This is a genomic window from Streptomyces sp. NPDC043685, from assembly GCF_056436585.1.
In genome coordinates this window covers 851,100-965,471 of sequence record NZ_JBWKCH010000001.1, presented here as the reverse complement: position 1 = coordinate 965,471, position 114,372 = coordinate 851,100, and the positions used below count along the sequence as shown (strand labels likewise).

Annotated in this window: 103 protein-coding genes, 1 tRNA gene and 1 pseudogene (1 of these 105 cut by a window edge); 48 read left to right on the top strand and 57 right to left on the bottom strand. The window is 70.5% G+C overall.

Annotation, left to right across the window (positions count from 1 at the left end; translation table 11 throughout):
- Together meaB and AC0665_RS04535 are read right to left on the bottom strand one after the other, a co-directional pair.
- Window positions 1-781, bottom strand: partial view of a methylmalonyl Co-A mutase-associated GTPase MeaB gene (gene meaB, locus AC0665_RS04540; RefSeq protein WP_366052457.1) — the 5' portion only. 176 nt of this gene lie to the left of the window's left edge; only the first 781 of its 957 coding nucleotides appear in the window; it begins with the start codon at window positions 779-781; its stop codon lies off the left edge, out of view.
- A gap of 34 nt (window positions 782-815) precedes the next feature.
- Window positions 816-2,015 (bottom strand): acetyl-CoA C-acetyltransferase, encoded by a 1,200-nt coding sequence (locus AC0665_RS04535; protein ID WP_468414787.1) that lies wholly within the window; start codon window positions 2,013-2,015, stop codon window positions 816-818.
- Window positions 2,016-2,163: 148 nt separating this feature from the next.
- Between AC0665_RS04535 and mce the strand changes: the two genes are divergently transcribed.
- The 7 genes from mce to AC0665_RS04500 all read left to right on the top strand — a co-directional run bounded on the left by mce (window position 2,164) and on the right by AC0665_RS04500 (window position 12,008).
- The gene (mce, locus tag AC0665_RS04530; protein ID WP_363117320.1) at window positions 2,164-2,604 is read left to right on the top strand and encodes a methylmalonyl-CoA epimerase; all 441 of its coding nucleotides are present in this window, start codon (window positions 2,164-2,166) and stop codon (window positions 2,602-2,604) included.
- A gap of 233 nt (window positions 2,605-2,837) precedes the next feature.
- The gene (gene scy, locus AC0665_RS04525; protein ID WP_478704403.1) at window positions 2,838-6,785 is read left to right on the top strand and encodes a polarized growth protein Scy; all 3,948 of its coding nucleotides are present in this window, start codon (window positions 2,838-2,840) and stop codon (window positions 6,783-6,785) included.
- Between the two features lie 183 nt (window positions 6,786-6,968).
- Window positions 6,969-7,904 (top strand): coiled-coil domain-containing protein, encoded by a 936-nt coding sequence (locus AC0665_RS04520; RefSeq protein WP_184850054.1) that lies wholly within the window; start codon window positions 6,969-6,971, stop codon window positions 7,902-7,904.
- A gap of 85 nt (window positions 7,905-7,989) precedes the next feature.
- On the top strand, window positions 7,990-8,958 hold the full coding sequence (locus tag AC0665_RS04515; protein WP_478610028.1) for an ABC transporter ATP-binding protein: 969 nt from the start codon (window positions 7,990-7,992) through the stop codon (window positions 8,956-8,958).
- Window positions 8,959-8,960: 2 nt separating this feature from the next.
- Entirely contained in the window at window positions 8,961-9,731 is a 771-nt protein-coding gene (locus tag AC0665_RS04510) for an ABC transporter permease (protein WP_468414790.1), read from the top strand.
- Between the two features lie 109 nt (window positions 9,732-9,840).
- The gene (locus AC0665_RS04505) at window positions 9,841-11,130 is read left to right on the top strand and encodes an ABC transporter ATP-binding protein (RefSeq protein ID WP_478704402.1); all 1,290 of its coding nucleotides are present in this window, start codon (window positions 9,841-9,843) and stop codon (window positions 11,128-11,130) included.
- On the top strand, window positions 11,127-12,008 hold the full coding sequence (locus tag AC0665_RS04500) for an ABC transporter permease (RefSeq protein ID WP_478704401.1): 882 nt from the start codon (window positions 11,127-11,129) through the stop codon (window positions 12,006-12,008). Before AC0665_RS04505 ends, AC0665_RS04500 begins: the two co-directional genes overlap by 4 nt.
- 6 nt (window positions 12,009-12,014) lie before the next feature.
- On the opposite strand, the gene AC0665_RS04495 is transcribed toward AC0665_RS04500, so the two are convergent.
- Window positions 12,015-12,347: an ATP/GTP-binding protein gene (locus AC0665_RS04495; RefSeq protein WP_468638513.1), complete on the bottom strand. Its 333-nt coding sequence runs from the start codon at window positions 12,345-12,347 to the stop codon at window positions 12,015-12,017.
- 264 nt (window positions 12,348-12,611) lie between these two features.
- On the opposite strand from AC0665_RS04495, the gene AC0665_RS04490 reads away from it, so the two are divergent.
- Window positions 12,612-13,640, top strand: a complete 1,029-nt coding sequence (locus tag AC0665_RS04490) for an LLM class flavin-dependent oxidoreductase (RefSeq protein WP_468407618.1) — start codon at window positions 12,612-12,614, stop codon at window positions 13,638-13,640.
- Between the two features lie 84 nt (window positions 13,641-13,724).
- Here AC0665_RS04490 and AC0665_RS04485 read toward each other — a convergent pair whose 3' ends face one another.
- Window positions 13,725-14,117, bottom strand: a complete 393-nt coding sequence (locus tag AC0665_RS04485; RefSeq protein ID WP_030246492.1) for an SCO5389 family protein — start codon at window positions 14,115-14,117, stop codon at window positions 13,725-13,727.
- A 252-nt stretch (window positions 14,118-14,369) separates the two neighbouring features.
- Between AC0665_RS04485 and nucS the strand changes: the two genes are divergently transcribed.
- A complete protein-coding gene (gene nucS, locus AC0665_RS04480) occupies window positions 14,370-15,041 on the top strand; it encodes an endonuclease NucS (RefSeq protein WP_468407615.1) in 672 nt (223 codons plus the stop codon).
- Between the two features lie 67 nt (window positions 15,042-15,108).
- Here the strand turns inward: nucS and AC0665_RS04475 are convergent, their stop codons facing one another.
- From AC0665_RS04475 to AC0665_RS04460, 4 genes are all read right to left on the bottom strand, one after another.
- On the bottom strand, window positions 15,109-17,610 hold the full coding sequence (locus AC0665_RS04475) for an ATP-binding protein (RefSeq protein WP_478704400.1): 2,502 nt from the start codon (window positions 17,608-17,610) through the stop codon (window positions 15,109-15,111).
- A gap of 267 nt (window positions 17,611-17,877) precedes the next feature.
- On the bottom strand, window positions 17,878-18,201 hold the full coding sequence (locus AC0665_RS04470) for an STAS domain-containing protein (protein ID WP_363117309.1): 324 nt from the start codon (window positions 18,199-18,201) through the stop codon (window positions 17,878-17,880).
- 150 nt (window positions 18,202-18,351) lie between these two features.
- The gene (locus AC0665_RS04465) at window positions 18,352-19,200 is read right to left on the bottom strand and encodes a 3-hydroxyacyl-CoA dehydrogenase family protein (RefSeq protein WP_363117308.1); all 849 of its coding nucleotides are present in this window, start codon (window positions 19,198-19,200) and stop codon (window positions 18,352-18,354) included.
- Window positions 19,201-19,325: 125 nt separating this feature from the next.
- Window positions 19,326-19,967 (bottom strand): TetR/AcrR family transcriptional regulator, encoded by a 642-nt coding sequence (locus AC0665_RS04460; protein ID WP_478610024.1) that lies wholly within the window; start codon window positions 19,965-19,967, stop codon window positions 19,326-19,328.
- A 79-nt stretch (window positions 19,968-20,046) separates the two neighbouring features.
- Here AC0665_RS04460 and AC0665_RS04455 point away from each other — a divergent pair, with 79 nt between their 5' ends.
- Genes AC0665_RS04455 through AC0665_RS04445 form a run of 3 tightly spaced genes read left to right on the top strand, consistent with a single transcriptional unit; the run spans window position 20,047 to window position 22,175 of the window.
- A complete protein-coding gene (locus AC0665_RS04455) occupies window positions 20,047-20,829 on the top strand; it encodes an ABC transporter ATP-binding protein (RefSeq protein WP_478704399.1) in 783 nt (260 codons plus the stop codon).
- Between the two features lie 10 nt (window positions 20,830-20,839).
- Window positions 20,840-21,589, top strand: a complete 750-nt coding sequence (locus AC0665_RS04450; protein WP_478704398.1) for an ABC transporter permease — start codon at window positions 20,840-20,842, stop codon at window positions 21,587-21,589.
- A 13-nt stretch (window positions 21,590-21,602) separates the two neighbouring features.
- Window positions 21,603-22,175, top strand: coding sequence for a cob(I)yrinic acid a,c-diamide adenosyltransferase (locus AC0665_RS04445; RefSeq protein WP_468407604.1), 573 nt, complete (start codon window positions 21,603-21,605; stop codon window positions 22,173-22,175).
- A gap of 85 nt (window positions 22,176-22,260) precedes the next feature.
- On the opposite strand, the gene AC0665_RS04440 is transcribed toward AC0665_RS04445, so the two are convergent.
- Window positions 22,261-22,836 (bottom strand): hypothetical protein, encoded by a 576-nt coding sequence (locus AC0665_RS04440; protein ID WP_478704397.1) that lies wholly within the window; start codon window positions 22,834-22,836, stop codon window positions 22,261-22,263.
- Window positions 22,837-22,988: 152 nt separating this feature from the next.
- On the opposite strand from AC0665_RS04440, the gene AC0665_RS04435 reads away from it, so the two are divergent.
- The 3 genes from AC0665_RS04435 to AC0665_RS04425 all read left to right on the top strand — a co-directional run bounded on the left by AC0665_RS04435 (window position 22,989) and on the right by AC0665_RS04425 (window position 26,768).
- Window positions 22,989-24,182, top strand: coding sequence for a sensor histidine kinase (locus AC0665_RS04435; protein ID WP_478704396.1), 1,194 nt, complete (start codon window positions 22,989-22,991; stop codon window positions 24,180-24,182).
- On the top strand, window positions 24,179-24,820 hold the full coding sequence (locus AC0665_RS04430; protein ID WP_468638529.1) for a response regulator: 642 nt from the start codon (window positions 24,179-24,181) through the stop codon (window positions 24,818-24,820). Before AC0665_RS04435 ends, AC0665_RS04430 begins: the two co-directional genes overlap by 4 nt.
- Window positions 24,821-24,944: 124 nt before the next feature.
- Complete coding sequence (locus tag AC0665_RS04425) at window positions 24,945-26,768, top strand: glycosyl hydrolase family 18 protein (RefSeq protein ID WP_478704395.1); 1,824 nt, start codon at window positions 24,945-24,947, stop codon at window positions 26,766-26,768.
- Between the two features lie 99 nt (window positions 26,769-26,867).
- Here AC0665_RS04425 and AC0665_RS04420 read toward each other — a convergent pair whose 3' ends face one another.
- From AC0665_RS04420 to AC0665_RS04295, 26 genes are all read right to left on the bottom strand, one after another.
- The gene (locus AC0665_RS04420) at window positions 26,868-27,314 is read right to left on the bottom strand and encodes a DUF2550 domain-containing protein (protein ID WP_361302195.1); all 447 of its coding nucleotides are present in this window, start codon (window positions 27,312-27,314) and stop codon (window positions 26,868-26,870) included.
- A gap of 130 nt (window positions 27,315-27,444) precedes the next feature.
- Window positions 27,445-27,822, bottom strand: coding sequence for a F0F1 ATP synthase subunit epsilon (locus tag AC0665_RS04415; protein WP_033312984.1), 378 nt, complete (start codon window positions 27,820-27,822; stop codon window positions 27,445-27,447).
- Window positions 27,823-27,939: 117 nt separating this feature from the next.
- Window positions 27,940-29,388, bottom strand: coding sequence for a F0F1 ATP synthase subunit beta (gene atpD, locus AC0665_RS04410; protein WP_363117299.1), 1,449 nt, complete (start codon window positions 29,386-29,388; stop codon window positions 27,940-27,942).
- Window positions 29,389-30,306: a F0F1 ATP synthase subunit gamma gene (locus AC0665_RS04405; protein ID WP_391901083.1), complete on the bottom strand. Its 918-nt coding sequence runs from the start codon at window positions 30,304-30,306 to the stop codon at window positions 29,389-29,391.
- 20 nt (window positions 30,307-30,326) lie between these two features.
- Window positions 30,327-31,916, bottom strand: coding sequence for a F0F1 ATP synthase subunit alpha (gene atpA / locus AC0665_RS04400; RefSeq protein WP_363117298.1), 1,590 nt, complete (start codon window positions 31,914-31,916; stop codon window positions 30,327-30,329).
- 126 nt (window positions 31,917-32,042) lie between these two features.
- A complete protein-coding gene (locus tag AC0665_RS04395) occupies window positions 32,043-32,858 on the bottom strand; it encodes a F0F1 ATP synthase subunit delta (RefSeq protein WP_363117297.1) in 816 nt (271 codons plus the stop codon).
- A complete protein-coding gene (locus AC0665_RS04390) occupies window positions 32,855-33,403 on the bottom strand; it encodes a F0F1 ATP synthase subunit B (RefSeq protein WP_031104200.1) in 549 nt (182 codons plus the stop codon). The genes AC0665_RS04395 and AC0665_RS04390 overlap by 4 nt, the downstream gene beginning before the upstream one ends.
- 38 nt (window positions 33,404-33,441) lie before the next feature.
- Window positions 33,442-33,678, bottom strand: a complete 237-nt coding sequence (locus tag AC0665_RS04385; protein ID WP_031104199.1) for an ATP synthase subunit c family protein — start codon at window positions 33,676-33,678, stop codon at window positions 33,442-33,444.
- A gap of 78 nt (window positions 33,679-33,756) precedes the next feature.
- Window positions 33,757-34,524 carry a F0F1 ATP synthase subunit A gene (gene atpB, locus AC0665_RS04380; RefSeq protein ID WP_478610054.1) on the bottom strand — a complete coding sequence of 256 codons (768 nt, stop codon included), beginning with the start codon at window positions 34,522-34,524 and terminating at the stop codon, window positions 33,757-33,759.
- A 273-nt stretch (window positions 34,525-34,797) separates the two neighbouring features.
- Window positions 34,798-35,235 (bottom strand): Cg1360 family ATP-synthase-associated protein, encoded by a 438-nt coding sequence (locus AC0665_RS04375; protein ID WP_468638536.1) that lies wholly within the window; start codon window positions 35,233-35,235, stop codon window positions 34,798-34,800.
- 297 nt (window positions 35,236-35,532) lie between these two features.
- On the bottom strand, window positions 35,533-36,873 hold the full coding sequence (locus AC0665_RS04370; protein WP_478610017.1) for an MraY family glycosyltransferase: 1,341 nt from the start codon (window positions 36,871-36,873) through the stop codon (window positions 35,533-35,535).
- 137 nt (window positions 36,874-37,010) lie between these two features.
- Window positions 37,011-38,249: a serine hydroxymethyltransferase gene (locus AC0665_RS04365; RefSeq protein WP_478610016.1), complete on the bottom strand. Its 1,239-nt coding sequence runs from the start codon at window positions 38,247-38,249 to the stop codon at window positions 37,011-37,013.
- A gap of 68 nt (window positions 38,250-38,317) precedes the next feature.
- Window positions 38,318-38,998, bottom strand: coding sequence for an arsenate reductase/protein-tyrosine-phosphatase family protein (locus AC0665_RS04360; protein ID WP_363117292.1), 681 nt, complete (start codon window positions 38,996-38,998; stop codon window positions 38,318-38,320).
- Window positions 38,995-39,642, bottom strand: coding sequence for an L-threonylcarbamoyladenylate synthase (locus AC0665_RS04355; protein WP_356436139.1), 648 nt, complete (start codon window positions 39,640-39,642; stop codon window positions 38,995-38,997). Before AC0665_RS04355 ends, AC0665_RS04360 begins: the two co-directional genes overlap by 4 nt.
- Window positions 39,643-39,694: 52 nt before the next feature.
- Window positions 39,695-40,540, bottom strand: a complete 846-nt coding sequence (prmC, locus tag AC0665_RS04350; protein ID WP_234848501.1) for a peptide chain release factor N(5)-glutamine methyltransferase — start codon at window positions 40,538-40,540, stop codon at window positions 39,695-39,697.
- 49 nt (window positions 40,541-40,589) lie between these two features.
- Window positions 40,590-41,666 (bottom strand): peptide chain release factor 1, encoded by a 1,077-nt coding sequence (gene prfA, locus AC0665_RS04345; protein ID WP_468407586.1) that lies wholly within the window; start codon window positions 41,664-41,666, stop codon window positions 40,590-40,592.
- A 107-nt stretch (window positions 41,667-41,773) separates the two neighbouring features.
- Window positions 41,774-41,995: a 50S ribosomal protein L31 gene (gene rpmE / locus AC0665_RS04340; protein WP_003992975.1), complete on the bottom strand. Its 222-nt coding sequence runs from the start codon at window positions 41,993-41,995 to the stop codon at window positions 41,774-41,776.
- A 185-nt stretch (window positions 41,996-42,180) separates the two neighbouring features.
- On the bottom strand, window positions 42,181-43,314 hold the full coding sequence (locus AC0665_RS04335) for an LCP family protein (protein ID WP_478610015.1): 1,134 nt from the start codon (window positions 43,312-43,314) through the stop codon (window positions 42,181-42,183).
- 207 nt (window positions 43,315-43,521) lie between these two features.
- Window positions 43,522-45,297 (bottom strand): trypsin-like serine protease, encoded by a 1,776-nt coding sequence (locus tag AC0665_RS04330; protein ID WP_478610053.1) that lies wholly within the window; start codon window positions 45,295-45,297, stop codon window positions 43,522-43,524.
- Window positions 45,298-45,422: 125 nt separating this feature from the next.
- On the bottom strand, window positions 45,423-47,489 hold the full coding sequence (gene rho / locus AC0665_RS04325) for a transcription termination factor Rho (protein ID WP_478610014.1): 2,067 nt from the start codon (window positions 47,487-47,489) through the stop codon (window positions 45,423-45,425).
- A gap of 401 nt (window positions 47,490-47,890) precedes the next feature.
- Window positions 47,891-48,820 carry a homoserine kinase gene (thrB, locus tag AC0665_RS04320; protein WP_468407580.1) on the bottom strand — a complete coding sequence of 310 codons (930 nt, stop codon included), beginning with the start codon at window positions 48,818-48,820 and terminating at the stop codon, window positions 47,891-47,893.
- 364 nt (window positions 48,821-49,184) lie between these two features.
- Complete coding sequence (gene thrC / locus AC0665_RS04315; protein WP_363117287.1) at window positions 49,185-50,243, bottom strand: threonine synthase; 1,059 nt, start codon at window positions 50,241-50,243, stop codon at window positions 49,185-49,187.
- 6 nt (window positions 50,244-50,249) lie between these two features.
- The gene (locus tag AC0665_RS04310) at window positions 50,250-51,542 is read right to left on the bottom strand and encodes a homoserine dehydrogenase (RefSeq protein WP_468407575.1); all 1,293 of its coding nucleotides are present in this window, start codon (window positions 51,540-51,542) and stop codon (window positions 50,250-50,252) included.
- A gap of 156 nt (window positions 51,543-51,698) precedes the next feature.
- The gene (gene lysA, locus AC0665_RS04305) at window positions 51,699-53,090 is read right to left on the bottom strand and encodes a diaminopimelate decarboxylase (RefSeq protein WP_478704394.1); all 1,392 of its coding nucleotides are present in this window, start codon (window positions 53,088-53,090) and stop codon (window positions 51,699-51,701) included.
- Window positions 53,091-53,106: 16 nt separating this feature from the next.
- Window positions 53,107-54,153 carry an ArgS-related anticodon-binding protein NrtL gene (gene nrtL / locus AC0665_RS04300; RefSeq protein WP_478704393.1) on the bottom strand — a complete coding sequence of 349 codons (1,047 nt, stop codon included), beginning with the start codon at window positions 54,151-54,153 and terminating at the stop codon, window positions 53,107-53,109.
- Between the two features lie 103 nt (window positions 54,154-54,256).
- A complete protein-coding gene (locus AC0665_RS04295; RefSeq protein ID WP_468407666.1) occupies window positions 54,257-54,769 on the bottom strand; it encodes a response regulator in 513 nt (170 codons plus the stop codon).
- Window positions 54,770-54,918: 149 nt separating this feature from the next.
- Between AC0665_RS04295 and AC0665_RS04290 the strand changes: the two genes are divergently transcribed.
- Window positions 54,919-54,990: transfer RNA gene (locus AC0665_RS04290), tRNA-Arg, on the top strand.
- A gap of 1,003 nt (window positions 54,991-55,993) precedes the next feature.
- On the opposite strand, the gene AC0665_RS04285 is transcribed toward AC0665_RS04290, so the two are convergent.
- Window positions 55,994-56,218: a hypothetical protein gene (locus tag AC0665_RS04285; RefSeq protein WP_478704392.1), complete on the bottom strand. Its 225-nt coding sequence runs from the start codon at window positions 56,216-56,218 to the stop codon at window positions 55,994-55,996.
- 1,052 nt (window positions 56,219-57,270) lie between these two features.
- Between AC0665_RS04285 and AC0665_RS04280 the strand changes: the two genes are divergently transcribed.
- Genes AC0665_RS04280 through AC0665_RS04265 form a run of 4 tightly spaced genes read left to right on the top strand, consistent with a single transcriptional unit; the run spans window position 57,271 to window position 63,219 of the window.
- A complete protein-coding gene (locus AC0665_RS04280) occupies window positions 57,271-59,613 on the top strand; it encodes an ATP-binding protein (protein WP_478704391.1) in 2,343 nt (780 codons plus the stop codon).
- The gene (locus AC0665_RS04275; protein ID WP_478704390.1) at window positions 59,610-61,277 is read left to right on the top strand and encodes a DEAD/DEAH box helicase family protein; all 1,668 of its coding nucleotides are present in this window, start codon (window positions 59,610-59,612) and stop codon (window positions 61,275-61,277) included. The genes AC0665_RS04280 and AC0665_RS04275 overlap by 4 nt, the downstream gene beginning before the upstream one ends.
- Complete coding sequence (locus AC0665_RS04270) at window positions 61,274-61,873, top strand: hypothetical protein (RefSeq protein ID WP_478704389.1); 600 nt, start codon at window positions 61,274-61,276, stop codon at window positions 61,871-61,873. The genes AC0665_RS04275 and AC0665_RS04270 overlap by 4 nt, the downstream gene beginning before the upstream one ends.
- A gap of 8 nt (window positions 61,874-61,881) precedes the next feature.
- Window positions 61,882-63,219: a sigma factor-like helix-turn-helix DNA-binding protein gene (locus tag AC0665_RS04265; RefSeq protein ID WP_478704388.1), complete on the top strand. Its 1,338-nt coding sequence runs from the start codon at window positions 61,882-61,884 to the stop codon at window positions 63,217-63,219.
- A gap of 241 nt (window positions 63,220-63,460) precedes the next feature.
- Here AC0665_RS04265 and AC0665_RS04260 read toward each other — a convergent pair whose 3' ends face one another.
- On the bottom strand, window positions 63,461-64,027 hold the full coding sequence (locus AC0665_RS04260) for a very short patch repair endonuclease (RefSeq protein ID WP_478704387.1): 567 nt from the start codon (window positions 64,025-64,027) through the stop codon (window positions 63,461-63,463).
- Between the two features lie 259 nt (window positions 64,028-64,286).
- Window positions 64,287-65,675: a DNA cytosine methyltransferase gene (locus tag AC0665_RS04255; RefSeq protein WP_478704386.1), complete on the bottom strand. Its 1,389-nt coding sequence runs from the start codon at window positions 65,673-65,675 to the stop codon at window positions 64,287-64,289.
- Between the two features lie 167 nt (window positions 65,676-65,842).
- Here AC0665_RS04255 and AC0665_RS04250 point away from each other — a divergent pair, with 167 nt between their 5' ends.
- Complete coding sequence (locus AC0665_RS04250) at window positions 65,843-66,682, top strand: GIY-YIG nuclease family protein (RefSeq protein WP_478704385.1); 840 nt, start codon at window positions 65,843-65,845, stop codon at window positions 66,680-66,682.
- A 146-nt stretch (window positions 66,683-66,828) separates the two neighbouring features.
- Window positions 66,829-67,269, top strand: coding sequence for an Asp23/Gls24 family envelope stress response protein (locus AC0665_RS04245; RefSeq protein WP_468407565.1), 441 nt, complete (start codon window positions 66,829-66,831; stop codon window positions 67,267-67,269).
- 9 nt (window positions 67,270-67,278) lie between these two features.
- Here the strand turns inward: AC0665_RS04245 and AC0665_RS04240 are convergent, their stop codons facing one another.
- Window positions 67,279-68,154, bottom strand: a complete 876-nt coding sequence (locus AC0665_RS04240) for an MBL fold metallo-hydrolase (protein WP_478704384.1) — start codon at window positions 68,152-68,154, stop codon at window positions 67,279-67,281.
- A 41-nt stretch (window positions 68,155-68,195) separates the two neighbouring features.
- On the bottom strand, window positions 68,196-69,215 hold the full coding sequence (gene ku, locus AC0665_RS04235) for a non-homologous end joining protein Ku (protein WP_478704383.1): 1,020 nt from the start codon (window positions 69,213-69,215) through the stop codon (window positions 68,196-68,198).
- Between the two features lie 63 nt (window positions 69,216-69,278).
- Here ku and ligD point away from each other — a divergent pair, with 63 nt between their 5' ends.
- Window positions 69,279-70,160: a non-homologous end-joining DNA ligase gene (gene ligD / locus AC0665_RS04230; RefSeq protein WP_468407559.1), complete on the top strand. Its 882-nt coding sequence runs from the start codon at window positions 69,279-69,281 to the stop codon at window positions 70,158-70,160.
- Between the two features lie 304 nt (window positions 70,161-70,464).
- Here the strand turns inward: ligD and AC0665_RS04225 are convergent, their stop codons facing one another.
- Window positions 70,465-71,268: a nuclease-related domain-containing protein gene (locus tag AC0665_RS04225; protein WP_468407557.1), complete on the bottom strand. Its 804-nt coding sequence runs from the start codon at window positions 71,266-71,268 to the stop codon at window positions 70,465-70,467.
- Window positions 71,269-71,388: 120 nt separating this feature from the next.
- Here AC0665_RS04225 and AC0665_RS04220 point away from each other — a divergent pair, with 120 nt between their 5' ends.
- The 7 genes from AC0665_RS04220 (at window position 71,389) to AC0665_RS04190 (ending at window position 78,254) form a co-directional block, all read left to right on the top strand.
- Window positions 71,389-71,892: a protein-tyrosine phosphatase family protein gene (locus AC0665_RS04220; RefSeq protein WP_478609997.1), complete on the top strand. Its 504-nt coding sequence runs from the start codon at window positions 71,389-71,391 to the stop codon at window positions 71,890-71,892.
- 160 nt (window positions 71,893-72,052) lie between these two features.
- Window positions 72,053-72,892, top strand: a complete 840-nt coding sequence (locus tag AC0665_RS04215) for a hypothetical protein (RefSeq protein ID WP_478704382.1) — start codon at window positions 72,053-72,055, stop codon at window positions 72,890-72,892.
- Entirely contained in the window at window positions 72,889-74,136 is a 1,248-nt protein-coding gene (locus AC0665_RS04210; RefSeq protein ID WP_478704381.1) for an ATP-binding protein, read from the top strand. Before AC0665_RS04215 ends, AC0665_RS04210 begins: the two co-directional genes overlap by 4 nt.
- 191 nt (window positions 74,137-74,327) lie before the next feature.
- On the top strand, window positions 74,328-74,789 hold the full coding sequence (locus tag AC0665_RS04205) for an SH3 domain-containing protein (RefSeq protein ID WP_478704380.1): 462 nt from the start codon (window positions 74,328-74,330) through the stop codon (window positions 74,787-74,789).
- 52 nt (window positions 74,790-74,841) lie between these two features.
- A complete protein-coding gene (locus AC0665_RS04200) occupies window positions 74,842-76,206 on the top strand; it encodes an FtsW/RodA/SpoVE family cell cycle protein (protein ID WP_468638604.1) in 1,365 nt (454 codons plus the stop codon).
- A complete protein-coding gene (locus AC0665_RS04195) occupies window positions 76,203-77,696 on the top strand; it encodes a penicillin-binding transpeptidase domain-containing protein (protein ID WP_478609984.1) in 1,494 nt (497 codons plus the stop codon). Before AC0665_RS04200 ends, AC0665_RS04195 begins: the two co-directional genes overlap by 4 nt.
- 45 nt (window positions 77,697-77,741) lie before the next feature.
- Complete coding sequence (locus AC0665_RS04190; protein WP_468638608.1) at window positions 77,742-78,254, top strand: DUF3291 domain-containing protein; 513 nt, start codon at window positions 77,742-77,744, stop codon at window positions 78,252-78,254.
- Window positions 78,255-78,261: 7 nt separating this feature from the next.
- Here the strand turns inward: AC0665_RS04190 and AC0665_RS04185 are convergent, their stop codons facing one another.
- The gene (locus AC0665_RS04185) at window positions 78,262-79,374 is read right to left on the bottom strand and encodes a ferritin-like domain-containing protein (protein WP_468407541.1); all 1,113 of its coding nucleotides are present in this window, start codon (window positions 79,372-79,374) and stop codon (window positions 78,262-78,264) included.
- Between the two features lie 120 nt (window positions 79,375-79,494).
- On the opposite strand from AC0665_RS04185, the gene AC0665_RS04180 reads away from it, so the two are divergent.
- The 4 genes from AC0665_RS04180 to AC0665_RS04165 all read left to right on the top strand — a co-directional run bounded on the left by AC0665_RS04180 (window position 79,495) and on the right by AC0665_RS04165 (window position 82,962).
- Entirely contained in the window at window positions 79,495-80,433 is a 939-nt protein-coding gene (locus AC0665_RS04180; protein ID WP_468638612.1) for an AurF N-oxygenase family protein, read from the top strand.
- Between the two features lie 94 nt (window positions 80,434-80,527).
- The gene (locus tag AC0665_RS04175) at window positions 80,528-81,181 is read left to right on the top strand and encodes a TetR/AcrR family transcriptional regulator (protein ID WP_468638614.1); all 654 of its coding nucleotides are present in this window, start codon (window positions 80,528-80,530) and stop codon (window positions 81,179-81,181) included.
- Between the two features lie 10 nt (window positions 81,182-81,191).
- Window positions 81,192-81,524 (top strand): hypothetical protein, encoded by a 333-nt coding sequence (locus AC0665_RS04170; protein ID WP_468407535.1) that lies wholly within the window; start codon window positions 81,192-81,194, stop codon window positions 81,522-81,524.
- A gap of 109 nt (window positions 81,525-81,633) precedes the next feature.
- Window positions 81,634-82,962 carry a C40 family peptidase gene (locus tag AC0665_RS04165; protein WP_478704379.1) on the top strand — a complete coding sequence of 443 codons (1,329 nt, stop codon included), beginning with the start codon at window positions 81,634-81,636 and terminating at the stop codon, window positions 82,960-82,962.
- On the opposite strand, the gene AC0665_RS04160 is transcribed toward AC0665_RS04165, so the two are convergent.
- The 5 genes from AC0665_RS04160 to AC0665_RS04140 are packed head-to-tail and all read right to left on the bottom strand — an operon-like array spanning window position 82,926 to window position 88,762.
- Window positions 82,926-84,188 (bottom strand): styrene monooxygenase/indole monooxygenase family protein, encoded by a 1,263-nt coding sequence (locus tag AC0665_RS04160; RefSeq protein WP_366052512.1) that lies wholly within the window; start codon window positions 84,186-84,188, stop codon window positions 82,926-82,928. The two genes, AC0665_RS04165 and AC0665_RS04160, sit on opposite strands and share 37 nt — an antisense overlap.
- Window positions 84,189-84,200: 12 nt before the next feature.
- Window positions 84,201-84,848: a GTP-binding protein gene (locus AC0665_RS04155; protein ID WP_363117257.1), complete on the bottom strand. Its 648-nt coding sequence runs from the start codon at window positions 84,846-84,848 to the stop codon at window positions 84,201-84,203.
- Window positions 84,829-85,251: a DUF742 domain-containing protein gene (locus tag AC0665_RS04150; protein WP_363117256.1), complete on the bottom strand. Its 423-nt coding sequence runs from the start codon at window positions 85,249-85,251 to the stop codon at window positions 84,829-84,831. The genes AC0665_RS04155 and AC0665_RS04150 overlap by 20 nt, the downstream gene beginning before the upstream one ends.
- Window positions 85,248-85,772, bottom strand: coding sequence for a roadblock/LC7 domain-containing protein (locus tag AC0665_RS04145; RefSeq protein WP_468407529.1), 525 nt, complete (start codon window positions 85,770-85,772; stop codon window positions 85,248-85,250). The genes AC0665_RS04150 and AC0665_RS04145 overlap by 4 nt, the downstream gene beginning before the upstream one ends.
- Window positions 85,769-88,762 (bottom strand): sensor histidine kinase, encoded by a 2,994-nt coding sequence (locus AC0665_RS04140; protein ID WP_478704378.1) that lies wholly within the window; start codon window positions 88,760-88,762, stop codon window positions 85,769-85,771. Before AC0665_RS04140 ends, AC0665_RS04145 begins: the two co-directional genes overlap by 4 nt.
- Before the next feature lie 368 nt (window positions 88,763-89,130).
- On the opposite strand from AC0665_RS04140, the gene AC0665_RS04135 reads away from it, so the two are divergent.
- On the top strand, window positions 89,131-89,916 hold the full coding sequence (locus AC0665_RS04135) for a protein phosphatase 2C domain-containing protein (RefSeq protein ID WP_478704377.1): 786 nt from the start codon (window positions 89,131-89,133) through the stop codon (window positions 89,914-89,916).
- Between the two features lie 32 nt (window positions 89,917-89,948).
- Here AC0665_RS04135 and AC0665_RS04130 read toward each other — a convergent pair whose 3' ends face one another.
- Window positions 89,949-90,440, bottom strand: a complete 492-nt coding sequence (locus AC0665_RS04130) for a MarR family winged helix-turn-helix transcriptional regulator (RefSeq protein ID WP_468407523.1) — start codon at window positions 90,438-90,440, stop codon at window positions 89,949-89,951.
- Window positions 90,441-90,632: 192 nt separating this feature from the next.
- The gene (gene lon, locus AC0665_RS04125; RefSeq protein ID WP_468407521.1) at window positions 90,633-93,065 is read right to left on the bottom strand and encodes an endopeptidase La; all 2,433 of its coding nucleotides are present in this window, start codon (window positions 93,063-93,065) and stop codon (window positions 90,633-90,635) included.
- A gap of 175 nt (window positions 93,066-93,240) precedes the next feature.
- Here lon and AC0665_RS04120 point away from each other — a divergent pair, with 175 nt between their 5' ends.
- A complete protein-coding gene (locus tag AC0665_RS04120) occupies window positions 93,241-93,900 on the top strand; it encodes a GNAT family N-acetyltransferase (protein WP_478704376.1) in 660 nt (219 codons plus the stop codon).
- A 12-nt stretch (window positions 93,901-93,912) separates the two neighbouring features.
- Here AC0665_RS04120 and AC0665_RS04115 read toward each other — a convergent pair whose 3' ends face one another.
- Window positions 93,913-94,713 carry a rhomboid-like protein gene (locus AC0665_RS04115; protein ID WP_478704375.1) on the bottom strand — a complete coding sequence of 267 codons (801 nt, stop codon included), beginning with the start codon at window positions 94,711-94,713 and terminating at the stop codon, window positions 93,913-93,915.
- A gap of 172 nt (window positions 94,714-94,885) precedes the next feature.
- On the opposite strand from AC0665_RS04115, the gene AC0665_RS04110 reads away from it, so the two are divergent.
- The 5 genes from AC0665_RS04110 (at window position 94,886) to AC0665_RS04090 (ending at window position 101,941) form a co-directional block, all read left to right on the top strand.
- Window positions 94,886-95,563: a spermidine synthase family protein gene (locus AC0665_RS04110; protein WP_468638632.1), complete on the top strand. Its 678-nt coding sequence runs from the start codon at window positions 94,886-94,888 to the stop codon at window positions 95,561-95,563.
- Between the two features lie 135 nt (window positions 95,564-95,698).
- On the top strand, window positions 95,699-96,439 hold the full coding sequence (locus tag AC0665_RS04105) for a response regulator transcription factor (RefSeq protein ID WP_030851757.1): 741 nt from the start codon (window positions 95,699-95,701) through the stop codon (window positions 96,437-96,439).
- Window positions 96,436-97,548 carry a sensor histidine kinase gene (locus AC0665_RS04100; RefSeq protein WP_363117247.1) on the top strand — a complete coding sequence of 371 codons (1,113 nt, stop codon included), beginning with the start codon at window positions 96,436-96,438 and terminating at the stop codon, window positions 97,546-97,548. The genes AC0665_RS04105 and AC0665_RS04100 overlap by 4 nt, the downstream gene beginning before the upstream one ends.
- Before the next feature lie 281 nt (window positions 97,549-97,829).
- Window positions 97,830-101,675 (top strand): multifunctional oxoglutarate decarboxylase/oxoglutarate dehydrogenase thiamine pyrophosphate-binding subunit/dihydrolipoyllysine-residue succinyltransferase subunit, encoded by a 3,846-nt coding sequence (locus tag AC0665_RS04095; RefSeq protein WP_478704374.1) that lies wholly within the window; start codon window positions 97,830-97,832, stop codon window positions 101,673-101,675.
- Between the two features lie 86 nt (window positions 101,676-101,761).
- Window positions 101,762-101,941, top strand: a complete 180-nt coding sequence (locus tag AC0665_RS04090; RefSeq protein ID WP_030049542.1) for a DUF6104 family protein — start codon at window positions 101,762-101,764, stop codon at window positions 101,939-101,941.
- 166 nt (window positions 101,942-102,107) lie between these two features.
- Here AC0665_RS04090 and AC0665_RS04085 read toward each other — a convergent pair whose 3' ends face one another.
- Window positions 102,108-102,938 (bottom strand): hypothetical protein, encoded by an 831-nt coding sequence (locus AC0665_RS04085; RefSeq protein ID WP_478704373.1) that lies wholly within the window; start codon window positions 102,936-102,938, stop codon window positions 102,108-102,110.
- A 148-nt stretch (window positions 102,939-103,086) separates the two neighbouring features.
- Here AC0665_RS04085 and AC0665_RS04080 point away from each other — a divergent pair, with 148 nt between their 5' ends.
- Complete coding sequence (locus AC0665_RS04080; RefSeq protein ID WP_478704372.1) at window positions 103,087-104,058, top strand: DUF4097 family beta strand repeat-containing protein; 972 nt, start codon at window positions 103,087-103,089, stop codon at window positions 104,056-104,058.
- Between the two features lies 1 nt (window position 104,059).
- Complete coding sequence (locus AC0665_RS04075) at window positions 104,060-105,115, top strand: PadR family transcriptional regulator (RefSeq protein ID WP_468638642.1); 1,056 nt, start codon at window positions 104,060-104,062, stop codon at window positions 105,113-105,115.
- 17 nt (window positions 105,116-105,132) lie between these two features.
- Here the strand turns inward: AC0665_RS04075 and AC0665_RS04070 are convergent, their stop codons facing one another.
- The 4 genes from AC0665_RS04070 to AC0665_RS04055 form a co-directional block, all read right to left on the bottom strand.
- Window positions 105,133-105,705, bottom strand: coding sequence for a Clp protease N-terminal domain-containing protein (locus AC0665_RS04070; protein WP_478609959.1), 573 nt, complete (start codon window positions 105,703-105,705; stop codon window positions 105,133-105,135).
- Window positions 105,705-105,914, bottom strand: coding sequence for an HTH domain-containing protein (locus tag AC0665_RS04065; RefSeq protein WP_030860301.1), 210 nt, complete (start codon window positions 105,912-105,914; stop codon window positions 105,705-105,707). Before AC0665_RS04065 ends, AC0665_RS04070 begins: the two co-directional genes overlap by 1 nt.
- A gap of 101 nt (window positions 105,915-106,015) precedes the next feature.
- Window positions 106,016-106,981 carry a zinc-binding dehydrogenase gene (locus AC0665_RS04060; RefSeq protein WP_468407500.1) on the bottom strand — a complete coding sequence of 322 codons (966 nt, stop codon included), beginning with the start codon at window positions 106,979-106,981 and terminating at the stop codon, window positions 106,016-106,018.
- 367 nt (window positions 106,982-107,348) lie between these two features.
- Entirely contained in the window at window positions 107,349-108,581 is a 1,233-nt protein-coding gene (locus tag AC0665_RS04055) for an NAD(P)-dependent malic enzyme (protein WP_363117238.1), read from the bottom strand.
- Between the two features lie 625 nt (window positions 108,582-109,206).
- Here AC0665_RS04055 and AC0665_RS04050 point away from each other — a divergent pair.
- From AC0665_RS04050 to AC0665_RS04040, 3 genes are read left to right on the top strand one after another with little or no spacing between them, the layout of a single operon-like run.
- Window positions 109,207-110,160, top strand: coding sequence for an ABC transporter substrate-binding protein (locus AC0665_RS04050; RefSeq protein WP_468407498.1), 954 nt, complete (start codon window positions 109,207-109,209; stop codon window positions 110,158-110,160).
- Window positions 110,161-110,192: 32 nt separating this feature from the next.
- Window positions 110,193-111,134, top strand: coding sequence for an amino acid ABC transporter permease (locus tag AC0665_RS04045; RefSeq protein WP_468638648.1), 942 nt, complete (start codon window positions 110,193-110,195; stop codon window positions 111,132-111,134).
- Entirely contained in the window at window positions 111,131-111,892 is a 762-nt protein-coding gene (locus AC0665_RS04040; protein WP_468407494.1) for an amino acid ABC transporter ATP-binding protein, read from the top strand. Before AC0665_RS04045 ends, AC0665_RS04040 begins: the two co-directional genes overlap by 4 nt.
- 56 nt (window positions 111,893-111,948) lie before the next feature.
- On the opposite strand, the gene AC0665_RS04035 is transcribed toward AC0665_RS04040, so the two are convergent.
- A complete protein-coding gene (locus AC0665_RS04035) occupies window positions 111,949-112,719 on the bottom strand; it encodes a class I SAM-dependent methyltransferase (protein WP_478609956.1) in 771 nt (256 codons plus the stop codon).
- 89 nt (window positions 112,720-112,808) lie between these two features.
- Between AC0665_RS04035 and AC0665_RS04030 the strand changes: the two genes are divergently transcribed.
- A complete protein-coding gene (locus tag AC0665_RS04030) occupies window positions 112,809-113,468 on the top strand; it encodes a CGNR zinc finger domain-containing protein (RefSeq protein WP_363117232.1) in 660 nt (219 codons plus the stop codon).
- Between the two features lie 65 nt (window positions 113,469-113,533).
- Here the strand turns inward: AC0665_RS04030 and sodX are convergent.
- Window positions 113,534-113,707: pseudogene (gene sodX, locus AC0665_RS04025) on the bottom strand (nickel-type superoxide dismutase maturation protease); the annotation flags it as partial.
- A gap of 223 nt (window positions 113,708-113,930) precedes the next feature.
- Between sodX and sodN the strand changes: the two are divergent.
- Window positions 113,931-114,326, top strand: a complete 396-nt coding sequence (gene sodN / locus AC0665_RS04020) for a superoxide dismutase, Ni (RefSeq protein ID WP_020136639.1) — start codon at window positions 113,931-113,933, stop codon at window positions 114,324-114,326.
- The last annotated feature ends 46 nt before the right edge of the window (window positions 114,327-114,372 follow it).

Here is a 114,372-nt window from a genome sequence, read left to right as displayed (position 1 = left end):
GCCGCTCCGCGAGCACGCCCCGCTCCTCCATCCAGGCCCGGTGCTTCTCCAGCGCCTCGACGACCTCCTCGACGCCCTCGCCCCGCGCGGCGACCGTCTTCACGATCGGCGGGCGCCAGTCGCCCGGCCCGCGCGACTCGCCCAGCCCCAGCATGTGGTTCAGCTCGCGAGCCGTCGCGTCGGCCCCGTCCCGGTCCGCCTTGTTCACGACGTACACGTCACCGATCTCCAGGATCCCGGCCTTGGCCGCCTGGATCCCGTCGCCCATCCCCGGCGCGAGCAGCACCACGGACGTGTCCGCCTGCGAGGCGATCTCCACCTCGGACTGCCCGACGCCCACCGTCTCGACGAGGATCACGTCGCATCCGGCGGCGTCCAGGACGCGGATCGCCTGGGGCGCGGACCAGGCCAGCCCGCCCAGGTGCCCGCGCGTGGCCATGGACCTGATGTACACGCCCGGGTCGGACGCGTGCTCCGACATCCGCACCCGGTCCCCGAGCAGCGCACCGCCGGAGAACGGGGACGACGGGTCGACGGCGAGCACGCCGACCCGCTTGCCCTGCTTGCGGTAGGCGCTGACCAGCGCCGAGGTCGACGTCGACTTGCCGACGCCCGGCGACCCGGTCAGCCCCACCACGTACGCCCCGCCCGTCAGGGGCGCGAGCGCCTCCATGACCTCCCGCAGCTGCGGGGACGCCCCCTCCACCAGGGAGATCAGCCGGGCCACGGCCCGGGGCCGGCCTTCCCGGGCCTGGGCCACCAGCGTGGAGACGTCCTGCATCACAGCTCCGTTCAGATCAGGGACGTACCGAAACTCAGGCCTTGGGCACGCGCACGATCAGCGCGTCACCCTGCCCGCCGCCACCGCACAGCGCGGCCGCGCCGACGCCACCGCCGCGCCGCTTCAGCTCCAGCGCGAGATGCAGCACGAGCCGCGCACCGGACATCCCGATCGGGTGACCCAGGGCAATGGCACCACCGTTGACATTCACCTTTTCGGTGGACACGCCGAGGTCCTTCATGGACTGCACGGCCACGGCCGCGAAGGCCTCGTTGATCTCGATGAGGTCGAGGTCCGAGACCTCCAGGCCCTCCTTCTTCAGCGCGTGCAGGATCGCGTTGGACGGCTGCGACTGGAGCGAGTTGTCCGGCCCGGCCACGTTGCCGTGCGCCCCGATCTCGGCGATCCACTCCAGGCCGAGCTCCTGCGCCTTGGCCTTGCTCATCACGACGACGGCGGCGGCACCGTCGGAGATCTGCGAGGCGGAACCGGCCGTGATCGTGCCGTCCTTGGCGAAGGCCGGGCGCAGCTTGCCCAGGGACTCGGCGGTGGTGTCGCCGCGGATGCCCTCGTCCTTGCTGAACAGCACCGGGTCGCCCTTGCGCTGCGGGATCTCGACGGGCGTGATCTCGGCCTCGAACAGGCCGTTCTTCTGCGCGGCGGCGGCCCGCTGGTGCGACAGCGCGGCGATCTCGTCCTGCTCGGCCCGGCCGATGCCCAGGCGCGTGTTGTGCTTCTCGGTCGACTCGCCCATGGCGACACCGTCGAAGGAGTCGGTCAGGCCGTCGTGGGCCATCGAGTCGAGCATCTGGATCGCACCGTACTTGTAGCCCTCGCGGGACTTCGGCAGCAGGTGCGGGGCGTTGGTCATGGACTCCTGGCCACCGGCGACGACCACGTCGAACTCACCCGCACGGATGAGCTGGTCGGCGAGCGCGATGGCGTCGAGGCCCGACAGACACACCTTGTTGATGGTCAGCGCCGGCACGTTCATCGGGATGCCGGCCTTGACCGCGGCCTGGCGGGCGGGGATCTGCCCCGCCCCGGCCTGGAGCACCTGGCCCATGATCACATACTGCACCTGGTCGCCGCCGATCCCCGCACGGTCGAGGGCGGCCTTGATCGCGAAGCCGCCGAGATCGGCTCCGGAGAAGGACTTCAGCGATCCGAGCAACCGCCCCATGGGCGTACGAGCGCCCGAGACGATCACCGAACTGGTCGTGGCAGAAGACATGAGCTGCGATCCCCTTACCGGCTGCACAGCCGAGGAGTGAACGAGGGTTTACTTCGAATGTACTGACCGGTACTCCACCCCGTCATCGGGCCGTCGGTGTGATCGCGCGCACGTTGCGTAACCACCTCCGGGGCGCTGCACTGAGTCCATGCTGACGCGAATCGACCACATCGGAATCGCCTGTTTCGACCTCGACAAGACCGTCGAGTTCTACCGTGCCACCTACGGCTTCGAGGTGTTCCACTCCGAGGTCAACGAGGAGCAGGGCGTGCGCGAGGCCATGCTCAAGATCAACGAGACGTCCGACGGCGGCGCCACCTACTTGCAGCTGCTGGAGCCGACCCGGGAGGACTCCACCGTCGCGAAGTGGCTGGCGAAGAACGGGGAGGGCGTCCACCACATCGCCTTCGGCACGGCGGACGTCGACGCGGACGCGGCGGACATCAAGGGCAAGGGCGTCCGCGTGCTCTACGAAGAGCCGCGAGTCGGTTCCATGGGGTCACGGATCACCTTCCTGCACCCCAAGGACTGCCATGGCGTACTGACAGAACTGGTCACTTCGGCGGCTGTTGAGTCACCTGAGCACTGACCCTCGTACATAGGGGCCGGTAGGGTTGGGGGCGGTCGCCGCTCAGTGCAGGGTGACCGCGGTCCCGCCGTGCGACGGCAGGACCACCGGGGTCCGGGTTTCGGGGGACGAGCGTCGGGGCAGCAGCCTCTGCTCCGCCGATGATCTGACACCATTCCCCGGGGGCCCCGTTCGGCGGATGGACGGAGCTCGATCGGAAAGAGTTGCGACCAGGGGACGGATGGGACCGCGCAGTGCGGGGCTACGAGAGCCAGGAGCGAGAGCCGGCGGCTGACGTCGACCACCTCTCTCGGTTCGAAGCCGAGATGAAGCGGCTGAAGACCGAACGGGAAAAGGCGATCCAGCACGCCGAGGACCTCGGCTACCAGGTCGAGGTGCTGCGCGCCAAGCTGCACGAGGCGCGGCGCACCATCATGTCCCGACCCTCCTTCGACGGGGGCGACATCGGCTGGCAGGCCGAGCAGTTGCTGCGCAACGCGCAGATGCAGGCCGACCAGATCCGCGCGGACGCCGACCGGGAGCTGAGCGAGGCCAGGGCGCAGACCCAGCGGATCCTCCAGGAGCACGCCGAGCAGGCCGCCCGGCTCCAGGCCGAGCTGCACCAGGAGGCGGTGACCCGCCGCCAGCAGCTGGACCAGGAGCTGGCCGAGCGCCGCCAGACGGTCGAGTCGCACGTCAACGAGAACGTGGCGTGGGCCGAGCAGCTGCGGGCGCGCACCGAGCAGCAGGCCCGCCGGCTGCTGGAGGAGTCCCGCGCCGAGGCCGAGCAGGCCCTGGCCACCGCCCGCGCGGAGGCCGAGCGGCTGACGACCGAGGCCCGCCAGCGCCTGACGGGCGCGGCCGAGGAGGCCCGTGCCGAGGCCGAGCAGATCCTGCGCCGCGCCCGCACGGACGCCGAGCGCCTGCTCAACGCCGCCTCCACGCAGGCCCAGGAGGCCACCGACCACGCCGAGCAGCTGCGCACGTCCACCGTCTCCGAGTCGGAGGCCGCGCGCCGCGAGGCCCAGGAGCTGAGCCGGGCCGCCGAGCAGCGGATGGCGGAGGCCGAGGAGGCGCTGCGCAAGGCGCAGACCGAGTCGGAGAAGCTGGTCGCGGAGGCCAAGGAGGCCGCCGCCAAGGCCCTGGCGAGTGCCGAGTCCGCGAACGAGACGCGCACGCGCACCGCCAAGGAGCAGGTCGCCCGGCTGGTCGAGGAGGCCACGAAGGAGGCCGAGAACACCAAGTCCGAGGCGGAGCAGCTCGTCGCGGACGCCCGTGCCGAGGCCGAGAAGATCGTCGCGGAGGCCTCCGAGAAGGCCCGCACGCTCACCGCCGAGGAGACCGCGACCCAGCTGTCCAAGGCGGCCAGGACCGCCGAGGAAGTCCTCAACAAGGCGTCGGAGGACGCCAAGAAGACCACGAAGGCCGCGGCCGAGGAGGCCGAGCGGATCCGCTCGGAGGCCGAGGCGGAGGCGGACCGGCTGCGGGCCGAGGCGCACGACATCGCCGAGCAGCTCAAGGGCGCGGCGAAGGACGACACCAAGGAGTACCGCGCCAAGACGGTCGAGCTGCAGGAGGAGGCCCGCCGGCTGCGCGGCGAGGCCGAGCAGCTGCGTGCCGACGCGGTCGACGAGGGCGAGAAGATCCGCGCCGAGGCCCGCAAGGAGGCCGTGGCGCAGATCGAGGAGGCGGCGAAGTCCGCCGAGGAGCTGCTCGCCAAGGCCAAGGCCGACGCGGACGAGCTGCGCACCACGGCCCAGGCGGACAGCGAGAAGGTCCGCACCGAGGCCATCGAGCGGGCGACGACCCTGCGCCGGCAGGCCGAGGAGACCCTCCAGCGCACCCGGCAGGAGGCCGAGCGGCACCGCGAGGAGGTCGTCGAGCAGGCCGAGGCGCTCAAGGAGGACGCCGAGCGCGCGGCGCGGGAGCTGCACGAGGAGACCGAGCGGGCCGTTCAGGCCCGTCGTGCCGAGGCCGCCGAGGAGCTGGCACGGCTCCAGGCGGAGGCGGAGGAGCGGCTGACGGCCGCCGAGCAGGCGCTGTCGAAGGCCCGTGAGGAGGCCGCCCGGATCCGCCGCGAGGCCGCCGAGGAGAACGAGCGGCTGCGCGCCGAGGCCGCCGAGCGCATCCGTACGCTCCAGCAGCAGGCCGAGACGGAGGCCGAGCGGCTGCGCGACGAGGCCGCCGCGGACGCGTCCGCGGCCCGTGCCGAGGGCGAGGCCGTCGCCGTACGGCTGCGCTCGGAGGCGGCGAGCGAGGCCGAGCGGCTGAAGTCGGAGGCGCAGGAGAGCGCCGACCGGATGCGCTCGGAGGCGCAGGCCGCCGCCGAGCGGCTCGCCGCGGAGGCGTCCGAGACGCTGGCCGCCGCGCAGGAGGAGGCCAACCGGCGCCGCCGTGAGGCCGAGGAACTCCTCGGCAGCGCCCGGCAGGAGGCCGACCAGGAGCGTGAGCGCGCCCGCGAGCAGAGCGAGGAGCTGCTGGCCTCGGCGCGCAAGCGCGTGGAGGACGCGCAGGCCGAGGCCGTACGCCTGGTCGAGGAGGCCGACCGCCGTGCCACGGAGATGGTGTCGGCGGCCGAGCAGCACGCCCAGCAGGTGCGGGACTCCGTGGCGGGGCTGCACGAGCAGGCGCAGGAGGAGATCACCGGGCTGCGTTCGGCCGCCGAGCACGCGGCGGACCGTACGCGCCGGGAGGCCCAGGAGGAGGCGGACCGGGTCCGCTCCGACGCCTACGCCGAGCGGGAGCGGGCGAGCGAGGACGCGGGCCGGCTGCGGCGCGAGGCGCACGAGGAGTCCGAGGCCGCCAAGGCGCTCGCCGAGCGGACGATGTCCGATGCGATCAGCGAGGCGGAGCGGATCCGCGCGGACGTCGCCGAGCACGCGCAGCGGGTGCGCACCGAGGCGTCCGACGCGATCGCCGAGGCGGAGCAGAGCGCCGCGCGCACCCGGGCGGACGCCCGGGAGGACGCCAACCGCATCCGCTCGGACGCCGCGTCGCAGGCGGACGCCCTCATCACCGAGGCGCGCAGCGAGGCGGAGCGGCTCACCACGGAGACGCTCCAGGAGACCGACCGGCTGCGGATGGACACGGTCGCCGAGGCCGAGCGGGTCCGTACCGAAGCGGTCTCCGAGGCCGAGCGCGTCCGCTCCGAGGCGGCCACGGAGGCCGAGCGGGTGCGGACGGAGTCGGTCGCCAAGGCCGACCAGCTGGTCGCGGAGGCCGCCGGGGAGGCGGAGCGGCTGCGGGCCGAGGCCGCCGAGACGGTCGGCTCGGCGCAGCAGCACGCCGAGCGCATCCGCCGCGAGGCCGAGCGTGTCAAGACCGACGCGGAGGCGGAGGCGGAGCGGCTGGTCGGCTCCGCGCGCGAGGAGGCGGACCGCACGCTGGACGAGGCCCGCAAGGACGCCAACAAGCGGCGCTCCGAGGCGGCCGAGCAGGTCGACAAGCTCATCACGGAGACCACGGCCGAGGCGGACAAGCTGCTGGCCGAGGCGCAGCAGCAGGCGCACAAGACCACCGCGGAGGCCGAGGCACAGGCCGACACGATGGTGGGCGCGGCCCGCACCGAGGCCGATCGCCTGGTGTCCGAGGCGACGATCGAGGGCAACTCGCTGGTGGAGAAGGCCCGTACGGACGCCGACGAGCTGCTGGTCGGCGCGCGCCGGGACGCCACGCAGATAAGGGAGCGCGCCGAGGAGCTGCGCGACCGCATCACCTCCGAGATCGAGGAGCTGCACGAGCGGGCCCGCCGGGAGTCGGCCGAGACGATGAAGTCGGCGGGCGACCGCTGCGACGCGCTCGTCAAGGCGGCCGAGGAGCAGCTGGCGAAGGCGCAGGCGAAGGCCAAGGAGATCGTCTCGGAGGCCAACTCCGAGGCGGGCAAGGTCCGGATCGCCGCGGTGAAGAAGGCGGAGGGGCTGCTCAAGGAGGCCGAGCAGAAGAAGTCCACGCTGGTCCGGGAGGCCGAGGAGCTGAAGGCCGAGGCGATCCGCGAGGCCAAGCGCACGGTCGAGGAGGGCAAGCGCGAGCTGGAGGTGCTGGTCCGCCGCCGCGAGGACATCAACGCCGAGATCTCCCGTGTCCAGGACGTCCTGGAGGCGTTGGAGTCCTTCGAGGCCCCCTCCGCCGGCAAGGACAGCGGAGTCAAGGCAGGCGCGACGGTCGGCGCACCCCGTTCGGGTGGCAAGTCCTCGGATAGCTAGCCAAACGGGGCGAATCCGGTGTGTGCTGGGGCCTTTGACCAACTCTTTGGCAAGCTGTCCGGGGGTTAGCCACCCAAAAGGGGTGTCATTTTCCAGATCAAACGCGCATCCGCTCGATGACACACCGTTTCGGCCCCTAGGATTCCACCTATCACCTCACCGGTCTCATTCGACAGGAACCCCATGAGCGACACTTCCCCCTACGGCTTCGAGCTTGTGCGGCGTGGATACGACCGCGCTCAGGTGGACGAACGTATCTCCAAGCTCGTCTCCGACCGTGACAGCGCTCTCGCCCGCATCACCGCTCTGGAAAAGCGCATCGAAGAGCTCCACCTCGAGACGCAGAACGCCCAGGCCCAGATCACCGACGCCGAGCCGTCGTACGCGGGTCTCGGTGCGCGCGTGGAGAAGATCCTCCGCCTCGCCGAGGAAGAGGCGAAGGACCTGCGCGAGGAGGCCCGGCGCGCCGCCGAGCAGCACCGCGAGCTCGCCGAGTCGGCCGCCCAGCAGGTGCGCAACGACGCCGAGTCGTACTCCGCGGAGCGCAAGGCGAAGGCCGAGGACGAGGGTCTGCGGATCGTCGAGAAGGCCAAGAGTGACGCCGCCCAGCTGCGTTCCGAGGCGCAGAAGGACGCGCAGTCCAAGCGTGAGGAGGCGGACGCCCTCTTCGAAGAGACCCGCGCCAAGGCCGCGCAGGCCGCCGCCGACTTCGAGACGAACCTCGCAAAGCGCCGCGAGCAGTCCGAGCGGGACCTGGCCTCCCGTCAGGCCAAGGCCGAGAAGCGCCTCGCCGAGATCGAGCACCGCGCCGAGCAGCTGCGCCTGGAGGCCGAGAAGCTGCGCACGGACGCCGAGCGCCGCGCCCGCCAGACGGTGGAGACGGCCCAGCGTCAGGCCGAGGACATCGTGGCCGACGCCAACGCCAAGGCCGACCGCATCCGTTCGGAATCCGAGCGCGAGCTGGCCGCCCTCACCAACCGCCGCGACAGCATCAACGCCCAGCTGACGAACGTCCGCGAGATGCTCGCGACGCTCACGGGCGCCGCGGTGGCCGCCGCCGGCACGCCGGCCGAGGACGAGCCGATCTCCCGTGGGGTCCCGGCCCAGCAGTCCCGGTAACACCGGGGTATACGGAGTCTGAACCTCCGCAAAGCCCTCTGCCGCTCGGGTGGCAGAGGGCTTTGCCACGCTCTAGCGTGGCGGCATGATTGAGCTCGAGGGGCTGACGAAGCGGTACGGCGAGAAGGTGGCGGTCAACAACCTGTCCTTCACCGTCAGACCGGGCATCGTCACCGGCTTCCTCGGGCCCAACGGCGCCGGCAAGTCCACGACCATGCGGATGATCCTGGGTCTCGACCACCCGACCGCGGGCGACGTCCGTATCGACGGCAAGCACTACCAGCAGCTCAAGGACCCGCTGACGTACATCGGCGCCCTGCTGGAGGCCAAGGCGTGGCACGGCGGGCGCACCGCCTACAACCACCTGCTGTGCCTCGCGCAGAGCAACGGCATTCCGCGCAGCCGGGTGCGGGAGGTGCTGGAGACGGTCGGGCTGACGGCGGTCGCGAAGAAGAAGACCAAGGGCTTCTCGATGGGCATGGGGCAGCGGCTCGGCATCGCGGCCGCGCTGCTCGGCGACCCGCGGATCCTGATGTTCGACGAGCCGGTCAACGGCCTCGACCCCGAGGGCATCCACTGGATCCGCACCCTGATGAAGTCGCTCGCCGCGCAGGGGCGGACCGTGTTCGTCTCCTCCCACCTGATGAGCGAGATGGCCCTGACGGCCGAACACCTCGTCGTCATCGGGCAGGGGCGGCTGCTCGCGGACACCTCCATGGCGGACTTCATCGACCGCAACTCCCGCTCGTACGTCCGGGTCCGCAGCCCGCAGCGGGAGCGGCTGCTGGACGTGCTGCACCAGGCCGGGATCGTGGCCGTGGAGAGCGGTGAGGGGGTGCTGGAGGTGGACGGCGGCAAGGCCGAGCACATCGGTGAGCTGGCGGCGCAACACCGGATCACGCTGCACGAGCTGAGCCCGCAACAGGCCTCGCTGGAGGAGGCCTTCATGCAGCTGACCGCGGAGTCGGTGGAGTACCACGCGCACAGCGAGACGGGCCCGACGACCCCCGAGCCGGCGCGGCAGCAGTGGGGCGACGGCTGGAAGAGGGGCTGAGCATGGCGGTGACACAGGTCGTACGGTCGGAGTGGACCAAGATCCGGTCGGTGGCGTCCACGGTGTGGACGCTCTCGCTGGTGGTGGTCGTGACGGTCGCCCTCGGCATGCTCATCTCGGCCCTGTCCAAGAGCGAGTTCGACTCCATGAACGCGCAGGACCGGGCGGAGTTCGACCCGACGTTCATCAGCTTCGCCGGGATGAGCCTCGGCCAGCTCGCGATGATCGTGTTCGGGGTGCTGGTCGTGTCGAACGAGTACAGCACCGGCATGATCCGCACCTCGCTGGCCGCGGTGCCGCAGCGCGGCTCGTTCCTGTTCAGCAAGATCGCGGTCGCCTCGGCACTCGCCCTGCTGGTCGGCCTCGTCACCAGCTTCGCCGCGTTCTTCCTGGGGCAGGCGATGCTGGGCTCGCACCGGGCGGAGATCGGCGACCCGGGGGTGCTGCGGGCGGTGCTCGGCGGCGGCCTCTACATGGCGCTGATCGCGATGTTCTCCATGGGCGTCGCCGCGATGCTGCGCTCACCCATGCTGTCGCTGGGCATCCTGATGCCGTTCTTCTTCCTGATCTCCAACATCCTGGGCAATGTCGACGCGACGAAGAAGGTCGGCCGGTTCCTTCCCGACCAGGCCGGCAGCAAGATCATGCAGGTGGTCACGCCGATCGACGACGACACCCCGTACGGGCCCTGGGGCGGTCTCGGGATCATGGGGCTGTGGGTGCTGGCGGTGCTGGCCGGGGGCTATCTGCTGCTGAAGAAGCGCGACGCCTAGGCGTGACCTTTTACCTGCTCTTGGGCGGAACCGTCAGCGCCTCGATATCCTCCTAACCCTTACGGGGGCGTGTGCCCCGCTGTCCTGAACCTTGCGATGGGTGCGGAGCATGATCGAAGCAGTCGGCCTGACGAAGCGCTACGGCGACAAGACCGCTGTGTACAACCTTTCCTTCCAGGTGCGGCCGGGGGCCGTCACCGGCTTCCTCGGGCCGAACGGCTCGGGCAAGTCGACGACGATGCGGATGATCCTCGGGCTGGACAATCCGACGGCCGGGCATGTGACGATCGGCGGCTACCCGTACCGCAGGCTGCCCAACGCCGCCCGTCAGGTCGGCGCGCTGCTGGACGCCAAGGCGGTGCACGGCGGCCGGTCCGCCCGCAACCACCTGCTGTCCCTGGCCCAGCTGTCCGGCATCCCGGCCCGGCGGGTGGACGAGGTGCTCGGGGTCGTCGGTCTTCAGGACGTGGCCAAGAAGCGGTCCAAGGGCTTCTCCCTCGGCATGGGGCAGCGGCTCGGCATCGCCGCGGCACTGCTCGGCGACCCGCAGGTGCTGCTGTTCGACGAGCCGGTCAACGGCCTCGACCCCGAGGGCATCCTCTGGGTGCGCAACCTGATGAAGGCACTGGCGGCGGAGGGCCGTACGGTCTTCGTCTCCTCCCACCTGATGAGCGAGATGGCGCTGACCGCCGAGCACCTCATCGTCATCGGACGCGGCCAGCTGCTCGCCGACATGAGCGTGACCGCCTTCATCTCGGCGAACTCCGCGGACTTCGCGCGCGTGCGCACCCCCGACAGCGAACCGCAGCAGCGCGAGAAGCTGTCGGCGGCGCTGACCGAGTCGGGCGGGCACGTGCTGCCCGAGCAGGACGGCGCCCTGCGCGTGACCGGGCTGCCGCTGCCCCGCATCAGCGACATCGCGCACGAGCACGACGTACGCCTGTGGGAGCTGTCGCCGCACCAGGCCTCCCTGGAGGAGGCGTACATGCGGATGACGCAGGGCGCCGTCGACTACCGCTCGACGATCGACCAGAAGGAAGGGCTCCAGCAGCCGCTGCCGCCCGGCGCGCAGCCCCCGATGCCGGTGCCCGGGCAGGGTCAGCCGGGCTGGTACGCCCCGCCGCCGCCCCAGCAGGGCGGCGGGCCGTTCCCGGCCCCGCCGCAGGGCGCCCCGGGTCAGGCCGCGCCGGGCCCGTACGGCCCCGTCCCGGGCGCCTCCGGCCCGGGCCCCAACCCGTACGCCCAGCCCGCGCCCCAAACGCCTCCGGCGCCCCAGGGCGCCCCGCAGCCGGCCCCGCAGGACCAGGCGGCGGCCGCGCCCGCGCCGCAGCCCGCCGCCGCGCCGTCCGCGCCCGCCGCCCCGACCTCCGACCTGACCAAGCCCGAGGACGCCCGATGAGCAGCCCCCAGTCCCAGATGCCGCAGGCCACGCCCGCCTGGCAGGCGGCTCCCGGTGCCGCCCCCCACCCCGGCGGCCCCGGCTACACCTCGCCGATCCCGGTCGTGCGCACGCACCTCGGGCACGCCCTCGCGTCCGAGTGGACGAAGATCAGGTCGGTGCGCTCCACCCTCTGGACGCTCGGTGTGTTCGTCCTGCTCGTCATCGGCATCGGCACGCTGACCGGCGTGGTGGTGGCCCGGTCCGACCCGGCCCTGGACGGCGAGAGCCCGCTCGGCCTGGGCTTCTTCGGGCTGCTGCTGGGCAGCATGTGCATCATCACGCTGGGCGTGCTGACCACGGCCTCGGAGTACGGCACCGGCATGATCCGCACCACGATGGTCGCGTGCCCGAGCCGGGGCAGGGTGCTCGCGGCGAAGGCCGTGGTGTTCTTCCTGACCGCGTTCGTCGTGACGCTGGTGTCCGCGTCCCTCGTCGCCTTCCTGCACGTGGCGATGCTGGAGGGCGAAGGCGCCAAGTCCCCCTCCGGCGGTGAGTGGCTCAAGGGCACGGTGGGCATCTCGCTCTACATCGCGCTGCTCGGCCTGCTCTCGCTCATCGTCGGCTCGATCATCCGGCATTCGGCGGGCGCCATCACCATCATGATCGGCGCCGTGCTGGCCCCGCTGGTGATCGCGCTGTTCATGTTCTCCGAGTCCCTCCAGGACGTGCGCGACGCCCTGTTCGAGTACTCGATCCCGAACCAGCTCAGCGTCTTCTACTCCAACTCCCTGAGCGATTCCGGTCCGTCCGGATGGGACCCGCTGTGGATCATCCTGGGCGTCACGGCCGTGGCGTTCGCGGGTGCCTTCGTGCTGCTGGAGAAGCGGGACGTCTGAGTCCGCTCAGAACCTCGGCGCGTTACGGGACCGCCGCACCCCCGGGGTGCGGCGGTCCCGCGCGTTCCAGCAGGCCTTGTGCCAGTGCCGCCGGTCGTCGACGCCCGTGTGCTCCGACCAGGCCACCACGTGCGGCACCCCGTCCGGGATCAGCTGGTCGCAGCCGGGGCAGCGGTACGACTTGCCCTGGGCGCTCGCGCCGGCCACGTGCCGCACGCTCCAGCTCTCGCCCTGCCAGCTCTCGGAGGACTGCCAGCCGCCGTAGCGGCCGGAACGGTCGTCCTCGGCACTCCGGCCGGACGAAGCGGCGCCCTTGGGTCGGTTGCGACGCGGGGACACGGGACACCTCTCGGAGCTATACAGGAAGCACGGGCCTCGCCCAGCCTACGCGGCGCGTGCGGGGGTAGGCGTACGCCACCAAACGCCACAAGTCCCCCGCCGCCGTGGCGGGCCCGCCGCGGTTGCCCTCCCCCGGCTCCCGGTGGAACGCCCCATTCTGCAGACAATCCGCAAAGTACTCCGCCCGGCCGTGTCCTCGGCACGTGTCAGGCGGTTATGCCCTGTGGGGGAGCTCCGTGTCGGAGCCAAGGAAGCGGGAAAGCAATGCGCGTTGGAAGTTTCGTGTTGGCGGCCCAGTTCCCCGGTCAGGGCGAGGGCGAGGCGCTGCACCGCGCGGTCCGCTCGGCCGAGGTGGCCGAGGAGGCCGGGCTCGACACGGTCTGGCTGGCCGAGCATCACTTCGTGCCGTACGGCACCTGTCCGTCGGCCGTCACCCTGGCCGCCTTCCTGCTGGGCCGCACCCGCCGCATCCGGGTGGGCACGGCGGTCAGTGTGCTGCCCACCGTCCACCCGGTGGCCCTCGGCGAACAGGCCGCGCTGCTGCACCACACGAGCGGCGGCCGTTTCACGCTCGGTGTGGGGCGCGGCGGCCCGTGGGTCGACCTGGAGGTGTTCGGCGCGGGTCTGGAGGCGTACGAGAAGGGGTTCCCGGAGTCCCTGGAGCTCCTGGTGCGGTGGCTGCGCGAGTCGTCCGTGGCGGCCGCCGGGGAGCGTTTCCGGTTCCGCGAAGTCCCGGTGGTGCCACGGCCGTCGGAGGCCCTGACGGAGGGTCCGGGGCCCGAGCTCGTCGTCGCCTGCACCTCGCCGGCGAGCGTGCGGCTGGCCGCCGAGCGGGGTCTGTCGATGCTGCTCGGAATGCACGTGGGGGACGAGGAGAAGGCCGAGATGGTCACGCTGTGGCGACAGCACGCCCGGGCGTCCGGGCGTTCCGCGGAGGAGATCCACGGCGCGTCCCATGTGTCGGCCGGTGTCTGCCAGATCGCGGACCGGCGGGTCGACGCGGCGGAGACGCTGATGAAGGCGATGCCGGGCTGGCTGCAACAGGGGCTGGAGGCGCATGTCACGGTCGACGGGCGCACACGCCGGATGCGCGACCCGCTGGCGTACACCGAACTGCTCTGCGGGCTGCACCCCGTGGGCACTCCGCGGCTGTGCGCGGACCGGCTGGCGGCGACCAGCGAGCGCACGGGCATCTCCCGCTTCGCGCTGCTCGTCGAGGGCTCGGGGGACCTGGCGGCGACCGAGGAGAACGTGCGGCGGCTGGGCGCCGAGGTGCTCCCCCAACTGGCCTGAGGGCGCGGGAGACTCCTGGGGGCTTGCCGCTCCGGTACAGAACTGCACCTCCCGCGTACGGAGCGGCAAGCAAGCGGCGCCGCGTCAGCAGTCCCGGAACTCAGGGGACTGGTTCAGCACCTGGCTGCGGACCGATGTGAAACGGCCCAGCTTCTCGTCGACCGAGGAGTCAAGCGGGAACACGGCCACCCGGTGGCAGTTCTGGAAGGCCAGGCGGACACCGAAGTGCCGTTGCAGCGCACCGCGTATCGCGTCACTCGCAAGCGCACGCAGCAGCTGGCCGCGTGCCTGCTCGTCCGGCGGAGGCGTCTGGTTGTCGGCGAACGCACCGCCGTCCACCTTCAGCTGGGCCACCAGGGAGCTGATCATCTCCCACGCATAGGGCAGGGAGGTCCGGACGCAGTCGACGAATTCCGCTTCGTCGACCTCGCCTCGCTCGGCCTGTTCGAGTAGGGCCGGTGAGACGTCGAGCGACATGAGTTCTCCTCTCGCACCCCCAACGAGCAGGGGTTGCCTGACAGATGAGGGAGCTCGCGACGCCGGACACGCTGCGTACACACGTCGCGACCTCCCGTTCATACGGTAAGCACCGGACGGTGGCCGCACCAGGAAAATGCGCAGATGAGACACTCTGGCTGAGCACACCATGCACACAATCGGCCATTACCGAACACGTGTTTTCCAGGGCGAATCGCGTCGACAGGTGCCCGTCGAGTAGCGTTGCCGACCATGCGTCTCGTCATTGCCCGCTGCTCCGTGGACTACGCCGGGCGGCTCACCGCCCACCTTCCCTCGGCCCCGCGCCTGATCCTGGTGAAGGCGGACGGCAGCGTCTCGATCCATGCCGACGACCGGGCCTACAAGCCCCTGAACTGGATGTCGCCGCCCTGCACCTTGAAGGAGGGCTCCGGCGAGGAGGAGGGCGTCTGGACCGTCGTCAACAAGGCGGGCGAGAAGCTCATCATCACGATGGAGGAAGTCCTCCACGACTCCTCGCACGAACTGGGCGTCGATCCCGGCCTGATCAAGGACGGCGTGGAAGCGCACCTCCAGGAGCTGCTCGCCGACCGCATCGAGACACTCGGCGAGGGCTACACGCTGATCCGCCGCGAGTACCCGACGGCCATCGGGCCGGTCGACATCCTGTGCCGGGACGCCGACGGCAAGACCGTCGCCGTGGAGATCAAGCGGCGCGGGGAGATCGACGGCGTGGAGCAGCTCACGCGCTATCTGGAGCTGCTGAACCGCGATCCCCATCTCGCCCCGGTGCGCGGTGTCTTCGCGGCCCAGGAGATCAAGCCCCAGGCCCGTGTCCTCGCGACCGACCGCGGCATCGGCTGCCAGGTCCTCGACTACGACGCGCTGCGGGGCATCGAGGACGACAAGCTGCGACTGTTCTGACAGCCCGTACGACGACAACAGGGCCGGGTCCGTATCGCGGACCCGGCCCTGTTGTCGTCGGCGGGTGTCAGATCACCGTCTGTGAGTCGCTCGGCGTGCCCGGGGCGCTCTGCGGCGCGCTCGCCGTGCTGTTGGTGGGAGCGCCGGGCGCCGGGCCGCTGGCCGAGTCGGAGGTCGACGGGCTGGTGGTGGGCGGCTCCGAGGTGGGCGGCTGGGACGTGGGCGGCTGCGAGGTCGGCGGCTCGGACGTCGGAGGCTTGGACGTCGGCGGCTTCGACGTCGCGGGGGGCCTGGACGTCGCGGGCGGCTTCGACGTGGACGGCGGCTTGGAGGACGACGGCGACTTCGACGGCGACGCGGAACCGCTCGGGTCCTGCGAACCGCTCGGGGCGTCCGTCGGCGTCGGGTCGTCCGAGGTGCCGAGGGTGCCGTCCGGGCCCGGGTCCGTCGGACGTGCGGCCGCCGCGCCCGTGTCCTCGGCGTCGTCGCCGGCCGGACGGTCGGCTCCCAGACTGCCGTCGCCGACGTCCTGGCTCGCGGACGGGTTGACGCCGACCTGGTCGGCCGGCGGGTTCTGCTCCTTGTCGGAGGTGGCGCCGAGTGTCACCACCGTGCCCAGGACGGCGACCAGCAGGGCACCGGCTCCGGCGGCCACGAGGTTGCGCCGGGCCAGGCCCTTGAGTCCGCCGCGAGCCTTGCGCGAGGGACCGGGCGCGCTGCGGTGGGTGACCAGGGCCGGGGAGGGCGGCGGCTGGAGCGTCGGGAAGGCCGCGGGCACACCGCCGGGCGGGGACGCCGACTCCTCACCCCGGGCGTCGGGCACCTCCTCCGCCGCGGTCGGCCCGAGCCCGATCGGGGTGCCCGAGCGGTCGGCGACCAGGGCGAGGGCACGACGGCCCGCGACGGTGCCCCGCTTGTCGGAGAGGGCGCCGCGCAGGCCGATGGAGGCCTCCAGTTCGGCGCGGGCCCGGTCGAGCTGTCCCCCGCACAGGGCCAGGACACCGAGCTCGTGGTGGAAGTAGGCCTCCTCGGCGACGTCCCCGGCGAGCCGGGCGGCCTCGGCGCCGGCCCGCAGGACCCGCTCCCAGGCGCTCCAGCGCAGTCCGGCGGCGAGCGCGGGGGCGGCGGTGCGGGCCAGGTGCACGGCCGCGCTCTCCTCGCCCTCGGCGGGCGGGCGGGTGGCCGGGCCGAGGACCGCGAGCGCGGCGAGGATCGCGTCGGCCTCGGCGCAGACGCGCTCCGGGGTGACCGAGGGGTGCCCGGCCCACCAGGAGTAGTGCTGGGCGGCGCTGCGGGCGCCGGCCTCGGCCTCGTCGGCGTATCCGGCGGCCTCCAGCTGGGCGGGCACGCCGGCCGCGAGGCGGTAGCGGGAGCCGACCGGGGAGACCAGGCCGCAGGAGACCAGTTCGCCGAGCGCGGCGTCCGCGTGGGTGTCGCCGACCAGGGCGGGCAGATGCGCCTGGTGCGGGACCTCGCCGCCGAGGGCGACGGCGAACCGCAGGGTGGCGCGGGCGGAGGCGCTCAGCCGGGAGGCGAGCAGCGGCGCGGGCGCGGCGGCCTCGCCGAGCGCGGGCAGCGGCACGTCGTCGCCGAGGTCGTAGGTCTCGGCACCGGCCGGGGGCGCGTCCTCGAAGACGCCGAACTCGTCGACGGCACCGGTGCCGGCGCGCAGCCGGTCGCGCTGCCGCAGCAGGGCACCGGCCTGGACGAAGCGCAGCGGCAGGCCCTCGGACTCGAACCAGAGGTCACCCGCCCAGTTGGACTCGTCCTCGGTGAGGGGCCGGCCCACGGCGTGTTCCAGCAGGTCGAGCCCGGCGGCGCGCTCCAGCCCGCCGAGGAGGACCTCCTCGACACCGGCTCCGGCGGAGGGGGCCGGCACGTCCGGGGTGGCGCCGAGCAGGAAGGCGCACTCGGGGGTCGCCTCCAGCAGCTCGTCGAGCGCCGCTCCGCCGAACTCCAGATCGTCCACGACGACGACCGCGCCGATGTCCCGGACATGGGTGAGCACGTCGTCCCGGTCCGGGCGGTGCAGCGGGGCGTCGTACACCGCGCGGAACAGGTCGTACAGCAGGTCGTCGGCGGTGCGGCCGTAGCCGTTGAGGCGGACGACGCCGTCGGGGGCGAGGTCGGAGCAGTCCTCGGCGACCAGGTCGAGCAGGCGGGTGCGGCCGGAGCCGGGCGCGCCGGTCAGGCGGGTGGAGCGGCCGCGGGCGAGCAGGCGCACCAGGCGCTCGCGTTCGTCCTGGCGGGCCAGCAGCGGCAGGGCGGGCCGCGCGGGGCCGGGCGGGACGGGCGGGCGGGCCGCACGGTCGGCCTCGGCGCGCTCGGCCGCGGTGAGCTTCACGGGCCGGGCGGGCCGTTCGGCGGGCGGGCAGACCTCTATCTCGCTGCCGTCGACGGGGTTGACGGTCAGCAGGAAGTCGCCGGAGACGAGCCGCACGGTGCGGGCCAGGGCCGGCGCGTGCTGCGCGAAGTCGGGCGTGAGGGATTCCCTGGGCGGGCGCTGGCGCGGCACCGGGCCGTCGCCGTCGTGGCCGTACTCCTCGGGTCCCCGGTTGTCAGGATCCATAGGTCAAGCCCCCCAAAAGCGTGTGTGTGCTCGGAAAAGCCCCTCCCGGCCTTGCTGCACACCGCGCTGTCGCTTCTGGTCCGGTCCCGCTCGAAGGGTTTCATGGCAGCGGGCAGCCGAACCCTAAACCTTCGCACAGTATCTACGACAGTCCGGGGTACCGCGCCGTCCGTAACGTCACGGTCTCGTGAGGATTGTGCGCGTCGCACGATGCGACGACATGCGTCCGGGTCTCCGCGGTCGCCCGCCTCACACCCGTACGCGATGTCACACCCGGGGAAGCGACTCCACCCCGATGCCCCCTTCGATCGCCAGGATCCGGTGCAGGCGGGTGGCCACCAGCAGGCGCTGCATCTGCGGCGGTACACCGCGCAGCACCAGGCGCCGGCCGCAGCGGCCGGCCCGGCGGTGGGCTCCCATGATCACGCCCAGTCCGGTGGCGTCCCAGGAGTCCAGTTCGGACAGGTCCAGCACCAGGTCGCCCACTCCGTCGTCGACGGCCGCGTGCAGGACCGTACGGGCGTCCGCCGCGCTGCGGACGTCGAGGCGGCCCCCGACGACCAGCTCGGCGTGGTCGCCCCTGATGTGCATATGCGCTCCCCGTGCGTGCGAATCGTGCTCCGCGTTCTGGATGTGGGTGATGCAACCTCTGACTGTGTGGAGCAGTCAGAGGTTGCTTCTTGTAAGCGAACCGATACCGAATTCACCCGGGCGTGTGATGGGCCCGGGGCATGTGCGGTTTCAGTGCTTGTAGAAGCCCTGCCCGCTCTTGCGTCCGATGTCACCGGCGTCAACCATCCGGCGCATCGACTCGGGAGCCGCGAACTTCTCGTCCTGGGACTCGGTGTAGATGTTGTTCGTGGCGTGCAGCAGGATGTCGACGCCCGTCAGGTCCGCCGTCGCCAGCGGGCCCATGGCGTGGCCGAAGCCCAGCTTGCAGGCCAGGTCGATGTCCTCGGCGCTGGCCACGCCCGACTCCTGGAGCTTGGCCGCCTCGACGACCAGGGCGCAGATGAGACGGGTCGTCACGAAGCCGGCGACGTCGCGGTTGACGACGATGCAGGTCTTGCCGACCGACTCGGCGAACTCCCGGGCGGTGGCGAGCGTCTCGTCGCTGGTCTTGTAGCCGCGGACCAGTTCGCACAGCTGCATCATCGGCACCGGCGAGAAGAAGTGCGTGCCGACGACCCGCTCCGGGCGCTCCGTGGCCGCCGCGATCTTGGTGATCGGAATGGCGGAGGTGTTCGAGGCGAGGATCGCCTCGTCCTTCACGATCTTGTCGAGCGCGCGGAAGATCTCGTGCTTGACCTCGAGCTTCTCGAAGACCGCCTCGACGACGACGTCCGCGTCGGCCGCCGCGTCCAGGTCGGTGGTCGCGGTGATGCGGGCCAGGGCGGCGTCGGCGTCGTGCGCCTCCAGCTTGCCCTTGGCGACGAACTTGTCGTACGACGCCTTGATGCCGTCGGTGCCCCGCGTCAGTGCCTCGTCGGTGACGTCGCGCAGGACCACCTCCCAGCCCGCCTGTGCGGAGACCTGGGCGATGCCGGATCCCATGAGGCCGGCTCCGATGACGGCGAGCTTCCGTGCCACTGTGCGACTCCCCTGACGCTCTTTGTGTCTGCCTCTCGGGCCGGACACTAGCGCTCGTGAGGGGCTGTGTGACCAGTAAGTAATGCGCGTCACGTCTCACATGACGGACATCACACCGGCCCGGGTCATGCGGCGCCCCGTACGGCGTAGTTGAGCACCTTCTCGCTCAACAGCTCCTCGATGTCGTCGAGAAGGACGAGCATCTCCCGTGACACTTCGTCCGGGTTGCGCCCCTTGACCATCTCGCGGCCGATCCGCACGAAAAGAGTGCCGTGGATCCAGCAGATCTGACCCGCGATCAGCGCGGGCAGCGGGTCGCCGGGCGGGGCGCCCATCTCCTCGTGAAGGGTCGCCTCCAGGTTGCTCTGCAGCTCCTGCTGCATGCTCCACAGGCGGGAGCGCAGCGGGGGCGCCTCCTCGATGCAGCGCATGAAACGGTCGTAGCCCTCGATGAGGCCCATGCGGGGCGAGACTGCCTCCACCTCTGCGCGCAGCTCGCGCAGCACCGCCCGGGCGGCCGACTCCCCGGCGTCCCGGCCGCGCACCCAGCGCGAGAGCCGGTCGACGACGCCCTGGGAGCGGTCGAAGAAGAGGTCCTCCTTGGCCGGGAAGTAGTTGTAGACGGTGTTCACCGAGACGTCGGCCGCCTCCGCCACGTCCGCGATCGTCACCGTCATGAACCCGCGCTCCAGGAAGAGCCCGGTGGCGATGTCCGAGATGCGCTGCCTGGTCTCGCGCTTCTTCCGTTCCCTGAGCCCCTCAGCCATGTCCGAATCCTAGCTTCCTTGGACCCTCTGAAAACTTGGGGTCATTGCAAACTTTAAGAGACTCTGTTTTTCTTGGGTCATGACCATCATCAGTACGGCCGGACTGGCCCGTACCTTCGTGACCGGGAGCGGCCCCGTGGAGGCCGTGCGCTGTGTCGACCTGACCGTGCACGAGGGCGAGATCCTCGGCTTCCTCGGTCCGAACGGGGCCGGCAAGACGACGACCCTGCGGATGCTGACGACCCTGCTGGAGCCGACCGGCGGCGCCGCCACCGTCGCGGGCTGCGACCTGTCGACCGATGCGGCCGGGGTTCGCCGGGCCTGCGGCTACGTGGCGCAGTCCGGCGGGGTCGACCCGCAGATCAGCGTGCGGGAGGAACTGGTCACCCAGGGCCGTCTGTACCGGCTGACCAGGGCCCAGGCCGTCGAGCGCGCCGGGGAACTGGCCCGCGAGCTGGACCTCACGGGGCTCCTCGACCGCACGTGCGGCGCGCTCTCCGGCGGTCAGCGACGGCGGCTGGACATCGCGATGGCGCTCACCCACCGCCCGAAGGTGCTGTTCCTGGACGAGCCGACGACCGGTCTCGACCCGGGCAGCCGCGCCGACCTGTGGGACCTGGTGCGGCGGCTGCGCGACGAGCACGGCACGACGGTGTTCCTGACCACGCACTACCTCGACGAGGCCGACGCGCTCTCCGACCGACTGGTCGTCGTGGACCACGGCACGGTCGTCGCCGAGGGCACGCCGAGCGCCCTGAAACTGCGGTACGGCGGCTCCGCCGGCGCCTCGCTCCAGGAGGCGTTCCTGGCCATCACGGGCCGCAGCGCCACACCCGACGACTCCGCCCCCGTGGCCGTATAGGAGGCCCCGCATGCTGCTCCAGGACACCGCCCTCATCTACGGGCGCTACCTTCGCCAGTCCCTGCGCTCCCGCTTCGCCCTGCTCTTCGGCGTGCTGATGCCGCTGCTGTACCTGCTGTTCTTCGGCCCCCTGCTCACGGATCTGCCGCTCGGCGGGGAAGGCAGCTCCTGGCAGGTGCTCGTCCCCGGCCTGCTGCTCCAACTCGGCCTGTTCGGGGCGTCCTTCGCCGGCTTCTCGATCATCATCGAAAAGGGGCACGGGGTGGTCGAGCGCATGCGGGTCACCCCGGTCAGCCGGCTGGCCCTGCTGCTCGGCCGGGTGCTGCGGGACGCCACGGTGTTCGTCTTCCAGGCCGTGCTGCTGGTGCTGGCCGCGGTGGCGATGGGCCTGCGCGCACCGCTCGCCGGGGTGCTGATCGGCTTCGGCTTCGTCGCGCTGCTCACCCTCTCGCTGGCCGCCCTGTCGTACGCGCTGGCGATGCGGATGGACACCCCGCAGACCTTCGGACCCGCGATCAACGCGCTGACCATGCCGTCCATGCTGCTGTCCGGCCTGATGCTGCCGATGACCCTGGGCCCGGTCTGGCTGGACGTCCTGTCGCACCTCATGCCGTTCCGCTATCTGGTGGACGCGGTGCGGGACGCGTACGTCGGCGACTACACCTCGTCCCACATGCTCTACGGCGTGCTGGTGACCGCCGGTTTCACGGCGTTGTCCGTGACAGTGGGCACACGCGTGTTCCGAACCGCCGGGGCGTAATTAGGCTGGCCGCATGGTCAATCTGACGCGCATCTACACCAGGACCGGCGACCAGGGCAGCACCGCCCTCGGCGACATGAGCCGGGTCGCCAAGACCGACCTGCGGATCTCCGCGTACGCCGACGCCAACGAGGCGAACGCGGTGATCGGCACGGCGATCGCGCTGGGCGGCCTGGACGAGGAGGTCGTCAAGGTCCTCACCCGTGTGCAGAACGACCTGTTCGACGTGGGCGCCGACCTGTCGACGCCGGTGGTGGAGAACCCGGAGTTCCCGCCCCTGCGGGTGGAGCAGTTCTACATCGACAAGCTGGAGGCGGACTGCGACCGCTTCAACGAGCGGCTGGAGAAGCTCCGCTCCTTCATCCTCCCCGGCGGCACCCCCGGCGCGGCCCTGCTCCACCAGGCCTGCACGGTGGTGCGCCGGGCCGAGCGCTCGACCTGGGCGGCCCTGGAGGTGCACGCCGAGGTGATGAACCCCCTGACGGCGACCTACCTCAACCGCCTGTCCGACCTTCTGTTCATCCTCGCCAGGACGGCGAACAAGGAGGTCGGGGACGTGCTGTGGGTACCGGGCGGGGAGCGCTGAAGCGCCCCTGAAAGGGGCGCGGGGCTGAATCAGACATGCTCCGCCGCGCGACGAGCCACGACGAGCCGGACCGGGTAGCGGCCAATCACCGCACCCTCTCCTGCTCGATCTGCTGCTCGGGCACCCCGGCGGGAGCCTTCCGCGGCCAGATCAGATAGCTCAGCGCGACCAGCCCGTGGATCCCGGCCGCCCGCCAGGCCACGTAACGCCAGCTCTCCAGAGAGGTGACCCGGCTCGGGTCGTCGACGTACCAGATGGCGAGCTGGAGCAGCCCGGTCGCCACGGCGGCAGCCACCAGCGTGCCCAGCCACACCGTGCCCTCGTGGCGCGCCCGGGCCATGCCGTAGCGGGGCGGTCCGATCGGCTTGGGGGCGCCGCCCAGCCGGTGGGCGGCGTGGCCGTCGAGCCACTTCACGGTGCGGTGGCCGTGTCCGACGGTGTAGCCGATGTACAGCGCGGCCAGCCCGTGCGTCCAGTTCGGCTCGGCACCGTTCTTCAGGTCCAGCGCGGTGGCCACCAGCAGGACGACTTCCAGCAGCGGCTCGCAGAGCAGCAGCGCCAGTCCCGTACGCGGCATGCGCAGCAGGTAGCGGAAGGCCAGCCCGGCCGCCAGCAGCACCCAGAAGCCGATCTCGCAGGCGGCGATCAAGGCGACGATCACGGTTCGCTCCTCTCGGTCACCCTTCCAGGCTCCCGGCCGGAACGGCCCGCATCGTCGTCGCGACTGACGAAAGCGCGGTACATCGAAAGATGCAGCCGGGGACCCTACGCGGGGATCACGCGCCGGGCGCGACGGCCGTGTTGGATGGTGCCATGGCCGTACCGCTCCCCCGCCCGCACCGCTTCGACGTCCACATCGCGACGGGGAGCCTGCTCGGCGGACTGCTGCTGTGGGGCCTCGGCCTGGCCACCCGCCCGCCCACCGAGCCGTACGTGCTGCTGCCGGGACGCTGGCCGGTGCTGCTGCCGCTCCTCGTCATGGCGGGCTGCGAGCTGCTGCGGCGGACCGCCCCGCGCACCGCCCTGCTGATCGGCACGGCCGCGATCGTCCTGGACGTCCTCACCCAGGGGAACCTGGTGACGGTCCTGATGTACACCGACCTCATGTACGCGGCCGTGCTGTACGGCCCGCCCGCCTCGGCCCACCGCATCCCGCGGATCACCGGGCTGCTCTCGGTGGCCGGGAGCGTGGTGCCGTTCGCGGTCTGGCGGGAGCCCGAAGCGCTGCTGATCGGAGTGGTCACCGGCGTCGTGGCCTTCGCGCCCGCCGCCACCGGGCTGATCGTCCGCAACCACCGCGACGCCGCCGAGGCGGCCCGGCTGCGCGCCGAGCAGACCGCGCTGCTCGCCGAGATGGACCGCGCGCAGGCCGTCACCGCCGAACGCGCCCGGATGGCCCGCGAACTGCACGACATGGTCGCCAACCACCTCTCCGCGATCGCCATCCACTCCACCGCCGCCCTCTCCCTCGACGACCCGAAGACCTCTCAGGAGGCGCTGGTGGTCATCCGGGAGAACAGTGTGGAGGGGCTCGCGGAGATGCGGCGGCTGATCGGCATCCTGCGTGACTCCAGCGGCGACGTGGAACCGGCCGCCGCCCCGACGCTCGACGGTCTCGGCTCGCTGGTGGAGGGCGCCCGCGCCAACGGCCTCGACGTCACCCTGGACGCCGGCCAGGGCGAGGTGCCCGTGCCCGTCGAACTCGCCGCCTACCGGATCGTGCAGGAGTCGCTGACCAACGCCCTCAAGCACGCCGCCCCGGGCCGGGTCGGCGTCGCCCTCTCCCGGCGGGACGGCTCGCTCACCGTCAGCGTGATCAGCCCCTACGGTGACCGGGACGCCCCGCGTGCCCCCGGTTCCGGAGCAGGTCTGGTGGGCATGCGGGAGCGCGTCGCCCTGCTGGGCGGCACCTTCGAGGCCGGCCCCGAGGACTGTCCCGACGGGAAGATCTGGGCCGTGCGCGCCACCCTGCCCGTCCACGACCCCGTCGAAGGAGACATCGCATGATCCGCGTCCTGGTCGCCGAGGACCAGTCCGCCGTCCGCGCAGGCCTGGTGCTCATCCTGCGCAGCGCGCCCGACATCGAGGTGGTCGCAGAGGCGGCGGATGGCGAACAGGCGGTGGCGCTGGCCCGCGAGCTGCGGCCGGACCTGGTGCTGATGGACGTTCAGATGCCGCGCCTGGACGGGGTGTCGGCGACCCGGCAGGTGGTCGCGGAGCGGCTGGCCGACGTGCTCGTGCTGACCACCTTCGACCTCGACGCGTACGTGTTCGGCGCGCTGCGCGCGGGCGCCTCCGGCTTCCTGCTGAAGAACACCGAGGCGGCCGATCTGCTGGAGGCGGTGCGGACGGTCGCGCGCGGGGAAGGGCTCATCGCCCCGGCGGTGACCCGGCGGCTCATCGCGGAGTTCGCCGCGAAGCCCGTGCGCGAGCCCGCGGCCGATCCGGCGGTGCTCGACCAGCTGACCCGGCGGGAGCGCGAGGTGCTGTCCTGCCTGGGTCAGGGGCTGTCCAACGCGGGCATCGCCGAGCAACTCGACATGGCCGAGGCGACCGTGAAGACCCACGTCAGCAGGCTGCTGGGGAAGCTGGGGCTGCGCAGCCGGGTGCAAGCGGCGGTGCTGGCCCAGGAGTTGGGTGTCTGAGCCAAGTCTGTGCGGGGTGGTCCAGACCTATTGACCGGTGGTCCAGACCTTTCTATTCTCACCGCACCATATGAGTGGCGTGAGGCTCAGTCACGCCCCCACAACTCCATCAAGGAGGCGCAGCATGCGCTTCAGACACAGAGCCGCGGCAGGGTTCGCGACCCTGTTGCTCCCCTTCGCCGGTCTCGTCGGCCTGGCGAGCCCGGCCCAGGCGGCCACGTCCGCCACCGCCACCTACGCCAAGACCCAGGACTGGGGCTCCGGCTTCGAGGGCAAGTGGACGGTGAAGAACACCGGCACCACGACCCTCAGCTCCTGGACCGTCGAGTGGGACTTCCCCTCCGGCACCTCCGTCACCTCTTCCTGGGACGCCGACGTCACCTCCTCCGGCACCCACTGGACCGCGAAGAACAAGTCCTGGAACGGCACCCTCTCCCCCGGGGCCTCCGTCACCTTCGGCTTCAACGGCACCGGCTCCGGCTCCCCCGCCAACTGCAAGCTCAACGGCGGCAGCTGCGACGGCGGCACCACCGAGCCCGGCGACAGCGCGCCCAGCGCCCCCGGCACCCCGACCGCCTCGGACATCACCGACACCTCGGTGAAGCTGTCCTGGTCCGCCGCCACCGACGACAAGGGCGTCAAGAACTACGACGTCCTGCGCGACGGCGCCAAGGTCGCCACCGTCACGGGCACCTCGTACACCAGCACCGGTCTGACCGCGGGCACCGACTACTCCTACTCCGTCCAGGCCCGCGACACCGCCGACCAGACCGGCCCGGTCAGCGGCGCCGTCCGGGTGCGCACCACGGGCGGCACCACCGAGCCGCCCACCGGCGACAAGGTCAAGCTGGGCTACTTCACCGAGTGGGGCGTCTACGGCCGCAACTACCACGTCAAGAACCTGGTGACCTCGGGCACGGCGTCGAAGATCACCCACATCAACTACGCCTTCGGCAACGTCAAGAACGGTCAGTGCACCGTCGACGACACCTATGCCGCCTACGACAAGGCCTACACCGCCGACCAGTCCGTCAGCGGCACCGCCGACACCTGGGACCAGCCGCTGCGCGGCAACTTCAACCAGCTGCGCCAGCTCAAGGCGAAGTACCCGCACATCAAGGTGCTGTACTCCTTCGGCGGCTGGACCTACTCCGGCGGCTTCGGCCAGGCCGCGCAGAACGCCGCCGCCTTCGCCAAGTCCTGCAAGGCCGTCGTGGAGGACCCGCGCTGGGCCGACGTCTTCGACGGCATCGACATCGACTGGGAGTACCCGAACGCCTGCGGCCTGACCTGCGACACCTCGGGTCCCGCGGCCTTCAGGAACCTGATGTCGGCGCTGCGCACCGAGTTCGGCCCGAACTACCTGGTCACCGCGGCCATCACCGCCGACGGCTCCTCCGGCGGCAAGATCGACGCGGCCGACTACGGCGGCGCCGCCCAGCACCTCGACTGGTACAACGTGATGACCTACGACTACTTCGGCGCCTTCGACAAGGACGGCCCGACCGCCCCGCACTCCCCGCTCACGTCCTACCCGGGGATCCCGCAGGCGGGCTTCAACTCGGCCGACGCCATCGCCAAGCTCAAGGCGAAGGGCGTCCCCGCCAAGAAGCTGCTGCTCGGCATCGGCTTCTACGGCCGCGGCTGGACCGGCGTCACCCAGTCCGCCCCCGGCGGCTCGGCGACCGGCGCGGCTCCGGGCACGTACGAGGCGGGCATCGAGGACTACAAGATCCTGAAGAACTCCTGCCCGGTGACCGGGACCGTCGCCGGTACGGCGTACGCCCACTGCGGCAGCAACTGGTGGTCCTACGACACCCCGTCGACCATCGCCGGCAAGATGAGCTGGGCCAAGAACCAGGGCCTGGGCGGCGCGTTCTTCTGGGAGTTCAGCGGCGACACCGCCAACGGAGAGCTGGCGACCGCCATCGACAGCGGCCTGAAGTAGGCCGGACCAAAGGAAAGTTCGAAGGGTCGCAGACCCTGGGCGACATTGACGCTCCCCCGGACTTCGTCCGGGGGACCCCCACCCAGCGGGTGAATGTGGCTACGCCACATTCACCCGCTGTCCGGGTGGGGCTGCCTCGAGCCACGCGAGGAAACCGGTCAGCGCGTCTTCGCTCATCGCGAGCTCCAGGCGCGTGCCCCGGTGCAGACAGGCCAGGATCACATGGTCCGAGAGCAGCGCCAGCTCCTCCTCGCCCTCCGGGACCCGGCGGCCGGCCACCTCGATCGCGGACCGCTCCAGGACCCGGCGCGGACGGGGCGAGTACGAGAAGACGCGGTACCACTCGACCCGGTCACCGTTGTACCGGGCCACCCCGTACGCCCAGCCCTTGCCGTTGCTGTCGCCCTCGGCCGGGGCGTCCCAGCGCAGGCTGGCGTCGAAGGTGCCGCCCGAGCGCTGGATCAGTCGGCGGCGCAGGCCGAAGACGAACAGGCCCACCACCACGAGGGCCACCACGATTCCGCACACAGTCAGAGCGAGGACCACCGGCACCGACCTCCTCGTCTCCTAGGTAACGGAACGTAAAAATCACCCACATCCGCCTCAGCCGCGGCTGGGTCCGGATCTCTCCGGTACCCAGCCGCGGCTGAGTGACATCATCACGCGGCGGACAGGGTCAGCGTGCCGCCGTCGCAGCCCGCAGACGGACATCGGCGCGGCGCTGGGCCTCCGCGTCGTCCTCCGCCTTCGCGCGCTCGAGCTCCTGCTCCGCGCGCTGGACGTCGATCTCGTCCGACAGCTCGGCGACCTCCGCCAGCAGCGAGAGCTTGTCGTCCGCGAACGAGATGAACCCGCCGTGGACCGCGGCGACGACCGTCCCGCCCTCGCTCGTGCGGATCGTCACCGGGCCCGACTCCAGCACACCGAGCAGCGGCTGGTGACCGGGCATGACGCCGATGTCGCCGGACGTGGTGCGCGCGACGACCAGGGTGGCCTGGCCGGACCAGACCTCACGGTCGGCCGCGACCAGCGCGACGTGCAGCTCAGCAGCCAAGGGTGGCTCCTCGGGTCACCACCCGGCGGGAGTGCCGGGTGTTGGTTACAAGTCTAGTAGGCGTGAATGAGGGGGCGGGACGAACCCCGCCCCCTCATGACTCGAGCGCTGCCCGGGTCAGGAGACGCCGAGCTCCTTCGCGTTCTTCTTCAGGTCCTCGAGACCACCGCACATGAAGAACGCCTGCTCCGGGAAGTGGTCGTACTCGCCGTCGCAGATCGCGTTGAACGCGGCGATCGACTCGTCCAGCGGCACGTCCGAACCGTCCACGCCGGTGAACTGCTTGGCGGCGTGGGTGTTCTGGGACAGGAAGCGCTCCACGCGACGGGCACGGTGGACGACGAGCTTGTCCTCCTCGCCGAGCTCGTCGATACCGAGGATCGCGATGATGTCCTGCAGGTCCTTGTACTTCTGCAGGATGTTCTTCACGCGCATCGCGGCGTTGTAGTGGTCCGCCGAGATGTACCGCGGGTCGAGGATGCGGGACGTCGAGTCCAGCGGGTCCACGGCCGGGTAGATGCCCTTCTCGGAGATCGGACGGGACAGAACCGTCGTCGCGTCGAGGTGGGCGAAGGTGGTGGCCGGGGCCGGGTCGGTCAGGTCGTCCGCGGGGACGTAGATCGCCTGCATCGAGGTGATCGAGTGACCACGGGTCGAGGTGATGCGCTCCTGGAGGGTGCCCATCTCGTCGGCCAGGTTCGGCTGGTAGCCCACCGCGGAGGGCATACGGCCGAGCAGGGTCGACACCTCGGAACCGGCCTGGGTGAAGCGGAAGATGTTGTCGATGAAGAACAGCACGTCCTGCTTCTGGACGTCGCGGAAGTACTCCGCCATCGTCAGGCCGGCCAGGGCCACGCGCAGACGGGTGCCCGGGGGCTCGTCCATCTGGCCGAAGACCAGGGCGGTCTTGTCCAGAACGCCGGACTCTTCCATCTCCGCGATGAGGTCGTTGCCCTCACGGGTGCGCTCGCCGACGCCCGCGAAGACGGAGACGCCCTCGTGGAGGTTGGCGACACGCATGATCATTTCCTGGATCAGCACGGTCTTGCCGACACCGGCACCACCGAACAGACCGATCTTGCCGCCCTTGACGTACGGGGTGAGCAGGTCGACGACCTTCAGGCCCGTCTCGAACATCTCGGTCTTCGACTCGAGCTGGTCGAACGCGGGGGCCTTGCGGTGGATGGACCAGCGCTCGCCGTCGTGCACCTCGTCGCTGTTCAGCACCTCACCGAGGGTGTTGAACACCTTGCCCTTGGTGAAGTCACCGACCGGGACGGTGATGCCCGCGCCCGTGTCGGTCACCGGGGCCTGGCGGACCAGGCCGTCGGTGGGCTGCATGGAGATGGCGCGGACCAGGCCGTCACCCAGGTGCTGGGCGACCTCCAGGGTCAGCGTCTTCTTCTCGCCCGCGAGCGCCGGGTCGGCGACCTCGACGTGCAGGGCGTTGTAGATCTCCGGCATCGCGTCGACGGGGAACTCCACGTCGACGACCGGGCCGATGACCCGCGCGACGCGGCCAGTGGCCACGCCAGCAGGAGCGGTCGGCTCAACAGTGGTGGTCATTTATCGGTCACTCCCCGCGGTCGCGTCGGCCAGGGCACTGGCGCCACCGACGATCTCGCTGATTTCCTGGGTGATTTCGGCCTGGCGGGCCTGGTTGGCAAGCCGGGTGAGCGTCTCGATGAGCTCTCCGGCGTTGTCGGTGGCCGACTTCATCGCGCGCCGCGTGGCGGCGTGCTTGGAGGCGGCCGACTGGAGCAGCGCGTTGTAGATGCGGCTCTCCACGTAACGCGGCAGCAGGGCGTCCAGGACGTCCTCCGCCGAGGGCTCGAAGTCGAACAGCGGGAGGATCTCGCCCTTGGGCTTGGCCTCCGCCGCGACCTCGTCGAGGCTGAGCGGCAGCAGCCGCGCCTCGATCGCCGTCTGCGTCATCATCGACACGAACTCGGTGTAGACGATGTGGAGCTCGTCCACGCCGCCCTCGGCCGTCTCCGTCTCGATCGCCTCGATCAGCGGGGCCGCGACCTTCTTGGCGTCCGCGTACGAGGGCTCGTCGGTGAAGCCCGTGAACGACTCCGCGATCTTGCGCTCGCGGAAGTTGTAGTGGGCGACACCACGGCGGCCGACGATGTAGTTGACGACCTCCTTGCCCTCGGCCTCAAGCTTCGCCGTGAGCTTCTCCGCGGCCTTGATGGCGTTGGAGTTGAAGGCGCCGGCCAGACCGCGGTCGCTCGTGAGGAGCAGGACCGCGGCACGGGTCGGGTTCTCCGGCTCCGTCGTCAGCGGGTGCTTGGTGTTGGATCCGCCGGCGACCGCCGTGACCGCCCGGGTGAGCTCGGTCGCGTACGGGGTGGAGGCCGCCACCTTGCGCTGCGCCTTGACGACGCGCGAGGCGGCGATCATCTCCATCGCCTTGGTGATCTTCTTGGTCGCGGTGACGGATCGGATGCGACGCTTGTAGACCCGGAGCTGGGCTCCCATGAGTCAGGTCCCTTCCGTCGTCACTTACCGGCAGCCGGAGTGTCCTCGCCGAGCAGCTTGCCGTCGGAGGTCTCGAACTGCTTCTTGAACTCCACGATGGCGTCCGCCACGGCCTGCAGGGTGTCGTCGGACATCTTGCCGCCCTCGCGGATGGAGGTCATCAGGCCCTGCTCCTTGCGGTGCAGGTACTCCAGCAGCTCCTTCTCGAAGCGGCGGATGTCGGCGACGGGGACGTCGTCCATCTTGCCGGTGGTGCCGGCCCAGACGGAGACGACCTGGTCCTCGGTGGCCATCGGCTGGTACTGCGCCTGCTTCAGCAGCTCGACCATGCGCTGACCGCGCTCCAGCTGCGCCTTCGACGCGGCGTCCAGGTCGGAACCGAAGGCGGCGAACGCCTCCAGCTCACGGAACTGGGCGAGGTCCACGCGCAGACGGCCGGAGACCTGCTTCATCGCCTTGTGCTGCGCGGAACCACCGACTCGGGAGACGGAGATACCGACGTTCAGCGCGGGGCGCTGACCGGCGTTGAACAGGTCCGACTCCAGGAAGCACTGGCCGTCGGTGATGGAGATGACGTTGGTCGGGATGAACGCCGAGACGTCGTTGGCCTTGGTCTCGACGATCGGCAGACCGGTCATCGAGCCGGCGCCCATCTCGTCGGAGAGCTTGGCGCAGCGCTCCAGCAGACGCGAGTGCAGGTAGAAGACGTCACCCGGGTAGGCCTCACGGCCCGGCGGGCGGCGCAGCAGCAGCGACACGGCGCGGTAGGCGTCGGCCTGCTTCGACAGGTCGTCGAAGATGATCAGGACGTGCTTGCCCTGGTACATCCAGTGCTGGCCGATGGCCGAACCGGTGTACGGCGCCAGGTACTTGAAGCCGGCCGGGTCGGACGCCGGGGCGGCGACGATGGTCGTGTACTCCAGCGCGCCGGCCTCCTCCAGAGCGCCGCGCACACCGGCGATGGTGGAGCCCTTCTGGCCGATGGCGACGTAGATGCAGCGGACCTGCTTGTTCGGGTCGCCCGTGCGCCAGTTGTCGCGCTGGTTGATGATCGTGTCGACGGCCAGAGCGGTCTTGCCGGTCTGACGGTCACCGATGATCAGCTGACGCTGGCCACGGCCGATCGGGGTCATCGCGTCGACGGCCTTGTAGCCCGTCTCCATCGGCTCGTGCACCGACTTGCGGACCATGACGCCCGGGGCCTGAAGCTCCAGGGCGCGACGGTCTTCGGTCTCGATCTCGCCGAGGCCGTCGATCGGGTTGCCGAGGGGGTCCACCACGCGGCCGAGGTAACCCTCGCCCACCGCGACGGAGAGAACCTCACCGGTACGGGAGACCGGCTGACCCTCCTCGATACCGCTGAACTCGCCGAGGACGACGCAGCCGATCTCGCGCTCCTCGAGGTTGAGGGCGAGACCGAGGCTGCCGTCCTCGAACTTCAGCAGCTCGTTGGCCATGACCGAGGGCAGACCCTCGACCTTCGCGATACCGTCGCCGGCGAAGGTGACCGTACCGACCTCCTCGCGCGAGGCCGCGTCCGGCTTGTACGCCTGGACGAAGTTCTCCAGCGCGTCCCGGATCTCCTCCGGCCGGATCGTGAGCTCCGCCATCTGGGTTCCCTGCTCTCCTTGTTGGGCCCGAAGTTTCACTTTGGGGGTCTGGGGGCGACCCCCAGGATTCTTCTGCACGGCCCAACCAGGGCCGTCGTCAGTACGTACTGCCTATTGAGTTGCTGCTCAGCCGGCGAGCCGGCGGCTGGCGTCCTCGATGCGGTCCGCGAGGGAGCCGTTGATCACCTCGTCGCCGACCTGCACCCTGATGCCGCCGAGGACCTCGGGGTCCACGTCCAGGTTGAGGTGCATCGGGCGGCCGTAGAGCTTCGCGAGGGCGGCGCCCAGGCGCTGCTTCTGCGGGTCGCTCAGCGGGACCGCGGAGGTCACGATGGCGACCATGCGGTTCCGGCGGTCGGCGGCGAGCTTGGACAGGGACTCGAGTCCCGCCTCCAGGCTACGTCCCCGCGGCGCGGTCACAAGGCGCGTCACCAGACGCTCGGTGGTCGACTGCGCCCGGCCGCCGAGGAGGCTGCGCAGCAGCTCGCTCTTGGCCGAGGTGGTGGCCTTGCGGTCGGTCAGCGCGGCACGCAGCTCGGTGCTGCCGGAGACGATCCGGCCGAACCGGAACAGCTCGTCCTCGACGTCGTCGAGCTTGCCGGCCTGCTGGGCGGCGTTGAGGTCGGCCGTGGCGGCCAGCTCCTCCAGCGCGTCCACCAGGTCGCGCGACTGCGACCAGCGGGAGCGCACCATGCCGGCCACCAGGTCGGCGGCCGGGCCGCTGACCTGGGTGCCGAGCAGGCGCTGGGCCAGCTCGGCCTTGGCCTCAGCGGCCTGCGCCGGGTCGGTGAGGACCCGACGCAGCGACACCTCGCGGTCGAGCAGCGCGGTGACGGCGGCCAGCTCGTCGGCGAGCGAGCCCGCGTTCACGGACGTCGAGTCCGTCAGCGCGTCGAGACGCTCGCGTGCGGCTGCCAGGGCCTCGCGGCTCGCTCCGTTCATCGTCCGGCCTCGGCCTTCTCCTCGAGCTCGTCGAGGAACCGGTCGATCACACGGCTCTGCCGGGCGTGGTCCTCGAGGGACTCGCCGACGAGCTTGCCGGCCAGGTCGGTGGCGAGCTTGCCGACGTCCTGGCGCAGCGCGGACGCGGCGGCCTTGCGGTCGGCCTCGATCTGGGCGTGACCTGCGGCGACGATCTCCTCGCGCTGACGCTGGCCCTCGGCCCGCATCTCGGCGATGAGCGTGGCACCCTGCTCCTGCGCCTCCTGGCGCAGACGCGCGGCCTCGTGCCGGGCCTCGGCGAGCTGTGCCTTGTACTGCTCAAGGACGCTCTGAGCCTCGACCTTCATGGTCTCGGCCTCTTCGATACCGCCTTCGATCGCCGCGCGGCGCTCCTCCAGAACCTTGTTGATGTTCGGAAGCAGCTTCTTCCAGAAGAAGAAGAACACGATGGCGAAGGCGATGGTGCCGATGAGCAGCTCGGGGCCCGGAGGAACGAGCGGGTTCTGCTCTTCCTCGGCCGCCAGCTGCACCAGGTTGGCGATCACATCAGTGCCTTTCGTCGATGCGTGTCAGTAAGCGGTGATTACTTACCGAACACGAACGGCATAACGATGCCGATGAGGGCGAGCGCCTCACAGAAGGCGAAGCCCAGGATCTGGTTGGCACGGATCAGGCCGGCGGCCTCGGGCTGACGGGCCAGAGCCTGGGTGCCGTTACCGAAGATGATGCCGACGCCGATGCCGGGGCCGATGGCGGAGAGGCCGTAGCCGATGGAGCCGAGCGAACCGGAGACAGCGGCGAGGGTCTCAGTGGCAGCCATGCTGTTTCTTCCTTCTCTTTCACGGACCGGCGGGGGTTGGCCACCGGACGTTCTTGGGACTTGCGGGGGCGGAGGGGCTCAGTGGTGCTCGGCCAGAGCGCCCTGGATGTACGTGCAGGCGAGGAGCACGAAGACGTACGCCTGGACGGCCTGCACGAAAAGCTCGAAGAGGATCATGACCATGGTCATGATGAAGGAGACACCGGCCGCCGGGACCATCCAGCTGTTCAGGAGGTACCAGGAGGCGACCGTGAACATGACCAGCATCAGGTGGCCGGCGAACATGTTGGCGAAGAGTCGCACCGCGTGCGTGAACGGGCGCACGAGCAGGTTCGAGAAGAACTCGATGACCATGACGAGCGGCAGCACCGGGCCGAGCGACTTGTCGTAACCGGTGACGTTCTTGAAGAACCCGACGAAGCCGTGCCGCTTGAAGGTCAGCGAAACCCAGGTCACATAGACGATCGCGGCGAGGACCGCCGGGAAGGCGATGACCGACGAGACCGGGAACTGCGCGAGCGGGATCACGGACCAGATGTTCATGATCCAGATGAAGAAGAACAGCGAGACCATCAAGGGGACGTACTTCTCGCCCTCCTTCTTCCCGAGGGTCTCGTAGACGATGCCGCGGCGGACGAAGTCGTAGCCGGCTTCACCGACCATCTGCAGCTTGCCCGGCACGACCTTGGCCTTGCCGAAGGCCGCGTAGAAGAAGCCGATGACGAGGATGGTGGTGATGATGGCGAGCAGCATCACCTTGTTGAACTCGAACCCTCCAACCGTGGCAATCGGCTTGAAGAGGAACGAGTGCAGGCCCGGTGCCGGAAAACCACACCCGTCGGACATGATCCGACAGCTCCAGTCAAAGGCGAGCTGGGTCTGGTCAGCACTCACCGCGGGCTCCTTCGGCGTGACGCATGTGTACGGCAACCTCGTTGTGTCGGCGCGGCGCGCAGCCGCGGATCGGCACCGGACTGGTGTTACGGATGTGGGGGCGGCTGGGGGGCATCGAGCCTCGCGTTCGAGCAGGCGTCAGCTCAGATGCCCGCGCCCGCGATGCCGCAGTTGGCACCGGACGATAGCAGGAGATCTCACCGGCCTTTATCGCGCCCCTACTCGTCACGACGACGGTCCGGTCTTCGCGGGCTTCTCACTCTTCTCGGAGTCCGGGTCGATGTAGAAGATCTTGGCCTTCATGTGCGCACGAGCCTGCGCGGCCATCCACACGACCGTGGCGATGACGAGCCCGAGGGCGAACGCCTTCGCGTTGAAGAGAGAGGTGTCCTTGAAGAGGGCGACGAAGATCAGGAGAAGCAGCAGCTGTGCGACATAGAGCATCAACCCCATGGCCTGGAACAACTGCGGGAGCGTTTTTGCCGTCCACTGGAGAACGTACAGGCCGACTCCCATGAAGAGGATGGCCAGCACGGTGCCGACAGCCGCTCCGACGGCTCCCTTGCCTCCGGCCACCACGCCACTGACGGCGACCACGACAGCACCGGCAGCCGCTGTGGGCACAGCGCACTGCAAGAGGTTCCGGGCGTCATTGGACGGCATGGCGGCAACTCCGCTTTCGCAGGGGGCAGGGTGTCGTCATGGACGAGCGTAGTCCCGGGCTGAGTGGAGACCTCACGCCAATGGACCGTCGCACTGCGGTCCTTCGGCTCTATCCGGGGGGTTCTCGTGAACCGTATCACAAACTATTTGATGCAGTCTTTACCTGAAGGTGTGCGCACTGTCACACATGAGAGTGAACCTGCGCGTCTGAGCGAGAACACGGCCGACATGTCTGGTATTGGGGCGCTTCGTACCCCCATCGCCACCCCACGACTTGGCAATGCTCTCGTCAGATTCTTACCTTGTCCCTGCCTGGCGCCGGTCCGCCAGACGCGAACGGGGGCCGATGGCGGTCGCCCCGTTGACACCGGCCACACCGGACACCACGGGGGTGCGGTTCTCGGACTCGGCGGCGGCGGGCTGGTCCGCAGCGGGCGTCGACGCCTCCGGCGACAGGGCCTCGACCGGGCGGCGCCGCCGGTAGCGCGGCGGGACGAAGTGCTCCATCCAGCGCGGGGCACGCGGCGTGAACCGCGGCAGGAGCAGCAGGAGCAGCCCGATCGCGCTGAGGAACACGACCCCGAGCACGATCCACATGGAGGTCGAGTTGACCGAGTAGGCGAGCGCGCCGAAGGCGATGAGCGCCGACCAGAAGTACATGATCAGCACCGCGCGGCTGTGCGAGTGGCCGATCTCCAGCAGCCGGTGGTGCAGGTGGCCGCGGTCGGCGGCGAACGGTGACTGGCCGCGCCAGGTGCGGCGCACGATCGCGAGGATGAGGTCGGCGGCCGGGATCGCGATGATCGTCAGCGGCATGAGCAGCGGGATGAAGACGGGAACCATCGCGTGGGTGGTCTCCCGGGTGCCGCCGAGGTTGACGTTGAGTGCCTCGACGTCCAGCTGGCCGGTGACCGACACCGCGCTCGCCGCGAGGACCAGGCCGATCAGCATCGACCCCGAGTCGCCCATGAAGATGCGCGCCGGGTGCATGTTGTGCGGCAGGAAGCCGAGGCACATGCCCATGAGCACGGCGGAGAACAGGGTCGCGGGCGCCGCGGCCTCGGCACCGTAGCCGTACCAGATCCGGTAGGTGTACAGGAAGAACGCGGCCGCGGCGATGCAGACCATGCCCGCCGCCAGGCCGTCCAGACCGTCCACGAAGTTGACCGCGTTGATGGTGATGACCACGAGGGCGACCGTGAGCAGATTGCCCTGCCACGAGGTGACGGAGACCGTTCCGACGCCGGGGATGGGCAGCCACAGGATGGTCAGGCCCTGGAGGATCATGACGCCGGCCGCGATCATCTGACCGCCCAGCTTGATCAGGGCGCCCAGCTCGAACTTGTCGTCCAGGACCCCGACCAGCCAGATCAGGGCCGCCCCGGACAGCAGGGCCCGGGGTTCGTTCGACGTCTCGAAGACCTGGTTGAGGTTGGTGAGATGGTCGGCGACCAGCAGGCCCGCGCACAGGCCGAAGAACATCGCGATACCGCCGAGGCGCGGAGTGGGTTCCCGGTGCACGTCACGCGCCCGGATCTCCGGCATCGCCCCGGCCACGATCGCGAACTTCCGTACCGGCCCTGTCAGCAGATACGTCACCGCTGCCGTGATGCAGAGCGTCAGCAGGTATTCACGCACGGGCTTCCCCACAGAGGTCACTGGTGTGTCGACACCACACCATAGCCGCCACGGCTGTTGACGAGCCCAGGCGAGGGACGGCCGCGGACGCGGACCGCGGTCGGCACAGCTTCCGCACGTGGCGCGGGGGCGGTTCCTCAGGTGGGATACGGCGGGAACGCACCGGCCAGCTCCCGCACGGCGTCCCGGGCCCTCGAGGGATGCGTCACGCCGCGCAGCACCCCGGTGAGCAGCTCGGCGATCCGGACCATCTCCGTCTCGCCCATGCCCTGCGTGGTGATCGCGGCCGTGCCGAGCCTGAGTCCCCGGGCGTCGCCGTGCGGCAGGGCACAGCAGTCCATGACGAGGCCGGCAGCGGCCAGGCGGCCCCGGGCGGTCCGCCCGTCGACGCCGAGCGGCGCCGGGTCGGCGGTGATCAGGTGGGTGTCCGTGCCGCCGGTGGTGACGACCAGTCCCTCGGCGGCCAGCCGGGCCGCCAGTACCCGCGCGTTCGCCACCACCTGATGGGCGTACGCGGCGAACGCCGGTGTTGCCGCCTCCCCGAAGGCGACCGCCTTGGCGGCGATGGTGTGCATCTGCGCCCCGCCCTGGGTGAAGGGGAACACGGCCCGGTCGACCCGCTCGGCCAGCTCCGCGCGGCACAGGATCAGACCGCCGCGCGGCCCCCTGAGCACCTTGTGGCTCGTCCCGCAGACGATGTCCGCGTACGGCACCGGGTTGGGCGCCGCTCCCCCGGCGACGAGCCCGAGGGGGTGCGCGGCGTCCGCGATGAGGTACGCGCCCACCTCGTCGGCGACCTCACGGAAGAACGCGTGGTCGATGTGGCGCGGGTAGGCGATGGAACCGCACACGATCGCCTTGGGCCGGCGCGTGCGGGCCAGGGTGCGTACCTGCTCGTGGTCGATGAGCCCGGACTCGGCCTCAACCCCGTACCCGGCGAAGTCGAACCAGCGGCCGGAGAAGTTGACGGGCGAGCCGTGGGTGAGATGCCCGCCGTACGGGAGGCCGAGGGCGAGGACGGTGTCACCGGGGCGGAGCAGGGCGGCGTAGGCGGCGAGCACCGCCGAAGAGCCCGAGTGCGCCTGGACGTTGGCGTGGTCGGCGCCGAACAGGGCCTTGGCCCGCTCGACGGCGAGGCGTTCGGCGACGTCGACGACCTCGCAGCCGCCGTGGTGCCGTGCTCCCGGGTAGCCCTCGGCGTACTTGTTGGCGAGCGGTGAACCGAGGGCGGCCAGCACGGCCGGCGAGGTGAAGTTCTCGGCGGCGATCAGCTGGAGCGTCGACGACTGCCGCTCCCGCTCCGCGAGGAGGAGGTCGGCGAGCTCGGGGTCCTGGCGGCGCAGGACGTCGGCCTCGATGGCAGGGGTGACCGTCATGGTGGGCTCCGGGCGTCGACGGTGACGTACGACCAATGTAGGCCCGGGGCGGGTGGAGCGCTCGGCCGTTACGTCCGTGCGGGGACGCCCGTGAGCGCCGTGACGACCGGATCGAGTGCCTGGTGTATCTCGTCCCCGATGGACCGGAAGAACGTCAGGGGCGCGCCGTACGGGTCGTAGACCTCGTCGGCCTCGGCGTTCGGGGCGAGCAGCCACCCGCGTAGAGCCGCCGCGGCGCGGACCAGGGCGCGCGCGCGGACGACCACGCCGTCCTCCAGGGGCGGCAGGGTCGCCGGGTCGATCGCCTTGACCAGACGGGTGAACTCCTTGAGCGTGAAGGTCCGCAGGCCGGCCGAGTGGCCCATGGAGATGACCTGCGCCCGGTGGTCGCGGGTGGCGGTCAGCACCAGGTCGGCGCGGATGACGTGCTCGTCGAGGAGCTCGCGCCCGGTGAAGCCGGACGCGTCCGCGCCGAAGTCGGCCAGCACGGTCTCCGCGTGGGCCTCCATGGGCGCCCCCTCGTGGCCCCAGGTGCCCGCGCTCTCCACGACGAGCCCGCCGCCCAGGATGCCGAGCCGCTCCTTGACGAAATGCCGGGTCAGCCGCTCGGTGATGGGCGAGCGGCATACGTTGCCGGTGCTGACGTGGAGGATGCGGAAGCTGTCGCGCGGAAGTCCCACGAAGGTCGTCGTGATCTCCGCCGCGCTTTCCCCGTTGCCTATGCCACGCCCCGATCCAGGGGCCGTCAATTCGCCACCTCGAGGTCGGGTACGACCTTGCGCAGCTCGTCCGCCGACAGGGCGCCCGCGCGCAGCAGCAGGGGCACCTCGCGGGTGACGTCGACGATCGACGACGGGACGTTGCCGGGGGTGGGGCCGCCGTCGAGGTAGACGGACACGGAGTCGCCGAGCATCTCCTGCGCGGCGTCGCAGTTCTCCGGCGCCGGGTGCCCGGTGAGGTTCGCCGACGACACGGCCATGGGGCCGACCTCGGTGAGCAGCTCGATGGCGACGGGGTGCAGCGGCATGCGCACGGCGACGGTGCCCCGGGTGTCGCCGAGGTCCCACTGCAGGGACGGCTGGTGCCGGGCGACGAGGGTCAGCGCGCCCGGCCAGAAGGCGTCGACCAGCTCCCAGGCCAGCTCGGAGAAGTCCGTGACGAGGCCGTGCAGCGTGTTCGGGGAGCCGATGAGGACGGGGGTGGGCATGTTGCGGCCCCGGCCCTTCGCGTCCAGCAGGTCGGCGACCGCCTCCGAGGAGAACGCGTCGGCGCCGATGCCGTAGACCGTGTCCGTCGGCAGCACCACGAGCTCGCCTCGGCGGACGGCGGACGCTGCCTCGCGCAGACCGGTCACACGGTCGGTCGCGTCGTTGGTGTCGTATCGCCGTGCCATCTTTAGCTGGCCTCCTCGTACACGTGCTGCTGGGATGAAGACTGCGGGGTGCTCACGGCAGTGCCTTGCGGGCCGTGGCGAAGCGCGGGCGGTTGTTCAGGTCCGGGTGGTCGGCGGCGTCGGTCCAGCCGCGGTCCTCGGCGAAGATCCACGGCACCTGGCCGCCCTGGGTGTCGGCGTGCTCGACGACGACCACGCCGCCGGGGCGCAGCAGCCGGTGCGCGGTGCGTTCCAGGCCGCGGATGAGGTCGAGGCCGTCCTCCCCGGAGAAGAGGGCCATGTCGGGGTCGTAGTCCCGGGCCTCGGGGGCGACGTACTCCCACTCGGTGAGCGGGATGTACGGCGGGTTGGTGATGACCAGGTCGACCTGGCCGTCGAGGTCCGGGAAGGCGGTGAGGGCGTTGCCCTGCCGCAGGTCGACCCTGGAACCCTCGACGTTCTTGCGGGTCCACTTGAGGGCGTCCTCGGACAGCTCGACCGCGTGCACGCGCGAGCGCGGCACCTCCTGGGCGAGGGCGAGCGCGATGGCGCCGGAGCCGGTGCACAGATCGACGATGCACGGCTCAACGACGTCCATGGCGCGCACGGCGTCTATGGCCCAGCCGACCACCGACTCCGTCTCGGGCCGCGGCACGAACACACCGGGCCCGACCTGGAGTTCCAGGTAGCGGAAGTAGGCGCGCCCGGTGATGTGCTGGAGCGGTTCGCGGGCCTCGCGGCGGGCGATGACCTCCCAGTAGCGGGCGTCGAAGTCGGAGTCCTTGACGGAGTGCAGCTCGCCGCGCTTGACGCCGTGCACGAACGCGGCGAGTTCCTCCGCGTCGGTACGCGGCGAGGGCACGCCGGCGTCGGCGAGCCGCTGGGTGGCCTGGGCCACCTCCGCGAGCAGCAGGTTCACGCAAGTCCTCCGTAGTACTCGTACGTGCTCGTACGTGCCCGCACGTGCCTTACGCGGCCGCCAGCTTCGCGGCCGAGTCCGCGTCGACGCAGGCCTGGATGACCGCGTCGAGGTCCCCGTCCAGGACCTGGTCCAGGTTGTACGCCTTGAAGCCGACCCGGTGGTCCGAGATGCGGTTCTCCGGGTAGTTGTACGTGCGGATCTTCTCGGAGCGGTCGACGGTGCGGACCTGGCTGCGGCGCGCGTCCGCCGCCTCCCTCTCCGCCTCCTCCTGCGCCGCCGCGAGCAGCCTGGAGCGCAGGATACGCAAGGCCTGCTCCTTGTTCTGCAGCTGGCTCTTCTCGTTCTGGCAGGAGGCGACGACTCCGGTGGGCAGGTGCGTGATGCGCACGGCGGAGTCGGTGGTGTTGACGGACTGCCCGCCGGGCCCGGAGGACCGGTAGACATCGATGCGCAGGTCGTTGGGGTTGATCTCGACGTCGACCTCCTCCGCCTCGGGCGTGACCAGCACACCGGCGGCGGAGGTGTGGATACGGCCCTGGGACTCCGTCGCGGGCACGCGCTGCACGCGGTGCACACCGCCCTCGTACTTCAGCCGGGCCCACACGCCCTGCCCGGGCTCGGTCGCGCCCTGGCCGCCCTTGGTCTTCACGGCGACCTGGACGTCCTTGTAGCCGCCCAGCTCGGACTCGGTGGCGTCGATGATCTCGGTCTTCCAGCCGACACGCTCGGCGTAGCGCAGGTACATGCGCAGCAGGTCGCCGGCGAACAGGGCCGACTCGTCGCCGCCCGCGCCCGCCTTGATCTCCAGGATGACGTCCTTGTCGTCGCTGGGGTCGCGCGGCACCAGGAGCAGACGCAGCTTCTCCGTGAGCTCGTCGCGGGCCTTCTCCAGCTCCTTGACCTCGGCGGCGAACTCCGGGTCGTCGGCGCCCAGTTCGCGCGCGGTCTCGATGTCGTCACCGGTCTGCTTCCAGGAGCGGTACGTGGCGACGATCGGGGTGAGCTCGGCGTAACGCTTGTTCAGCTTGCGCGCGTTGGCCTGGTCGGAGTGGACCGACGGGTCGGCGAGCTTCTTCTCCAGATCGGCGTGCTCGGCGACGAGTTCCTCGACGGCCTCGAACATCTTGGGCTCCTGTGAACGGACGGGGGGTGAAGGGCGGGCGACCAAAAACGCCGGTCCAGGAGCGCCCGGTGGAGGGGCGCGTCCGTGGACCGGCGCATTGAGGCTCGCTACTTCTTGGAGCCGGCGGCCTTGCCGAAGCGGGCCTCGAAGCGGGCCACACGGCCACCGGTGTCGAGGATCTTCTGCTTGCCCGTGTAGAACGGGTGGCACTCGGAGCAGACATCGGCGCGGATGGTGCCGGACTCGATGGTGCTGCGGGTGGTGAACGACGCGCCACAGGTGCAGCTGACCTGCGTCTCGACGTACTCGGGGTGGATGTCGCGCTTCAAGGTGTCTCCTAGGTTCGGGAGGGCGCCGGGTCGCTGACGCGGGATGCGGGAGCGTGAACCGGAGCCGACGTACCAGTCTGCCAGGACTGGGCCCATCCCCCAAAACCGGGGGTTGCCGTCGTTTGTTCCCCGAGGGCCGGACGGGGCCGCTCGCGCGGCTCCCCGCGCCTCTGGGGGCGGGCCTGTCAGCCGCTCACGACGCCCTTGGCCTCGCCCGAGGCATTGCCCTTGGTCGCGCTCTTCGGGATCGGCTTGTCCTGCTCCAGGGCCTTCCAGATCTGGTCGGCCTTCTTCTTCTGGAGCAGGACGCGGTTGGGGTCGGCGGGGTCGTAGACCACCGGCATCGTGATCATGTGCATGCTGGAGGGGCTGATGCCCTTCAGGCCGCCGGCGAAGGACGCGAGCCTGTTGACCGAGCCGAGGTCGGAGTCGGTCGTCACCGCCTGGGTCGCGGTCTCCGCGAGGTCGAGCAGCTTCTTGGGGTTGGAGAAGACGCCGACGTCCTTGATCTGGTGGACCAGGGCCTTGATGAAGGCCTGCTGGAGCTGGATGCGGCCCAGGTCGGAGCCGTCGCCGACGCCGTGTCTGGTGCGGACCAGGCCGAGGGCCTGCTTGCCGTTCAGCGTGTGGGTGCCGGCCTTCAGCTTCAGATGGCTGTCGGGGTCGTCGATGCTCTTGGTCGTGGTGATCTCGACGCCGCCGAGGTCGTCGATGAGCTTCTGGAAGCCGGAGAAGTCGACCTCCAGGTAGTGGTCCATGCGCAGATCGGTGATCGACTCGACGGTCTTCACGGCGCAGGCCGCCCCGCCGGTGGAGTACGCGGAGTTGAACATCACGCCGTGGGCGGCGGGGTGCTCGTCGCCGTGGGTGTCCGTGCAGGAGGGCCGGTCGATGAGGGTGTCGCGCGGGATGGAGACCACACTGGCCTTCTTGTGGCCCTTGTAGACGTGCACGATCATCGCGGTGTCGGAGCGGGCGCTGCCGTCGTCGGTGCCGCCGCCGAGCTTCTTGTTGCCGCCGGCGCGGGTGTCGGAGCCGAGGACCAGGATGTTCTCGGAGCCGTTGTCGACCTTCTCGGGCCGGTCGGTGCCGAGGGCCTGGTCGATGTCGACGCTCTTGAGGTTGCCGTTGAGCGTGAAGTACACGTACCCGGCTCCGGCGCCGCCCAGCACGACGATGCCCGCGGCGGTCCAGGCCGTGATCAGCAAGCCCTTGTGGCGCTTCTGGGGCTTGCGGCGTCGGCCCTTGCCACGCCCACGCGCTGCGTTCGTGCCGTTCTCACCCGGTATCACCGGGTCCGGCGTGCTCTCGGCAGACATGTACTCCTCAGCTCTTCTACGGTCGGTTACCCCCTGCGGTCAGTGCCAGGCGTGGCCGGAGAAGACCCTTCCTCGCACTATCGTCGCTCCACCAGGACAGACGGAGAAACTCGGGAAAGGGTTGCACAACGGACCGTGCCCGCCGCGTGGAGCGGCGGGCACGGTCCGTAGTCGTCACAGCGGGGTGAACCCCGCTCACCTGCGGTTTCAGCCGAAGATGTCGTATTGCTTGAAATCGGTGCCGACGGACTGCCTTGTGGCAAAGATCTCGCTGGTCCCCTTGCCGGTTCCGGCGTACAGGTACAGCGTGCCGCCGGGGGTGCGGGCCAGGAAGTCGGCCTTGCCGTCGCCGGTGACGTCACCGGTCGCGTCGAAAGCGTTGTAGCCGTCCCACGTGCGCACCTTGACCCGGGCCGAGAAGGCGCCCGAGCCGGCCTTGCCCGTGCCCTTGTAGAGGTAGAGGTAGCCGCCCGACGTGCTGCGGGCGATCAGGTCGGCCTTGCCGTCCCCGTTGAAGTCGCCCTTGCCGCGCACGGAGTTGTACTGGTTCCAGCCGGAGCCGACCTGCACGCGGGCCGCGAAGGTGCCGTTGCCCTTGCCGGGGTAGATCCACAGGACGCCCGCGGAGTCGACCGAGAGCAGGTCGGGCAGGTAGTCGCCGGTGACGTCGCCGGGGGCGATGATCCGGGTGCGGGTCTTCCAGTTGTCGGCGATCTGCGTGGTGGTGCCCGTACGGCCGGAGGCCCAGAAGACGTCGCCGTCGCTGCTGCGCCGGTAGACGAGGTCCTGGTAGCCGTCGCGGTCGAGGTCCGTCTGGAGGACGACGTTCACGCCGTTCCAGTTGCCCCAGGACTCACGGGCGGCGAACGACGTGCCCTTGGACGCCTTGGAGTAGCCGGTCTTGGTGGAGGCGTTGCGCACCCACAGGTCGGCCTTGGCGTCGCCGCTGAGGTTGGCGTCGTCGAGACGCGGGTAGGCGGCGCCGACGTAGGTGCTGACCTTGCTGAAGACGCTGTAGGCGCCCTTCTCGACGCAGTCCGTCACGCCCCAGGACACGACCCCGACGATCCGGTTGTCGACGACCAGCGGGCCGCCGGAGTCGCCGTTGCACGCGGAGACGGTGCCGGCGTCGCTGCCGGTGGCGGGCTTGCCGGCGCAGACCATGTGGCCCTTGATGAAGTCCCTGCCGTACGCGCCGGAGCACGTCGTGTCGGACTGCATGGGCAGCGTGGCGGTCTTCAGCGTCTCGGAGATGTCCTGGCTGGTGGAGCTGGTGCGGCCCCAGCCGTAGACCTTGGCGCTGGTGCCGGCCTTGTACGACGCGGTGTCGCCGGACGTCGTCATCCGGATCGGCGTGGCCTTGACCGGGGTGTCGAGCGTCAGCACCGCGATGTCGTTGTCGACGGTCGTCGCGCTGTACAACGGGTGGTTCCACTGCCGCAGGACCGCCGTGGCGGTACCGCCGTGCAGGTCGGTGCCGTCGTCCGAGGGCAGCCGGGAGGTGCCGGTGACGACGGCGCCGTGGGCGTTCCAGTCGTAGCCCTTGACGCAGTGCGCGGCGGTGAGGATCTTCGTCGGCGCGACGACCGCGCCGCCGCAGAAGAAGCCGATGTCGTCACGGGTGCTGGAAGTGCCGCGGGTGTCGGAGTAGAGCAGCTGCGCCATCCACGGGGCCGTGCTGATGGTGGTCTCGTTGCCGCCGATGACCTTCGGGTCGATGCGGCCGGCGACGGTGCCCGCGCTGAGCGAGGCCTGGCTCGTCTTGCCGGCGACGTCGTCACCGGCCATGCCACCCGCGATGCGCTGCTGCAGCTCGGCCGCCGACGGCGAGTCGGCGGCGGGCCTGACCACCGGCTCCGGCAGCGGGGTGGCCGCACCGGCGGACGTCGACAGCAGCGCGCCGGCGACGGCGGCGGCGACACCGGCCGCGGCGACGGGAAGCGCGATGCGTATCCGGCGTCTGTGCCGACCGCCCCCGGGCATGGGTGTACCCACGAATGTCCCCCCTTGGGATCACAAGTTCGAAGAGAGCGTGATCCTACCCGCACTCCCCCAGCACAAAGGGCCGCCCCCCGTCCGGGGAGCGGCCCTCTCGCGCGATCCTTGCCTCAGTCGCCGTTGCCCGGCGTCGGGGTGGTCTTCTGGATCTGCATCAGGAACTCGGCGTTCGACTTCGTCTGCTTCATCTTGTCGAGCAGCAGCTCGACCGCCTGCTGCTGGTCGAGGGCGTGCAGCACCCGGCGCAGCTTCCAGACGATGGCGAGCTCGTCGGGGGCGAGCAGGATCTCTTCCTTGCGGGTGCCGGACGCGTCGACGTCCACCGCCGGGAAGATGCGCTTGTCGGCGAGCTTGCGGTCGAGCTTGAGCTCCGCGTTGCCGGTGCCCTTGAACTCCTCGAAGATGACCTCGTCCATGCGGGACCCGGTGTCCACCAGCGCGGTGGCGAGGATCGTCAGCGAACCGCCGTCCTCGATGTTGCGGGCCGCACCGAAGAAGCGCTTCGGCGGGTACAGCGCCGTCGAGTCGACACCACCGGACAGGATGCGGCCGGAGGCCGGGGCGGCGAGGTTGTACGCACGGCCCAGGCGGGTGATCGAGTCGAGCAGCACGACCACGTCGTGACCCAGCTCCACCAGGCGCTTGGCGCGCTCGATGGCGAGCTCGGCGACGGTGGTGTGGTCCTCGGCCGGGCGGTCGAAGGTCGAGGAGATGACCTCGCCCTTCACCGACCGCTGCATGTCGGTGACCTCTTCCGGACGCTCGTCGACGAGGACGACCATCAGGTGGCACTCGGGGTTGTTGTGCGTGATCGCGTTGGCGATCGCCTGCATGATCATGGTCTTGCCGGTCTTCGGCGGGGCCACGATCAGACCGCGCTGGCCCTTACCGATCGGCGCGACGAGGTCGATGATGCGGGTGGTGAGGACGCCCGGGTCCGTCTCCAGGCGGAGGCGGTCCTGCGGGTACAGCGGCGTCAGCTTGTTGAACTCCGGTCGCCCGCGCCCGGATTCGGGCGCCATGCCGTTGACGGAGTCCAGGCGCACCAGCGCGTTGAACTTCTCGCGCCGCTCGCCGTCCTTGGGCTGACGCACGGCACCGGTGATGTGGTCACCCTTGCGCAGGCCGTTCTTGCGGACCTGGGCGAGGGAGACGTACACGTCGTTGGGGCCGGGCAGGTAGCCGGACGTGCGGATGAAGGCGTAGTTGTCGAGGATGTCCAGGATGCCCGCGACGGGGATCAGGACGTCGTCCTCGTTGATCTGCGGCTCCTGGACCTCGTCACGGCCCCGACGGCCGCGGCGGTCGCGGTAGCGCCCGCGACGCCCACGACGGCCGCCCTCGAAGTCGTCGTCCTCGTCGGGACGCTGCTGGCCACGGTCCTGACGACCGCCGCCGCCCTGGTTCTGCTGCTGGCCGCGCTGGCCGCCCTGCTGGTCGTCGCCCTTGCCCCCGCGGCGGTCACGGTCACCGCCGCGGTCACCACGGTCACCGCGGTCACCGCGGTCACGGTCCCGGCCGCGCTCACGGCGGTCACGGCGACGGCCCTCGCCGTCACCGGCGTCGGACTTGGCCTCGTTGTTCTGCGACTGCTGCTGTGCCGGCGTCTCGGCCTTGGAGTCGCTCTTCGCCTCGGCGACGATGGTCTCCGTGGTGGAAGCCGGGGCTCCGGCCTCGGCGGTGGCCCGGCGACGGCGGCGCTCGGGAGCGTCGTCTCCACGCTCGTTGTCGCTCGACCGGGCGGCGCCGCCCGCGGGCTGGCCGGGGATCTCGATCTGCTGCTGGGCCACGGCCTTGTCCGCGGGGGCCTGGGAGGCCTCCTTCGCGTCCGCCTTCTTGTCCGCCTTGTCGGCGTTGTCGCCCGTACGGGTCCGCGAGGTGGCGCGGCGCTTGGGCTTGGTCTCGGCGGGGGCGTCGGCCTTCGCGGCCGGAGCGGCGCCGCCGGACGCCTGCGCCTCCTTGATGACCTCGATCAGCTGGCTCTTGCGCATGCGCGCGGTGCCCCTGATGCCGAGGCCGGATGCGACCTGCTGCAGCTCGGCCAGCACCATGCCTTCGAGGCCGGTACCACGGCGCCGCCGGGAGCCGGCACCGGTGGCAGGCGCGGAGGCGTCCGTGGCGGGCGCGGCAGCGGTCTCCTCGACACGTGCGCCCATCAGATCGGTGGTGTCGCTCACGAAGGGTCCTTCCCTGGAGCGGACGTCGGCCTGTCTGGCTCGGCGACCGGTTGTGCTGTCCGGCTTCGGTCCGTGTGGTGTGAACCGTGCCGGGGCGGTGGTCCGCCTAAGCGGCGGAGGAATCTGGTGATGGCGCTTCCTGAGCCGTGGCACCCAGTGTCAGTGTCACGCGGCGTGGTCGCACCGGTTCCGGAGCATGCCCTGCGCCCCGCTCAGTGTCCGTGTACGTCGTACGGTCCGACGTACGGAACACAGTGCGGCTTGGGGGGCTCCCGGAAGAATGTCTGTCCCGGACGGGGACACGAGGCACCTCGCCATGGTGGGGTCGGGTGCAGACTTGAGGTTAACACTACCGGATCCAACAAACATTCCCCCTCTCGAAATCCGGCAATCGAGCGCTTTCAGATGTCACCGGGGGTCGCGAGCGGCAGCACGCTCGCGCCCTGCTGATCGAGGCGCAGCCGGTTCGCGGCCCAGTCCGCGCCGGCCAGGGCCTCGACCTTGTCGGCGCTCTCGGCGTCGGCCAGCGCCATGACCGTCGGTCCCGCCCCGGAGATCACCGCGGGGATGCCGTCGCCCCGCAGCCGCTCCACCAGTGCCGCGCTCTCGGGCATGGCGGGGGCGCGGTACTCCTGGTGCAGGCGGTCCTCGGTGGCGGGCAGCAGCAGTTCGGGGCGTCGCGTCAGCGCCTCGACGAGCAGGGCGGCCCGGCCGGCGTTGGCCGCCGCGTCGACATGCGGCACGGTGCGCGGGAGCAGCCCGCGCGCGGTTTCCGTCAGGACCGGCTTCCCGGGGACGAAAACCACCGGAACGATGGAATCCGAGGGCTCCATCCTGATCGCGCGGGCCGCGCCGCCCTCCATCCAGGACAGCGTGAAACCGCCGAGCAGGCACGCGGCGACGTTGTCGGGGTGGCCCTCGATCTCGGTGGCCAGTTCCAGCAGGGCCGTGTCGTCGAGCTTGGCGTCCGCTCCTATGGTCACGGCGCGGGCGGCGACGATCCCGGCGCAGATGGCGGCCGACGAGGAGCCGAGGCCCCTGCCGTGCGGGATGCGGTTGGCGCAGACGATCTCCAGGCCGCGCGGCTGTCCGCCCAGCAGGTCGAACGCGGTGCGCAGGGAACGGACGAGAAGGTGCCGCTCGTCGCGCGGGAGCGTTTCGCTGCCCTCCCCCGCGATGTCGATGTGCAGCCCGGAGTCGGCCACCCGGACGACCACGTCGTCGTACAAGCCCAGCGCGAGGCCGAGGGCGTCGAAGCCCGGGCCGAGGTTGGCGCTGGTGGCGGGGACGCGCACCCGGACGGCGGCGGCGCGGAACGCTGGACCGGCCATCGCTCGATGACTCTCCTTGAGCTGCGGTGATTGTCGAATGACGTTCAGTGGACATTCGATGGCGTACGAGAACCCAGGGGGGCGGCTGCCGGCCGCGAGGGCCGGCCGCTGTCCCGGCCGCGGAGACGGCGCTGCACCGTGCTCCCTGCGGAGGCATATGCGGCGGGCGGGTTCAGTACAGCCTATCGAAGGAAGGTTCTGTGGCGACATAGGGCGCACAGGAGGCGCACGATGCGTGTCGTAAGCCCCCTGTGCACCCCCTGTAGGGAACCTCCCCGGGCGACCGCCGTCTTACGCCCGACCATGTCGGGCGCTGCACCGGCGCTCGAAGCGTCGGTGCACGTCAGGCCCGGCCCGGGCGCCCTCAGGCGAGACCCAGGCGCTCCGCCGCGGTGGCCGCGTCGACGGGGACGGTGACCGGCTGCGGGGCACCGGCGACGGCCCAGTCGGGGTCCTTCAGCCCGTTGCCGGTGACGGTGCAGACGATCCGCTGGCCCGGGTCGACCTTGCCCTGCTCGGCCGCCTTCAGCAGACCGGCGACGGACGCGGCGGACGCCGGCTCGACGAAGACGCCCTCCTGCGACGCCAACAGCCGGTAGGCGCGCAGGATCTCACGGTCCGTCACCTCGTCGATGAACCCGCCCGACTCGTCCCGCGCGGCGAGCGCGTACTGCCAGGAGGCCGGGTTTCCGATGCGGATGGCGGTGGCGATGGTCGAGGGGTCCTTGACGACCTCGCCGCGCACGATCGGGGCACTGCCGGAGGCCTGGAAGCCCCACATCCGCGGGGTCCGGGTCGCCACACCGTCGGTGGCGTACTCCGTGTAGCCCTTCCAATAGGCCGTGATGTTGCCCGCGTTGCCCACCGGCAGGACGTGGATGTCGGGCGCGTCGCCGAGCATGTCCACGATCTCGAAGGCCGCCGTCTTCTGACCCTCGATCCGCACCGGGTTGACCGAATTGACCAGCGCCACGGGGTAGTTGTCGCTCAGGCCGCGCGCGAGCGTGAGGCAGTCGTCGAAGTTGCCGTCGACCTGGAGGATCTTCGCGCCGTGCACGAGGGCCTGGCCCATCTTGCCGAGCGCGATCTTGCCCTGCGGCACGAGCACGGCGCAGACCATCCCGGCCCGCACGGCGTACGCCGCCGCGGAGGCCGACGTGTTGCCGGTGGAGGCGCAGATGACGGCCTGCGCGCCCTCCTCCTTGGCCCGGGTGATGGCCATGGTCATTCCGCGGTCCTTGAAGGAACCGGTCGGGTTCGCGCCCTCCACCTTGAGGTGGACCTCGCAGCCCGTGCGCTCGGAGAGCACCTGCGCGGGCACGAGCGGCGTGCCGCCCTCGCGCAGCGTCACGACCGGCGTGGTGTCGGAGACCGGCAGCCGGTCCCGGTACTCCTCGATGATTCCGCGCCACTGGTGGGTCATTGCTGGTTACTCTCCTTCAACCCGCATGATGCTGGCGACACCACGCACGGTGTCGAGCTTGCGCAACGCCTCGACGGTCCCGGTGAGGGCGGCGTCGGACGCGCGGTGCGTGACGACGACGAGGGAGGCCTCGCCGTCCTTCCCCGATTGGCGAACCGTATCGATCGAGACTCCGTGCTCGGCGAAGACGGTCGCGACCTGGGCGAGAACACCCGGTTTGTCGGCCACGTCGAGGCTGATGTGGTACCGCGTGACCACGTCACCCATCGGGGACACCCGCAGCGCGGCGTAGGCGGACTCGCCCGGTCCGGTCGCGCCGCTGAGGCGGTTGCGGCAGACGGCGACGAGGTCGCCGAGCACGGCGGAGGCGGTGGGGGAACCGCCCGCTCCGGGGCCGTAGAACATGAGCTGCCCGGCGGCGTCGGACTCGACGAACACGGCGTTGTAGGCACCGCGCACGGAGGCCAGCGGGTGGCTCAGCGGAATCATCGCGGGGTGCACGCGCGCGGTGACGGACTGCCCGTCCTCGGCCCGCTCGCAGATGGCGAGCAGCTTGATGGTGCAGCCCATCTCCTTCGCGGAGGCGAAGTCGGCGGCGGTCACCTCGGTCATGCCCTCGCGGTAGACGTCGTCGAGGCGCACGCGCGTGTGGAAGGCGATGCCGGCGAGGATGGCGGCCTTGGCGGCGGCGTCGAAGCCCTCGACGTCGGCGGTCGGGTCGGCTTCGGCGTAGCCCAGGGCGGTGGCCTCGTCGAGGGCCTCCTGGTAGCCGGCGCCGGTCGAGTCCATCGCGTCGAGGATGAAGTTCGTCGTGCCGTTGACGATGCCCATCACCCGGTTGATCTTGTCGCCCGCCATGGACTCGCGCAGCGGCCGGATCAGCGGGATGGCACCGGCGACGGCGGCCTCGTAGTAGAGGTCCTTGCCGTGCTGCTCGGCGACGGCGTGCAGGGCGGCCCCGTCCTGGGCGAGCAGCGCCTTGTTGGCGGAGACGACGGAGGCGCCGTGCTCGAAGGCGGTGGTGATGAGGGTCCGGGCGGGCTCGATGCCGCCGATCACCTCGACCACGACGTCGATGTCGCCGCGTTTGACGAGGGCGGTGGCGTCGGTGGTGACCAGTTCGGGGGCGATGCCCTCGCGCACCCGGTCGGGCCGCCGTACGGCCACGCCCGCGAGTTCCACCGGGGCCCCGATGCGGGCCGTGAGGTCGTCGGCGTGCGTCGTCATGATGCGCGCCACCTCTGAGCCGACCACTCCACAGCCCAGCAGCGCCACCTTCAGCGGACGCGTACGCATCATCCGACCTCGTTTCCTCTTTACCGTCTACGGTGGAACCAGTCTCACTCACCGGACGGGAGTTTCTGCCCCCGGTCCGGATCGTGAGATGTCTATTTCATTTTCACGGGGGCGGAAGACAGGAGATCTTCCGCCGCCCGCGACGCCGGCCCCCGGCGGTCAGCCGACGTCGAGACGCAGCAGGTCCTCCTCGGTCTCCCGGCGGACGATCACCCGGGCCTGCCCGCCGTCCACGGCGATGACCGGCGGGCGGAGCACGTGGTTGTAGTTGCTGGCCATGGACCGGCAGTACGCGCCGGTGGCCGGCACGGCGACCAGGTCACCCGGTGCCAGGTCGGACGGCAGGAACGCGTCCTTGACCACGATGTCCCCGCTCTCGCAGTGCTTGCCGACGACCCGGGCCAGCATCGGCTCGGCGTCGCTGGTCCGGGACACCAGGGCGACGCTGTACTCGGCGTCGTACAGCGCGGTGCGGATGTTGTCCGACATGCCGCCGTCGACGGAGACGTAGGTGCGCAGCCCGTCGAGGGGCTTGATCGTGCCGACCTCGTAGAGCGTGAAAGCGGTCGGCCCGACGATGGCCCGCCCCGGCTCGACCGAGATACGCGGGGTGCGCAGCTGGGCGGCCTCGCACTCCCGCGTGACGATCTCGGTGAGCGCCTTGGCGATCTCGTGCGGCTCGCGCGGGTCGTCGTCGCTGGTGTACGCGATGCCGAGCCCGCCGCCGAGGTCGATCTCGGGCAGCTCGACACCGTGCTCGTCGCGCACGGCCTTCAGCAGCCCGACGACCCGGTGGGCGGCGACCTCGAACCCGGACATGTCGAAGATCTGCGACCCGATGTGGCTGTGGATGCCGACGAGCTCCAGTCCGTCGAGCTGGAGGGCCCTCCGTACGGCCTCGGCGGCCTGCCCACCGGCCAGCGGGATGCCGAACTTCTGGTCCTCGTGGGCCGTGGCGATGAACTCGTGCGTGTGGGCCTCGACGCCGACGGTGATGCGGATGAGGACCTTCTGCCGCTTCCCCATGCCCTGCGCGATGTGGGCGACGCGGACGATCTCCTGGAAGGAGTCGAGCACGATGTGCCCCACACCGGCCTCGACGGCCCGGGTGATCTCGGCGACGGACTTGTTGTTGCCGTGGAAGGCGATGCGGTCGGCGGGCATGCCGGCGGACAGGGCGGTGGCCAGCTCGCCGCCGGAGCAGACGTCGACGTTCAGCCCCTCCTCGTCGAGCCAGCGCACCACGGCACGCGAGAGGAACGCCTTGCCGGCGTAGAAGACGTCGGCGTCGGCCCCGAAGGCGGTGCGCCAGGCACGCGCGCGGGCCCGGAAGTCGGCCTCGTCCAGGACGTAGGCGGGGGTGCCGAACTCCTCGGCGAGCCGGGTGACGGGGATGCCGCCGACGGTCATCACGCCGTCCTCGTCACGTGTCACGGTCTGGGCCCACACCTTGGGGTCCAGCGCGTTGAGGTCGGCGGGCGGGGCGGAGTAGTGGCCCTCGGGGAGGACATCGGCGTGACGGGGCCCGGCGGGGTGTGCGGAACGGCTCATGATCTGTTCGTGTCTCTCAGAGATGGTCGGGAGCGTCGATGCCGAGCAGGGACAGGCCGCCGGCCAGCACCGTCCCGGCGGCTTCGGCGAGCGCGAGCCGGGCACGGTGGGCGGCCGAGGGTTTCTCCTCACCGCGGGGCAGCACGGCGGGGAACAGGGGCATCGCGGCATCGGCGACGGTGACGAGGTGCCGGGCCAGGCGGTCGGGGGTGTGATGCGTGGCGGTGGCGGCGAGGACGCGGGGGTGATCGCCGAGTACGGCGAGCAGCGCGCCCGCTTCGCTCACGGGACCGGGCTCGGGGTGGAAGCCGAGGTCGGCGGCGTTGCGCAGGAGGGCCCGGGTGCGGGCGTGGGCGTACCGGACGCGGAAGAGGGGGTTGCTCTCCCGCTGGACGAGGTGATCGCCGGGGATCCGCGGCCGGTCGTGGGCGGCGGGATGCAGCAGGGCCCAGCGGGCGGCGTCCCGGCCGAGGGGCAGGGGATCGAGGGGGGCGGGGACGGGGCTGACGGTGACGGACCGGTCGGGGATGAGGCGTGGCCCCCGGGTGGTGAGGTCCGCCCCGAGGACGGACTCCCACTCCGGGGCGGGCCGGCCGGTGCCCTTGACACGGACGATGTCGCCCTGACTGCGCGCGAGACGGGCCACGACGTCCGTGACCACGACGGCCCGCACCTCTGCCCGGCAGTAGACCTGCAGGACGCTCCCGCTGAACCCGCTCGTCGCGTGCCCGTAGCGCCGCCCGCGCCGCAGGATCTCGTCGACCAGGTCGCCGGAAGCGGTGTCGTGCAGGCTGAAGTTCAGGAAGCCGGGCCCGGTGACCACGACGTCGGCGAACCGCTGCTCGTCGAGCAGCCGCGCCCGCAGGACCTCGGCCACGTCACGCGGCGGCCGCCCGGCCGCGCGGGCCAGCTGGAGGGCGATGGTGGAGGCGTAGTCGCCGCGGCCCCCGGGCCCCGGCGGAGCGACCACGGCCCGCTCCGGCACGCTCACGCTGAGCTCACCCTCGTCGACAGCGCGACGCACGGCGTGCAGCACGGTGCGGGAGAGCTCGGCGGGGGTCACGGGACAAGCGTATGGGAGGAAGGGGGTGGGTATGCGAGCCGGTTTCGGTACGGTCCGGGATGTGGACGCGGAGCCTGTTCGAGGCTGTGCACCGGTGACGCGCCTACGGCACGGCGGGCAGATCCACTTCCTTCACCTGGGCCCCGTCGCCGCCGGCGTCGGGACCGTCACCGAGGCCCCGTCCCCCGCCCTGGGCCCGCTCGAGCAACTGCCGGACCATCCGCACGAGTTCGGCGGGCTCGAAGGGCTTGGCGAGAAAGGCGTCGACGCCGGCTTCGAGCCCAGCCTCGATCTCGTGATGACCACAGGCGCTGACCATGGCGAGCGGTACGTCCCTGGTGCGGGGGTCGGCCCGGAGCCGAGCGGCGGTGCGGATCCCGTCCAGCCGCGGCATGACGACATCGAGGGTCACGACGTCGGGCCGCACCTGATGAACGACTTCCAGACACTCGGCACCATCGGCCGCGGTCACGACCTCCAGCCCCTCAAGCTCGAGGTTGACCCTGATCAACTGCCGGATGACCTTGTTGTCGTCCACGACAAGGACCCGACCCGACGCGCCTGGCACAACTCGAGAGTAGGTCGGCCCCGGCCGTCGCGTCCGGGTTTTCCCCACTTCCACCCCGCACGGACGACCTCCACTCCCGCCCCCGGCAGCGGACGACCTCCACCCCCGCCCCCGGCAGCGGAAACCCGTTCATGACCACCCCGAGGGAGCTGGTAGTGTTCTACCCGTCGCCGCGAGCAACAGCTCCCGCCCGACACGCCCCCGTAGCTCAGGGGATAGAGCAACGGCCTCCGGAGCCGTGTGCGCAGGTTCGAATCCTGCCGGGGGCACCTTGGATTTGGTGCCTAAAGACCCCGTCATCAGCGATTTCGCTGGGACGGGGTCTTCGCGTGTGTGGGGGCGTGTGCCACCGGAAGCGGGACTACGTCGGGGTCCGTGGACGAGGCGTGGACGGGATAGCGGTGCATCGTCGCAGGTGAGACGCTACAAACACTGAGGCCCCTTGACGGGGGGCCAGGGGAATCGGTCACGGGGTAGGTGATGTCACTCGCACTCGCGCAGCAGCTCCTCGATGCGACGATTAGCGACCTCTTGGCGGCCGTCGAGGCGATTCGCGTAGCGGGTCAGAAGGACCTCGACGCTGTTACCTGCAGGACGAGGTCCGTCTCAGCCAGACCGACCGCTTCCGCGGGTCGCCGAAGGGCATCGCGGCGCAGAGCCCGACCAAGCGCCGGCCACGCGCCCGCCGGTAGCCGCCGACACAGGAAACGGCCGTGAGCAGGTTGCGAGCCTGCTCAGGGTTGGCGACCACGCGCGGGTCTACCTGGTTGGACACCTTGGGCTTTTGCCAGCGGACGGCCGTGATGGGGTTCTCTCGCAGCTCCCCCAGGTCAACGGCGTAGTTGGCGGCGTTGACGAGCGTCCGCCGCTTGCGACGGCCCGTGCCGTGCTCGACGCGCTGAAGCTCAAGCTCGACGGCACAGCGGCGACTGCAGAGACGTTAGCCGCAAGCTCCGCAAGATCAGCTAGCGGCCGGGATGCCTTGCATACCCAGTGCAGACCGTTCCGCACGTCGTCCGGAAGGTGGCCGGTTGGGGCGGCTGCTCCAGGCGGGTGCCCGGGGGAGTCTCGAGGTATCTGGAACGGCTTGTAGGTTCGGCGGCTCGGGGGGGATGTCGAAGCGGACCACTTCCGCGGCTCAGGTGGATGAGTGCCCGAGCCGCGGAAGTGGTCCGCTTCGGCAGCCGCAGAGAGATTCCCGCTCCAGGCCACCTACGGCGTGGCGTCCAGAGGGAAACACACACGCCGAATGGCACAGACCCCGCTGAGAACCTACTCGTCCCCTCTGACGTACTTCATAACGATGATGGCCGACATCAGGCTCGTCACGAACGCCGTGGCCCCAAGGGTGGCGGCGCCGAAGAAGGAGAGGCTTCCCGCAGTGCCAGCGAGGATGCCGCAGGCGAACCCCACGTCCGCAGCCCCGAGGGCGAGGATGGTGACGAGGATCGCCCTCGGAACAGGGGGCCGTGAGGGTGGGTTCTGTGTAGTGTCCAAAGCAGGCTCCGTTCTAGTAGGGGCTGATGTTGGGCCCGTCGGCGCGCTGTAGTGGGTGAGCCGACGGGCCCTCTATTTGTGGTGCATCTTGGAGCAGTTCGCTACCTGAACGCCAACGGGATCAAGGTGTTTGTGGGGTACGTCTCATTTTCCTGAAAATGCCGCCCCCGAGGCCACTTGATGTCATGTCACCGATCTCTCCGTCTTCCTGGGCGGCGTCCTCCTTGACGAATCTCGTTTGGGGCCCGCCGGTTCGTCCGCGCAATCCCCCCTCAGCGCTAGCAACTGCCGGCACCTTCCGGCATACCGGCAGGTCAGGCCTAGTTTGCGGCAGCAGGTACCGGCGTCACACTTCGCCTGAAGCGCGCCGTCGCGGGATTTACTGTGGAATTGACCTGACCGCATCGCTCCCTCTTGAAAGGTAGCCAATGACGCGTTGATTCAATCGCTGAAATGACTTCTTTGACTTGAGGACATCTGCGTTGAATCAACTCCTAACGACGTCACTGAATAAATTTCGGACAACTTCGCCAATACGAAGAGAGGGTGAACGTGCCGAGCTTTCGCGCCGCCCGCGCAGGCCAGTGACGTCGGTGGAGAGGCGGTTGGCGGGCCGGCGTGTGGGGTGGGGGCGTTCACAGCTACGACGTCCTGTATGACACCGGGACTCAAGGGGGGGCGGCGAGCAGCCTTCCCGCCAGACTTGGTTCGTTCCGAAGGGTCCTCCCTCCGAGGGCCGGGATGGGTCGTACTGTGCCCCCGCCCTCGCGCAGGTGGGTGATCGCGCGCTTGGAGGTCGGCAGGTCTCAGGGCAGGCATGAGGTAGAGACGCGCTCGCGTACCGGAAACGCCCTCTTGGCCATGCCCATGGGGCAGACTCTTCGCCGGGACGCTCTCATGGACACCGGCGTCTCCGCAACAACGGACGGGGCGTCAGAGGTACGCGGTACTCTCGCGGTTGCGCATGACTCATTGCGCTAGGCCGCTTCGTCGTGCCCTCGCACGCCTGTGACGGTTGTCGGCGTGCAAGACATCAGGAGGGTTCCACCAGAGTGAAGATCACCCCTTCCGCTCGCGTGCTGCGCATGCTGGGCGAGATCGAGTTCGACGAGTGGCAGTGTGTGGCCGAGCTTGTCGACAACTCCTTCGACGACTTCAGTGAGATCGTCCGCTCTGGAACGGAGTGGCCCGACGGCTTCATGGTGAGCGTCTCGCTGCCTTCCTCGGCCAGCGGTGAACTCGTCATCACGGACACCGGTCGGGGCATGACGTACGAGCGCTTGGAGCGCGCGGTCCGAGCCGGCTGGTCCGGCAACGACATGCATGACAAGCTCGGCCTGTTCGGCATGGGGTTTAACGTCGCCACCGCCCGGCTCGGCAAGCGCACCCGAGTGCTGACGACCCGTCCTGGGGACACCGAGTGGATCGGCGTCGAGATCGACCTGGACCAGATCGGCGATGACTTCGAGGCAACGGACATCACCGAGCCGAAGAGCCATCCCGCTCAGCACGGCACGAAGATCATCATCGATCGCTTGAACCGGACCCGGGCCGACTGGCTGCGTCGGAACGGCGCGGCTCTCAGAAATGTTCTGGGGTCGGTGTACTCCTGGATCCTGGTCGAGCGCGGGTTCGAGCTGTACATCGGCGGGACCAAGGTCAAGCCGGTTCGTCACTGTCGCTGGGGTGATGACCGCTATGTGCTCTACAACGGCAAGGAACGCGTTCCCGCCTACGTCGAGATCGACCAGAAGCTGCAGGATGGAGTGGCCTGCTCCGACTGTGGCCACTGGCAGCTCACGCAGGGGGACGTCTGTTCCGACTGCGGGAGCGCGAAGCTGACTGTCCGGCAGCGCCGGATCTGGGGCTGGCTGGGCATCCAGCGGTACCTACACAAGACCGATTATGGGATCGATCTCCTGCGCAACGGCCGCAAGATCCTGCGCTGGGACAAGCAGCTGTTCACCTGGAACAACCCGGATGGCGCCGAAGGTAACGAGGACCCCGAGTACCCCGTCGAACTCGCCCACCAGGGTGGTCGGATCATCGGAGAGATTCATCTCGACCATGTTCCCGTCACTTATCAAAAGGACGCCTTCGAGTACTCAGACCGCAGCTGGCGTAGCGCGGTGGAGATACTGCGAGGCGTTGCCCCTCTACAGCCGAAAAGGGCCCAGGCGTTGGGCTATGAGGAGAACGAGAGTCCTCTCGCCCTGCTGTACAAGGGGTTCCGGCGTAACGATGCCGGTCTCCGCTGCCTCGTCCCGGGGGATGGTCGTAAGCCTCTCCATGAGACCACCCGTCGTTGGGGCCAGGAGTTCCAGAAGGGCAACCCCGAGTTCCAGACGGACGAGCGTTGGTGGCAGGCGGTCCTCGAGCACGAGGAGATCAAGAGCAGAGGTGTGGAGGCCAAGACGGCGGCCAGCGTCCCGAGCCAGCCAGACGCGCGGGCGGTGATGGAGGCTCTGCAGGTTCCCGTCAACGCGCCGTCCTCCGGTGCCGCCTCGCTAGCCAGTATCGCAATGACTGGCGACGGCACGGTTACCACAGTGAAGGAGCCGAAGGCCGAGACACGTAGCGAGCGCCTTGCTCGCTACGAGGCCGCGTCTACGCGCCACTCGCACCTCACTCGCCCCTACGGTCACCCCGACCTTGGTCACCTGAACGTCGAAACGCGAGTTCTCAAGAGCGGCGAGTCCCTTCTCGACGATTCAGGGAAGGCCGTTCCGGTTCTCTTGGACCAGCGCGCCGGCAACGAGTTGATGGCTTTCATCGACCGCTCCCACGAGGTGTTCCGGCGGTTCGGAGCGGACTACGCCGACATCCTTCTTGTCGAGCTGGCCCCTCTCCTCAAGGTTCGAGGCCGTTCCGAATGGAGTCCGTCCCAGATGCTCGCCGCCATCCGCGCCTCCTCCCTCAAGGAGAGCGCGTTGGACGGCACGACCGTGGGAGCGGAAGCACGCGATCTGCTGAACGAGATCCGCCGTCGCATGGTCGACGAGCTTCAGCGATCTGGTGTATTTGGACGAGCCTATGGCGGCCTCAGCGAGGAGGAACGGACCTCCGTCGAGGAGTCCATGATCGCTGCCGGTCAGGTCGGTCAGATCGAGCGCCTGGGGCAAGACGCTGGTTTCGTCTCGTACCTTCCCGCCCTGAGTCTTGTTCGGTTGGTGGAGGTGATGCCTGAGACCTTCCTGGACGGACACGTCTTCCGGGGGCCATACAGTGGGGTGAAGTCACCTTCCGCTCGGTCCCTCAGTCTGGCCAGGGTCACGGGCTACCTCGCGGACGTGGCAACCATCGGCACCTTCGCGAGTGAAGCCACCGCCCTCCAGCTCCAGCGGGCCCGCCTCAGCGTCACCCTGCTCACCGACGAACTGGCCGGCGAGAAATGACAGCCGCGTTCCTCTCGCCGGCCGAACTGCGGGACGGTGGTCCGTCCGGGCTGACCAAGGCCCTGGAGCGCACCCTCTGGCACTTGGGCTTCCATGACGTACGTGTCATCGACGGCGCCCATGACCACGGCGCCGACCTGTTGGCCGTGCGTGACCGTGAGCAGTGGGTGTTCCAGAACAAGTGGAAGGCGCATGGCGCTGCGGACCAAGCCGGCGTTGACGATCTTGAACGGGCGCGCACCCACTACCGGGCGGACAAGGCCATCCTGGCCACCAACACGGACATCACCGCGTCGGCCGAAGAGCGTATCCGCGCCCTGGCGGGAGTTGGTATCGACATCACGCTATGGCACGGTGCCACGCTCGCGGCCATCGGTGAGCTCATGCCGGACCATGTGCCGAACCCCTACGATCTTCGCGACTACCAGGCGCAGGCCGTGGAAGCCATCGAACGCGACCTGACCGCCGAAGGTTCGGCGCTGCTCGTACTCGCGACCGGACTCGGCAAGACGGTTGTCGGGGGTGAGGTCATCGGAAACCTGCTCAAATCCCGCCCCGACGCCAGGGTCCTCGTGGTCGCCCATATGCGCGATCTAGTCGAGCAACTCGAGAAGGCGCTCTGGAGGCACATCCCGAAGAGCGTCCCGACTCGCTTGCTCACTGGGGAGAACAAGCCCCGAAACCTAGATGGCGTGGTGGTCGCGACCGTCGAATCCGCGCTGGCGGCCGTCACCCGCGCCGGTTACCGCCCCGATCTCATCATGATCGACGAGACGCACCACGTCGCCGAGACCGGCAGGTTTGCGGAACTCCTCGATCTGTGTGCGACTGCGGATAAATTCGGAGTCACGGCTACCCCTTGGCGCGGTGACAAGTTTGACATCACGGCTCGCTTCGGCTACCCGAGTTTCACGATGGGCATCGCCGAGGGTATGGCCGCCGGCTTCCTGTCCGCCGTGGACTACAAGTTGTACGCGGACGGCGTGGACTGGGACGCGGTCAAGGAGATCAGTCGACACGGGTACTCCATCAAGGATCTCAACCGCCGGCTCTTCCTGCCTCAGCGGGACGAGGAGATCGTCGAGCATCTCCGTACGGCCTGGCGGGAGACAGTCGAGCCCCGGGCGATCGTCTTCTGCCAGACCATCGAACACGCCGAGCACATGGCAAAGCTTCTCTCGGTCTCCGACCCCGCGTGGGCCAAGGCCTCCTATCTCCACAGTGGCCTGGCCAAACGACACCGGAACGTTCTGCTGAACGAGTTCCGCCTGGGGCGCATCCCCGTCGTCACCTGTGTTGACGTGTTCAACGAAGGTGTCGACGTCCCCGACGTGAACCTCATCGCCTTCCTCCGGGTCACCCACAGCCGAAGAATCTTCGTACAGCAGCTGGGACGTGGACTGCGGCTCAGCCCCACCAAGAAGGCCCTGAAGGTACTGGACTTCGTTACCGACATCCGCCGCGCCGCCGCGGCGCTGAACCTCAGACGCACTCTCGAGGCGCAAGAGGCCGAGCACTTGGAGCTCCCGCACGTCTCGCGGATCGAGTTCCAAGACGAGACCGTCGGGTCTCTCATGGACATGTGGATCCAGGACGCCGCCGACCTCGAGACCGCAGCGGACGAGGTCCGTCTCCAGTTCCCCATCCCGAAAGGAATCCTGTGACCGACTACAAGATCCCCACCGCGGTCGAGGCGGCCGTGGTCACGCGCCTCTACGAGCACGCCGGCAGGAAGCGCTGGACCCATCTGCAGGACGCCGACCGGACCCGTCTCTACCAGGAGTGGACGGACGATCCCGACATCGGAGGCCGGCTCATCGACTTCCTGGGACAATCCGCCAACGTCAGACCCTGGATCAAGGACGGTCCGATGAAGGAGTACGAGCGATCGCGTCGAGGCCTGGGTAAGTACGCCCAGTACATCCAGCAGCAGGCCGCGACTCTTGAGGAGATCATCGAGAGTTCGCTCGGCGGCGAGTGGGAGATCGTCCCAGGTTCCAAGAAGCTGAAGCCCATCCGGGCCACCGTTCGGCGAGTTGGCCGGGAAGACGAGGAGCTGCACTTCGTGACCGGTCAGGCGTCCCAGTTCAAGCACCTGGTGTGGCCCGCCATACTCGACCGCGCCAACGGAGAGACCGCCCCTTGGACCATTTGTGTCGTAGACCCCTTCCTCAACCCGCTCACCCATGAGCAGAAAGCCGAGCACGCGCGTCTGGCCCAGTTCCTCGGCGTGCGGGTCGTCTACTTCGACGAGATGTAGGAGAGGTCATGGTCGATGACGAATGGTTGATTCGGGCATGGCAGGCCGTGGTCGACGAGCGGGCCAGAACCATAGCCGAGGGGCGGGCGGAGGGCCGTACCCTCGAAGTCATCGGAGCTGAACTCAAGGTGAGCCGGGAGAGGGTTCGCCAGATCATGACCGAGACACAGCGCCAACTCGCGAGTTTCGCGGACGTCCTCTGTGAGGGCTGGCGTGACACGGTGCGCGCCCTGGGCGAGAGCCCCGCTGTTCGAAGGTCGTCCTTCTCGGCGACTCTTGACTTGAAGGATCACCTCGCCGTGGAGCTGCTGTTGGCCGAAGCGGGCCTTGGCGCGCCGCGTACCTGGGCAGGGCCGCTCCGCGGCTGGTGGACCGCGCGCCTGGACGCTCTCGACAAGGTGCTCAAGGATATGACGACCAAGGCCCCTTTGCTCGACTCCGACCTGGACGGCGCGGCCGCGGATGCAGGCGTACCCAGCGGGATTCCGTTGGCCGAGATCCTGGCCCACCCTCAGTCCCGGGTCACTCGGAGCGCGGAAGGACATTGGGTCCGACGCCAGGCCCGGGGGCGAGATGCCGCGTATCTGTGGCTGTTGAACACCGGTCACCCGTGCCCGGTGGAAGAACTCGTCGGCCCTATGTCAGTGGCGACCGCCGCCGCGGCACGAGAGGCACTGCGGCGTGACGACCGGTTCACGCAGCTGCGCCCCGAAGGCACCTGGGCACTGTCCGAATGGTCGCACCTGCGTATCACGCCTTACAAGAACGCTGTCGAGGCCCTCGTCGGTGTAGTCACCGAGTTCGGCCCCATCTCCAGAGCGGCGCTCTTCGCCAGGGTACGAGAGATCTACCCGGTCAGTGCCTGGCGGCTCACCCAGTGTCTGCTCAGTGATCAGATCGGCGAGACCGACCAGGGTCTTATCGACCTCGTCTCCCGGGGGGCGCGACCTATAGAGGAGGAGGAACCTACTCAACCCGATACCATGGCCGTCGAGGGTGACTTCCTTGGCGCTCGAATCACCGTCGACCGGGACGTCCTTCGGGGCAGCGGAATCCGGATCAACTCCTGGCTGACCTGGCGCCTTGACCTCCGTCAAGCACCCATGAGTCGGACATTCACCACCGCAGCTGGCCATGCGCCCCTGGTCGTTCGGCGTGGCACCAGTACCGCCCAGATCTCCAGCCTCCGCCGCCACGCCTTGGAGTTGAAGACCGTGGAAGGGTGCGTGCTCCTGCTGCTGTTCCACCTTGTCGACGGGACCGCCCAGGTTAGCCATGGCTGCGCGTGGAGCGCGTGCCCGGCTCGGACGGCGACCGACTTCCCGCCTCCGACCGGAACCGGTTGACCTCTGTCTCTACATATGGGTGCGGCCAGCACTCGCCCTGGAAACCTGGCACGCCCAGCAGGGTTCGGGCAGCCACAGCACCTCAGCAGGTGAGGGCACGCCATCCTCAATCGAGGGTGGCACGCTCGCCCGTGATCGAAGGCCGCAGTGGCAGAGCCGTCCGCGAACAACGCTTTGGCGCTCCTTTTGGGAACGTCCCGGCGGGCCGGTCGGTCCGCGCAGGCCACAGTCACCCCGCCGTCTAGCCAGGGCCCGGGGCGGCCAGTGCTTCGCGCGCTCCCCGCCTTCCGGGCGCCCGTTCCCTGCGGGCCCGCACCACCTCGGAGATCACGTCCGCCGCGGTTCGCGGGAGCTCGTGCTCCCAGACCCGAATGACCGTCCAGCCCGCAGCGCGCAGGATCTCGTTTGTCTCTCGGTCCCTGTCGCGGTTGTCGTTGATCTTCCCTTGCCAGAACTCGGCATTCTTGGTCGCGGGCCGATAGTGCTCCGAGCAGCCGTGCCAGTAGCAGCCGTCCACGAACACCGCCACCCGGGCGCCGAGGAACACCAGGTCAGCCCTACGCCTAACGTCCGGGATGGGACGAGTGTCGACCCGGTAACGGAGGCCGCGGTGGTAGAGCTCTTTACGTAGGGCGAGTTCCGGTCCTGTGTCCTTGCCACGGTTGGCGCGCATCACCGCGCGGACGCTGTTGGAGGACGCCTTGGAGCCGTCCGGTAGGGGCTCCTCGCAGGCCATGCCCCTCTCGTGGGCGCGTCTCCATGCCTCGGCCAGGTTCTCCTTGCGCGTGGGGTGGTCGACCTCGCACACGTAGCGTTCCTGTGTCGAGCCATCCTGGGACCAGCGCAAGTAGGCACGGATGCGACGGGTCCGCCGATACAGCTTGAGAGCGACCGAGGCGCGGGCATAGCGGCCGTCGCCGAGGGCCACACAGCGCCGTTCCCGTCCTCCAGCGGCCCGGTCCTGCTCGACGGTCGGGGCGGCGGAGCCGGCTCGGCGTCTGTAGGCACGCTCGGGCGGAAGACTGTTCTTCCATTGCCCGACGTGCTCAGTGGGCCGTCTCATCTCGCTACTTCCCAACCGCGTCCAGGGCGTCCTTAATGGCCTTGGCGAAGAACTGGCCGAGGGCGACGGGGACGGCGTTGCCGAGCTGCCGCATCTGTTCCCCGCGCGGGCCGGACCCGACCCACTCATCGGGGAAAGTCATGACACGGGCCGTCTCCCTGACGGTCATGTACCGGTGCAGGTGTCGCCATCCGTCGGGGGACGTGGGGTCGGGGATCCGCTTGTCGAGCAACATGACAGACTCACCGCCGGGGACCCCGTGCACGCCCGCCTTGACGGTTTTGGCTGGGCGGTCGAACTCGTTCGGAGTGTGACCCTTGTAGATCCTGGCGCCCGGCCAGCCGATGTGGCCGGGGAACAGCATTCCGCCGAAGTCGTGCTTCTCCTCCAGGCGGCTCAGTTCCACGTCCGGGAGGGCGGGCAGCTTCGGATCCCTGCCGAACCCCTTGATGGCATCGCGAAGCGTCAGCCATGGATCGCGGCCGTCGTCCTCCAGGTTCCTCTTGGTCACTCGCGCCTTGACACGCGCCTTGACGTAGTCGGGGACCTCCGGGTGGCGAGCCCAGTACCCCCTCCCGTCGACGAGCATCGAGCGGTGGAGGGCGGTCTCGGAGTGGGTCGGCCTGACCCGGCGCAGGAAGTCCCTCACCACATCGACGCCGAGGTCGGCGCGGAACGCCACGATAATCACGCGGTTCCGCACCTGGGGAACCCCGTAGTCGGCGGCGTTGACCTCGAAATGCAGGACTCGGTAGTGCTCGTCGTCGTCGTCGTACTCGGTGAGGCCGCCGAGATCCGTGTCCTCCGGGAGCGGTCCCTTGCGCGCCCTGACGGCCTTCGGGTCCTCCACGGTCACACCCAGGTCCCCGAACCGATCGAGCAGCTGCTGGTTGTGCCGCTGCCAAGTATCGGAGTCCTTACGCTCGACAAAGGGCAGCCGCAACTCGTTGAGGATGTACGCGAAGTAGTCGCTGAAGGAGTCGCGCAGCAGCCCGCGGACGTTCTCGCAGAGGACGACCTTCGGTCTCATGTCACGGACGGCCTTGAACACGGCGGGAAACATGTTCCGCTTGTCCTCGTCGCCCTTGGCGACCCCTCCAGCGCTGAACGGCTGGCAGGGCGGACCACCGGCGAGGACGTCGACCTCCCCCGCGAACTTCGTGAGGTCCAGGTCCCGCACGTCGCCGGGGTAGAGGGGGGCGGGTTCCCCCGGAGCGGGAGGAACGGGCTGAGTGTCCTGGACCACCACAAGCCCGTCGTCACCGAGAGTCTTGCCGGCGTTGGCGACCAGGGTCTCGCAAGCCCTCTTGTTGAACTCGTTGAACAATACTGGACGGAACCCCGCCCGGTGGACCGCCATGGCGAGGCCGCCGCCTCCCGCGAACAGCTCCACGCTCTTGCGGTCGCTCGGGATCTTGGTGTCTTCTGCCTGGCCGTCCATGCCGGAAGCGTACCGCGGAGTATGACAAGCCAGGACCATTCACTCGAACGAGCGATCGAATGCGCGGGGACATCATAAACTGCCCCCTGACCAGCGCGCACCAGGGGAAAGAGCACCACATGGCGGGGATCAGCGGAGTTGACGGCCGCGGCCAGTTCCACGACGACTTCCGGCTCAGCATCACCAGGGCGCTCGGCGACCAGCTGGCCAAGGCCCTCAACAATCTGGGCACAGTCCAGCTCAGCGAGGAGAATCTCACGAAGCTGGAGGAGCGCCCAGGCGTCTACCAGTTGTACATCAACGGCCAGATTGTGTACGTGGGCAAGGCAGACCAAAAGGCAAAGGGCCTGCCAGGTCGGCTGCGCAACCACCTTCGCAAGATCGGCGGCCGCCTCAACGTCGACCTCACCGAGGTCACATTCAGCTGCCTCTACGTGGACGACGACTTCTACGCCCTCGGCCCCGAACAACTGCTCATAAACCACTACAAGAACGAGCGAGGCGGTCTGCCCTGGAACAACAGCGGGTTCGGCAGCAGGGACCCCGGCAGCAAGCGTGACACGACCGTTCTGAAGAAGGACCACTTCGACGTCCAGTACCCGATCAACCTCTCCGCGCCCGTGGAGGGAGTGCGGGCCGGGGCGACGAGCCTGCGGAAGTTGCTGAAGAACATCAAGGACGGTCTGCCGTACCTCTTCCGCTACGTGGAGCCCCCACGAGCCGCAGAGATCATGGTCGAGGTCCCGGCCGGCCCGATCACCGCAGACCAGGCGCTTCGTCTGGCCGGTGCCGCCATACCCTCCCCGTGGCAAATCACCGCCCTCCTCGGCTATGTGATCATGTACGGCAAGACCGAGGAGTACGCGAGCGCCACCCGCTACTACCGCCCCGAGGGCGTCACCGACCAGGAGCCCCAGAAGGACTCCGCCCCGCTAACTGCCGACGACCTCACCGAGTGAGCCGCAGCGCGCGGCGTGCCGCCTCACCCGCAGGGGGTGAGGCGGCGGAGGGAAACAGACCGCACTTTCGCCCCATACGCACCATTGTTCTACCGTGGAGGAGAACGATGCTGCTCATCCCTCACCGATTCTTCGAGGTGGCGGTCATGACGGAGACCACTCAGCACAGGAACACATCGCAGGACGGCCTGGGCGCTCCCGGGACGCGTGGGAGTACCACCATCGCGGACCCGGTCGTCGCGAAGATCGCGGGTATGGCGGCCCGGGAGATTCCGGAGGTGCATCATCTCGGTGGCGGGATGACCAGGGCCTTGCGTCAGCGGGTGCCGGGCGGGGGCGGTGGGGTCGCCCAGGGGGTCAAGGTGGAGGTCGGTGAGCGCCAGGCCGCCGTTGATCTCGCGCTGGTCGTCGAGTACGGCGCCGCCATCGCCGACACCGCGGCGGACGTCCGGAGCAACGTCATCAACGCGGTGGAGCGCATGACCGGGCTCGAGGTCGTGGAGGTCAACATCGCGGTCGGCGACGTCCATCTGCCGGACGAGGAGGAGGACGAGGACGAGCAGCAGGAGGGCAGGCGGGTGGCCTGAGGCCGGGAGTCAGCCGGCCTTCGGGGCCGTCCCGGGAGGGCACGGGACGCGGACGTGTTCGCCGTGGCCGCAGTGCAGGACTCGTTCGCCGAGGCCGATCCGGTCGGCCTCGGCCAGAAACTCCGACAGGGGCGAGCTCATCACCGTGTAGTCCCCGTAGTGGACGGGCAGCACGAGCCGGGGGGCCAGACGGCGGGCCAGTTCGGCGCCCTGGGAGCCGTCCATGGTGACTACGAAGCCGCCGGGGAGGCGGGTGCCGCCCAGGTGGAGGACGGCGAGGTCGGCCGCCGGGAAGCGTTCGGTGATCTCGGTGAGGCCGTCGTACAGGAGTGTGTCGCCCGAGACGTAGAGGCGCATGCGGGGCGGGCCTCCGGCCGGGCCGAACTCGAGCATGCTTCCCATCACCGGCGGCAGCATCCGGCGCAGCATCGCGTGACCGGCGTGCCTGCCGGGCAGTGCGGTGACGGTCACCTGCGTGCCGTCGCGCTGGAGGGTGAGCGCCTTCCAGGTGCGCAGTCCCGCCGTGCGGTGGAACCCGTGCACCGCCCTGAGGCGGCGGGCCGCGTGCGGGGTGGTCAGGATCGGCACGGTGTGGTCCAGGTGCCGGCGGGCGCGGCGGTCCCAGTGGTCGCCGTGCAGGTGTGACAGTACGACGGCGTCGAGGCGGGGCAGTTCGTGGACGTCGAGGGCCGGTTCGGTCAGACGGCGGCTCAGCAGGCCGTAACCGAGGTAGGCGTACTGGCCCCGGTGCAGGAAGTTCGGGTCGGTGAGCAGGGTGAGCGGGCCGTACGACAGCAGGACGGTCGCGTTGCCGATGAAGTGGATGTCGAGCGCGTCGTCGGTGCCGTGGTGTGTGGGGTGCGTGGGGTGCGTGGGGTACGGCATGGTGCCCCTCCAGCCTGTCTTCAGGACTGATGGCCCGGGGGTCAGGCCGAGCGCTTGCGTGATGCCGACTTCTTCGCCGCCGTCTTCTTCGCGGTGCTCTTCGACGCCGTCTTCTTGGCCGTGCCCTGGCTCGACTTCGCCGTCGACTTCTTCGCCGCCGTGGTCTTCTTGGCCGCCGTCTTCTTGGCGGTGGACGTCGACTTCTTGCCGCCGGTCTGCTTGGGGGCCGCCCGGGCCGTCTCGCGCTGCGGGAGCGGCTTCACCTCGGCGTGCTCGGCCTCCTCGCCCCGGGACTCGCGGGCCGCGCGGACGCTGTTCTCCAGGGCCGCCATCAGGTCCAGGACCTTGCCGCCCGTGGGCGCCTCCGGGGCCTGGGGCGGGGCCTCGCCGGCGGCCTTCGCGGCGATGACCTCCTCCACGGCCTCGCGGTACTCGTCGTGCAGGTCCTCCAGATCGACCTCGCCGAGGGTGTCCATCAGGGCGTCGGCCAGGTCCAGTTCCTGGTCACGGACGGTGACGTTGGTCTCGGGGGCCAGGCCTTCCGGGGCGCGAACCTCGTCAGGCCACAGCAGGCCGTGCATGGCGATGGCCTCGCCGACGACCCTGAGCATGCCCAGGCGCTCCCTGCCGCGCAGGGCGAACTTGGCGATCGCCACCTTGTTGCTGCGCTTCAGCGCCTCCCGCAGCAGGGTGTACGGCTTCGCCGCCGGGGCGCCGCTGGCCTGGAGGTAGTACGCGGCGTCCATCTGGAGGGGGTCGATCCGGTCTGCCGGGACGAAGGCGACGATCTCGATCGTCTTGGCCGTCGGGAGCGGCAGGCTGGACAGGTCCTCCTCGGTGATCGGGATGATCGTGCCGTCCGCGTCCTCGTAGCCCTTGCCGATCTCTCCCTGGGTGACCTCCCGGTCCTCCAGTTCGCAGAATTTGCGGTACCGGATGCGGCCGCCGTCCTCGGTGTGGATCTGGCGGAAGGAGATCGAGTGGCTCTCGGTGGCGTTCACCAGCTTGATCGGAATGCTGACCAGGCCGAACGAGATGGCGCCGTTCCAGATGGATCTCACGTGCAGCACCCTTCCGGTCACGCTCGGGAGTGTTCGTCACGGTTTGCGTGGGATTCTTATCGTATGGCGCCTATCACCGAGGTGGAGGGGCGACGGCTCGCTCTCAGCAATCTGGAGAAGGTGCTGTATCCCGCCACCGGCTTCACCAAGGGCGAGGTGCTGCACTACTACGCGACCGTCGCCGAGGTTCTGTTGCCCCATCTGCGTGATCGGGCGGTGTCCTTCCTGCGCTATCCCGACGGGCCGGACGGGCAGGTGTTCTTCACCAAGAACGTGCCTCCGGGTACGCCCGAGTGGGTCACCACCGCCGAGGTGCCCCGGGTCGAGGGGCCCTCGCGGATGGTCCTGGTGCAGGATCTGCCGAGCCTGATGTGGGCGGCCAACCTCGTCACCGAGTTCCACACCCACCAGTGGCTCGTGGACACGCCGGACGAGGCCGACCGGATCGTCTTCGACCTCGACCCCGGGGCGCCGGCGGGCATCGTGCAGTGCTGCGAGGTCGCGCTGTGGCTGCGGGAGCGGCTCGCGCGCGACGGCATCGAGACCTGTGCGAAGACCTCCGGCTCGAAGGGGCTGCATCTGCTCGCCGCCGTGCGCGGGGCCTCCTCCGAGCGGGTGTCCGAGTACGCCAAGGCACTCGCCGTCGAGGCCGAGAAGGCCATGCCGCGGCTCGCGCTGCACCGGATGACCAGGAGCCTTCGGCCCGGGAAGGTCTTCGTCGACTGGAGCCAGAACGCCGCCCGCAAGACGACCGCGACCCCCTACACCCTCCGGGCCCGCGCGGAACCGACCGTCTCGGCGCCGGTGACCTGGGCGGAGATCGAAGACTGCCGCGCGCCCGGGCGGCTGGACTTCCGCGCCGGGGACATCGCACCGCGGCTGCAGGACTTCGGGGATCTGCTCGCGCCGCTGCTGGACGCCGACTCGGCCGGGGTGCTGCCTTAGCCGGGGCTGTCGAGCAGGGACTGTCGAGCAGGGGCTGTCGAGCGGGGGCTGTCGAGCGGGGGCTGTCGCGGTGGCCGGGGGTGAGGGGCCGTTCCGGGCCTGCCTGTCGTAGCCGGGGCCCTGTGCTGCCGTTTCGGGGTGCCGTCAGCGTTGCCGGATTCCTGCGTGCCGTTCGGGGTGCCGTCGCGGGCGCGTGTGCCCCGGGCCCGGGAGCCTGACAGCCGACCGGCAGCCCGACTCGGCGGTGGTCAGGGCCTCGGTGGGGAGACGCACTGGGCCCGCCCGGTGTCGGGTCGGTGGCTCCTCACACCCGCGTCCATGTGTTCCGGTCCCGGGCCATCGCGTGCAGGGCCTCCACGTCCGCCGGTTTCAGGACTCCGCCGCGGCGGGCCACTTCCTCCACCTCCCGGGCCGTCACGACCTGGACCTCCCGCGGGGCGGCCGGGATCGACACCGCCGCCGGGTCCACCAGGGCGAGGACGGGGCGGACCTCTGCCGTCAGGGCGTAGGAGGCGCGGTCGGCGTCGGTGCGGAGCCGGCGCAGCAGGGGCTGGGGGTCGCGGCGGCCCAGCGTGATCATGGGGTCGGCGATCCGGACGCGCTGCCTGCGGGCGTGCAGGGTGTGGACGGCGTAGAGGCCGCCGGGGCCGATCAGCAGGTGGTGAATGCGGTCACCGCCGGGGAGCGGCACGGAATGCAGGGCATGCCAGCCCGCGCCGTCGAGAGCGTCCAGGGCGTCGCCGACCGTCTGCTCGGCCGCCAGGGCCCTGCGGCGCGGGTCGGGGCGCAGCCGGTGCGCGGGGCCGGGGTCACGGTCGAGGGCGACGATGAGGGCCTCGCCGGGGCGGTTCGGGGCCAGGTCGTCGTCGGGGTGGAGGCTGAGGCGGGCCAGTTCGGCGGGGGTCGGCACCGGGGGCGGCCCCACCGTCACCGGCCCGGTGATGAAAGGGCCCAGAGCCCGCAGGACGTCGTCCTCGCGGTCCTCGCCGAGCAGGCTCACCCGGGCCGCCTCACGGTCGTACCAGGCGATGTTCCTGCCGTCCGGGAGGCAGACGTACAGCCACTCCCGGCCGTGCCGCCAGGTCGGTATGACGCGCAGTCCGTTCATGCACCATCACCCCAGTCCATGGGAACAGGCGGGGTGCTGCGGGGGCAAGAACCCGGTTACCTTGGAGAGGAGTTGGGGCCTGCCCGCGGACCCTCGGGCGGTGATGGTGGGGAGGCGCCGTTGCGTACCCGCAGTAAACCCGACGTGCCCGCTCCTCAGAGCCCGTGGAGCGAGGTCGTCCCGGGCCTCTGGATGGGCGGCCACGAGTACACGGGGTCCTTGGGGCACCTGGAGATCGCCGTCGTACGGAACGAGTTCGACCTCGTGCAGACGTTGCTGCGGCTGCCGGGGCACGGGCCGGATCCGGGCGTCCGGCACCATGTGTGGCCCATTCCCGACGGGCCGCTGGACGGGACGCAGCTCGCCGGGGTGATCCGGCTGGCAGAGGCCGCCTGCGAGGCGATGGACGAGGGGCGCCGGGTCCTCGTCCGCTGTTACCACGGGTACAACCGCTCCGGCCTCGTCGTCGCGCACGCGCTGATGCGTCAGGGCAGCTCCGCCGAGGCGGCGATCCGGCTGATCCGGGCCCGTCGCTCGCCCTGGGCGCTGCACAACGACCTGTTCGTCGCGTACCTGCGGGCCGGGCTCGCCACGGCCCGGCTGCTGGAGGAACTCACCGAGTAGCACCGCTCACTCCCGCACGGTTCGCGCATGCGGCCGGACGCATCCGGCCGCCCTCCCGCGCAAATAGGACTTCCCCGCGAATAAGGTGTACGCGTCCGATGATCGCGTCGGCCGCGAGTCCGTCCGTCCCGTGTGATCACCACGAACCGCCAGGAGTGCAGTGCCCCTCAGCCGCCCCGGGAAGGCCGCCCGTCGCCTCTGCGTCGTCGCCCTGCTGCTGGCCACCGCCGTGGGCTGCGGCGACGCGGGCGGTCTGGAGGGCGCGGGCTCCACACCGACGGCGCGGGGGCCGGCCCGGCTCTGGCCGGAGCTGACCCCGGCGTCCAGCCCGGCCTTCGAGATCGGCGAGGTGAACACCGAGGTGGTCAAGGGGGTGAAGGTTCCCGGCGACGACATCCGGCGGGTCGACCCGGTGGAGATCGTCCGGGCCGAGATCGCCCGGAACCCGGGCGACTACGAGGGCCCCAAGGCGCCCTACCGTGACACCGAGCGCGAGATGGGCCACTGCGCGAAGGGCCCGGGCCGCGGAAAGTGCCCGGTGCTCCGGCCGTACTACCGGGACCTGACCGGGGACGGGCGCGACGACCTGACGCTGGGTTTCCCGTTGCTGCCCGGCAAGACGACCGCGGTCCGCGTCTACACCGTGGAGAAGCACCGGCTGGTGCAGGTGATGGCGTGGGAGGACGCGCTCAGCGGTGTCGAGCTGGCCGGGCGCTCCCTGGTCATCCGCTCGCCCTCCGAGGTCGCGGGGTACGAGTACCGCCTCCAGTGGACCTGGGACCGGGACCAGCGGGCCATGCTGCTCACCCATGACGAGATGCTGCGCACCGGTCCGCGCAAGCACCCCCGGCACCCGTCGGCCTCCCCCACCGGTTCCGGCGCCGCTTCCCCCACTGAGACCCGGTCCGCGTCCCCCAACGGTTCCCGGTCCGCCTCCCCCGCCGTCTCAGCCTCCGCGGTCTCACCCTCCGCCCCCTCCCCCTCGGCGAGCGGCGGATGAGGCCCGTGCTCCCCCAGTGGTCCGGGACGCTCGCCGCCAAGGCCGCCGCCTTCATCACGGTGATGTGCTGCGCGCTGGCGGCGCTGCTCGGCGTCCTGGTGCACGTGCAGGTGACGAACCAGACGGTCGACCAGGCCCGGGACCAGGCGTTGCAGCGGCTGACGCAGGCGACGGAGCGGTACGAGGCCGGGGACACGCCGCACCGGGGCGCCGGGGTGGATCCGCCGGAGCTGCCCGGTGAGCTGCGGGACCTCGCGGCGGCCGGGGACCGCGGCACGATGGTCGCCGAGCGTGAGGGGCGCCCCACGATGTGGGCGGCGGGTCCCGTGGAAGGGGGCCGGGCGCTGGCCGTGGCGGTCGACTACGCCCAGCAGGCCCGCACGATCGAGGGCCTCGACCGGGCGATCCTGTGGTCGTCGGGCCTGGCCATCGGGGCGACCCTGCTGGTCGGGGCGTTCGCCGTGACGCGGGTGACCCGGAGACTGCACACCACGGCGCTGGTGGCCCGGCGGATCAGCGCGGGCGACCTGGACGCGCGGGTGAACGACCCCCGCACGGGCCCGCGCTCGACGGCCGGCCCGCCGGACGAGGTGGCCGCGGTCGCCGCCGCCCTGGACTCGATGGCGGCCTCGCTCCAGGGCAAGCTGCTCGCCGAGCAGCGGTTCACGGCGGATGTGGCGCATGAGCTGCGCACGCCGCTGACCGGGCTGCACGCGGCCGCCGAACTGCTGCCGCCGGGCCGTCCCACGGAGCTGGTCCGGGACCGGGTGGCGGCGCTGCGCACCCTCACCGAGGACCTGCTGGAGATCTCCCGGCTGGACACCGGGCGGGAGCGGGTGGAGCTGGACACCGAGCGGCTGGGCCCGCTGGCCGAGCGGGCGGTGCGGGCGGCGGGCGACGGCACGGAGGTCCGGGTCGTACGGGACGTGTCGGTGGAGACGGACCGGCGGCGACTGGAGCGGGTGCTGGGCAATCTCGTGGCGAACGCGCACAAGCACGGGCGGGGGCCGGTCGTCCTGACCGTGGACGGGCCGGTGGTGACGGTGCGCGACCACGGGGACGGGTTCCCCGAGTACCTGGTCGCGCACGGGCCGCAGCGCTTCCGCACCGAGGGCGGGACGCGCGGGCACGGGCTGGGGCTGACCATCGCGGCGGGGCAGGCGGAGGTGCTGGGCGCGCGGCTGGAGTTCGCGAACGCGCCGGAGGGCGGAGCGGTGGCCACCCTCCGGCTGGCGGCGGACTGAGGGGCCCGGCGCCCCTCCTGGTCTCCTCCGTCCCCCTCCCGGTCCCCTCCTGGGTCTCGTCCGGCCGCTCCTACTGGGTCCCGTCCCGGCCCCCTCCTATGGCCCAGCGTGGGGGGCGGCACCCGCAGGGCGCTCCTAATGTGGCGATTAGTCAGGTTCCGTCCTTTCGCCCCCACATGGAGGTATCCCCCATGTCCCTGCGCTTCCGCCTCTGCATAGCCACCGCCGCCGGACTTCTCGCCGCTGCGGCCGCCATCACACCGGCCGCCGCCGACGCACACGACGACTGGGACCCCAGCGGCGGGAACGGCAACAGCAACGGCAGCCACCAGAACCCCGGCGGCGGCAACGGCGGCAACGGATGGCAGGACCCCAGCGGCGGCAACGGGGGCAACGGTGGCAACGGCCACCACGACCCGAGCCTGTACAGGGGCGTCGTCACGGCGAACACCCTGGCGCTGCGCAGCGCCCCGAACCGCGGTTCGCAGATCATCCGGTACGCCCATCGGGGCGACACCGTCACGATCTTCTGCAAGACCGGCGGCGAGACGGTCCAGGGCAATCCGCTCTGGTACCTCCTGACGGACGGCACCTGGGCCTGGGGCGCGGCCCGCTACATCGACAACATCGGCCCCGCGCCACGCTGGTGCTGACACACGGTCACCCAAAGGCTCAGAAAATGCGCGATTTGGGTAAGTTCCGGACATGAGCAAGGCCGGAATCATCGTGGCGACGGCGGACCCGCCCGCGCCCGCCGTCCGCCCCCTCCCCCGGCGCCGGGGCATCGAAGCCGCCCTGATCGTGCTGGCCGTCCTGCTGTCGGTGTACGGCTACTGCGCCGTGGGCCTCGCCCGGCACGGAACGCTCCCGCCCGGCGCGGCCGGCTACGGCGCCGGCCTCGGCGTGCTGGCGCTGCTGGCCCACCTGGCGGTACGCCTGCGGGCCCCGTACGCCGATCCGCTGCTCCTCCCCATCGGGGTACTGCTCAACGGGCTCGGTCTGGTGCTCATCTACCGGCTCGACCTGGAGACCCCCGGCGACCGGGCGGCTCCGGCCCAGCTGGTGTGGTCGACGCTGGGCGTGGCGCTGTTCATCCTGGTCGTGCTGATGCTGCGCGACCACCGGGTGCTCCAGCGCTACACCTACGTCTGTGTGGTCGCGGCCCTGGTGCTGCTCACGCTGCCGATCCTGTTCCCGGCGGTGAACGGGGCCCGTATCTGGATCCGGGTCGCGGGGTTCTCGATCCAGCCGGGCGAGTTCGCGAAGGTGCTGCTGGCGGTGTTCTTCGCGGCGTACCTGGCGGCGAACCGCAACGCCCTCGCCTACACCGGCCGCCGCGTCTGGAAGCTCCAGTTCCCCACCGGCCGCGTCCTCGGCCCGATCGTCGCCGTCTGGCTGGTGAGCGTGGGCGTGCTGGTCCTGGAGCGTGACCTCGGCACATCGCTGCTCTTCTTCGGCCTGTTCGTGGTCCTGCTCTACGTGGCCACCGGCCGCACCGGCTGGATCGCGGTCGGTCTGCTGCTGGCCGCGCTGGGCGCGGTGGCCGTCGGCCGGCTGGAACCGCACGTGCACAGCAGGATCGAGACCTGGCTGCATCCCTTCGCCTCCATCGAGGCGGGCGAGGGCGCGAACCAGCTGGCCCAGTCGCTGTTCGCCTTCGGGGAGGGCGGGATGCTCGGCACGGGCCTCGGACTCGGCCATTCCTTCCTCATCGGCTTCGCCGTGAAGTCGGACTTCATCCTGGCCACCGCGGGCGAGGAACTCGGCCTGGCCGGCCTGTGTGCCGTCTTCCTCCTCTACGGGCTGCTGGTGGAGCGCGGCTTCCGGGCGGGCCTCGCGCAGCGCGAGCCCTTCGGCCGGCTGCTCGCGGTCGGCCTGGCCTCGCTGGTGGCGCTCCAGGTGTTCGTGATCGCGGGCGGCGTGACCGGGCTGATCCCGCTGACCGGCATGGCGATGCCGTTCCTCGCCCAGGGAGGGTCCTCGGTGGTCACCAACTGGGCGATCGTGGCACTGCTGGTCCGGGTGAGCGACTCGGCCCGGCGCGGTTACGACGGGCAGGACGTCCGGTGACCCGGCACATCCGGCACGCCGGGTACTTCTGCGTCCTGCTGCTGGTGGCGCTGCTGGTCAACGCGGCCCGGGTGCAGGTCGTCCAGGCCCCGGCGTTCGACCGCAATCCCGCCAACCGGCGTCCGGACATCACCCGCTACGAGCTGCCCCGCGGAGACATCCTGGTCGGCGGCCGGCCCGTCACCGGCTCCCGGGACACCCGCGAGCACCTGCGGTACGAACGGACCTACACCGACGGGCCCCTGTACGCCCCGGTCACCGGCTTCGCCTCCCAGCTGTACGGGACGACGCTGCTGGAGAGCACCGAGGACGGCGTGCTGTCCGGCGCGGACCCGATGCTGGCGCCGTTCCGGCTGTGGAACGACTTCACGCGCGCCCGCAACGCGGGCGGGGACGTCGTCACGACGCTCGATCCGGCCGCGCAGCGGGCGGCGTACGAGGGGCTGGCGGGCCGCAAGGGCGCGGTGGCGGCGCTGGAGCCGTCGACCGGCCGGATCCTCGCCCTGATGTCCGCCCCGTCCTACGACCCGCAGCCGCTGTCGGGCAACGGCGCGGCGGCGGCCGAGGCCTGGACGCGGCTCACCGCGGACAAGGACCGGCCGATGCTCAACCGGGCCGTGCGGCAGACGTATCCACCGGGTTCGACGTTCAAGGTCGTCACGGCGGCCGCCGCGCTGGACGCCGGTGTGGTCACCGACCTCGAGGCGCCGACCGACTCCCCCGACCCCTACCGGCTGCCCGGGACGCGCACGCGTCTGACCAACGCCTCGAAGGGCTGTGCGGACGCCTCCGTGCGGGAGGCCTTCACCTTCTCCTGCAACACGGTGTTCGCCAAGCTCGGCGTGGAGGTGGGCGTGACGGACATGACGGCCACGGCGCACGCCTTCGGCTTCAACAACGCGGAGCTGAGGATCCCCTTCCCGGTGGCCCGGTCCACCTTCGACACCACGCTCGACCGGGCGCAGCTGGCCCTGTCGGCGATCGGCCAGTACAACACCCGCGCCACACCGCTGCAGATGGCGATGGTCGCCGCGGCCGTGGCGAACGGCGGCCAGGTACGGGACCCCTATCTGGTGGAGCGCACGACCCGGCCGGGCGGCAGCACCCTCGCGACGGCCGGCTCGCGGGCGATCCGCCAGGCCATGTACCCGTCCACCGCGGTGCGGTTGCGGGCGATGATGCGGGACGTGGTCGAGAACGGCACCGGGCGCAATGCCGCGATCCGCGGGGCCACGGTCGGCGGCAAGACCGGTACCGCCCAGCACGGTCTCGGCAACTCCGGTGTTCCGTACGCCTGGTTCGTCTCCTGGGCGCAGGGCGACCGGGACCTGGCGCCGCGGGTGGCGGTCGCGGTCGTCGTGGAGGACGCGGAGGCGGACCGCGTGGACATCAGCGGGGGCGGTGACGCGGCGCCGATCGCGCGGGCGGTGATGGAGGCGGTCCTGAAGTCCCCCGACCCGTCGACCGGTTGGCGGCCGACCGGTGGATGAGACGGGGGTGGCGGGACGAGGATCTCCCGACCTACCGTTCGGTCCATGACTGAGCCCGCCGCCGTGTACGAACTCGCCCAGGTCAACCTCGGCCGCCTCAAGGCCCCGCTGGACTCCCCGCGGTTGAAGGACTTCGTCGCCAACCTCGACCCGGTGAACGCCGACGCGGACGGGGCCGACGGTTTCGTCTGGCGGCTTCAGGGCGAGGCCGGCGACGACGCCACGGACGTGCCCGTCTTCGGCGACTCCTGGCTGATCATCAACATGTCCGTGTGGCGCGACACCGACGCGCTGACCGCGTACATGTACCAGGGCCGCCACCGGGAGATGCTCGCCCGCCGCCGCGAGTGGTTCGAACGGGTCCAGGAGGCCATGGTGGCCCTCTGGTGGGTCCCGGCGGGCCATCGCCCCACGGTCGCCGAGGCCGAGTCCCGCGTCCTGCACCTGCGCACGCACGGCCCGACACCGTACGCCTTCACCCTGCGGACGTCGTTCCCGCCCCAGGGAGCGACACCGCTGATCGGCGAGGTGCCCAAGGGGCTCGGCTGCGCGCTCTGACGGCCGCTCAGCCGCCGGTCGCCCGCCCGGCCTCGATCGCCCCCCGCACCTCCGCCACCCGCTCCTTCTCCTCCGCCGCGAAGCGCTCGGCGTCGAGCTTCTCGGCGATCTCCTCGTCCTCGGACATCAACAGGTCCAGGCTGGAGTCGCCCATCTCCAGCACGCCCATGTCGACGTAGGCCCGCTGGAGGCGTTCGCCCCACAGGCCGATGTCCTTGACGCAGGGCACGATGCGGCTGAAGAGGAGCTTGCGGAACAGGGTGAGGAACTCGGACTGCTCGCTGTACTCCTCCGCCTCGGCCTTGGGGATGCCGAAGTTCTCCAGCACCTCCACGCCCCGCAGCCGGTCGCGCATGAGGTAGCAGCCCTCGATGACGAACTCCTCGCGCTCCCTCAACTCGGCGTCCGTGAGCTGCCGGTAGTAGTCGCGCAGGGCCATCCGCCCGAAGGCCACGTGCCGGGCCTCGTCCTGCATGACGTAGGCGAGGATCTGCTTCGGCAGCGGCTTGTCGGTCGTGTCCCTGATCATGCCGAAGGCGGCCAGCGCGAGACCTTCGATCAGCACCTGCATGCCCAGGTACGGCATGTCCCAGCGGGAGTCGCGCAGGGTGTCGTCGAGCAGGGCCTGGAGGTTGTCGTTGATCGGGTAGAGCATCCCGATCTTCTCGTGCAGGAACCGGCCGTAGATCTCGGCGTGCCGGGCCTCGTCCATGGTCTGGGTCGCGGAGTAGAACTTCGCGTCCAGGTCGGGGACCGACTCCACGATGCGCGCGGCGCAGATCATCGCGCCCTGCTCGCCGTGCAGGAACTGGCTGAACTGCCAGGAGGCGTAGTGCCTGCGCAGGTCGCCCTTGTCCTTCTCCGTCATCTTCGCCCAGTGCCGGGTCCCGTAGAGGGACATCGCCTCGTCGGGGGTGCCGAGCGGATCGTACGGATCGACCTCCAGCTCCCAGTCGATCCGCTTCTGACCGTCCCACTGCTTGTCCTTGCCCTTCTGGTAGAGGGCGAGGAGGCGGTCGCGGCCGTCGTCGTACTCCCAGTTGAAGCGGGCCGCGCCGCTGGCCGGCACCTGCCGGACGGGCTCTTCCGGTTCCATGGCGTACAGGTCGAAGGTCGGCATGCCCGCAGGCTCACATGAGGTAGACACCGGGTCAACAAGTAGCGCGCAAGGGATTGACGAGCTTGCTGACAAGCAGTCTCATAAGAGCAACAGTGACGTGTGCACAACGAGGTGGCAGCGATGACGACCCTGACGGAAGCCGACGCGCTCGACGGACTGCGCGATGCCCTCGGCCTGCTGAAGGACCGGGAGCAGGTGGCCCAGCGGCTGCTCGACTCCTCCGCCAAGCACTCCTTCGACCCGGACAAGGAGCTGGACTGGGACGCGCCCTTCGAGGAGGGCAAGTGGTTCTGGCCGCCGGAGCTGGTGTCGCTCTACGACACGCCGCTGTGGAAGCGGATGAGCGAGGAGCAGCGCATCCTGCTCTCCCAGCACGAGGCGGCGGCGCTGGCCTCCCTCGGCATCTGGTTCGAGATCATCCTGATGCAGCTCCTGGTCCGCCACATCTACGACAAGGCGGCGACGAGCGCGCACGTCCGCTACGCCCTCACCGAGATCGAGGACGAGTGCCGCCACTCCAAGATGTTCGCCCGCCTGATCTCCCGCGGCGACACGCCCTGGTACCCGGTCGGCCGCGTCCACCAGCAACTCGGCCGCCTGTTCAAGACGATCTCCACCACCCCGGGTTCCTTCACGGCCACGCTGCTCGGCGAGGAGGTCCTCGACTGGATGCAGCGCCTGACGTTCCCCGACGAGCGGGTCCAGACCCTCGTCCGGGGCGTCACCCGCATCCACGTGGTGGAGGAGGCCCGTCACGTCCGCTACGCCCGTGAGGAACTGCGCCGCCAGATGGTGACGGCCCCCAAGTGGTCCCAGGAGTTCACCCGCATCACCTCCGGCGAGTTCGCCCGCGTCTTCTCGGTGGCCTTCGTGAACCCGGACGTCTACACGAACGTGGGCCTGGACAAGCGCGAGGCCCTCGCCCAGGTCCGCGCGAGCGGCCACCGCCGGGAGGTCATGCAGAACGGCTCCAAACGCCTGACCGACTTCCTCGACGACATCGGGGTGCTGCGGGGCGTGGGCCGGCGCCTGTGGAAGTCGTCGGGACTGCTGGCCTGACGGGGCGGGCCCTACCCGGCGGGACCCGCCCCCCCCTCACGCCCGCCCCGGCCACCGCTACGCGGCCCCCGGCACCCCGATTACGCTGCGAGGCATGACACCAGCCGCCCCCACCCCCGCCTACCGGCGACTCAGCGTCGAGGAACGCCGCAGCCAGCTGCTCACCTCCGCGCTGGACCTCTTCGCCCACCGCGCCCCCGAGGAGGTGTCACTCGACGACGTGGCGGAGGCGGCCGGGGTCTCGCGGCCCCTGGTGTACCGGTACTTCCCGGGCGGCAAGCAGCAGCTCTACGAGGCCGCGCTGCGCTCCGCCGCCGACGAGCTCCAGCACTGCTTCGACGAGCCCCGCGAGGGCCCCCTCCTCGCCCGCCTGTCCCGTGCCCTCGACCGCTACCTCGCCTTCGTCGACGAGCACGACACCGGCTTCAGTGCCCTGCTCCAGGGCGGCAGCGTCGTGGAGACCTCACGGACCACCGCCATCGTCGACGGGGTCCGCCGCGTCGCCGCCGAGCACATCCTCAGTCACCTGGGCGCCACCGACCCCGGTCCGGGCCTGCGCATGACCGTCCGTATGTGGATCACCGCCGTGGAGGCGTCGTCGCTCATCTGGCTCGACGAGGACAAGCAGCCCCCCGCGGGGGAACTGCGCGACTGGCTCGTCGAGCAGTTCGTGGCGATGCTGACGGTGACCGCCCGCCGCGACCCGCAGACCGACGCCCTGGTCCGGGCGCTCGCCGAGGATGTCTGACACTGATCCCGTGAGAAGCGAAGAGACCCCCTTCGAGGGCGGCCCCATGGACGGCAGGGTCCTGCCCGTCCTCCTCGGCATCACCGGCCACCCGCCCAAGACGTACCGCATCCCCGTCCCGGACCCCGACGGCGGGCCGGACACCGTGCTGTTCTACCGGCGCGTTCCCCGGGGACCGGGCAAGGTCGGCCTGACCAACCGCTGGAAGTACGAGTACGCCCCGGAGGGCGTGCCGCCCCGCCGGCTGAACTGGCCGTGGTCGAAGCCGCACAGGCCGGAGGCCACGCCACCCGGCGGGCCAGACGCCACGCCGCCCGGCAAGCCGGACGACGCCGACGGGTGACCCCGTTGCGCCGAACCGCGCACACCCGCCGCGCGCTCGACGCGCACACGCCTGATCCTCACGAGTGTCCGGTGGCCGAAACGGCCGCCCCCGCACCGGAGGTGATGGCATGTCAGCACGGCTCGTGCGTCTGGTCTGTGTCGCGGCGACGGCGGCGACGACGGCCCTCGCGCCCGTCCCCGCCACCGCGGCCCCGAAGCCGGAACCGGCCGGGGACGTCTCCGTCGCCGAGCTGCTGACGGATCTTCAGGAGCTGTACCGGAAGACGGAGAAGGCCACCGAGGCGTACAACGCCACCGAGGAGAAGCTGAAGAAGCAGCGCGCCGAGACCGACCGCCTGGACCGCGCCCTGGTCCGTGCCCGGCTCTCCCTGTACGACAGCCGGAGCGCGGCCGGCCGGCTGGCCCGCCAGCAGTACCAGAGCAGTACCGACATCTCCCCCTACATGCGCCTGCTCCTGGCCCGCGACCCGCAGCACGCGATCGAGCAGGGGCAGGTGATCGGCCGGCTCGCACGGGAGCGTGCCGGTGCCGTGGGCCGCTTGACCGGTGCCGAGCGTACGGCCCGCGAGCTGGCCCGTACCTCCCGCACGGCGCTGGACCGGCAGCTCGCCCTCACCGAGCGGCGCAGGAAGGCCCGGGACGAGGTGCGTGAACGTCTCGAGGAGGTGGAGGAGATGCTCACCTCGCTCAGCCGGGAGCAGCTCACCGCCCTGGCCGAGCTGGAGGCCGACGGCGTCACGAAGGCGCAGAAGAAGTTGCTGGCCTCCGGTGCCCTCGGCGAGACCACCGAGGCCGAGCACACCGGTGACGGGACCGCCGCCGAAGAGACCGAGGACCGGGAAGACGCCGAGGACACCGACGACGGCGAGGACGGCGAGGACGGCGAGGACGGCGAGGACGGCGAGGACGGCGACGGCAAGAACCGTGACGGCCGGGAGGCCGGCGGCCGGGAGGGCGTGCGCCGGCCGACCGCGGCGGGTGCCCGGGCCGTCCGCTACGCCGTACGGCAGCTGGGCAAGCCGTACGAGTGGGGCGCGGAGGGCCCGCGGTCGTACGACTGCTCGGGGCTGACCTCGCGGGCCTGGGCCGCCGCCGGGAGGGCCGTGCCCCGGACCAGCCAGGAGCAGTGGAAGCGGCTGAAGCGGATCCCGCTGAACCGGCTGCGCCCCGGGGACCTGGTCGTGTACTTCCCCGAGGCCACACACGTGGCGGTGTACCTGGGCCACGGCATGGTCGTCCAGGCTCCACGCCCCGGCGCGCGGGTGAAGGTGTCACCGATCGCGGCCAACCCGGTCCTGGGTGCCGTACGGCCGGACCCGGGCGGGAAGCCCCTGCGGCGTTACGAGCCGCCGGAGCTCCCCGAGGGCGCCGGGGACGGGTCCGACGAGGGCTATGAGGGCTACGCGGCGCCCGCGCCGGACACGTCGGCCAGGTAGGCCTGCGTCCGGGCCGGGTCGTAGAAGTAGTTCTCGAAGTCGGCCGGGTCGTTGAAGCCGTTGGCGAAGCGGTCGGCGACCGGCTGGATCTCCCCGGCGGCGCCGATGAGGTTCAGGATGTGCTCCGGCGGCGGCGCGAGCATCGCGTTGGTCCACTTGGTGACGTGCTGCGCGGTGTTCCAGTAGCGGTCGAAGGTGGCCCGCATCCACTCCTCGTCGAACGGCTTGTCGCCGTGCTCGACGATCGAGGCGAGGTACGCGGCGGCGCACTTGGACGCCGAGTTGGAGCCCTGCCCGGTGATCGGGTCGTTGGCGACGACCACGTCCGCCACGCCCAGCACGAGTCCGCCGCCGGGCAGACGCCCGATGGGGTTGCGGACGGTCGGGGCGTAGCGCCCGGCCAGCGTGCCGCCGGCGTCGGTCAGTTCGACCTTGGTGGCCCGCGCGTACTCCCACGGGACGTACCGCTCCATGAGTTCCAGGGTCAGGGAGAGGTGCTCCGCGGGGTCCTTGACGCCGTTGAAGACGTCGAGCGGGCCGCCGGGTATGCCTTCCCAGAACAGGATGTCGGCGCGGCCGGAGGTGGTCAGGGTCGGCATGACGAACAGTTCGCCGACGCCGGGCACGAGATTGCAGCGGACCGCTTCCGTGCCGGGGTGCTCGGGGCGCGGGCCGAGCCCGTGGACGTACGCCACGGCCAGCGCGCGCTGCGGCTCGCTGTACGGGGAGCGCTCGGCGTCGCGGCCGAACATCTGGACCAGCTCGCCCTTGCCGGCCGCGACGAGCACCAGGTCGTAGGTGCGGGAGAAGTAGTCGAGGTCGCCGACGGCCGCGCCGTGGATGACGAGCTGCCCGCCGCGCTGGGCGAACGTCTCCATCCAGCCGGCCATCTTCACGCGCTGGTCCACGGACTGGGCGTAACCGTCGAGCCTGCCCAGCCAGTCGATGGCGCGGGCGGAGGGGCCCTCGGCCCAGGAACCGGGGGCGGCGACCGAGACGCCGAGTCCTTCGATCTTCGGGGCCTGGGACTCCCAGAAGTTCAGCTGGAGGTCACGCTCGTGCTGGAGGGCGGTGTGGAACATGCACTGCGTGGACATGACCCGGCCGGTGCGGATCTCGTCCGCGGTCCGGTTGGACATCAGGGTGACCTCGTACCCCTGTGACTGGAGGCCGAGAGCGATCTGGAGCCCGGACTGACCGGCTCCGACGACGAGTATCTTCCGCATGCGGGCTGTCCTCTACTCGGGGGTTTCGTCGAGCGCGTGGCCCACGAGGGCCAGGAGGGTCTCGATCACGGAGATCCGGCGACGCGCGTCCATGATCATGACAGGTATGTGGCGCGGGATGGTCAGGGCCTCCCGCACGTCCTCCGGCTCGAACAGCTCGCTGCCGTCGAAGTGGTTGACCGCGACGACGTACGGCAGCCCGGAGCTCTCGAAGTAGTCGAGGACCGGGAAGCAGTCCTTCAGGCGGCGGGTGTCGGCCAGGACGACCGCGCCGATCGCGCCGCGCACGATGTCGTCCCACATGAACCAGAACCGCTGCTGGCCCGGTGTGCCGAACAGGTAGAGCACCAGGTCGTCGTCGAGGGTGATACGCCCGAAGTCCATGGCGACGGTGGTGGTGGTCTTGCCCGGCGTGGCGGTGAGGTCGTCGGTGGCCTCGCTCGCCTCGGTCATCAGCGCCTCGGTCTGCAGGGGCGTGATCTCCGAGACGGAGGTGACCAGCGTGGTCTTGCCCACGCCGAAGCCGCCCGCCACCACGATCTTCGTGGCGATCGGGGCACGGGTGCGGTCCGTCTCCCAGGCGTGCATGCTCTCGCCGGGCTGGACGAACGGGGATGAACCAGTGACGCCGTGAGCGGCGTCAGAGACGACGGAGTCCACTCAGCACCCTTTCCAGCAGAGCCCGGTCCGGGCGGCCCGTGCCATGGCCGGTGCCCGTTCCGTACACACGGATCTTTCCCTGGTCCGCGAGGTCGCTCAGGAGCACGCGGACCACGCCGAGCGGCATCTTCAGCAGCGCGGCGATCTCGGCCACCGTACGCATCCGGCGGCACAGCTCGACGATGGCCCTCAGCTCCGGCATCACGCGGGTGGAGAGGTGGCCGTTCGTCAGCTCCTTGCGCTCCTGCGGGGCGTCCAGTGCGGCCGTGCTCGCCACGAACGTCTCCACGAGCAGGACGTGACCGAAGCGGGTGCGGCCGCCGGTGAGCGAGTAGGGGCGCACCCGGGCGGGTTTGCGGTCGCCGCCGCGGACCGGGAGCTGATGCTTGGGCGTACTGCTCATCGGGCACTCCCCGTCGTCTGGGAATCCTCCAGGGATTTACGGAGCTCGCTGCGCAGTTCGGGCGTCAGCACATGGCCGGCCCGGCCGACGAACAGCGCCATGTGGTACGCCACGACGCTCATGTCGCAGTCCGCGGAGCCGTGCACGCCGAGCAGCGAGCCGTCGCTGATCGACATCACGAACAGGCTGCCCTCGTCCATGGCGACCATCGTGTGCCGGACCCCGCCGAAGTCCATCAGCTTGGCGGCGCCGATGGTGAGGCTGCCGATGCCGGAGACGATGGTGGCCAAGTCGGCGGCGGAGCCGCGCGGGCCGGTGCGCCGGGTCCCGGCGGACTGAAGGGCCTGCCTCGCCTCCGTGTTGCGGGTGTCGTCGGAGGAGAGGAGGAGCAGTCCGTCGGACGAGACGACCGCGACCGAGAGGATGCCGGGTACCTCCTCGACGAGGTTGGTCAGCAGCCAGTGCAGGTTGCGGGCCTCACTGCTCAGTCCGATCAGTCCGAAGGTACTGGGAGCGGTCAACTGCTTGCCTCCTCGACTGTGCCCCCCGTGGCTTCTTCGGATTCAGCTGGTCCTGCTGTGCCGGTGGCCGGCCGCTGGTGCGAGGCCGTCCTGTCGGCGATCTCCGCCTCCACGTCGCGGTAGCCGGCCTGCGCCCCCTGGCGGAAACCGCCGAGGCGGCGGCGCAGGGCATCGGCGTCGACGGAGCCGCTGCGCTGGCGCGGGGCGGTGGTCGGTGCGGTGATCTTCGGCGTGCGCTTGGGGAGGCCCTTGTCGGTGACGCGGTCCTCCTCCTCGTCGGGCGCGCGCCCGTGCTCCGGGCTCGCGTCCTCGTCCGGGGCACCGGTGCGGGGTGCGTCCTCGGGTGCGAGGGGGCTCCTGGGGCCGGTCGTGCCCTCGGCGGCCGGGTTCTCGCGCCCGGCCGGATCGGGCGCCCCCTGCTGTGCCGGGATGAGCAGCTCCATCGTGGTTTCCGCGGGGGACTCCACGGGGGCCCGGGGCGCGGGCGGTTCGGCGGGAGCGGCAGGCTCGGCGGGAGCGGCCGGTGCGGCCTGGGCCGACGAGGTGGCCGTCTCGGTCGCCCCGGTCGCCTCCGGCGCCTCGGTCGTCTCCCCAGCCCGGGTGGTCTCCGGCGCCTCAGCCGGTGCCGGCGCCTCGGCCGGTGCCGTCCCTTCCGGTTCCTTGGTCTCGGCCGCTGCCGTCGCCTCGGCCGGTTCCGGCTCCCCTGCCGGTTCCGGGTGGGCGGCGGTGGTGATCTCGGCGGCCTCCCCCTTTTGTACCGCCTTCTCCGCCAGGGCCACCAGCGGGTCGTCACCGGCCGTGCGGCCGTGCAGCACGTTGGAGTTGGCCTCGGCGTCGGCGCCCGGGAGGGAGAAGGAGTGGGTCGCGCCGGCCACGGGCCCGGAGGCCGGGACGGCCACGGCCGGGGCGGCGGCCAGGAGCGTGCGGGGCAGGACCACGACCGCGGCGACACCGCCCTGCTTCTGCTCGCGCAGCTGCACGCGCACACCGTGGCGGTGCGCGAGCCGGGCCACGACGTACAGGCCGAGGCCGAGGCCGTCCTCGCCCTCCTGGTCGTAGGGCGCCTCGGGGTCGAAGTCGGTGAGGCGGGAGTTGAGGCGCTCCAGCCGCTCCTCGGTCATGCCGATGCCCTCGTCCTGGACGGAGAGCATGACCTCGCCGTTCTCCAGCAGCCAGCCGGAGATCTCGACGGGCAGGTCGGGCGGGGAGAACGAGGTGGCGTTCTCCATGAGTTCGGCCAGCAGGTGGGACAGGTCGTCCGCGGCGAACCCGGCGATGTGCGCGTGCGGCGGCAGCGCGGCGATCCGGACCCGCTCGTAGCGCTCGATCTCGCTCACCGCGGCACGGACGACGTCCACCAGCGGCACGGGTCCGGCGGCGTGCTGGACGTGCTCGGTGCCGGCGAGGACCAGCAGGTTCTCGCTGTGCCGGCGCATGACCGTGGCGAAGTGGTCGAGCTTGAACAGCGTGGCGAGCCGGTCCGGGTCCTGCTCGCGCTCCTCCAGGTTCTCGATGACGGCCAGCTGCCGCTCGACCAGGCCGAGGGTGCGCAGGGCGAGATTGACGAACGTCCCGCCGATGGCCGTGCGCAGCCGCTCCATCTGCGCGGCGGTCTCGGCGAGTTCGCCGCGCAGTTCCTCGCGCGCGTCGGCCATCTTCTGGCGCTGCCCGACGAGGTGCTTGCGGTCGGCCTCCAGCGTGGTGATGCGCTCGGTGAGGGCGGCCGCGTGGGCGTGCAGGGCGTTGACGGAGCGGACGACCTGGGCGAACTCGTCGTTGCGGCCGGTGAACTTCACCGGCTCCTCGGCCGCCGGGTCCTCGGCCTCCGCGAGGCGCTTGGACCCCAGGCGCAGGACCGCGAGCGGGCGGGTGAGGCTGCGGGCCATGCCCGTGGCGACACCGACGGCGAGAAGCATCAGGGCGCCGAGGATCGCGATGCGGATCTCCAGCGCGGTGACGTCGTCGTCGCGCAGCGCCTCGAGGTCCTTGGTGCGCCGGTCGTAGAGGGCGGACTCGACGCCGCGCATCAGGTCGACGCGGGCGGAGAGGGCCGCGTCCAGCTTCTTGGCGCCGGTGGCGAGATCGGTGCGGGAGAGCGTCGGCTGGTCGGTCAGGGCCGCGAGGTACTTGTCGGCGGAGTTGACCTCGGTGCCGGTGACCGTGGAGTCGAAGGAGGCACGGGCCGGCTTGGGCGCGGTGGCGCGGAAGTCGGCCAGGGCCGCGTCGGAGCGCAGCCGGGCCTGCTGCGCGGCGGCGCTCAGGGCGTCGCGCTGCTGGGTGTCGGCGTCCGAGGAGGTGGTGGTCTCGGTCGGCAGGCCGGTGACGGGGTCGATGACCGTCCGGGTGCTGCTCGGCACGCTGAGCGCGGCGAGCAGCAGCCCGCGGGCCGCGGCGGCCTGCTGGACGGCGGAGTCGAGCTCGGCCAGGGCGTAGCCGCCGGCGCCCGCGCGCGGCGGTGTCTGCTGCGCCAGCTGCTCGGCGAGCCGGTGGAGTTCGGTGATGGCGGCGGAGTAGGACTGGTGCGCTTCGAGGGCGCTGCTCTGGCCGGTGAGCGCGGCCCTGCGCACGGTCGCTATGTCGTCGAGGACCGAGCGGAGCGAGGCGGGCGTGTCGGTGTCGGACCGCAGCTCCTCGACCTGCCGGTCCACCCGGGCGCTGCGCTGCTCGGAGGGGGCTTTGGACTTGGGGCGTCCGGCCGCGATGTAGGAGGTGACGTCGTCGCGCTCGTCGGCGAGGGAGTGCGCGAGGGTGAGCGCGTCCTGGGTCTGCTCGGCGAGCGTCACCAGATTCTGCGAATCGTGGAGTTGCCCGGAGGCGGCCAGGACGGACGGGGTGCCGGCACCGGCGATGGCCGCGGCGACCACGGCCACGGCGACGATCAGCCGGTTGCGTACATGCGTGGGGCGTCCCTTGCCGGTGGGGGGCGTCGGCTCAGCGCCCTGAACGGGGGCCGTCTGCTTGCCTGTGCGACGAGGCCGCGTCTTCTGCACCGGTGCTCGCATTCCTGACTCGTGAACCCTTGGGCCCGGATGACGCTCCGTCAACTGGTGCGTACTCCCGGTACACTTCCCGACCCTCCCAGCGCCGGTGGGCAGCGCACGCGCATCACCTGACCCGCCACCCGAAGGAGTGAACCTCGGACGGGAGTTGAGGGGCAAGTTCCGCAGGTCTTCACAGCGGCCTTGCGCGGCACGCCGGTTGGACGACGGGGACGGCCGGTGGCAGTATTCGCCACCACGCCTTCCCGGAACAAATCATTCCAGCCCAAACCTGACGTCTGACCTGCGCGCCTGCGCCGGTCCCGGGATCATTGCCGACCTTTTGCAAGCCTTGTGAAGGGCTCGTGCAGACTGGCCGGATGCGCACCGAACTCGCCTCGGAGCCGGGAGACGTCGGCCGCCCCAACGAGGACTTCGCCAGTGTCGGACTACCGGCCTCGGGACAGGGTGGTTGCGTCGTCGTCCTCGACGGGGTCACGCCGCCGAAGGCCGGGACGGGCTGTCTGCATTCCGTCCCCTGGTTCACCGCACGCCTCGGCGGAGCACTGACCGAACTGACCGTTTCACTCCCGGATGTTCCCCTGGTCGACGCCTTGTCCCACGCCATCGCGCGTACCTCCGAGGCCCACGCCGCAACCTGTGACCTTTCTCACCCCCGGACGCCTCAGGCGACGGTGGTCGCAGCCCGGTGGAATCCGGACACGGTGGAGTATCTGGTGCTGTCGGACTCGGCCCTTCTCCTGGAGTCGCCGGACGGTGTGGTGACACCCGTCCTCGACGACCGGCTGGCCCTGCTCCCCCGCTCGGCGCTGGCGACGGACGCGCTGGTGGACACCACGCTGCGCAACAGGGAAGGCGGCTTCTTCACGGCGGCGGCCGACCCCTCGGTGGCGTCCCGTGCGGTGACCGGGGCCGTGCCCCGCGACCGGGTCCGTGCCCTGGCCGCGCTGACGGACGGCGCGACCCGCTGGGTGGAGCGGTTCGGGGAGGGCGACTGGACGGACTGCCTGCGCATCGTCCGCAAGGAAGGCCCGCAGGCCCTGGTGGACCGCGTCCGGACGCTGGAGCGGTCGGACGCCGTCGCGACGTTCCCCGGCCGCAGCAAGAGGCACGACGACGCGACGGTCGTGTACGTCGAGTTCTAGCCCAGGAGCCCGGTCAGGAGCCCGGCCCCGGCCTACTTCTCCATGCCGCGGTTGAGCTGGTGCAGCAGCCGGGCCAGTTCCGTGACCTCGCGGGAGTCCCAGTCGGCCAGGCGGCCGGCGTACCGGGCACGGCGGGCCTCCCGGACGCGGCGGACCCGGTCATGGCCCTCCTGGGTGAGGGCGACGAGCCAGGCGCGTCCGTCGGCGGGGTCGGGCTCGCGGGCCACCAGCCCGAGTTCCTCCAGGGCGCGCAGCTGGCGGGACATCGTCGCCTTGCCGACCCCGATGTAGGCGGCGAGCTCGGTGGCCCGCTGCTTGCCGCATTCGTCGAGCCGGACGAGCAGGCCGTACGCGGACGACTCCAGGTCGGGGTGGACCTCGCGGGCCATCTCGCCCTGGCTGGCCCGGGCACGGCGCAGCAACACGGTCAGCTCGCGCTCCAGTGCCAGGAACGCGGGCTGGTTCACACCGCTCGCGGCCACACCGGCGTCGCGGTGTCCGTCGTCGTTGCCGCCCTCGTGCACGTCAGCCCCTGCCTCGGTCGTCGCCCGGTCGTGAGAATTCCGGTACTGGGATTTTCCGCCACCTGCCCCCATCAGCGCAGTCCGGCAAGTATTCCGCAGGTCAGGGCGTCCGTGTCCACAGAGCCGTCACACGGTGAAGGCCCGGGCCTCCCTCGCGGGAACCCCGGGCCCTCCCTCATCCGATGACCTCCGTCACGCGGCCACCGGAACCTCAGGCGCCGCACCGTTCGTCGCGGGCGCGAGCGCCAGTTCCAGGACCTGGCGGACGTCGGTGACGGCGTGGACGTCGAGCGTGTCCAGCACCTCCGCCGGGACGTCGTCCAGGTCGGGCTCGTTGCGCTTGGGGATGATCACCGTGGTGACCCCCGCCCGGTGCGCGGCGAGCAGCTTCTGCTTCACACCGCCGATCGGCAGCACCCGCCCGGTCAGCGAGACCTCGCCGGTCATCGCCACGTCCGTGCGGACCAGCCGGCCGGACAGCAGGGACGCCAGGGCCGTGGTCATCGTGATGCCGGCGCTCGGGCCGTCCTTGGGGACCGCGCCCGCCGGGAAGTGGATGTGCACGCCCCGGTCCTTCAGGTCGGCCACCGGCAGTTCCAGCTCGGCGCCGTGGGAGCGCAGGAAGCTCAGCGCGATCTGCGCGGACTCCTTCATCACGTCGCCCAGCTGGCCGGTCAGGGTCAGCCCGGCCGCGCCCGTCTCCGGGTCGGCCAGGGACGCCTCGACGTAGAGCACGTCACCGCCCGCTCCGGTCACCGCGAGCCCCGTGGCCACGCCCGGCACGGACGTCCGCCGCTCGGCCGGGTCCTGGGCGGACTCGGGCACGTGGTGCGGCCGGCCGATCAGGTCGCGCAGGTCCTCGTCGCGGACGGTGAACGGCAGCTCGCGCTCGCCCAGTTCGTGCTGGGCGGCGATCTTGCGCAGCAGGCGCGCGACGGACCGCTCCAGGGTGCGCACGCCGGCCTCGCGGGTGTACTCGCCGGCGAGCTTGCGCAGGGCGCTCTCGTCGATGGTCACCTCGTCCGTGCCGAGTCCGGCCCGCTCCAGCTGGCGCGGGAGCAGGTGGTCGCGGGCGATGACGACCTTCTCGTCCTCGGTGTAGCCGTCGAGACGGACGATCTCCATGCGGTCGGCCAGGGCCTCCGGGATCGCCTCCAGGACGTTGGCGGTGGCGAGGAAGACCACGTCCGACAGGTCCAGTTCGACCTCCAGGTAGTGGTCCCGGAAGGTGTGGTTCTGCGCCGGGTCGAGCACTTCGAGCAGGGCGGCGGCCGGGTCGCCCCGGAAGTCCGAGCCGACCTTGTCGATCTCGTCGAGCAGCACGACCGGGTTCATCGACCCGGCCTCCTTGATGGCCCGCACGACACGGCCCGGCAGCGCGCCGACGTAGGTGCGCCGGTGGCCGCGGATCTCGGCCTCGTCGCGCACGCCGCCGAGGGCGACGCGGACGAACTTGCGGCCCATCGCGTGGGCGACGGACTCGCCGAGGCTGGTCTTGCCGACGCCGGGCGGTCCGACGAGCGCGAGCACGGCACCGCCGCGCCGCCCGCCGATGACGCCCAGACCCCGGTCGTTGCGCCGCTTGCGCACCGCCAGGTACTCGGTGATGCGCTCCTTGACGTCCTCCAGGCCGGAGTGTTCGGCGTCCAGCACCTCCTTGGCGCCCTGGATGTCGTAGGCGTCCTCGGTGCGCTCGTTCCACGGCATCTCAAGGACCGTGTCGAGCCAGGTGCGGATCCACGAGCCCTCGGGCGACTGGTCGGAGGAGCGCTCCAGCTTGTCGACCTCCTTCAGGGCGGCCTCGCGGACCTTCTCGGGCAGGTCGGCGGCCTCCACGCGGGCGCGGTAGTCGTCGGACTCCTCAGCGGGGTCCTTGCCCGCCTCGCCGTTCAGCTCGCGCAGCTCCTTGCGGACGGCTTCGAGCTGGCGCCGCAGCAGGAACTCGCGCTGCTGCTTGTCGACGCCCTCCTGGACGTCCTTGGCGATGGTCTCGGCCACGTCCTGCTCGGCGAGGTGGTCGCGCAGCTGCTGGGTGGCGAGCTTGAGCCGGGCCACCGGGTCGGTGGTCTCCAGCAGTGCGATCTTCTGGTCGGTGGTCAGGAACGGCGAGTAGCCGGAGTTGTCGGCCAGCGCCGAGACGTCGTCGATGGCCTGGACCCGGTCGACGACCTGCCAGGCACCGCGCTTGCGCAGCCACGCGGTGGCGAGGGCCTTGTACTCCTTGACCAGTTCGGCGACCTGCCCGGGAAGCGGCTCCGGGACGGTCTCGTCGACGCTGGTGCCCTCGACCCAGAGGGCCGCGCCGGGACCGGTCGTCCCCGCACCGATCCTCACCCGCCCCCGGCCGCGGATCAGCGCGCCCGGGTCACCGTCGGCCAGCCGGCCGACCTGCTCGACGGTGCCGAGCACACCGGTGTTCGCGTACGTCCCGTCGATGCGTGGCACCAGGAGTACCCGGGGCTTTCCGGGCGTTGACCGGGCAGCGGCCTGTGCGGCCTCCACCGCGGCACGGACCTCGGAATCGCTCAGGTCCAGCGGGACCACCATCCCGGGCAGCACGACCTCTCCGTCGAGCGGCAGCACGGGCAGGGTGAGCGGTGTGAACGCCGTGGACTCAGCAGCCATGATCTCCCCTTCGGCAGTCAAGTTGAGCTATGCCGACTCAATGCTCGGGAGGGCCCCGGATGTTCCCCACCGGCTGTTCGCTGTCAGCGATCACCGATGACGCCCGGGCGGGGAGGGCGCGTAAGGTCACCTGGGTAATAGATGATCTGGCGTTGCACTCATTACAGGGGATGGCGTGGACAGCACCGTGCAGGCGTGGGTGGACGGATGGGTCGTATCGCGCGGGGCGGCCCCGCCCCTCACCGAGCCGTGGGGCCGGACGATCGACATGGGGATGTACGGCCACGTCACACGGCATGTGTTCGGCGCGACGGGCGAGGACCTCGACGAGGCGACCGTCCGCAAGGTGGCCGACGCGGTGACCGGGCGGGGCGTGTGGCTGAAGGCGTTCCGCGACCCCTCGGTGGTCTCCGGCTGGCTGGACGGCGACTGGTGGATCGACCCCGAGCCCGGCTTCCTGATGACGGTCCCGCTGGCGGCGGCCGGCACTCCGGCCGTGCCCGACGGCTACCGGCTGCGCGAGTGGTCGCGCGGCGGAGTGACCCGTCTGATGGTGGCCGCGCCGGACGGGTCCCTGGCGGCCCGCGGCCAGATCGCCCCCACGGGCCGGACCGCCGTCGTCGACCAGATCGAGACGGCCCCCGGACACCGCCGCAAGGGCCTGGGCAGCCTCGTCATGTGGACCTTGCAGAACGCCGCCGTCCGGCAGGGGGCCCGGACCGGCGTCCTGGCCGGGACGCCCGCGGGGCGAGGGCTCTACGAGGCGCTGGGCTGGCAGGTGGTGGCCCCACTGACCAGCGCCAGGTACGAGCCGCAGGCCGCCGCCCGGACCTGAGGGGCCGCGCGGTCAGCCCCCGGCCCGGGCGAGGCGCGCGGCGTACCACCGCCGGACCACCGGCCAGGTCGCGATGCCGACGGCCAGGGCGATGAGGTGCCCCCAGTTCGTCATCGGGTCGGCGAAGGCGAGCAGGTCCTGGAGCAGCATCCAGCCGAAGCCGGCCAGCAGCGGCAGGCGCAGCCACAGCGGCAGCAGGCCGGCCAGGGCGCCGATGCCGGCGGCGACGCCGAAGCTGACGCCGTAGTCGAGGCGGTGCAGGGAGCTGTCGGGCAGATGCCCGGCCAGGACCGCGACGCCCACCGGGACCTCGGTCGCGAGGGTGGCCAGCACATGCCCCAGGAGGAAGACACCGGCCGCGCACAGGGCCCCTATCCGCCGTTCGAGCGCGGTCAGCGCCAGCACGAAGGCGATGGCGAACGGCGAGGTCACTCCGCCCGCCACCCACAGCGCGCTGCCGATCAGCACCAGCTCCGGCGTGCGCACCAGGTGTGCCACATCCGTGCTGGAGCCCTGGAGCAGGGCGTGCACCAGGGCCGGGTCCGCGTACGCGGTGATCAGCGAGGTGAGGCAGAGGACGACCGCGTAGCCGAAGGTGAACGGCGTCCCGGTGGGAGTGGGCAGCAGCCGCCAGGGTCGGAGCGTGCGCGACCGGGGTTCCGCCGCACGGACAGGCTCCCGCGCTCCCGAGGTCACCGTCTCGTGCGGGCTCCGCTGCCGCGGCACTCCGTCCAGCAGCCCCGTCACGTCGTGGCCGGGCCTGCCCGGCGACGCCGGCGCGGCCGTCTCATGAGGCGGTGCGGTGCGTTCCACTCCAGGCGCTCCCTTCCCTCGGACCCCAGCCTTCGCCGCCGAAGCCCGTGCTGTCTGTGATCCGCGCCACGCGAGAGCCGATTCACAGCAACCCGACAGCCCCGCCCCGCGTCCCCCTCGGGGCCGGTGAATCACGAGGCGTCACACCCCTCTCCCCTGCAAGGATGCCCCCATGGCTACCCCTTACGACATTCCCGAGGTGCTGGACCGTCGCGAGGGCCCGCACGGCGAGGTCGTGCTGCGGCGGCACGGTGACCGGCTGGAGATCATCGCCAACGGCTGTTTCCTGATGGACACCTCCGACGGCCGCTCGGAGCGGCGGCTGGTCGACGCGGCGCTCGAAGCCCTGACCGGGCGGGACCACCCCGACGTACTGATCGGCGGGCTCGGCGTGGGCTTCTCCCTCGCGCACGCCGCCGCGGAACCCCGCTGGGGCGGGATCACCGTGGTGGAACGCGAGCACGCGATCGTCGCCTGGCACCTCGACGGCCCGCTCTCCGCGATCTCGGCCCGGGCGCTGGCGGATCCCCGTACGAAAATCGTCGAAGCCGATCTCGTCGCACACGTCAATGAGACATCCGACACGTATGACGCCCTGTGCCTCGACATCGACAACGGCCCCGACTGGACCGTCACCGAGGGCAACGGACATCTCTACGGGAAAGCCGGACTGGCAAGCTGCGCAAGGGTGTTGAGGCCCGGCGGGGTCCTGGCCGTCTGGTCCGCCCAGCCGTCTCCGGAATTCGAAGAAACCTTGCGGAATGCCGGGTTCCAGCAGGTGCGTACCGAAGAGATCCCGGTTGCCCGGGGCGTTCCCGACGTCGTGCACCTCGCCATCAGCCCTGGATAGCAAAGGCGTACTGACTCCCCGTACGCTGCTCCCCTGACGCCGATCATTCAAGCGTCAATCGCAACCATGCGCAGGCATAGCCAGTCAGAAGGAATCACCCCACTGATTCCGGAAAGCACACCCCAGGGGCGGGCGATGGAGCAGACACAGACCTCCCACAACGGTTCGGCGACGGCTACTCCGGGCGCACAGCGCCGGGTCCTGGTGGTCGAGGACGACGCGACGATCGTGGACGCCATCGCGACCCGCCTGCGGGCCGAGGGATTCCTCGTGCAAACGGCGGGTGACGGTCCCGCCGCGGTCGACACGGCCGAGGCGTGGCAGCCCGACCTGCTGATCCTCGACATCATGCTGCCCGGCTTCGACGGCCTGGAGGTCTGCCGGCGCGTGCAGGCCGCCCGTCCGGTGCCGGTGATGATGCTCACCGCGCGTGACGACGAGACCGACATGCTGGTCGGGCTGGGCGTCGGCGCCGACGACTACATGACCAAGCCGTTCTCGATGCGGGAGCTGGCGGCGCGCGTGCACGTCCTGCTGCGCCGCGTGGAGCGGGCCGCCATCGCGGCGGCCACCCCCCGCTCCGGCATCCTGCGCCTGGGCGAGCTCGAGATCGACCACGCGCAGCGCCGGGTCCGGGTGCGCAGCGAGGACGTCCACCTCACCCCCACCGAGTTCGACCTGCTGGTCTGCCTGGCGAACACCCCGCGTGCGGTGCTCTCCCGTGAGCAGCTGCTCGCCGAGGTGTGGGACTGGGCGGACGCCTCCGGCACCCGCACGGTCGACAGCCACATCAAGGCGCTGCGGCGGAAGATCGGCGCCGAGCGGATCCGCACGGTGCACGGCGTCGGCTACGCCCTGGAGACCCCGACGCCATGAGCGGCGGGCCGGCCGGACGGAGAAACCCCGGGGAGCCGGATCCCTGGGGCGGGGTGAGCCCGTTCTCGATCAAGACCAAGCTGGGCGCGCTCGTCGTCATCTCGGTGCTGATCACGACAGGGCTGTCGGTGATCGCGGTGCACACGAAGACGGAGCTGCGCTTCATCACGGTGTTCTCGATGATCGCCACACTCCTCATCACGCAGTTCGTGGCCCATTCGCTCACCGCGCCCCTGGACGAGATGACGGCGGTGGCCCGCTCCATCTCGCAGGGCGACTACACCCGCCGCACGCGCGAGAACCGCCGTGACGAGCTGGGCGAGCTGGCCGTGACGATCAACGCCATGGCCGACGAGCTGGAGGCCCAGGACAGCCAGCGCAAGGAACTCGTGGCGAACGTCTCGCACGAGCTGCGCACGCCCATCGCGGGCCTGCGCGCGGTGCTGGAGAACATCGTCGACGGCGTCACGCAGGCCGACCCGGAGACCATGCGCACGGCGCTGAAGCAGACCGAGCGGCTCGGCCGGCTGGTGGAGACGCTGCTGGACCTGTCCCGCCTGGACAACGGCGTCGTACCGCTGAAACAGCGCCGGTTCGAGGTGTGGCCGTATCTGTCGGGCGTGCTGAAGGAGGCCAACATGGTCGCCTCCGTGCGCGCCGGCATCGCCACCGGCTCGGGCAGTCACACCCGCACCGACGTCCATCTGCACCTCGACGTCCACCCGCCGGAGCTGACCGCGCACGCCGACCCGGAGCGCATTCACCAGGTCGTCGCCAATCTCATCGACAACGCCGTCAAGCACAGCCCGCCGCACGGCAGGGTGACGGTCAAGGCGCGGCGCGGAGCCCTGCCGGAGTCGCTGGAGCTGGAGGTCCTGGACGAGGGACCCGGCATTCCCAAGTCCGAGTGGCACCGCGTCTTCGAGCGGTTCAACCGCGGCAGCGCCAAGCGGCCGCAGGGGCCGGGCAGCGACGGCGGCACGGGCCTCGGCCTTGCCATCGCGCGCTGGGCGGTGGACCTGCACGGAGGCCGGATCGGAGTGGCCGAATCCGAGCGGGGTTGCCGGATTCTTGTCACTCTTCCGGGACTGTCATCTCTGCCAAGTTGACGTAAAGTTCGAAGCGGAGTCACAAGATCCACGAGCGTCCGCGCTGACGGACACGTGTGATCAGGCACAGGCCCGCGCCATCGGCGCCCGGGGCCCCGCCCCGCCCTTCCCTCCTGAAGCGGAACCACGCTTGTTTCCCGCCATTTCAAGCCCCGAAACACGCTCAAAGATGTGACTTGCACGACGTTGAACGGGCCCGGCCTGACCTTCCCCCTCCAGGGGGCGTAGCCTTGATTCCCGCTGTCCATCATCTTGTGAAGCGGAAGAGGGCGGTTGCCGCCGTGTCGCCACAGTCCCCCAGTAACTCGAGCATCTCGACCGACACCGACCAAGCGGGGAAGAACCCTGCCGCGTCGTTCGGTGCCAACGAGTGGCTCGTCGACGAGATCTATCAGCAGTACCTCCAGGACCCGAATTCGGTAGACCGAGCCTGGTGGGACTTCTTCGCCGACTACAAGCCAGGGGCGGCCGCCGTCCCGGCTCCGGCGGGTACCGCGGCCGCGGGGGCCGCGGGGACCACCACCGCTCAGGCGGCCGCCCCGGCCGCTCCCGCCCCGGCGGCCGAGAAGCCCGCCGCCGCGCCGGCTCCCGCCCAGGCCGCGGCTCCGGCTCCCGCTCCGGCCCAGGCGAAGCCCGCCGCGCAGGCCCCGGCCCAGGCTGCCGCTCCGGCCCAGGCCGCCCCGGCCGCGAAGCCCGCCGCCGCCAAGCCCGCCGCCAAGCCGGCCGCCGCGAAGAAGGCCGAGCCCGCCGAGGCCCCCTCGGGCCCCGAGCAGGTCGTGCTGCGCGGCCCCGCCGCAGCGGTCGCGAAGAACATGAACGCCTCCCTGGAAGTGCCCACGGCCACGTCCGTGCGCGCGGTCCCGGTGAAGCTGCTCTTCGACAACCGCATCGTCATCAACAACCACCTGAAGCGCGCCCGGGGCGGGAAGATCTCCTTCACGCACCTGATCGGCTACGCCATGGTGCAGGCCATCAAGGCCATGCCGTCGATGAACTACTCCTACGCGGAGAAGGACGGCAAGCCGACCCTGGTCAAGCCGGAGCACATCAACTTCGGCCTCGCCATCGACCTGGTCAAGCCCAACGGCGACCGCCAGCTCGTGGTCGCGGGCATCAAGAAGGCCGAGACCCTGAACTTCTTCGAGTTCTGGCAGGCCTACGAGGACATCGTCCGCCGCGCCCGTGACGGCAAGCTGGGCATGGACGACTTCACCGGTGTCACGGTCTCCCTGACCAACCCCGGCGGCCTCGGCACCGTCCACTCCGTGCCGCGCCTGATGCCCGGCCAGTCGGTGATCATGGGCGTCGGCTCCATGGACTACCCGGCGGAGTTCCAGGGCACCTCCCAGGACACCCTGAACAAGCTCGGCATCTCGAAGGTCATGACGCTCACGTCGACCTACGACCACCGGGTGATCCAGGGTGCCGCCTCCGGCGAGTTCCTGCGGATCGTCGCGAACCTCCTCCTCGGTGAGAACGGCTTCTACGACGACGTCTTCGAGGCGCTGCGCATCCCCTACGAGCCGGTCCGCTGGCTCAAGGACATCGACGCCAGCCACGACGACGACGTCACCAAGGCCGCCCGCGTCTTCGAGCTGATCCACTCCTACCGGGTCCGCGGCCACGTCATGGCCGACACCGACCCGCTGGAGTACCAGCAGCGCAAGCACCCCGACCTGGACATCACCGAGCACGGGCTCACCCTGTGGGACCTGGAGCGCGAGTTCGCCGTCGGCGGCTTCTCCGGCAAGTCGATGATGAAGCTGCGCGACATCCTCGGTGTCCTGCGCGACTCGTACTGCCGCACCACCGGCATCGAGTTCATGCACATCCAGGACCCGAAGCAGCGCAAGTGGATCCAGGACCGCGTGGAGCGCCCGCACTCCAAGCCGGAGCGCGAGGAGCAGCTGCGCATCCTGCGCCGGCTGAACGCGGCCGAGGCCTTCGAGACGTTCCTGCAGACGAAGTACGTCGGCCAGAAGCGCTTCTCCCTGGAGGGCGGCGAGTCCGTCATCCCGCTGCTGGACGCGGTGCTGGACTCGGCCGCCGAGTCGCGCCTGGACGAGGTCGTCATCGGCATGGCCCACCGCGGCCGCCTGAACGTCCTGGCGAACATCGTCGGCAAGTCCTACGCCCAGATCTTCCGCGAGTTCGAGGGCAACCTCGACCCGAAGTCGATGCACGGCTCCGGCGACGTGAAGTACCACCTGGGCGCCGAGGGCACCTTCACCGGTCTCGACGGCGAGCAGATCAAGGTCTCCCTGGTCGCGAACCCCTCGCACCTGGAGGCGGTGGACCCGGTCCTGGAGGGCGTCTCGCGCGCCAAGCAGGACATCATCAACAAGGGCGGCACGGACTTCACGGTCCTGCCGGTGGCGATCCACGGCGACGCGGCCTTCGCGGGCCAGGGCGTGGTGGCCGAGACCCTGAACATGTCGCAGCTGCGCGGCTACCGCACCGGCGGCACGGTCCACATCGTCATCAACAACCAGGTCGGCTTCACGGCCGCCCCGGAGTCCTCGCGTTCCTCCATGTACGCGACGGACGTGGCCCGCATGATCGAGGCCCCGATCTTCCACGTGAACGGCGACGACCCGGAGGCCGTGGTCCGCGTCGCGCGGCTCGCCTTCGAGTTCCGCCAGGCGTTCAACAAGGACGTGGTGATCGACCTCATCTGCTACCGCCGCCGCGGTCACAACGAGTCGGACAACCCGGCCTTCACCCAGCCGCTGATGTACGACCTGATCGACAAGAAGCGCTCGGTGCGCAAGCTCTACACCGAGTCCCTCATCGGTCGCGGCGACATCACCCTGGAAGAGGCCGAGCAGGCGCTCCAGGACTACCAGGGCCAGCTGGAGAAGGTCTTCACGGAGGTCCGTGAGGCCACGTCCCAGCCGGGCACGGTCGAGTCCACCGACCCGCAGGCCGAGTTCCCGGTCGCCGTGAACACCGCGGTGACCACGGAGGTCGTCAAGCGGATCGCCGAGTCCCAGGTCAACATCCCCGACACCATCACCGTCCACCCGCGTCTGCTGCCGCAGCTCCAGCGCCGGGCGACGATGGTCGAGGACGGCACCATCGACTGGGGCATGGGCGAGACCCTCGCGATCGGTTCCCTCCTGCTGGAGGGCGTCCCGGTCCGCCTGGCGGGCCAGGACTCGCAGCGCGGTACGTTCGGCCAGCGCCACGCGGTCATCATCGACCGCACCACGGGCGAGGAGTACACGCCGCTGCAGTACCTCTCCGAGGACCAGGCGCGGCTCAACGTCTACAACTCCCTCCTCTCCGAGTACGCGGCGATGGGCTTCGAGTACGGCTACTCGCTGGCCCGCCCCGAGGCGCTCGTGATGTGGGAGGCGCAGTTCGGCGACTTCGTCAACGGCGCGCAGACGGTCGTGGACGAGTTCATCTCGTCGGCCGAGCAGAAGTGGGCCCAGACCTCCGGCGTCGTCCTGCTGCTGCCGCACGGTTACGAGGGCCAGGGCCCGGACCACTCGTCCGCCCGCCCGGAGCGCTTCCTCCAGATGTGCGCGCAGAACAACATGACGGTCGCGATGCCGACCTCGCCGTCGAACTACTTCCACCTCCTGCGGTGGCAGGTGCACAACCCGCACCACAAGCCGCTGGTGGTCTTCACGCCGAAGTCGATGCTGCGTCTGAAGGCCGCGGCGTCGAAGGCGGAGGAGTTCACGACCGGGCAGTTCCAGCCGGTCATCGGCGACGCGTCGGTGGACCCGGCCGCGGTCAAGAAGGTCGTCTTCTGCGCGGGCAAGGTCTACTACGACCTGGAGGCCGAGCGTCAGAAGCGCGGTGTGACGGACACGGCGATCATCCGCATCGAGCGCCTGTACCCGCTGCCGGGTTCGGAGCTCCAGGCGGAGATCAAGAAGTACCCGAACGCCGAGAAGTACCTGTGGGCCCAGGAGGAGCCGGCGAACCAGGGTGCCTGGCCGTTCATCGCGCTCAACCTGATCGACCACCTGGACCTGGCGGTCGGCGCGGACGTCCCGCACGGCGAGCGGCTGCGGCGCATCTCGCGCCCGCACGGCTCGTCCCCGGCGGTGGGTTCCGCGAAGCGGCACCAGGCCGAGCAGGAGCAGCTGGTGCGTGAGGTGTTCGAGGCGTAATCGCCCTCGCGCGTCCTGTGCGGCCGGGCCGCATCCCCACTCCGGGGGTGCGGCCCGGCCGTTTTCCCGCACCTATCCTTGAGGGCATGTACTTCACGGACCGTGGCATCGAGGAACTGGAGAAGCGGCGCGGCGAGGAGGAAGTCACCTTCGAGTGGCTCGCCGAGCAGCTGCGGACGTTCGTCGATCTCAACCCCGACTTCGAGGTGCCGGTGGAGCGGCTGGCGACGTGGCTGGCACGGTTGGACGACGAGGACGACGACTAGCAAGCACCGGCTGCCGCTCTCCTGGCGGCTCCCGGTCGTCGTCCCTCACTGCCGGTTCGCTGGTCGCCGGTCGCGTGAGGGCATCCGTCACGCCGGTTCGGCGTCATGCCGGGGTATGCGTCCGGGCGTCAGTCACGAGGGGCCGTGAGGGGTATCCGCCAGGGCATCAGTCACGAGGGTGCGATAGGGCGTACGTCAGGCCCAGCGCGCCGTGCGCCAGCAGCAGCGCTCCCGCCGTGCTCCAGCCGCCGCTGTGCCGTCGCAGGCCCCAGGCGATGAGCGGGAGGCCGGCCACCACCTGGGCGAAGGCGAGGGCACCGGCCCTCGGGCCGCCGGTCCAGGGCATCCAGGGACCGAGGCGGCTGTGGTCGACGGCGTCACGCCCCGCGACCGCCTCGCGCCGGCCCGGCCACTCGACGGGCACGCTGTCCGGCTGGAGGGCGGCGGCCTCCCCGAGCCGGTCGGCGGGTTCGCCGGGGGCGAGTCCGGCGGGCAGGCGGACGCCCTCGCGCGCGAGGACCGCGAGCAGACCGCGCAGACGGGTGCGGGCGTCGGTCCCGGAGTCCGGTTCGGTCAGCCGGTCCAGGGCCTGGACGTCCAGGACGGGGTCGAGCCCCATGCGGGCGGCGAAGGTGCGCATCGCCTCGTCCTCCCCCACCGGGACTCCACTCGCGAGCCATTCGAAGCCGACCGGCCGGCGGAAGCCGGAGGCGAACGCGAAACCCGCGTGCCCGGTGTCCCACCACAGGGCGAGGACCGGCCAGGGCGCGCCGACGGCGAGGGCCGCGGCCCAGCCGGTCACCACACGGTCGACGGGTTCGGCGCCCTCCCGCCAGGGCCGGCCCTCGGGCACCAGGACGCTCCACCCGTCGCCCGCGGACGTGAGCCGCATCGGCTCGCGCAGCAGATGCGCGACGGGGGCGACGGACCCGGGCGCCGCACGGCACAACAGCAGCGCCCCGGCTGCGGGACGGGTGTGGGCGGCGTCCGTCGACATGGTCACACGCTAGGGCGACTCACTCCTCTTTGTGCACTTATATCCGCCCATCCGTCCCGAGGACGGGTGCCTTGACTTTCCCGGACCGCGATATATCGTGAATACGAGAGGACGCGATATGGCGCGTCGAGTCGGGGAGGTCTGCACCATGTCCGAGTGGTCCGTCACAGAGCCGAGGAAGCTCACCTTCGACGAGCCTGTCAGCGATCTGCACGTACGCCTGGTCAACGGAACGGTGAACGTGGTGGGCACCGACGAAGGTTCCGCCCGCCTGGAGATCTCCGAGCTCGAGGGGCCACCCCTGGTGGTGACCCAGCAGGACGGCACCCTCACGGTGGCCTACGAGGACCTGCCCTGGAAGGGCTTCCTCAAGTGGCTGGACCGCAAGGGCTGGCGTCGCAGCGCGGTGGTCTCCCTGGCCGTCCCGGCAGGCACCCGGGTGGAGGTCGGTGTGGTGGGTGCGGCCGCCGTCGTCTCCGGGATCCAGGGCCCGACGGTGGTCAAGGGCGTCACCGGCGACACCACCCTCGTGGGCCTCTCCGGCCCGGTCCGCGCCGAAACGGTCTCCGGCAACCTGGAGGCCCAGGACGTGACGGGCGACCTGCGCTTCAATTCGGTCTCCGGTGACCTCACGGTGGTCCAGGGCTCCGGCCCGTCCGTGCGGGCGGAGTCGGTCAGCGGTTCGATGATCGTCGACCTCGACCCGAACGGCCCGACGGACGTCCGGCTGACCAGCGTCTCGGGCGAGATCGCCATCCGGCTGCCGTACCCGGCCGACGCGGACGTCGAGGCGAACACCGCGAGCGGCTCCGTTTCCAACGCCTTCGACGGGCTGCGCGTGCACGGCCAGTGGGGCGCCCACAAGATCACGGGCCGTCTCGGCGCGGGCACCGGCAAGCTCCGGGCCACCACCGTCTCCGGCTCGATCGCCCTGCTGCGCCGCCCGGCCCGGGAGGACGAGCCCGAGGAGCCGTGGGACACGCGCCCCGGCACCGGCGACGCGGCGGCGGCCCCGCCGCGCGGCCCCCGGGACGGCTCGGGAGACAATTCCGTCTCCGGCCCGGGCGACGGCCCAGCGTCCACCCCGGCCGACGGCACGACCGACAAGAAGGTGCTCTGACATGCCCCCCGTCTTCGCCCACGGCCGCCTCCGCCTCTACCTGCTGAAGCTGCTCGACGAGGCCCCGCGCCACGGCTACGAGGTGATCCGCCTCCTCGAGGAGCGCTTCCAGGGGCTGTACGCACCGTCGGCGGGCACGGTCTACCCTCGCCTGGCCAAGCTGGAGACCGAGGGCCTGGTCACCCACACCACCGAGGGCGGGCGCAAGGTCTACTCGATCACCGACGCGGGCCGCGCCGAACTGGCCGACCGCAGCGGCGAGCTGGCCGACCTGGAGCTGGAGATCCGGGAGTCCGTCGCCGAACTGGCCGCGGAGATCCGCGACGACGTCCGCGGCGCCGCCGGTGACCTGCGCCGCGAGATGCGCGCCGCGGCGAGCGAGGCCCGCCGCGACACCGGCACCAGGGCCGACGGCCCGTCGGGCGCCCCCTACGGCGACTTCTCGCAGCACGGCGACAAGGAGGCCTGGCGCATCGCCAAGGAGGAGATGCGCCGTGCCCGGCAGGAGTGGAAGGAGCAGGCCCGGCGCGCCAAGGACGAGAGCCGCCGCGCCCGCGAGGACGCCCAGCGCGCCCGCCGCCAGGCCAAGGAGGCCCAGGAGCAGGCGCGGGCCCAGGCCCAGGAACAGGTGCAGCGCATCACCCGCCGCGTCCAGGAGCAGGTGCAGGACCACTTCGCCCGCGGCGACTGGCCGACGGGTCTTCGCGAGGGCCTGAGCGAACTGGTCAAGGAAGTCGGCGAGTTCGGCAAGGACTACGGCAAGGACTTCGGCTTCGACTGGTCCGGCGCGGGCCGGCCGGCCGCCGATCCGGCGTCCTCACCGCCCACGGAAGACTTCCCTGCCGCCTACGAGCCCGCCTGGGCCCACGAGGACGCCACGGACTCCACCGGCGACCCGGCCCGCGACCTGGACCGTCTGCTCGACCGCTTCCGGGACGACATCCGTGACGCGGCCCGCGACCACGGCGTCACTCCGGACCAGCTTCGTGACGCCCGCCGTCATCTGTCGACGGCGGCGGCCCACATAGGAGCGCTCCTGCGCACGCAGAAGAAGTAGCCGCCCGGCCGCAGCCCTCAGCCGGCCTTGGCCTCGCCACCGCTGCCGTACAGCACCCGCACCAGGGACTCGAAGGTCACCCCGTGGTCGGCGAGGACCTCGGCCGGCACGCCGGGGCGCTGCGTGAGGGCCAGCAGGATGTGCTCGTCCCCGATGTGCCGGTCCCGCTGGGCCAGAGCGACCCGCAAGGAGCGCTCCAGCACGTCCTTGGCGCCCCGGCCGAAGGAGGTACGCCCCGACCACCACCGCTTGTCCTTCCGGTCGCCGGCCAGGGCGCCGACCCCGTGGGTCTCCTCCACCCGGGCGACGATCTCCTCCACGTCGATCCCCAGCCCGGCGAGCGCATCGGTCTCGGCCTGTGTCAGTCCGGCCCGACGCCTCGCCTCACGCAGTGCCTCCCGCACGGACTCCCGCCGCTCACCGAGTCCCAGCGCGGCGAGTGCGAAGGACCCACGGCTGCCCTCCCGGTCGAGCAGGGCCAGCAGCAGATGCTCCGGCTCCACGCACTGCCCGCCCCCACCGCCGCCCTCCACATGCTCGTACGCGCCCTTCACCACGTCCCGGGCGTCCTTCGTGAACCGCTCGAACATCAATGCCTCCCGTACTTCTTGTGCACGGCCTGCCTGCTCACACCGAGTTCGGTGGCGATCTCCTGCCAGGACCAGCCCTGGTTGCGCGCATTGCGCACCTGCACGGTCTCCAGCTGCTCCAGCAGCCGGCGCAGTGCGGCGACGGCCCGCAGGCCGACCCGTGGGTCACGGTCCCCCGCACGCTCGGCCAGATCGGTTGCTTCGGTCATGACGTCAACTTACGTTGACATCCGCCATGCGTCAACCGCAGTTGACAAACGAAGACGGCCGGTCCGCATCGGACCGGCCGTCTCCGCACCTGCGGAAGGACTCAGGGGTTGGTCAGCACGACCTTCCCGAACTGCTCGCCCGAGGCCAGCCGTTCGAAGCCCTCGCGCGCGCGGTCCATCGGCATGACCTCGTCGATGACGGGCCGCACGCCGGTGGCCGCGCAGAAGGACAGCAGGTCCTCCAGCTCGTCCTTCGTGCCCATCGTGGACCCGACGACCTTGAGCTCCAGGAAGAAGATCCGGGTCAGCTCGGCGTGGGAGGGCCGGTCGCCGCTGGTGGCGCCGGAGATGACCAGCGTGCCGCCGGGCCTCAGCGACTTCACGGAATGCGACCAGGTGGCGGCCCCGACGGTCTCGATCACGGCGTCGACCCGCTGCGGCAGCCGCGCCCCGGACTCCAGGGCCTCCACGGCCCCGAGCTCCACGGCCCGCTTGCGCTTGGCCTCGTCCCGGCTGGTGGCGAAGACCCGGAGCCCGGCGGCCTTGCCCAGCACGATGGCCGCCGTGGCGACACCGCCGCCGGCGCCCTGCACCAGCACGGAGTCACCGGGGCGGACACCCGCGTTGGTGAACAGCATCCGGTACGCGGTCAACCATGCCGTGGGCAGACAGGCGGCCTCAGCGAAGGAGAGTTCCCTGGGCTTGGGCAGGATGTTCCAGGTGGGCACGGCGACCTGCTCGGCGAAGGTGCCCTGGTAGCGCTCGGTGAGGATGGAACGGGGTTCCTTCGGGCCGACCCCGTGCCCGCTCTGTCCGATCACGGAGTGCAGGACGACCTCGTTGCCGTCCTCGTCGACGCCGGCGGCGTCACAGCCGAGGATCATCGGCAGCTTGTCCTCCGCGAGGCCCACGCCCCGCAGGGACCAGAGGTCGTGGTGGTTGAGGGAGGCGGCCTTGACCGTGACGGTACTCCAGCCGGGACGGGCCTCGGGAGCCGGACGCTCTCCCAGCTCCAGGCCGGACAGCGGCTGGTCGCGGTCGATTCGGGCGGCGTAGACAGCGAACATGACCATGACGATAGGTTCCGCGAGAACCCGAAGGAACCATCCGCCCCTGTGAGACACACCCTCTTGCCAGGTGGGCGGCAGTGTTGTCCGCGAGGACGGCCACCCCCGGCGCGGCCCCGACCAGCGACCCGCAATCCTTCGCCAGACGAAAGCGCGCACGCGCCCCGCCCGGCACCAGGCGCGAAGGCACCCCGCCCGCACCCCGCCCGGCGTCGAACGAGGGCGCTCACCCCCACCTGGCGTCGAACGACGACGCTCGCCCCCTGCGCCCCGCACGCCACCGCACACCACCCGAACAGCCCCACCCCGAAGCAAAGAAATGGCCCCGCCCGGTCCCGGGCGGGGCCACCTCACACCTGCGTCGGCGTCAGCGCCGGGCCACGCCCTCGGCCCGAGCCGCGGCCGCCACCGCGGCCGTGACCGCCGGGGCGACCCGCTCGTCGAACGGCGACGGGATGACGTAGTCGGCGGCGAGGTCGTCCCCGACCACAGCGGCCAGCGCTTCCGCGGCGGCCAGCTTCATCCCCTCGGTGATCCGGGAGGCCCGCACCTGAAGCGCGCCCGCGAAGATCCCGGGGAACGCCAGCACGTTGTTGATCTGGTTCGGGAAGTCCGACCGCCCGGTCGCGACGACCGCCGCGTACTTGTGCGCGACCTCGGGGTGCACCTCGGGGTTGGGGTTCGCCATGGCGAAGACGAACGCGCCCTTGGCCATCGTCGCCACCGCGGACTCCGCGACCGTCCCACCGGACACGCCGATGAACACATCGGCCCCGTCCAGCGCCGACTCCAGGGACCCGGTGATCCCGGCCTTGTTCGTGAAGGCGGCCAGCTCCTGCTTCACCGGCGTGAGGTCGTCCCGGTCCGCCGACACGACACCCTTGCGGTCGGCCACCGCGACGTCCCCGATCCCGGCCTCGACCAGCATCTTGGCGATGGCGACACCCGCCGCGCCGGCGCCGGAGATGACGGCCCGCAGCTCACCCAGCGCCCGCCCGCTCAGCCGCGCGGCGTTCCGCAGGGCGGCCAGCGTCACCACGGCCGTGCCGTGCTGGTCGTCATGGAAGACCGGGATGTCCAGCCGCTCCTGGAGCTTGCGCTCCACCTCGAAGCACCGGGGCGCCGAGATGTCCTCCAGGTTGACGCCGCCGAACGACGGCGCGAGCCGCACCACGGTCTCGACGATCTCGTCGACGTCCGTGCAGGCCAGGGCGATCGGAACCGCGTCCACGCCACCGAACTGCTTGAACAGGATCGCCTTGCCCTCCATCACCGGGAGGGAGGCCTCGGGCCCGATGTCACCGAGCCCCAGCACGGCCGTACCGTCCGTCACGACGGCCACGACCGACGACTTCCATGTGTAGTCGTGCACGAGCTCCGGCTGCTCCGCGATCGCGCTGCACACCTTCGCGACGCCGGGCGTGTACGCCAGGGACAGGTCGTCCTTGTCGCGGACCGGCACGGTGGCCTGCACAGCCATCTTGCCGCCGCGGTGCAACGCGAACGCCGGGTCGAAGGAGTCGAGGGGCTCCGCACCGCCCTCGTGATCCGTATCGCCGGTCTTGCTCTCGCTGCGAGGATTGACAATCTCCGCTGCCACTTCGTTTTACCCCTTAAATCTTCATTGTTTTGAGGGTGGCCACTCCTGGTGAGGGGTGGGCGGGACCGCGCACGGCCGTGGTCGTGCTCTGTACGTGATACGTACGGGCGCGTACGCGACGGGCGCGCCGCACACGCGCCCTGAGCCCCGGATGAGGGGTGTAAAAACCCTTCTTACCGGACGGACGGCGTCGACGACGAGTCCATAACGCGAAGGTCACATGACAGGGCACTGACGCTTCGTCCAAAATCGGGACAAGGCCTGGACAAACCGGCTACAACCACTCAACCACTGGCGAAGCTCGCGGGCCCCGTATCGAAATCCCGGGATTTACCGAAGTTCTTCCGGCCGGAAGGGTCGATTCCCATAGAAGGTCCGGCCGTGATGTACCGGAGTGGTGCGGTTCGGGGGTCGCCCGTTATCCGATTTTGACATGGCTGGCCCCCAGAATGGCGCAGTCCGAATGGCAAGATGCCGTAATCACACGAGGTCGCGACACTCGAAGAGGTGTGCTCTCGTCGACCCACGGCACTGCCGAACCCTTCGGCATGCCACGGCCGTGCCGAACCCATCGGCGACGGCCCGCCCCATCGGCAACTCCACCCATCCGCCGGAGGAACCCACCATGACCGCAAGCTCCACCCGTCGTACGACCGCCGCGCACTCCCGGCTAGCAGCGGTCGGTGCGATCGCGGTCGCAGGCGCGCTGATGCTCACCGGGTGCGGTGACCAGACCAAGGACACCGGCAAGGAGAGCGACACCGCCGCCTCCGCCCCGCTCGCCGACAAGCTGCCGCAGGCCATCCGCGACAAGGGCGTCATCAAGGTCGGCTCCGACATCGCCTATGCCCCGGTCGAGTTCAAGGACGGCTCGGGCAAGACGGTCGGTATCGACCCGGACCTCGCCGCCGCCATGGGCAAGCAGCTCGGGGTCGACTTCCAGTTCGAGAACGGCACGTTCGACACGCTGATCACGGGTCTGCGCTCCAAGCGGTACGACATCGCCATGTCCGCGATGACCGACACCAAGGACCGCCAGGAGGGCATCGACTCCGACACCGGCAAGAAGGTCGGCGAGGGCGTCGACTTCGTGGACTACTTCACCGCCGGTGTGTCGATCTACACCAAGAAGGGCGACGACCAGGGCATCAAGACCTGGTCCGACCTGTGCGGCAAGAAGATCGTGGTGCAGCGCGGCACGGTCTCCGAGGACCTCGCCAAGGCCGAGTCGAAGAAGTGCCCGTCCGGCAAGAAGATCGCCATCGAGCCCTTCGACAACGACCAGCAGGCCCAGACCCGTCTGCGCGCGGGCGGTGCCGACGCCGGCTCGTCCGACTTCCCGGTCGCCGCGTACGCGGTGAAGACCTCGGGCGGCGGCAAGGACTTCCAGCTGGTCGGCGAGCAGGTCGAGGCCGCTCCGTACGGCATCGCGGTCGCCAAGAACCAGACGCAGCTGCGGGACGCCCTCAAGGCCGCTCTCGACGCCGTCATCAAGAACGGCGAGTACGAGAAGATCATGAAGAAGTGGGGCGTCACGGACGGCACCATCGACGCGGCCACCATCAACGGCGGCAAGTGACCGCAGCGCAGCGGCACTGAAAGGCACTACCCGTGACTGTTGACATCGAGAAGACGGCCGGAGACACACCCCCGGCCGGACCGGAGGCCATCAAGGCCATCCCGGTCCGGCACTACGGCCGGTACGTCTCCGCCGTCGTCGCCCTCGCCCTGCTGGGCGGCATCGTCTACGCGTTCTCCCAGGGCAAGATCAACTGGGACGCGATCCCGGACTACTTCTTCGACGACCGCATCCTGGACGGCGTCGGCAAGACGCTCCTGCTGACCGTCCTATCCATGGCGATCGGCATCATCGGCGGTGTCCTGCTCGCCGTGATGCGCCTGTCGAAGAACCCGGTGACCTCGTCGATCGCGTGGTTCTACATCTGGTTCTTCCGCGGTACCCCGGTCCTGGTCCAGCTGATCGTCTGGTTCAACCTGGGACTGGTCTTCGAGTACATCAACCTCGGGCCGTTCTACAAGGACGAGTGGTCGGACTTCATGACCCCGTTCCTGACGGCGCTGCTGGGTCTCGGCCTGAACGAGGCGGCCTACATGGCGGAGATCTGCCGTGCCGGTCTGCTCTCGGTCGACGAGGGCCAGACCGAGGCGTCGCACGCGCTGGGCATGAGCCACACCAAGACGCTGCGCCGGATCGTCATCCCGCAGGCCATGCGCGTGATCGTGCCGCCGACGGGCAACGAGGTCATCAACATGCTGAAGACGACCTCGCTGGTCTCGGTCGTCCAGTATCCGGAGCTGCTGCGAGCCGCTCAGGACATCGGCCAGACCTCCGGGGCCCCCGCCGAGATGCTGTTCCTGGCCGCGGCCTGGTACCTGCTGCTGACCTCGGTCTTCAGCATCGGCCAGTACTACCTGGAGCGCTACTACGCGCGTGGTTCGAGCCGGTCGCTCCCGGCCACGCCGTTCCAGAAGATCAAGGCCAACGTGCTGTCCCTGTCCAACCGCTCGGCGTCGACGGGAGGCACCGCATGACCGCCATGGTCAAGGCCGAGGGCGTCCACAAGTCCTTCGGGCCCATCGAGGTCCTCAAGGGAATCGACCTGGAGGTGAAGTCCGGCGAGGTGTTCTGCCTCATCGGCCCCTCCGGCTCCGGCAAGTCGACCTTCCTGAGGTGCATCAACCACCTGGAGAAGATCAACGCCGGCCGTCTGTACGTCGACGGCGAGCTGGTCGGCTACCGCCAGAAGGGCGACAAGCTCTACGAGCTGAAGGACAGCGAGGTCGCCGTCAAGCGCCGCGACATCGGCATGGTCTTCCAGCGCTTCAACCTGTTCCCGCACATGACGGCCGTCGAGAACGTCATGGAAGCGCCGATCCAGGTCAAGGGCGTGAACAAGGGCCAGGCCCGGCAGCGCGCCCTGGAACTGCTGGACCGGGTGGGCCTGGCCGACAAGGCGGGCAGCTACCCCTCCCAGCTCTCCGGCGGCCAGCAGCAGCGGGTGGCCATCGCCCGGGCCCTGGCCATGGACCCCAAGCTGATGCTGTTCGACGAGCCGACCTCGGCGCTGGACCCGGAGCTGGTGGGTGACGTCCTGGACGTCATGCGCGACCTGGCCGAGTCCGGCATGACGATGATCGTCGTCACCCACGAGATGGGCTTCGCCCGCGAGGTGGGCGACAGCCTGGTGTTCATGGACGGCGGTGTGGTGGTCGAATCCGGACACCCGCGCGAGGTGCTGACGAACCCGCAGCACGAGCGGACGAAGTCGTTCCTGTCCAAGGTGCTCTGACGGTACACACGGCGAGGGGGCGGTACGGGATTCCCGTGCCGCCCCCTTCGCGCGGTCTACTTCATGGCGAGCAGCAGGGTGTCCGAGGGCGAGCACCACACCGGCCTGGCCTCGCCGAATCCCTTCTCGCGCAGCACGCGCGCGTGCCACCGCACCGACGGCATGTCACCGTCGGCGTGGGCGCCGTAGATCGCGTGGCGCCGGGCCGCCGGTCCGGCGAGGGCCGGGTCCTGGGCGGCGAGCTGCCACCACTCGGTCCAGCCGATGACGCCGGATTGTCTGGCCTGTTCCATGCGGACGTGGCGCTGCGCGCGCTCGGCGGCGTTGATCCGGGGCGTCGTCTCGTCGATCATGTGGTCCGCGTTCATGAACACCCCGCCGTCGCGGACGAGTCCGGCCAGGCGGCCGTAGAGCTCCGCGAGAGGTTCCCGGTGCAGCCAGTGCAGGGCCGTCGCGGTCAGGACGGCGTCGTAGGAGTCGTGCGGCAGCCGCGTCGGCCAGTCGGGGTCCTTGAGGTCGGCGGTGACCAGGGTGACCCGGTCGTCGCCGGCGAAGGTGCCCTCGGCGATGGCGAGGAGCGCCGGGTCGAGGTCGACGCCCGTGCTGGTGGCGTCCGGGAACCGGGCGAGCAGCCGGGCGGTGATGCTGCCGGTGCCGCAGGCGAGGTCCAGGACGCGCGGGGCGGTGCCCACGACGGCCTCCACCATGTCGAGCATGATCCGGAACCGCTCCTCGCGGTCGGGCATGTACCACTCCTGCTGCCGGTCCCAGCTCTCCTGCCAGGCCTGCCAGTCGGTGGCGGCGGTACGGGTGTCCGCGTCCGTCATCGAGCCCCTCCCTCGTAATACCCTGGATGCACCGTCAGCTGTTACCAGTACACGATCACGACCCTAGAGCCCCTCCGTAAGGACTACAAGTGGAACTGGCCTATTACTCGGACTACGCCGTGCGCCTCGTCAACACCGAGGAGCCGGCCCGGGGCAAGGACAACCTGACGTCGGTCGAGGCCGTCCGTGATCTGTTCGGCGGCCAGCAGTCGGCGGCCCGCCGCGCCACCGACGCGGACGTCACGCGCTTCCGCTCGGTCCGGGGCCGGCTGCGCGCGGTCTTCGAGGCGGCCGACTCCGGCGACGAGAGGCTCGCCGTCGACCTGCTGAACTCGCTGCTGCTGGAGTTCCCGGTGAGCCCGCAGATCTCCGGGCACGACGTCCGCGACGACGACGGCCGCCCCCTGTGGCACATGCACCTGGCGGACCACCCGTCGAACGCCACCGCCGGCTACGCGGCGATCGCGGCGATGGGGCTGGCGTTCCATCTGACCGAGTACGGCGTGGACCGTCTCGGCCTGTGCGAGGCCGCGCCCTGCCGCAACGCCTACCTCGACACCTCCACCAACCGCTCGCGGCGCTACTGCTCCGACCGCTGCGCCACCCGCGCCAACGTGGCGGCCTACCGCGCCCGCAAGCGCCTGGAGGCCACCCGGCCCGACGTGCCCGACAGCACGGGCCTGGCCGCCGACAGCGCCCAGCCCAGCAGCGCCCAGGGCGACCGCCGGTCCGGCCTGCGCGGCCGGTAGCGGAACCGGACCCTCCCCAGCACCAGTTCGTCGGGCACGACCCCGTAGTCGGTGCTGTCGCCACCGGCGTACGCGTTGTCCCCGAGCACCCACCAGCCGCCCTCGCGGCGCTGGGCGATCCGCTTGACGACCAGCAGGTCCTGCTGGAAGGGGTGGCGCAGCACGACCACGTCCCCGGGCCTGACCCGGGCCCCGTAATGCACCAGGAGCCGGTCCCCGTGGTACAGCGTGGGCACCATGGACGGCCCGGTGACCTCGGCCACCCCGAAGGGCGGGGCGGGCCTCCCCCGCTCGGACTCCTGCGACAGCTCCGGCATCACCCGGCACCTCCCCGGTTCTTCGTCCACCAGTCTCAGTCTCACCCCGGACTTTTGTCCTAAGCCCAAGGGGGCACCCGCCAAAAGCCGTCCCTCACGGAGTAATGTCCCCTGTGAGAAGACGATCACGAGGAAGGAATGCTCCATGCTTTCCCGCCTGTTTGCCCCCAAGGTCAAGGTCAGTGCGCACTGCGACCTTCCCTGCGGTGTGTACGACCCCGCCCAGGCCCGCATCGAGGCGGAGTCGGTGAAGGCCGTGCAGGAGAAGATGGCCGCCAACGACGACCCGCACTTCCAGGCGCGCGCCACCGTCATCAAGGAGCAGCGTGCCGAGCTCGCCAAGCACCACGTCTCGGTGCTGTGGAGCGACTACTTCAAGCCCCCGCACTTCGAGAAGTACCCGGAGCTGCACCAGCTGGTCAACGACACCCTGAAGGCCCTCTCGGCCGCCAAGGCGTCGACCGACCCGGCCACCGGCCAGAAGGCGCTGGACTACATCGCCCAGATCGACAAGATCTTCTGGGAGACCAAGAAGGCCTGACCGCCTTCGTGCGGTGAAGGGGCCCGGCCGAGAACCGGCCGGGCCC

Coding starts and splice junctions, on each gene's coding strand:
- AC0665_RS04225 (WP_468407557.1), bottom strand. CDS start 71,268: ATGAACGGACTGCGCGTCATACCGACCTGGCGGCACGGCCGGGAGTGG.
- mce (WP_363117320.1), top strand. CDS start 2,164: ATGCTGACGCGAATCGACCACATCGGAATCGCCTGTTTCGACCTCGAC.
- atpB (WP_478610054.1), bottom strand. CDS start 34,524: ATGTCCGACGGGTGTGGTTTTCCGGCACCGGGCCTGCACTCGTTCCTC.
- AC0665_RS04060 (WP_468407500.1), bottom strand. CDS start 106,981: ATGTTCGCTGTCTACGCCGCCCGAATCGACCGCGACCAGCCGCTGTCC.
- AC0665_RS04275 (WP_478704390.1), top strand. CDS start 59,610: ATGACAGCCGCGTTCCTCTCGCCGGCCGAACTGCGGGACGGTGGTCCG.
- AC0665_RS04075 (WP_468638642.1), top strand. CDS start 104,060: ATGCCCCCCGTCTTCGCCCACGGCCGCCTCCGCCTCTACCTGCTGAAG.
- AC0665_RS04505 (WP_478704402.1), top strand. CDS start 9,841: ATGATCGAAGCAGTCGGCCTGACGAAGCGCTACGGCGACAAGACCGCT.
- AC0665_RS04490 (WP_468407618.1), top strand. CDS start 12,612: ATGCGCGTTGGAAGTTTCGTGTTGGCGGCCCAGTTCCCCGGTCAGGGC.
- AC0665_RS04070 (WP_478609959.1), bottom strand. CDS start 105,705: ATGTTCGAGCGGTTCACGAAGGACGCCCGGGACGTGGTGAAGGGCGCG.
- thrB (WP_468407580.1), bottom strand. CDS start 48,820: ATGGCCGGTCCAGCGTTCCGCGCCGCCGCCGTCCGGGTGCGCGTCCCC.
- AC0665_RS04435 (WP_478704396.1), top strand. CDS start 22,989: ATGGCCGTACCGCTCCCCCGCCCGCACCGCTTCGACGTCCACATCGCG.
- AC0665_RS04160 (WP_366052512.1), bottom strand. CDS start 84,188: ATGCGGAAGATACTCGTCGTCGGAGCCGGTCAGTCCGGGCTCCAGATC.
- atpA (WP_363117298.1), bottom strand. CDS start 31,916: ATGGCGGAGCTCACGATCCGGCCGGAGGAGATCCGGGACGCGCTGGAG.
- AC0665_RS04250 (WP_478704385.1), top strand. CDS start 65,843: ATGGCGGGGATCAGCGGAGTTGACGGCCGCGGCCAGTTCCACGACGAC.
- AC0665_RS04100 (WP_363117247.1), top strand. CDS start 96,436: ATGAGCGGCGGGCCGGCCGGACGGAGAAACCCCGGGGAGCCGGATCCC.
- lon (WP_468407521.1), bottom strand. CDS start 93,065: ATGGCTGCTGAGTCCACGGCGTTCACACCGCTCACCCTGCCCGTGCTG.
- AC0665_RS04135 (WP_478704377.1), top strand. CDS start 89,131: ATGCGCACCGAACTCGCCTCGGAGCCGGGAGACGTCGGCCGCCCCAAC.
- AC0665_RS04190 (WP_468638608.1), top strand. CDS start 77,742: ATGACTGAGCCCGCCGCCGTGTACGAACTCGCCCAGGTCAACCTCGGC.
- nucS (WP_468407615.1), top strand. CDS start 14,370: ATGCGTCTCGTCATTGCCCGCTGCTCCGTGGACTACGCCGGGCGGCTC.
- AC0665_RS04470 (WP_363117309.1), bottom strand. CDS start 18,201: ATGCACATCAGGGGCGACCACGCCGAGCTGGTCGTCGGGGGCCGCCTC.
- AC0665_RS04455 (WP_478704399.1), top strand. CDS start 20,047: ATGACCATCATCAGTACGGCCGGACTGGCCCGTACCTTCGTGACCGGG.
- AC0665_RS04105 (WP_030851757.1), top strand. CDS start 95,699: ATGGAGCAGACACAGACCTCCCACAACGGTTCGGCGACGGCTACTCCG.
- AC0665_RS04395 (WP_363117297.1), bottom strand. CDS start 32,858: ATGAACGGAGCGAGCCGCGAGGCCCTGGCAGCCGCACGCGAGCGTCTC.
- AC0665_RS04150 (WP_363117256.1), bottom strand. CDS start 85,251: ATGAGCAGTACGCCCAAGCATCAGCTCCCGGTCCGCGGCGGCGACCGC.
- thrC (WP_363117287.1), bottom strand. CDS start 50,243: ATGACCCACCAGTGGCGCGGAATCATCGAGGAGTACCGGGACCGGCTG.
- AC0665_RS04450 (WP_478704398.1), top strand. CDS start 20,840: ATGCTGCTCCAGGACACCGCCCTCATCTACGGGCGCTACCTTCGCCAG.
- AC0665_RS04510 (WP_468414790.1), top strand. CDS start 8,961: ATGGCGGTGACACAGGTCGTACGGTCGGAGTGGACCAAGATCCGGTCG.
- AC0665_RS04110 (WP_468638632.1), top strand. CDS start 94,886: ATGGCTACCCCTTACGACATTCCCGAGGTGCTGGACCGTCGCGAGGGC.
- AC0665_RS04050 (WP_468407498.1), top strand. CDS start 109,207: ATGACCGCAAGCTCCACCCGTCGTACGACCGCCGCGCACTCCCGGCTA.
- lysA (WP_478704394.1), bottom strand. CDS start 53,090: ATGAGCCGTTCCGCACACCCCGCCGGGCCCCGTCACGCCGATGTCCTC.
- prfA (WP_468407586.1), bottom strand. CDS start 41,666: ATGTTCGAGGCCGTCGAGGAACTCGTCGCCGAGCACGCCGATCTGGAG.
- AC0665_RS04185 (WP_468407541.1), bottom strand. CDS start 79,374: ATGCCGACCTTCGACCTGTACGCCATGGAACCGGAAGAGCCCGTCCGG.
- AC0665_RS04485 (WP_030246492.1), bottom strand. CDS start 14,117: ATGTCGCTCGACGTCTCACCGGCCCTACTCGAACAGGCCGAGCGAGGC.
- AC0665_RS04430 (WP_468638529.1), top strand. CDS start 24,179: ATGATCCGCGTCCTGGTCGCCGAGGACCAGTCCGCCGTCCGCGCAGGC.
- AC0665_RS04475 (WP_478704400.1), bottom strand. CDS start 17,610: ATGGATCCTGACAACCGGGGACCCGAGGAGTACGGCCACGACGGCGAC.
- ligD (WP_468407559.1), top strand. CDS start 69,279: ATGGCGCCTATCACCGAGGTGGAGGGGCGACGGCTCGCTCTCAGCAAT.
- AC0665_RS04035 (WP_478609956.1), bottom strand. CDS start 112,719: ATGACGGACGCGGACACCCGTACCGCCGCCACCGACTGGCAGGCCTGG.
- AC0665_RS04205 (WP_478704380.1), top strand. CDS start 74,328: ATGTCCCTGCGCTTCCGCCTCTGCATAGCCACCGCCGCCGGACTTCTC.
- AC0665_RS04165 (WP_478704379.1), top strand. CDS start 81,634: ATGTCAGCACGGCTCGTGCGTCTGGTCTGTGTCGCGGCGACGGCGGCG.
- AC0665_RS04200 (WP_468638604.1), top strand. CDS start 74,842: ATGAGCAAGGCCGGAATCATCGTGGCGACGGCGGACCCGCCCGCGCCC.
- AC0665_RS04460 (WP_478610024.1), bottom strand. CDS start 19,967: ATGGCTGAGGGGCTCAGGGAACGGAAGAAGCGCGAGACCAGGCAGCGC.
- AC0665_RS04385 (WP_031104199.1), bottom strand. CDS start 33,678: ATGGCTGCCACTGAGACCCTCGCCGCTGTCTCCGGTTCGCTCGGCTCC.
- AC0665_RS04245 (WP_468407565.1), top strand. CDS start 66,829: ATGACGGAGACCACTCAGCACAGGAACACATCGCAGGACGGCCTGGGC.
- AC0665_RS04090 (WP_030049542.1), top strand. CDS start 101,762: ATGTACTTCACGGACCGTGGCATCGAGGAACTGGAGAAGCGGCGCGGC.
- atpD (WP_363117299.1), bottom strand. CDS start 29,388: ATGACCACCACTGTTGAGCCGACCGCTCCTGCTGGCGTGGCCACTGGC.
- AC0665_RS04365 (WP_478610016.1), bottom strand. CDS start 38,249: ATGACGGTCACCCCTGCCATCGAGGCCGACGTCCTGCGCCGCCAGGAC.
- AC0665_RS04085 (WP_478704373.1), bottom strand. CDS start 102,938: ATGTCGACGGACGCCGCCCACACCCGTCCCGCAGCCGGGGCGCTGCTG.
- AC0665_RS04175 (WP_468638614.1), top strand. CDS start 80,528: ATGACACCAGCCGCCCCCACCCCCGCCTACCGGCGACTCAGCGTCGAG.
- AC0665_RS04310 (WP_468407575.1), bottom strand. CDS start 51,542: ATGATGCGTACGCGTCCGCTGAAGGTGGCGCTGCTGGGCTGTGGAGTG.
- AC0665_RS04355 (WP_356436139.1), bottom strand. CDS start 39,642: ATGGCACGGCGATACGACACCAACGACGCGACCGACCGTGTGACCGGT.
- AC0665_RS04080 (WP_478704372.1), top strand. CDS start 103,087: ATGTCCGAGTGGTCCGTCACAGAGCCGAGGAAGCTCACCTTCGACGAG.
- AC0665_RS04335 (WP_478610015.1), bottom strand. CDS start 43,314: ATGTCTGCCGAGAGCACGCCGGACCCGGTGATACCGGGTGAGAACGGC.
- AC0665_RS04515 (WP_478610028.1), top strand. CDS start 7,990: ATGATTGAGCTCGAGGGGCTGACGAAGCGGTACGGCGAGAAGGTGGCG.
- AC0665_RS04520 (WP_184850054.1), top strand. CDS start 6,969: ATGAGCGACACTTCCCCCTACGGCTTCGAGCTTGTGCGGCGTGGATAC.
- AC0665_RS04535 (WP_468414787.1), bottom strand. CDS start 2,015: ATGTCTTCTGCCACGACCAGTTCGGTGATCGTCTCGGGCGCTCGTACG.
- AC0665_RS04500 (WP_478704401.1), top strand. CDS start 11,127: ATGAGCAGCCCCCAGTCCCAGATGCCGCAGGCCACGCCCGCCTGGCAG.
- AC0665_RS04330 (WP_478610053.1), bottom strand. CDS start 45,297: ATGCCCGGGGGCGGTCGGCACAGACGCCGGATACGCATCGCGCTTCCC.
- AC0665_RS04265 (WP_478704388.1), top strand. CDS start 61,882: ATGGTCGATGACGAATGGTTGATTCGGGCATGGCAGGCCGTGGTCGAC.
- AC0665_RS04065 (WP_030860301.1), bottom strand. CDS start 105,914: ATGACCGAAGCAACCGATCTGGCCGAGCGTGCGGGGGACCGTGACCCA.
- AC0665_RS04405 (WP_391901083.1), bottom strand. CDS start 30,306: ATGGGAGCCCAGCTCCGGGTCTACAAGCGTCGCATCCGATCCGTCACC.
- AC0665_RS04375 (WP_468638536.1), bottom strand. CDS start 35,235: ATGCCGTCCAATGACGCCCGGAACCTCTTGCAGTGCGCTGTGCCCACA.
- AC0665_RS04445 (WP_468407604.1), top strand. CDS start 21,603: ATGGTCAATCTGACGCGCATCTACACCAGGACCGGCGACCAGGGCAGC.
- AC0665_RS04425 (WP_478704395.1), top strand. CDS start 24,945: ATGCGCTTCAGACACAGAGCCGCGGCAGGGTTCGCGACCCTGTTGCTC.
- AC0665_RS04240 (WP_478704384.1), bottom strand. CDS start 68,154: ATGCCGTACCCCACGCACCCCACGCACCCCACACACCACGGCACCGAC.
- AC0665_RS04180 (WP_468638612.1), top strand. CDS start 79,495: ATGACGACCCTGACGGAAGCCGACGCGCTCGACGGACTGCGCGATGCC.
- sodN (WP_020136639.1), top strand. CDS start 113,931: ATGCTTTCCCGCCTGTTTGCCCCCAAGGTCAAGGTCAGTGCGCACTGC.
- AC0665_RS04210 (WP_478704381.1), top strand. CDS start 72,889: ATGAGGCCCGTGCTCCCCCAGTGGTCCGGGACGCTCGCCGCCAAGGCC.
- AC0665_RS04040 (WP_468407494.1), top strand. CDS start 111,131: ATGACCGCCATGGTCAAGGCCGAGGGCGTCCACAAGTCCTTCGGGCCC.